Source organism: Metabacillus sediminilitoris (assembly GCF_009720625.1).
Classification (GTDB): Bacteria; Bacillota; Bacilli; order Bacillales; family Bacillaceae; genus Metabacillus; species Metabacillus sediminilitoris.
The window spans coordinates 3,624,088-3,739,430 of sequence record NZ_CP046266.1 but is presented as its reverse complement, the minus strand read 5'-3'; the positions used below and the strand labels follow the sequence as shown (position 1 = coordinate 3,739,430).

Sequence of the window (115,343 nt, the reverse complement as noted above, 5' to 3'; positions counted from 1 at the left end):
AATGGATAATTTCAGCCTAAGTTCATTTCCGATTGAAATAAAAGTTATTTCACAAAATGCAGACAAGCTATATAATCGAATGAATGCCTCGACAACAGATGAAGATTTCGCGATTGATAATTTAAGTCTGACAGTTTCTAAACCGATTGGAAAGTTAACAATACCTGCATATGAAGACTCCATACGCGTTAAAAATATGAAGCCATTAGGATCAGAAGAAGGGGGAAACTAAAATGTGGCTTCCGATATTAGGTTTGATACTTGGTGTCATTTTAGGGTTAATGTCAGAGTTGCGTATTCCCCCGGAATATTCAAGTTATCTATCAATAGCGATCTTGGCAGCACTGGATACCCTATTAGGTGGAATACGTGCACATTTGCAAGATATTTATGATGAGTTAGTATTCGTATCAGGTTTTTTCTTTAACATTCTGCTTGCTGCAAGTTTAGCTTTTCTCGGTGTTCATCTTGGTGTAGACTTATATTTGGTAGCTGTCTTTGCTTTTGGAGTAAGACTATTTCAAAACATAGCAGTTATTAGAAGAATATTGATATCAAAATGGTCTATTTCTAGAGAAAAACTGAAAAAAAATTGAATATTTAAAAGGGAATATAAGTTATTTGACGAATAATCACTAATGAGGCAAAAATCAAGAAATATTCAAAATAAAACTTGTTACAAACATGTAAAACTAGATTCATTGTCATGTCGTTCTCAAGCAAATAGAATAGAAAGTATCGATAGATGAGGAGGTGCCTTAGAATGAACAACAATGAATTATTCGTAAGTCTTGACATCGGTACATCCAGTGTTAAAGTAATTATTGGTGAAATGACAAATGATGCTTTAAACATAATTGGTGTTGGTAATGTTAAATCAGAAGGATTAAGAAAAGGATCTATAGTTGATATAGATGAAACGGTTCATTCTATAAAAAAAGCAGTAGAACAGGCTGAAAGAATGGTTGGAATCTCCTTAAAAAGAGTAGTTGTAGGGGTAACCGGAAATCACGTACACTTGCAAAATTGTCACGGTGTCGTGGCGGTTTCAAGTGAAAATCGTGAAATATCTAATGAAGATGTAAGAAGAGTTATTGAAGCAGCTCAAGTGATCTCAATCCCCCCTGAACGAGAAATTATTGATGTCATTCCAAGACAATTTATTGTTGATGGATTAGATGAAATAAATGATCCGCGAGGGATGCTAGGTGTCCGCTTAGAAATGGAAGGATCAATTATAACAGGTTCAAAGACGATTTTACATAATTTATTACGGTGTGTAGAGCGCTCAGGCTTAGAAATTACAGATATATGTTTACAACCGTTGGCAGCTGGTTCTGTTGCTTTATCAAAGGATGAAAAGAACCTAGGTGTAGCATTAGTCGACATTGGTGGTGGTTCAACAACTATCGCGATTTTTGAACAAAATCATTTATATGCGACGACTGTACTGCCAGTTGGTGGTGAGCATATTACAAAGGACTTATCAATTGGTCTCCGCACAACGACAGATGAAGCTGAAAGAATTAAAGTCAAATATGGTCATGCTTATTACGATCATGCTTCTGAAGATGAAGTGTTCGAAGTTTCTATTATAGGATCAGATCAAAAGAGAACCTTTAATCAATTAGAAATTGCTGATATTATTGAAGCAAGACTTGAAGAAATGTATGAGCTAATTTTACATGAAATTAGAAGACTTGGCGTCGGAGAGTTACCAGGTGGTTTTGTTCTAACCGGTGGTACAGTTAGAATGCCTGGGGTACTTGAATTAGGTCAAGTGATCCTTCAAAATAGTGTAAGGATAGCAAGCCCAGATTATATTGGTGTTAGAGAACCCCAATATATGACTGGTGTTGGATTAATACAATTTGCACATAAAAATGCTAAAATTCAAGGTAGAAAAATTGGCTCAAATGTTGCAGTGAATGCGATGGAAGTTGCAGCAACAAATGAACCACAGCAACAACGTACAAAACCACAACAGCAACAACAAGACAAAAAAGTAAACAAAGTAAAGAAGTTTTTTGGGTACTTCTTTGAATAGTTTACATAAATGATGTTATTTGATGGATTAGGAGGATTTCGCATGTTGGAGTTTGAATCAAATATTGACGGCTTAGCTACCATCAAGGTAATCGGAGTAGGTGGCGGTGGTAATAACGCTGTTAATCGCATGATAGAGCATGGTGTACAAGGTGTTGAATTTATTGCTGTCAACACAGATGCACAAGCATTAAATTTATCTAAAGCAGAAATAAAAATGCAAATCGGATCAAAGCTTACTCGAGGATTAGGTGCTGGAGCAAATCCAGAGGTAGGTAAAAAAGCGGCTGAAGAGAGCAGAGAACAAATCGAAGAAGCTTTAAGAGGCGCAGATATGGTATTCGTTACAGCTGGAATGGGAGGTGGCACAGGTACTGGTGCTGCTCCGGTAATTGCTCAAATTTCAAAAGATTTAGGAGCATTAACAGTAGGTGTTGTAACTAGACCATTTACATTTGAAGGTCGTAAACGTGCTATGCAAGCTGCTGGCGGAATTTCCTCAATGAAGGAATCTGTCGATACGTTGATAGTTATTCCAAATGACCGACTACTTGAGATTGTTGACAAAAATACACCAATGCTTGAAGCTTTCCGTGAAGCTGATAATGTATTACGTCAAGGGGTTCAAGGTATTTCAGATTTAATCGCGGTACCTGGATTAATTAATCTGGATTTTGCAGATGTTAAAACAATTATGTCGAACCGTGGTTCTGCTTTAATGGGTATTGGTGTTGCAACTGGTGAAAATCGTGCTGCAGAGGCTGCTAAGAAAGCTATTTCAAGTCCATTACTTGAAACATCAATTGATGGTGCACAAGGTGTACTCATGAACATTACAGGTGGAGCTAACTTAAGCTTATATGAAGTTCAGGAAGCTGCAGACATCGTAGCAACTGCTTCAGATCAAGAAGTAAATATGATCTTTGGATCAGTAATTAATGAAAACCTTAAGGATGAAATTGTTGTAACAGTTATTGCAACAGGATTTACAGAGCAAGATATGAACCCTGTAAAAACACAATCACGTCCTTTCGGAAGTACATCTCCAACGAAGCCGGCTCCTAAACGAGAGATGAAACGTGAAGAATCTGTTCAAGAAGCGCCAATTCGAAATAATGTCCAACAATCAGATGATGCATTAGATATACCGACATTTTTAAGAAATCGAAATAAACGCCGTTAAAAAGTTCAGTTAACATCATAATTCTAGTAAAAAGCGCAAATTCATATGAGAATTTGCGCTTTTTTATTATTTTAGGAAGTTTCTAGGACTAGAAGTATATGGAATGACGCAGAAAAAAATGACAAGAAAGCATAAAATTTCGACAGGAGGTTATGTTGACCTACTTACCTAAAAAACTTTGTGAAAACTACATAGATATTCTTTTAAAAACTCGACAAAAACTCTAATATTCTATCAAAAATTCTTACATTTACTCGGCAGTAAGTGACAGACTTCCTACCTACCAAGTCTTATACTAAATGCTATCAGGTTCAATATATTTCATAATTTTAGAAAAGGAGTAACAGATGTCTATCTATTTAGACGTTATTTGGCTCTTAAACTTTTCCTTTGATTTGTTTCTGCTATTACTAACAGCTATTGCATTAAAAAGGAAAATATTCAAAATTCGCATACTTTTAGCAGCTCTTTTAGGTTCCAGTATCGTCATTATGATGTTTACACCTCTGGCAGCTATCGCTACACATCCAATAGGGAAAATGATGATTTCAATGTTGATGGTTTGGCTCGCATTTGGATTTAAACGGTTCCGCTACTTTTTTCAAAGCTTATTAACCTTTTATTTTGTCACCTTCATGGTTGGTGGAGGAATGATTGGTGCACATTTTTTTTTACAGGCAGAAATGAGTTATTTAGATGGGGTCCTGATGACGAATACAACTGGCTTTGGTCACCCAATTAGCTGGTTATTTGTACTTATAGGTTTTCCCCTCATTTGGGTTTTTTCTAGAAATCGTATAGAAGGATTAGAAGCAAAAAAAATTAAATTCGACCAAATAGTGAGTGTGACGATCAGAGTGGAATCTACCGAGTTATTGTTAAAAGGATTAGTTGATAGCGGGAATCAGCTTTTTGATCCGATAACACGAAGTCCTGTCATGATAATTGATACTTTAAAGGTTAGAGAAAAACTACCAGAGCAGCTTGTAAATCAAGCCATTCAAGATGATGTTATGAAATCTATTAGTGATAGTCGTTACGAAGGGCATGCCTGGGAACATCGAGTGCGAATTATTCCATATCGAGTTGTAGGAAGAGAGAATCAATTTTTATTAGGATTTAAACCTGATGAGGTGTTGATCGAAACGAAAACTGAGAAAATTACGGTACATAAAACAATTGTAGGTTTGAATCGTACGAAATTGTCTTCTGAGGATGAATATGATTGTATCGTCCATCCGAAAATGTTGCAAAGTCAATCTATCGAACATGTATCATGAATGACACATACTTCTATCTTACTCAAAAACGTTATTTTTATACGTTGTGTATTCGTATTTTATACTTAGTTTTTGTGTCTTGCGCAAACAGGTCTGTTACCGTACTTATGCTTATTTATAATTTTTAGTTTAAAATTATCAGCTTCATAACAGAAGTAGTGAAAACGGTATAGTGATTGACGTGGTGTTTTGACAGCCTAGCTTCAAAAATTTTTAACGATATTTAATTAAACCTTGTTCTAGCCTTATAAGACCACTTAGGCATATGCATTTCCAAGAAGGGGGAGGAAAATGAAAAAATTAAAATTACATCTTACTTACTTATGGTATAAGCTATTAATCAAGCTAGGATTCAAATCTGATGAGGTATATTACATTGGTGGCAGCGAAGCTTTACCACCACCTCTCTCAAAAGATGAAGAAGAAATACTGTTGCAAAAACTTCCAACAGGTGACCAAGCCGCAAGATCAATTCTTATTGAAAGAAACTTACGTTTAGTCGTCTATATTGCCCGTAAATTTGAAAATACAGGGATTAATATTGAAGACTTAATTAGTATTGGGACAATAGGTTTGATAAAAGCTGTAAATACGTTTAATCCTGAAAAAAAAATAAAACTTGCAACATATGCTTCTCGCTGTATTGAAAATGAAATCCTAATGTATTTACGTCGCAATAATAAACTTCGATCAGAAGTTTCATTTGATGAACCGTTAAATATTGATTGGGATGGAAATGAATTGCTTCTTTCTGATGTATTAGGGACAGAAGATGACATTATTACAAAAGATCTTGAAGCTAATGTTGATCGAAAGTTATTAATGAAAGCTCTTCAACAGCTAAATGATCGAGAGAAACAAATCATGGAGCTTCGTTTTGGGTTACAAGGCGGAGAAGAGAAAACACAGAAAGATGTTGCCGATATGCTAGGTATATCACAATCCTATATCTCAAGATTAGAAAAGCGAATTATTAAAAGATTGCAAAAAGAATTTAATAAAATGGTCTAAAAAAATTTTTAATAGGAAATACCTCTTTGATATCAATTAATTGAGTGAATTATGCCCCTCCTAACACGAATAGCTTGTGCATATTTTTTCCTCCCAAGGAGATACTTAACTTTGTACAGCAACTCCTGTTAGGAGGGAAAGAAGTGACAAGAAATAAAGTCGAAATTTGCGGAGTAGATACCTCAAAACTTCCAGTCCTTAAGAATGACAAAATGAGAGAGTTATTTAGGCAAATGCAAAGTGGAGACATATCAGCAAGAGAAGAGCTGGTGAATGGCAACTTACGATTGGTACTTAGTGTAATCCAGCGATTTAACAACCGAGGAGAATTTGTTGACGATTTGTTTCAAGTTGGCTGTATTGGATTAATGAAATCTATTGATAATTTTGACCTAGGCCAAAATGTCAAATTTTCAACATATGCTGTACCAATGATCATCGGTGAAATTCGTAGATACTTAAGAGATAACAATCCAATTCGTGTGTCTCGTTCCCTTCGAGATATCGCTTATAAAGCTCTCCAAGTAAGAGAACGGCTTATGAGTGAAACATCGAGAGAACCTACTGCAGAAGAAATCTCAAAGGTGTTGGACGTTCCCCATGAAGAGATTGTGTTTGCATTAGATGCCATTCAAGATCCTGTTTCATTATTTGAACCTATCTATAATGATGGGGGAGATCCAATCTTTGTGATGGATCAACTAAGTGATGAAAAAAACCGAGATATTCAATGGATTGAAGAATTAGCATTGAAAGAAGGAATGAGACGATTAAATAGTCGAGAAAAGCTCATTCTCAAAAAGCGATTCTTTCAAGGAAAAACACAGATGGAAGTCGCTGAAGAAATTGGAATATCCCAAGCACAAGTTTCACGATTAGAAAAAGCTGCAATTAAACAAATGAATAAAAATATTCAAAATTAAGGCTGCTCATTTTGAGCAGCCTTAATTTGTGAAAACAGATTTTGAAAAATAAATAAAAACAATTGTATAGTTTATTCCTATGTAATCATAGATATGTAGTAAGTGACTTTATAAAATTGTTCATTAATAGAGAAATTTTGGCAGAAAAAAAGACATAACTTATTAAAACCGAAGAATGATGGAATATGGGGAGGCGTCATCATGTATATTTCAGAATTTCAAACGAAGGATGTTGTAAATGTTTCTGATGGAAAAAAGCTAGGGAACATTTGGGATTTTGATATTAATGTGACAACTGGAAAAATACAGGCAATCATAATCAGCGGTCAAGGGAAAATGTTGGGTTTTTTTGGAAGGGACGAGGAAATCATCATTCCTTGGAGAAATATAGTGAAGATAGGCGAGGATGTCATCCTTGTGAGAATGAATCGACAAATTGAGGGATCAGATGAATAATTTGTCATTCTTACTAAAAGTTATTGAGGTTTTGTGGTAGAATAAGTCCGATAGGTATATTTTTATGTCGAAAATAAAGGGTTGAAGAAAAATGCAAACAGAAACTTTTCAACAAAGAAATACAACATACTTATCATTGGAAAAATGGGAAAACCTTGTAGAAGGCTTAACTGTTGGTTTTTCTACTAAATCTGATGGTGTAAGCAAGGAGGCTTTCTCCACACTAAATCTTGGACTTCATGTTAATGATCAACCGAAATCGGTTATAGAAAACAGAGAGATCTTGGCAAATCGAACAGATTTTCCATTAAACAATTGGGTGTTTGCTGAACAAATACATTCTACACATATTGAAAAAGTAACAAAACTCAATTGTGGCAGAGGTTTATATTCGTATGACGATGGACTTTCAAATTGTGATGGGTTATATACCGCTGAAAAAGGTATTATGCTTTCGCTTTGTTTTGCCGATTGTGTACCGCTCTACTTCCTTTCGCCGCAAAAGCTATTAATTGGCGTTGCACATGCTGGATGGAAGGGAACAGTTAATGATATTGGTGGAAATATGATAAGAAAATGGACAAATGTTGAGGGAGTAAACCCTAGTGAAATAAAAGTAGCAATAGGCCCGGCAATTGGCCCATGCTGTTATATTGTTGATGATCGAGTGATCTCGGCAATTAATAAAAGTATCATCGAAAAATATCCATTAACATACAGCAAAATAACAGAAGGACAATATAAATTAGATTTAAAAAAGCTTAACAAATACTTGTTGCTAGAAGCGGGAATACAAGAAGAAAATATAACCGTTTCACATCATTGTACAAGCTGTGAAAAAGAAATATTTTTCTCACACAGACGTGATGAAGGAAAAACTGGTCGTATGTTAAGTTTTATTGGAATATATGAGGAGGCTTAGCACTAGAAATGAATGTGCAAGACAACTATCAAACAATACGAGATAATATTGACAATATTTGCAAACGGATCGGTCGAAATTCAGATGACATTCATGTAATTGCCGTAACTAAATATGTTAGCATTGAGCGTGCAAAAGCCGCACTTGATGCTGGTGTTAAGCATTTAGGTGAAAATCGTGAAGAAGGTCTTAACGCCAAATACCAAGTCCTTGGAAATTTGGCTGCTTGGCATTTTATCGGTTCACTGCAAACGAGAAAGGTAAAAAATATTATTGATAAAGTTGAATACATACATTCTTTAGATCGTCTATCTTTAGCAAAAGAAATAGATAAACGTGCCAATAAGCCAATTAAATGTTTTGTTCAGGTAAATGTATCAGGTGAAGAATCAAAGCATGGTTGTTCTCCTGATGAGTTAGATCATCTTGTCAAGGAGCTACAATCTTTATCAAATATACAAGTAGTAGGGTTAATGACAATGGCTCCATTTACTGAGGATAAGGATGTCATCCGCGCATGCTTTAAAAAGTTAAAAAGACTTCAAGAAAAAATACAAGCATTACAACTGCCTAACGCACCATGTAACGAATTATCAATGGGCATGTCTAATGATTATGAAATAGCAATTGAAGAAGGTGCAACCTTTATAAGAATTGGAACTTCACTCGTTGGAAATGAAAGCGGAGGTGTATAAAATGTCTATTAAAAATCGGTTTAAAAGTTTTTTTGCATTAGATGATGAAGAATATGAATATGTTGAAAATGAGGAAATGCAACAAGAATATGAAGAACAACAACCAATTTCCCAAAAGCCGCAAACTCAATCAACTAAGCAAAATGTAGTAAGTTTGCAAAGTATCCAAAAATCTTCTAAAGTTATTTTATGTGAGCCAAGGGTTTATGCTGAAGCACAGGAAATTGCGGATCAATTAAAAAATCGCCGTGCAGTTGTCGTTAATCTTCAAAGTATTCAAAGAGACCAAGCTAAACGGATTGTAGATTTTTTAAGTGGAACTGTGTATGCAATCGGAGGCGATATTCAACGAATTGGCACAAATATTTTTTTATGCACACCTGATAATGTAGATGTATCAGGATCTATTTCTGAGCTAATCTCAGAAGAAGAACATCAAAGGTGGTAAACTCGACATGGACATAATATTTAGCTTAATTACTACACTGTTAACTTTTTATTCGTATGCGATCATCATTTATATTTTACTATCATGGTTTCCTGGCGCGAGAGAATCTGGTTTTGGACAAATATTGGCTAAAATTTGTGAACCTTATTTAGAGCCATTTCGAAAAATTATTCCTCCTTTAGGAATGATTGATATCTCACCAATTGTAGCAATTTTGGCATTAAAATTTGCACAATATGGAGTTGCATCACTTTTTAGAATGCTTGGCTAAGGGACTATTTGGTCCCTCTTTTTACTTCTAAGATAGATTGTGTAATTGGAGTTGTGACAATGGATCACTTATATCAACACTTTCGGCGTGAAGAAAAACATTTTATCGATCAGGTCCTTCAATGGAAGGAGAGCGTTATAACTCAATATAGCCCTAAACTAACGGACTTTTTAGATCCTAGAGAACAAGAAATCGTTTTCTCAGTCATAGGGGATCACTCTGAAGTGAAAGTTTCATTTCAAGGTGGTGTCCTGGATACTGAACGTAAAAGGGCATTGCTATATCCAGACTATTTTCAGCCGGAAAATGAAGATTTCAAATTAACTCTTTTTGAAGTAAAGTATGCAAGTAAATTTATCACTCTTCAGCATCGTCAAGTTTTAGGGGCGCTTATGAGTTTAGGAATAAAGCGGTCTAAATTCGGAGATATTCGATTTAGCAATGAGACCGTGCAGTTCGTTTGTGCTAGAGAAATTTCAGATTATTTAATAACTAATTTTCTAGAAGTTGGACGTGCCAAAGTTACGTTAAAAGAAAAAGAACTTAATGAATTTTCACCACAGGCAGAAGTATACCAAGAGATCGTTACAACGGTCTCATCACTGCGTCTAGATGTAATAGGTTCAGCTGTTTATAATATTTCACGACAAAAAATACAACCGCTTATTACAAACGGACTTGTAAAGGTCAATTGGAAAACAGTTGAATCAGTTTCTTTCGAGTGCCGTGAAGGTGATACACTTTCAGTACGCGGATATGGTCGTAGTAAAGTTACAGCAATTGAAGGTAAAACAAAAAAAGATCGATTTAGAATCGTATTTCACGTTTGGAAATAATCATTTTTTAAATAAATTTTAAGTTTTAGCAGGATTTTCAACATACCTGTCGAATTATGATTTATAATGTTGACAGGGATTAACTATTTCACTACATATATATTGGAGGTGGCATCCGTGCCTTTAACACCATTAGATATCCATAATAAGGAATTTAATAAAGGGTTTCGTGGGTATGATGAAGATGAAGTAAATGAGTTTTTGGATCAAGTCATTAAAGATTATGAAATGATTATCCGCGAAAAAAAAGAGCTTGAATCTCGTGTAACAGAATTAACTGAGAAATTGGGCCATTTTACAAATATTGAAGATACCCTGAATAAATCGATTATCATTGCTCAAGAAGCGGGAGAAGACGTAAAGCGTAATGCTCAAAAGGAGTCTAAACTGATCATTAAAGAAGCAGAGAAAAACGCTGATCGTATTATTAATGAATCATTAGTAAAATCCCGAAAAATTGCAATGGAAATTGAGGAGCTGAAAAAGCAGTCAAAAGTGTTTAGAACTCGTTTCCAAATGCTAATTGAAGCACAGCTTGACCTACTTAAAAATGATGATTGGGATCACTTATTAGAGTATGAAGTAGAGCCTATTTTCGGCGAAGCTGAAGAAACAAAAAGCTAGACTTGACTTTTAAAGAATTTTTCGCATATAATATGAAAACTTAGAACAATTAATTTTTTGATATTTAAACGGTGACAGGGAACAGTAATCCTTTGCAAACCTTATTTAGCGAATCGAGGATGGTGGAAGCTCGATATAAGGAAAAGGACGAAAATCACCCTAGAGTTCCATGCTGAACATTATCAATAAGTAAGCAATGGCGTGTCATTCTCGTTACGAATGCTAGAGTGGATTATTGGCCTTTTGGTTATATTAATCTAATAGGGTGGTACCGCGAGATAAACCTTCTCGTCCCTTTTGGGATGAGAGGGTTTTTTGTGTTTTTAAAAACCAATCATGATGATGGAGGCTAGTTAATAATGGAGTATAAAGATACATTACTTATGCCAAAGACAGAATTTCCAATGCGAGGAAATTTACCAAACAGAGAGCCATTAATGCAAGAGAAATGGGAAAAAATGGATATTTATAAAAAAGTGCAGGAACGTACAAAAGATCGTCCTCTTTTCATTTTGCATGATGGACCTCCTTACGCAAATGGTGACATTCATATGGGCCATGCACTTAACAAAATATTAAAAGATTTTATCGTACGATATAAATCAATGAGTGGATATTGTTCACCGTATGTACCGGGTTGGGATACACATGGTTTACCAATTGAAACGGCATTAACGAAAAATAAAAAAGTTAAACGAAAAGAAATGTCTGTTGCTGATTTTCGTAAGCTTTGTGAAGAATATGCTTGGCAGCAAATTAACGGGCAACGTGAGCAATTTAAGCGTTTAGGAGTACGTGGTGATTGGGATAACCCATATGTAACATTAACACCAGCTTATGAAGCACAACAAATTAAAGTATTTGGTGAAATGGCGAAGAAGGGCTATATTTACAAAGGCTTAAAACCAGTATACTGGTCACCTTCAAGTGAGTCTGCACTTGCTGAAGCAGAGATCGAATATGCTGACAAGCGCTCACCATCTATTTATGTGGCATTCTCTGTTACAGATGGGAAAGGTGTTCTAACTAATGATGAAAAAATTATCATTTGGACAACAACTCCTTGGACTATTCCTGCAAATTTAGGGATTTCTGTTCATCCAGAATTAGAATATAGTGTAGTTTCAGTAGCTGGTGAGAAATATGTAGTTGCTTCTGCTTTAGTTGAAACTGTTGCAAAAACAATTGAGTGGGAAAATTATGAAGTTGTTCGAACATTGAAAGGTTCTGAGCTTGATCGTGTTGTTGCGAAACATCCAATTTATGACCGAGAATCACTAGTAATGCTAGGTGAACATGTAACAAGTGATGGTGGTACTGGTTGTGTCCATACAGCACCAGGACATGGTGAAGATGATTTTATCATCGGTCAAAAATATGGTTTAGATGTTTTATGTCCTGTTGATGAAAAAGGATATATGACGAATGAAGCTACAGGCTTTGATGGCTTGTTCTATGATGAAGCAAATAAGGCAATTACAGAAAAATTACAAGAAGTAGGGGCATTATTAAAGCTTCAATTTATTACACATTCATATCCACATGACTGGAGAACGAAAAAGCCAACAATCTTCCGTGCAACAGCACAATGGTTTGCTTCCATTAAAGATTTCCGTGAAGACCTTTTGACAGCCATTAGGGAAACAAAATGGGTTCCGGCATGGGGAGAAACAAGACTATACAATATGGTTCGCGACCGTGGCGACTGGTGTATTTCACGTCAGCGTGCATGGGGTGTTCCGATCCCAGTTTTCTATGCGGAAAATGGTGATCCGATTATTACAGATGAAACAATCGATCACGTTTCTAACTTATTCCGTGAACATGGGTCAAATGTTTGGTTTGAGCGTGAAGCAAAAGATCTTTTACCAGAAGGATTTACACACGAAAACAGTCCAAATGGGAACTTTACTAAAGAAACGGATATTATGGATGTTTGGTTTGATTCAGGTTCATCACATCAAGCAGTACTATTAGAAAGAGATGAACTTCAAAGACCTGCAGATCTATATTTAGAAGGTTCTGACCAATATCGAGGATGGTTTAACTCATCATTATCAACTGCTGTAGCTGTGACTGGCAAAGCACCATATAAAGGGGTATTAAGCCATGGTTTTGCTCTAGATGGTCAAGGGCGTAAAATGAGTAAATCATTAGGTAATACAGTTGTACCAGAAAAAGTAATGAAACAACTAGGTGGAGATATTTTACGATTATGGGTAGCTTCTGTGGATTATCAAGCAGACGTTCGTGTATCAGATGCAATTTTAAAACAAGTTGCAGAGGTTTATCGTAAAATCCGTAACACATTCCGTTTCTTACTCGGTAATCTAGCTGACTTTAATCCAACGTCAGATTCTGTTAACCTAGAAAATCTTCGCGAAGTTGATCGTTATATGCTTGTAAAGTTGAATAAATTAACTAAACGTGTAAAAGAAGCATATGATCAATACGAATTTGCAGCCATCTATCATGCTGTTCATAATTTCTGTACGATTGAATTAAGTTCGTTCTATTTAGATTTTGCTAAAGATGTTTTATATATTGAATCAGAAGAAAACTTAGATAGACGTGCAATTCAAACGGTACTCCATGAAACACTTATGGCACTTGTTAAATTGGTTACACCAATTCTGCCTCATACAGCCGATGAAGTATGGGAACATATTAGTTCAGTAACAGAAGAAAGTGTTCAATTAGTTGATATGCCAGAAGTGAAAGAATATCCTAATGCAGATGAATTAGAAAGCAAATGGGATGCATTTATGTCATTACGAGACGATGTATTAAAGGCTTTAGAAGTAGCTCGAAATGAAAAGATCATTGGTAAATCTTTAACTGCAAGTATTTCTTTATATCCAAATCAAGAAGCAAAGATGCTACTTGAATCGGTTGAAGAAAATTTAAAGCAATTATTTATTGTTTCTGGGTTTGAAATTGCTGGTGATTATGACACAGCACCAGAAAATGCCCAAGTTTTTGATTCAGTAAAGATTGTCATTACACAAGCAAACGGTGAAACGTGTGAACGTTGTTGGATTGTAACACCTGAAGTAGGTCAAGTGGCTGATCATCCAACACTTTGTCAACGTTGTGCAGATATAGTAAAAAATCATTATATTGCTGAATAATAAATAAGCAAGGACTGACCGCTAGAAGTGTAGCACTAAATGTTTTAGACTACACTTTCATTGGTCAGTCCCTTTTTGATTACAAGCCCATTTTTACCAAAAACGTTTAGTGAAGAAAGTCAAAGGGTAAAAAATATCCATTAAACAAATTAAACACTTAGTTAGCACCGTTTTCATTCACAGGAAAATTCTTATTAGGGTGAGTAAAGTTTTCTCAGGTTAAACTAAAATTACAACAAAAGAAGGATAAGGAGTTGTCCATCTTGAATAAATATTATGGGATCCGGTATGAATTGCAAGTGATGAAAGAAGAACTGCGAACGAGGTTATTTGATCACAGTTTGTTTGAAATGACTTGTGATGACCATCAAGGGAAAAGTAGTACTTTGATGCATCATATTAAAGAGGAACTTCAAGATGTCGAACGTGCCTTAATGAAAATTGATAAAGGAATATATGGTTTTTGTGAAGAAACAGGTCAAGAAATTCCTTTCGAAAAATTAAGGATACTCCCTACAGCAAGAACAATTTATGATTTTTATTTTCAAGAATTATTTGAACGAAAATCTCTTCCTCAATACGATTATACCCATGAAGAAACATATATCACTGGAAGTGATTTTTAATCCATTTCTTCTTTTGAAAGTCTGACCTTGTAATGTGCTCTTATACACAAATAAGGTCAGGCTTTTATTATGATGGTGGGTTCCCTATCGTAACTTGCTTTACGCGTTCTTTTTATATATGGTACAATTCTAATGGATAAATATCGAAATTTACTTTTAGAATAATGGAAAGTTGGGGAAGTTTGTGTTTTATTACATAATAGCAGCAATTATCATTGTAATCGATCAAGTGACAAAATGGCTTATTGTTAAAAATATGGAACTTGGAGAAAATATTACTATTATCGAAAATTTCTTATATATTACATCACATCGAAATCGCGGAGCAGCATGGGGGATCTTGCAAGGGCAAATGTGGTTCTTTTACATCATAACAGCTATTGTAATTGTCGGTATCATTTATTACATCCAAAAATATACGAAGGAATATAAGGTAATGGGAATTGCTCTTGGTTTAATGCTGGGCGGAGCAATTGGAAATTTCATTGACCGTTTATTTCGTAAAGAAGTTGTCGACTTTATTAATACATACATTTTTTCATATGACTTTCCTATTTTTAATGTTGCTGATTCAGCACTATGTGTGGGAGTTGTTTTGTTATTTATTCATATGTTGTTTTTTGAAGGGAAACAAAAGAAGGAGAAAATATAAATGGACATCATTGAATTACAGGTAAGTGAAGAACAGAAAAATGAGCGGATTGATAAATTTTTATCAACATATAATGGTGAGTGGTCACGATCACAGGTGCAGATTTGGATTAAAGAAGGTTCTGTTAAAGTAAATGACAACCCAGTTAAAACAAACTATAAATGTCAACCGCAAGATCGTATTGTAGTTGTCATTCCAGATCCAGAACCATTAGATGTTGTTGCAGAACAAATGAATCTTGATATTTATTATGAAGATCAAGATGTGCTTGTTGTAAATAAACCGAAAGGGATGGTTGTGCATCCAGCACCTGGACATATGAGTGGAACATTGGTAAATGGCTTAATGGCTCATTGTCAGGATCTTTCAGGAATAAATGGTGTATTAAGACCTGGCATTGTCCATCGTATCGATAAAGATACGTCAGGATTATTAATGGTTGCCAAAAATGATATGGCACATGAATCATTAGTAGATCAACTTGTTAACAAAACAGTGACTAGAAGATATAAAGCAATTGTTCATGGAAGTATTCAGCATGACCATGGCACAATTAATGCACCTATCGGCCGTGACAAAGTTGACAGACAAAGTATGACAGTAACAAATGTAAGCAGTAAAGAAGCCGTTACCCACTTTAATGTCATCGAGCGGTATGACAACTTTACGTTTGTAGAATGTCAGCTTGAAACAGGAAGAACACATCAAATTCGTGTTCATATGAAATATATTGGATATCCACTAGTTGGAGATCCGAAATATGGTCCCAAAAAGACGTTACCAATTAATGGACAGGCTCTCCATGCGGGAATTTTAGGGTTTGAACATCCTCGTACAAAAGAATATTTAGAGTTTGAAGCACCTCTACCTCTAGAGTTTCAGCAAGTGTTAGAGCAAATAAAAAATAATCATTGACACATTTCTACATGTTTGTCATAATGGTTTTAAGTTAATAGGAACCTTTAACACAGTCCCGAGAGGCTGAGAAGGAGAACGGATAAAATAGCAAAGCTCTATTTATGACTTTGTTGAACTATGTCTTCGTCAACCCTCTCACATCTGATGAGAGGGTTTTTTGTTAAGGTTCTTGTATATCCTAATTTATAAAGGACTTTAGTTGCGAAGGGAGAGCATAATATGTCTCAAAAAGCAGTTGTTTTAGATGATCAAGCAATACGCAGAGCTTTAACAAGAATTGCTCACGAAATCATTGAAAGAAATAAAGGGATCGAGAATAGCGTATTAGTTGGTATTAAGACAAGAGGCATATATTTAGCAAAAAGACTTGCTGAACGTATCGAGCAAATTGAAGGAAACAAAATTGCCATTGGTGAATTAGATATTACATTATACCGTGATGACCTTTCGAAAAAAACGAATGATCAGGAACCATTAGTAAAAGGCTCAGATATCCCAGTTGATGTTACAAATCAAAAGGTAATCTTAGTAGATGATGTATTATATACAGGTAGAACAGTGAGAGCAGCAATGGATGCTTTAGTCGATATCGGAAGACCTGCAAATATTCAGTTAGCTGTTCTAGTTGATCGTGGCCATCGTGAACTGCCTATACGCGCTGATTATGTTGGGAAAAACATTCCTACTTCAAGCTCAGAAAAAATCGTTGTTGAGCTTCATGAACAAGACGGTAATGATCAAGTTACTATACATGAAAATGAATAGACCCTTTTAAAAATAGTCCAGAGAGGCTGCAAAGGGAAACATAAAGATCAAGTTGCATACGCGATTGATGATCTTTTTGTACCTCTTTGCATTCAAACTGGCAAAGAGGTTTTTTGTTTATATATACCAATCCTTGAATGCTTACTAACATGAATATATCATAACGGGGGTTTAAACGTGGAAAAAGAACAAATCATATTAGATGTAAAAGATAAACCAACTCCATTGACATGGTTAGCCCTAAGCTTCCAGCATTTATTTGCGATGTTTGGTGCGACAATTTTAGTTCCGTTCCTTGTTGGGCTTGACCCGGCAGTAGCGTTAATCTCAAGTGGTTTAGGAACATTTGCATTTTTGCTTATTACAAAATTCCAGGTACCAGCATACCTCGGTTCATCATTCGCATTCATAACACCGATCATTGTTGCGAAGGCTTCTGCAGGAATGGGAGCAGCAATGGTAGGAAGTTTTATAGCAGGTATTGTATATGGGATTGTTGCTTTAATTATTAAAGGAACAGGTCATAAATGGATTATGAAAATCTTACCACCAGTTGTTGTTGGACCAGTCATTATTGTCATCGGATTAGGATTGGCAAGTACAGCTGTAGACATGGCAACATTAAATGGTGAAGAATATAGCCTACAGTATTTTTCAGTAGCAATCGTTACGTTACTTATTACGATCATAAGCACAATCTTTTTAAAAGGTTTTTTCAATCTAATCCCAGTATTAATCGGGATTGCTGGTGGTTACTTATATTCACTAGCAATTGGTATCATTGATTTTTCAAAAGTTATTGCTGCAGATTGGTTCCAAGCACCAAATTTTATCATTCCATTTGTAGATTATACTCCAGCACTTTCGCTAGAAATTATTTTATTGATGGTGCCAGTAGTTGTCGTTACAATCTCAGAACACATCGGACACCAATTAGTCTTAGGGAAAGTAGTGGGCAGAAATTATATAGAAAAACCAGGACTGCATCGTTCAATTTTAGGTGATGGTGTTGCAACAATGCTCGCGGCAGTAATAGGCGGTCCACCAAATACAACATACGGAGAAAATATTGGTGTACTTGCAATTACTAGAGTATATAGTGTGTTTGTCATCGCTGGTGCAGCGGTTTTTGCGATTGTTTTTGGATTCATCGGTAAAATATCAGCTTTTATAAGTACAATTCCTACACCAGTTATGGGGGGTGTATCGATTCTGCTTTTCGGAATTATCGCATCTTCAGGACTCCGAATGATGATTGATAATCAGATTAACTTAGGTAATAACCGTAACCTTATCATTTCATCTGTCATTTTAGTAATCGGAATTGGCGGTGCAACACTTAAATATGGTAGCTTCGATTTACATGGAATGGCATTAGCAGCTATTATTGGAATCATCTTAAATTTAGTCCTGCCAAGTGAAGATAAAGATTCAATAAATAATAAAACAGCATAAATTTGCTTAAATCTTTTAATAGAAGTCCAGAGAGGCTTTGAAGGGTGTAAGGCAAAGATAGGGTATTCCTATACCTAATTTTGCGCTACCTTTATACACCCTGATCATGTTTCAGGGTGTTTTTTAGAAGAAAATTAAAGGAGTGGTTTTGGTATGTCAAGTTTACTTACAATGAATCAGCTTACAAATGAAGAAATCTTCATGATACTTGAAGATGCTGAGCAGTATAGATTAGGTAAAGGGTGGAAACCATCAAATATGTTGTTTGTCTCAAATCTATTTTTTGAGCCAAGTACAAGAACGAGATTCAGCTTTGAAGTTGCAGAGAAAAAATTAGGCCTTGAAGTTTTAAATTTTTCTTCGGAACATTCAAGTGTTCAAAAAGGTGAAACGTTATACGACACAATCAAAACATTAGAGTCTATTGGAGCACATGCAGTTGTAATCAGACATCAAAATGATCACTTTTTTGAGGATTTGATTGGTAAAGTTTCAATTCCAATTATCAATGCTGGTGATGGTTGTGGACATCATCCAACACAATCACTTTTAGATTTACTTACAATAAAACAAGAATTTGGCGGCTTTAAAGACTTAACGGTTTCCATACATGGTGACATTCGTCATAGCCGTGTTGCACGTTCAAATGCTGAAGTTCTGATAAGATTAGGAGCAAACGTTTTATTCTCCGGCCCTTCAGAGTGGCATGATCCGTTAAACATTCATGGTAAATATGTTGATGTAGATGAAGCGATAGAAAAGTCAGATGTTGTAATGCTTCTTCGCATCCAGCATGAAAGACATGATCAAAAAACAAGTGTTGAAAACTACTTAGCCCAATACGGATTAACTAAAGAACGTGAAAAACAAATGAAAAATCATGCAATCATTATGCATCCTGCACCAGTAAATCGTGGTGTTGAAATAGAAAGTGACTTAATTGAATGTGGTCGCTCAAGGATTTTTAAACAAATGGAAAATGGTGTTTTCGCAAGAATGGCAGTATTAAAACGAGCTTTTCAACAAAGTAAGCAAAAACAGGAGGTAATCAAACATGTTATTTGTTCTTAAAAACGGATTTATTTTAGATGAGCTTGGTGAGTTGAAAAAGGCTGATGTAAAGGTTGAAAATGGAAAGATTACTGAAATTGGTGAAGATCTTACTATCGATGGATTTGAAGTAATCTCAGTTGATGGGCAACTTGTTTCAACAGGTTTTATTGATTTACATGTTCATTTAAGAGAACCAGGCGGCGAGCATAAAGAAACAATTGCTACGGGAACACAAAGTGCGGCGAAGGGTGGCTTTACAACAATTGCTCCAATGCCTAATACACGTCCTGTTCCAGATACGAAAGAGCAAATGGAATGGCTGCAAAATCGCATTAAAGAAACAGCTATTGTAAAAGTATTACCATATGCTTCCATCACAAATGAGCAATTAGGTGAAGAATTAACAAATTTCTCTGCCTTAAAAGAAGCAGGTGCATTTGCTTTCACAGATGATGGGGTCGGCGTGCAATCTGCAGGAATGATGCTCGAGGCGATGAAACAAGCAGCATCGATTGGAGCAACAATTGTCGCGCATTGTGAAGAAAATACATTAATTAACCAAGGTTCTGTTCATGAAGGTGAATTTTCGAAAAAACACGGTATTAATGGGATTCCATCTGTTTGTGAGTCTGTTCATATTGCAAGAGATATTCTTCTTGCTGAAGCTGCAGGCTGTCATTACCATGTATGTCATATTAGTACGAAAGAATCTGTACGTGTAGTACGTGACGCCAAACGGGCTGGAATTCATGTAACAGCAGAGGTTTCTCCACACCATCTATTATTGTGTGAAGATGATATTCCTGGTCTTGATACAAACTATAAAATGAATCCTCCTTTAAGAGGGAAAGCAGATCAGAAAGCATTAATCGAAGGCTTGCTCGATGGAACAATTGATTTCATTGCAACTGACCATGCTCCACATACCGAAGAGGAAAAAGAAAAAGGTATGCAGCAAGCACCATTTGGAATTGTTGGCTTAGAAACAGCATTTCCTTTACTCTATACAAATTTAGTACAAACGAAAATATTATCTTTAAAACAACTTGTAGACTTCTTAACGATTAAACCAGTAACTGCTTTCGGATTAGCTGGTGGAAAATTACAAGTTGGTGAAACTGCAGACCTCACTGTTGTTGATTTAGAAACTGAAGAAAAAATTGATCCTAAAAACTTTTTATCAAAAGGGAAAAACACACCGTTTACAGACTGGTCATGCAAAGGCTGGCCTACACTTACAATTGTTGATGGAAACATCGTTTGGGAAAAAGGAGGCATCACAGTATGAAGAAACAATTAATTTTAGAAGATGGTACAGTATTTTTAGGTGAAGGTTTTGGAAGTGATAGTGAAAATATAGGTGAGGTCGTTTTCAATACAGGAATGACAGGTTACCAAGAAATTCTTTCTGATCCATCATACTGTGGTCAAATTGTAACATTAACATATCCTCTCATCGGGAATTACGGAATTAATCGGGATGATTTTGAAACAATAACACCTTATATTTACGGTTTTGTCGTAAAAGAGTTTTGTGATTTCCCATCTAATTGGAGAAGTGAATTTTCGATCGATGAATATTTCAAAATGAAAAACATTCCTGGAATTTCTGGGATTGACACTCGGAAACTTACAAGAATTATCAGAATGCATGGTACATTGAAAGGTGCTATTTGTTCGGCAGATGCAAATCCAGAGGAAGTAATCAAAAAACTAAAAGGAACTGAATTGCCAATTAATCAAGTAGACACCGTTTCAACTAAGACAGCTTATCCTAGCCCTGGTCGAGGACCAAGAGTAGTATTAGTTGATTATGGAATGAAACATGGAATTTTAAGAGAATTAAATCAACGCGGATGTGACATTGTTGTTGTTCCACATTCTGCTACAGCTGAGGAAGTTTTGCAATTAAAACCAGATGGAATCATGCTCTCGAATGGACCAGGAGATCCAAAAGATGTTTCTAATGCGATTGAAATGATTAAAGGTGTTTTAGGGAAGGTTCCTTTATTTGGAATTTGTTTGGGTCATCAATTATTTGCTCTAGCATGTGGTGCCGATACAGAAAAAATGAAATTTGGTCATCGCGGTTCAAACCATCCTGTAAAAGAACTTAAATCAGGTAGGGTTGATATAACAGCACAAAATCATGGTTATACAGTAAATGAAGATTCAATTAAAAATACAGAGTTAGAAGTAACACATATTGCATTGAATGATGGAACAGTGGAAGGATTAAGACATAAACAATTTCCTGCATTTACAGTCCAATATCACCCAGAAGCCTCACCAGGACCAGAGGATGCGAATGGATTATTTGATCAATTTTTAAACTTGATTGAAGTTAATAAGAAAGAAGGGGTTCTATAATGCCAAAACGTACAGACATAAACAAAATTCTTGTTATCGGATCAGGTCCGATTGTAATTGGTCAAGCAGCAGAATTTGACTATGCAGGAACACAAGCATGTATCGCACTTAAAGAAGAAGGCTATGAAGTCGTTCTTGTAAACTCAAATCCAGCAACAATTATGACTGATACAGAAATTGCTGACAAAGTTTACATTGAACCCCTTACATTAGAGTTTTTAAGTAATATTATCCGAAAAGAACGCCCAGATGCCCTTGTTCCAACACTTGGTGGGCAAACTGGACTTAACTTAGCAGTAGAGCTTGCTGAATCAGGAGTTTTAGATGAATGTGGTGTTGAAATCCTTGGTACAAAGCTTTCTGCAATCAAGCAAGCAGAGGATCGCGATCTATTTAGAACTCTTATGAATGAATTAAATGAACCAGTGCCTGAAAGTGAAATTATTCACAACTTAGAAGAAGCGTATGCTTTTGTTAAACAAATTGGTTACCCAGTTATAGTTAGACCAGCATACACATTAGGTGGAACTGGCGGGGGTATTTGTGAGAATGAAGAAGAATTAATTGAAATCGTAACAAGCGGCTTGAAAAACAGCCCAGTAACACAATGTCTACTAGAAAAAAGCATTGCAGGGTATAAAGAAATTGAATATGAAGTAATGCGTGATTCAAACGATCATGCCATTGTTGTATGTAATATGGAAAATTTTGATCCAGTTGGTGTTCATACAGGTGATTCGATTGTTTTTGCACCAAGTCAAACATTAAGTGATCGTGAATACCAAATGCTACGGAATGTATCATTAAAAATTATTCGGGCTTTGAAAATTGAAGGTGGCTGTAATGTACAGTTAGCTCTTGACCCTGATAGCTTCCAATATTACATCATCGAGGTAAATCCTCGTGTAAGCCGTTCTTCAGCACTTGCATCAAAGGCAACTGGTTATCCAATAGCAAAACTTGCTGCAAAAATTGCAGTTGGGTTAACTTTGGATGAAATGGAAAACCCTGTAACAGGGAAAACTTATGCATGTTTTGAGCCAGCCCTTGATTACATCGTTTCAAAAATCCCGCGTTGGCCATTTGATAAGTTCGAGTCAGCAAACCGTCATTTAGGAACACAAATGAAGGCAACTGGAGAGGTTATGGCGATTGGCCGTACGCTTGAAGAATCATTGCTAAAAGCGGTTCGTTCATTAGAGGCTGACGTTGATTACTTACGTCTAAATGACTCAAACGAAATCACTGATGAAAGAATTGAAAAACGAATTCGTAAAGCAGGGGATGAGCGATTATACTATATTGCTGAAGCATTTAGACGAGGAGTATCAAAAGAAACGATTCATGAGTGGAGCAAAATTGATTTGTTCTTCCTAATGAAAATTGAAAAAATTGTTTCTTTTGAAAAGAAAATTCAAGAAAATCCTTATGAACTTACTACTTTACAGAAAGCAAAAGAAATGGGCTTTTCTGACAGTGAAATAGCAAATCTTTGGAATACAAATGAGCGTGAAGTATACGATCTTCGTAAGCAAGCAAATATTATTCCAGTATATAAAATGGTTGATACTTGTGCAGCTGAATTCGAATCAGCTACTCCATATTTCTATGGAACATTCGAAGATGAAAATGAATCAATTGTTACTGATCGAGAAAGTGTTGTCGTATTAGGATCAGGTCCTATCCGAATTGGTCAAGGTGTTGAGTTTGATTATGCAACAGTTCACTCAGTATGGGCAATTAAAGAAGCAGGCTATGAAGCAATTATCGTAAATAACAATCCTGAAACAGTGTCAACAGATTTCAGTATTTCAGATAAGCTTTATTTTGAGCCGTTAACGATTGAAGATGTCATGCATATCATTGATTTAGAAAAGCCAAAAGGCGTAGTTGTTCAATTCGGAGGGCAAACAGCGATAAATCTTGCAAGTGAACTTGAAGCAAGAGGAGTAAAAATTCTTGGTACATCACTTGAAGACTTAGATCGCGCAGAAAATCGAGATAAATTTGAACAAACTCTTGAAATGTTAGAAATTCCACAACCACTAGGTAAAACAGCAACTTCTGTTGAGCAAGCTGTCAAGATTGCAGGCAAAATAGGTTATCCAGTACTTGTTCGTCCTTCTTATGTTTTAGGTGGAAGAGCGATGGAGATTGTGTATCAAGAAACAGAATTACTCCACTATATGGAAAATGCGGTTAAAATAAATCCTCAACATCCTGTATTAATAGATAAGTACTTAACAGGAAAAGAAATAGAGGTTGACGCAATCTCAGATGGAAAGACAGTTCTTATCCCTGGAATAATGGAACATATCGAGCGAGCAGGAGTTCACTCTGGTGATTCGATTGCAGTTTATCCGCCACAATCTTTATCAGAAGATATTAAAAATAAAATTGTTGATTATACAATTAAATTAGCTAGAGGATTAAATATTGTTGGCCTTTTAAATATCCAGTTTGTTCTTTCAAAAGGTGAGGTTTACGTCCTTGAAGTAAATCCACGTTCGAGCCGAACAGTACCATTTTTAAGTAAAATTACTGGTATTCCAATGGCTAACTTAGCTACAAAGGTTATTCTTGGTGTTAAACTCGCTGATCTAGGATATGAAACAGGCCTTTACTCTGAAAAAGAAGGAGTTTTTGTAAAAGCACCTGTATTCTCTTTTGCAAAACTTCGTAATGTTGATATCACGTTAGGACCGGAAATGAAATCAACTGGAGAAGTAATGGGGAAAGATATTACTTTAGAAAAAGCTCTTTATAAAGCACTTGTTGCATCAGGCATTCAAATTAAAAATCATGGATCAGTTTTGCTTACTGTAGCTGACAAGGATAAAGAAGAAGGTCTTGAAATTGCAAAAAGATTCCATCATATTGGATATCAAATTCTTGCAACAAGTGGAACAGCTGAGTATTTAAAATCTTTTAATATTCCTGCAAAAGTTGTTAATAAAATTAATGTAGAAGGACCAAACTTACTAGATGTCATTCGCAAAGGTGAGGCACAGTTTGTAATTAACACTTTAACAAAAGGAAAACAACCAGCAAGAGACGGTTTTAAAATTCGCCGCGAATCAGTTGAAAACGGAATTCCATGTTTAACATCACTTGATACAGCTGTTGCGATCTTACGTGTTCTTGAATCAATGACTTTCTCAACGGATACAATGCCAAAGATAAACAAACAGCTTGAGGTGAGCTTAACGTGATAAAAAAAGAGCAAATGGTCGTGACGAAACATGAACAAATAGCCGATCATATTTTTCAATTAACACTTCAAGGTGAACTTGTTTCAGAGATGAGAAATCCGGGTCAATTTGTCCATCTTAAAGTCTCAGATGGATCTACCCCACTTCTTAGAAGACCGATTAGTATTTCTGAAATTAATAGTAAGAAACAACAATTCACAATGATTTATCGAGCAGAAGGAGCTGGAACACAGCTCCTTTCTAAAAAGAAAGTCGATGAGGTAGTAGATGTTTTAGGACCGTTAGGAAATGGATTTCCAATGGATGGTATCATAGAAGGACAAACCGCATTATTAGTAGGTGGCGGTATTGGAGTTCCACCATTACTTGAATTATCGACGAGATTAGTTTCAAAGGGAGTTAAGGTTCACCACGTCTTGGGCTTTCAATCACAAAAAGCCGTATTTCTTGAAAGTGAATTTATAGCTCTAGGAAATACAATTATTGCAACTGATGACGGCTCTTATGGATATAAGGGATTTGTTACAGATGCGATAAAAGACAATGGACTTGAGTTTGATACGATGTTTACATGTGGTCCAACACCGATGTTAAGAGCACTTGAAAAGCTTTATGGACATAAACCATTATTTTTATCACTTGAAGAAAGAATGGGATGTGGCATTGGTGCTTGTTTTGCATGTGTATGTCATACAGGAAATGATCCAACTGGGACAAGCTATAAAAAAGTATGTAGTGATGGACCTGTGTTTAAGGCCGGAGAGGTGGTTATCTAATGATGTTAGACGTCAATTTACCAGGATTATCACTTAAAAACCCAATCATGCCAGCATCCGGTTGTTTTGGTTTTGGAAGAGAGTATAGCAATCTTTATGATTTAAGTCAGCTTGGTTCAATTATGATAAAAGCGAGTACGCAAGAACCGCGTTTTGGAAATCCTACACCGCGTGTAGCAGAAACAGATGCTGGAATGCTTAACGCAATTGGACTGCAAAATCCAGGCGTTGAAAAGGTAGTTTCAGAAGAGCTTGTCTGGCTTGAGCAATTTGATTTACCAATTATAGCAAATGTTGCAGGGTCTCAAGTTGAAGATTATGTGTATGTTGCGGAAAAAATCAGTCAATCAAAAAATGTGCATGCACTTGAATTAAATATTTCCTGCCCAAATGTAAAAACAGGCGGAATTGCCTTTGGTACAATACCTGATGTCGCTGCCGGTTTAACAAAAGCTGTGAAAGAAGTTTCAGATGTTCCTGTATATGTAAAGCTTTCTCCAAATGTAGCGAATATCGTTGATATGGCAAAGGCAATTGAAAATGCAGGAGCAGATGGCTTAACAATGATCAATACTTTAATCGGGATGAGAATCGATCTAAAAACTGGCAAACCTGTTATAGCGAATAAAACGGGTGGCTTGTCAGGTCCAGCGATTAAGCCAGTAGCAATTCGAATGGTATATGAAGTAAGTCAGGCTGTTAATATCCCAATCATTGGGATGGGCGGTGTTCAAACAGTAGATGATGTAATTGAGTTTTTATATGCTGGAGCAAGTGCAGTAGCAGTAGGTACAGCCAATTTTGTTAACCCTTTTGTCTGTCCAGAAATCATTGATCAACTACCAGAAAAATTAAAAGAACTTGGTTATGAGCATGTTACGGAGTGTGTTGGAAGGAGCTGGAAGGCATGATGGAAAGACCTCTTATAGTTGCGCTTGATTTTAAGGATCGTAAGGAAGTTGATGCTTTCTTAAATCATTTTAAAGATGAAAAGCTTTTTGTAAAAGTAGGGATGGAGCTTTTCTATCAAGAGGGTCCTAGCATTATTTCACATATTAAGCAGCATGGTCATGATATTTTTCTAGATTTAAAGCTACACGACATCCCAAACACGGTAAAACAAGCGATGCGTGGCTTAGCCAAACTAGAGGTTGATCTTGTAAATGTTCATGCTGCAGGCGGTAAAAAAATGATGGAAGCGGCAATTGAAGGGTTAGTTGCTGGGACACCTGCTGGAAAAAATAGACCGGCTTGTATTGCTGTAACACAATTAACAAGCACGTCACAACAAATGGTACAAGATGAACTATTAATTAATAAAGAAATCAATCATATTGTGCTTCATTATGCAAAAATGGCACATGAAAGCGGCTTAGATGGTGTTGTTTGCTCGACACATGAGGTGGAAGCATTACAAGAACATCTTGGCTCTACATTCATTAAGGTAACTCCTGGAATTCGGATGAAGAATGATTCTGCAGATGATCAAACACGAATTGCCACTCCGGAATTAGCTCGTCGACTAGGCTCTACAGCAATAGTAGTCGGACGTAGCATTACTAAACAAAAAAATCCATATGAAGCATACTTACATGTAAAAAAAGCTTGGGAGGAAATAGTGGAATGAAACAAGATATTGCAAAACACCTATTAGAAATCAAAGCAGTCTATCTCCAACCAAATGAACCGTTCACATGGTCAAGCGGTATGAAATCGCCGATTTATTGTGATAATCGTTTAACACTATCATTTCCTGAGATTCGTAAGCAAATAGCAGAGGGTCTTTCTGAATTAATAAGAAATCACTTTCCAGAAGTCGAGGTTGTTGCAGGTACAGCAACAGCTGGTATTCCGCATGCTGCTTGGGTAAGTGATCAATTAAATTTACCTATGTGCTATGTTCGAAGCAAGGCTAAAGGACACGGAAAAGGAAATCAGATTGAAGGTCAAGTGCTGGAAAATCAAAAGGTTGTAGTAATTGAAGATTTAATTTCAACTGGCGGTAGTGCAATTACTGCTGTTGAAGCACTACGTGAAGCGGGCTGTGAAGTGTTAGGTATCGTTTCAATCTTCACGTATGGCTTATCTGCCGGTGAGGAAAAATTAGCCAAGGCTAATGTGGAAGCAAAATCATTATGTGATTATAATACTCTTCTTGATGTAGCTGTACAAGAAGGCTATGTAAATGAACAAGATCTTACCAAACTAAAAATGTGGAGAGAAAATCCTGCATCAGAGGGTTGGTTAGAAAATTAAGTAAGGCTTTGGATACCTTGGACTGCCTCTGGTAATTAAAACACTTGAATAAAAGGTTTTTTGTTTTGGATTCATGAATTTCAAAACACCATGCAGAACAAGGTGCCTTGAGCTAAATAAAGTAGATACAAACTATACATAGGTATATTGAAATCAAAAGCTGTATTCTAGCAAGTAAATAGGATATGGCTTTTCTGTTTTTTCTGCCATAAAACCCTTTTTATTAGGAAATTAGGAATCATAAACTACACGATAGTTGACGAAAGTATCAAAACTGTTCCCGTAGGAGCCGAGCCATCCTCCATCATATAAAGGGCCGGTTTAACCCTATAGCCATGTCCAAGGAAGAAGTAAACAAATGTATTGAAAATATCGAAACAGATCTCCTTAACATGCTGTGTGACTTTGATGGTATCTTTTTAAGGGTTTTTAAGACTTCGGAATAGAAGCTACATAATAACTTATATTATGAGTGTGAAATTTATAAAATGAAGAATAGAAAGAATAGGATAGCGAATTACACATAGAATTGCTGTTTTGATGAAAAATATTTTAACGGAACTATTATTTATGTACATTTGAATGGGTTGATGTATATATATATAAGAAAAATACCTAATAAGTATAAGTGTATTTTAAAAAATAATCTAAATGTGAAAAATATATAAAATAAATGAAAAAAATATTAATCCGATAAGTAAAGTCGGGTTGACTTTTGAGGGAATTGTGTTAAAATTTTGAATCAACAGCATATTTCTTATCAAGAGTGGTGAAGGGAACTGGCCCATTGAAGCCCAGCAACCTGCTATTTAGCAAGGTGCTAATTCCAGCCAAAGCAATTCCAATTTGGAAGATAAGGGTAGATCGTCCCTAATAGTCTTCAAGTTGAAGGCTTTTTATCGATTAATAATATAATCAATCGTTAGTTTGTTTGAGGAAAAACTTGGATCGAAACATTTGGCATATAACTCCATTTGTTAACAAGAAAATACAGTATATCATTCATGATTGGTAGGTTAACATTATAAATCCGACTATTAACGTATGAATAACTGGTTTTTAAAAATAAGTAATAAAAAGAAGAGGTGAATATTTTGCTAACTTATGAGAGTTGGACAGAACCGAGTGAAGATTTTATAGTAGATGATAAGTATAAGGGTGCCCTAAATGTATTGAATTGGGCATATGATCACTACGGTGAAGATGTTGTTTATGCTTGTAGCTTTGGAATTGAAGGAATTGTATTAATCGATTTAATTTCAAAAGTAAAACCTGATGCGAAAATTGTGTTTTTAGATACTGATGTTCACTTTAAGGAAACATATGAATTAATCGATAAAGTGAAAGAAAAATACCCGTCATTAAATATTGAATTAAAAAAACCAAAACTTACATTAGAAGAACAAGCTGAAAGCTATGGTGATAAGCTTTGGGAAACCGATCCAAATAAATGCTGTAATATAAGAAAAATTATTCCTTTAAACGAAACATTGCAAGGTGCTACGGCATGGATTTCCGGTCTTAGACGGGAACAATCAGAAACAAGAAAACATGTAAACTATATCAACAAGGATGAACGCTTTCATTCAGTAAAGGTTTGCCCGTTAATTCATTGGACGTGGAAAGATGTATGGAGATATGTTCATAAAAATGACTTAATCTACAATCCTTTACATGATAGAGGATATCCTAGCATTGGTTGCTTTCATTGTACAAAACCAATATTTAATGAAAATGATTTAAGATCTGGCAGATGGTCGGGGCAAATGAAAACAGAATGCGGCCTCCATCAATAGGAGGAAATAAATGATGTTAGAGATAATTGCAATCATCATCAGCTTTTTTTTCGCGATGAATATTGGTGCAAGTGGTGCAGCTGCTTCGATGGGAGTAGCATACGGATCAGGGGCGATTTTACGCCCTAGAAATGCTCTTATCTTATGTGCAATTTTCGTTTTTTTAGGAGCCGTAATTGGTGGGGGGGAAGTTGTCAAAACGATAAGTTCTGGAATCATCCCATCATCATTTATTACAATCAAAATTGTTGTTATTATACTTTTTTCAGCAACGATTTCACTTTTTTTAGCTAATTTATTAGGTATTCCTCTTTCTACAAGTGAAGTAACTGTTGGATCTGTAGTTGGAGTTGGTATTGCTTATAAAGCATTATACATCGATAGTTTATTATGGATTGTCATGTTTTGGATCATCGTACCAATCGTTGCATTTGTGATTGCAATTATTTTTATAAAATTGTTTCATGCCTTTAAATTAGCAGAAAAATATTCTTTAGAAGGGAAGATCGTTACTTATCTTCTAGTGTTTGCTGGTTGCTTTGAAGCATTTTCCGCAGGAATGAACAATGTTGCAAATTCCGTTGGACCATTAGTAAGTGCTGGACTGCTATCGGTAACGAAAGGAACGATTATTGGCGGTATCTTTGTTGCAATTGGTGCACTTTTCTTAGGTCGTCGAGTACTTGAAACAAATGGTAAGAAGATCACCAACTTTTCAAAAATTGAGGGGATACTAATTTCAGGTACTGGAGCAACTCTTGTTACGATTGCATCAATTTTTGGAATTCCAGTACCACTTACTCAAATCACAACATCTTCTATACTAGGGATAGGAATCGCGAAATCTGGTGCAAATGTATTTCAACAAAAGATCGTCAAAAATATGTTAATGGTTTGGTTGATTTCTCCACTTATATCGTTAACCATGTCTTATTTCTTAGTTAAGTTATTTATTACAAGTGATTTATATACGATCTTTGTATTAGGAAGCCTGTTGATTGCAACACTTGGTACAATAAGTTTAATGAAGGCTAGTAGACAAGAAAGACGTACTGTTCACGAAGAGGGTGGGGGAATTTAAATATAATTCCTATTAAATATCGTTTTTATCAGAATTGGAGGCTATTAAAAATGAGTTTACTTCCACACGGAGGAAAATTAATTCAAAAATTATTTTTAGGTGCAAATGTTTCACACGTTGAAAAAGAAATTGAGCTAGATGCAATTGCTCTTAGTGACTTAGAACTAATCGCAATTGGTGCTTATAGTCCAATTAAAGGTTTTTTATCACAAAAAGATTATGATTCTGTTGTTGAAACGATGAAATTATCAAATGGCTCTGTTTGGAGTATCCCGATAACTTTACCTGTTTCAGAAGAAAAAGCTGCATCTTTAACAATTGGTGAAGAGGTCCGTCTTGTAGCTGAGAATGTTACATACGGTACAATCACAATTTCAGATATTTTTACACCTGATAAACAAAAAGAAGCAATCAACGTATTCCGTACGGATGATCTTGCTCATCCAGGTGTGAAAAAAATGTTTGAACGTGGAAATGTGTATGTTGGTGGTGAAATTTCACTTGTAAAACGTCCTGAAAAGAAATTTGCAAATTATTATTTAGACCCAAGTGAAACTAGAAAAAAATTCGCTGACTTAAACTGGAAAACAATTGTAGGATTCCAAACAAGAAACCCAGTTCATCGCGCACACGAATATATCCAAAAAACAGCTTTAGAAACGGTTGATGGTCTATTCTTAAATCCATTAGTTGGTGAAACTAAGTCAGATGACATTCCGGCACATATTCGTATGGAAAGCTATGAAATATTATTAGAAAATTATTATCCAAAGGATCGCGTTCATTTAGGTGTTTTCCCAGCTGCAATGCGTTATGCTGGTCCACGTGAAGCCATTTTCCATGCAATGGTGCGTAAAAATTATGGATGTACACATTTTATTGTTGGAAGAGACCATGCAGGTGTGGGTGATTACTATGGAACTTATGATGCACAAAAAATATTCTCTAACTTTACAGCAGATGAATTAGGAATTACACCGTTATTTTTTGAGCATAGTTTTTATTGCACAAAATGTGAAGCAATGGCTTCTTCAAAAACTTGCCCACATGGTAAAGAAGATCATGTTATTTTATCAGGTACAAAGGTAAGAGCAATGCTACGAAATGGAGAAGTACCTCCAAGTACATTCAGCCGTAAAGAAGTTGTTGAAATCTTGATTAAAGGCATGGGAAAAACTGTAAACTCATAAGGGGGTCATTTACGTGGCTAAAAATATTGTTTGGCATGAAGCATCAGTTACAAAGGAAGAAAGACGAAAAAAAAATAACTATCAAAGTTATGTATTATGGTTTACAGGTCTTTCAGGATCAGGGAAATCAACTCTCGCAAACGCATTAGCGAGATATTTATTTGAAGCTAATATTCAAACATATGTCCTTGATGGGGATAACATAAGACACGGTTTAAATAAAGATTTAGGTTTTACTGATGAGGATCGTAAAGAAAACATTCGCCGAATCGGTGAAGTGTCAAAATTATTTGTTGATAGCGGTCAAATCGTGATAACAGCGTTTATTTCTCCATTTCGCGAAGATAGACAACAAGTGAAAGACATCCTTTCAGAGAATGAATTTTTTGAAGTGTATGTGAAATGTTCATTAGATGAATGTGAGGTTCGGGATCCAAAAGGATTGTATAAAAAAGCAAGAAATAATGAAATTAAACATTTTACAGGAATTGATTCACCTTATGAAGAGCCAGTAAATCCCGCAATTATCGTAAATACTGAGAAACAAACTGTTGAAGAATCAGTTAAACAAATTGTTGATTTCCTTGTAGCAAAGGAATTAATACAAGACAGCCATTCATAAGGGCATGGTATAATAGGGAAAAAGCACAAAAAGTGAGGCATTATCGTTATGAAACAAGCAGTATTGTATGTATGCCATGGTAGTCGTGTACCTAAGGCGCGTGAAGAAGCTCTTGAATTTATTCGTAATATAATGCCAGAGGTTCAGGCATCAATACAAGAAGTGTGCTTTTTGGAATTAGCAGAGCCCTCAATAGCTGATGGATTTACAACATGTGTGAATAAGGGTGCAACAAAGATAGCGGTAATCCCGTTGCTTCTTTTAACAGCTGCGCATGCTAAAATCGATATTCCAAATGAAATAGCACATATAAGCTCGAAATTTCCTAATGTAATGGTTACGTACGGCCGACCTATTGGTGTCGATAATAAGATTGCTGACATGTTAATTGATAAAATGATGGCTAAATCAGATGTCCATGATTCATCGATTGCGATACTAGTTGGACGTGGTAGTAGTGATCAAGATGCAGTACATGATTTGAATAAAATTGCTACGACACTGCAGAAACAATCAAACTTAAAAAGAGTCCATACTTGCTTCTTAACAGCCGCAAGGCCAAAATTTGATAAAATGATCGATGATGTGTATCATACCAAAGAGCAGTCGATTTTTGTTATTCCTTATTTAATATTTACGGGATTGTTAAAAAGAGAGATCGACCAAACAATTAACATGTATGATTGGGGAGAGCGAAATATTGAGGTATGCTCTTACCTAGGCCCACACCTAATATTACTTTCTTTGTTTTTGGACCGAGTGAATGAAGCCATTGATAATAAAGATGATGCCTATACTTTTGATAGGGGAAAAATATATGATTCCACTACTAATTGATGTTAAAAATAAGAATGTTCTTATTGTTGGTGGTGGAAAAATAGCGTTGAGACGACTTTTACTCTTTTTAGAGGAAGGAGCATTAGTAACAGTTGTTAGTCCTGTTGCTGTTCCTGAAATAATCGAATTATCGAATTTGAACCAAATTAATTGGTTAGAGAAAAAGGTAGACATAACTGATCTACAACATGCTTTTATTATTATTGCTGCAACGAATGATTCTAAAATAAATGAATGGATTGCTGAGAATGTTAGCGAAAATCAGCTTGTAAACGTCGTTAGTAGCGCTGAGAAAGGTAACGTAACTGTACCAAAATCAGTAAAAAAAGGCAGATTAACATTGGCTGTCTCTACAAATGGGGCAAGTCCAAGACTTGCCAGTCAAATTTGTAATCAGCTTTCAAACCAATTTGATGATCGATTTATTAAAGAGTTAGACCAACTTTATGAAAATCGAGTGATAAAAAAAAATAATATGTGATAAAAAGGATGTGCATACAGTTAGCACATCCTTTTTGTGCTTTTTAAGCTACTAGTGACATGTTTAGCAATACAAGGATCATTTATCTAGGTAATTATTCCTAAAAAATTACAAAGTTCGTCAATTCATTTACAATATATGCTAAGATTAATGTAATCCATACTATGAAAGGTTAATAGCTTTGTTTTTTCAACATTTTAAAATAATAGATTCATAAGGAGGAAGAAATGAAAAGGGCATTATTACCTACTGTTTGTATTGCAGTTTTGTCAACAGTCGCTTTCGAAGAAAAAGTTTTTGCAGCACAAAGTGATACACTTGTAAGTGAAAATACGATGAAAACTGCGACTCAATATGTAACTATTAGTTCCGGATTCTTAAATGTTAGAGAAAATGCATCAACAAGTTCAAGCGTAGTTACGACTCTTAATAACGGGACTGAAGTAACTGTTTATTCGCAAGAGAATGGTTGGTCGAAAGTGAAAGTGAACGGAAAAGTAGGGTTTGTGAGTTCAAAATACTTGACGTCTGCAAAGACGAATATAATTCCTAGCACACAAGCTTCAACTGCGAAAACTACAACAAAATATGTCAATCTAAGCAGTGGTTCTCTAAATCTGAGAAAAAGCGCATCCACACGTGCAGATATTGTGACAACCATAAAACAAGGAACTGCAGTGACAGTCTATTCAGAAGAAAATGGTTGGGCGAAAATAATAGTAAGTGGAAAAGAAGGATATGTAAGTTCAAAATACATAACGTCAACAAAGCCTGAAACAGATTTCAATACAATAGTAATGAAAACAACAACAAAATATGTCAATGTAAGCAGTGGATCTCTAAATATGAGACATAGTGCAACAACAAGTGCAGATATTGTGTCAACCATAAAACAAGGAACCGCAGTGACAGTCTACTCAGAAGAAAATGGGTGGGTAAAAATAAAAGCAAATGAAAAAGAAGGATATGTAAGTTCAAAGTACTTATCCTCAACTAAGCTTGAAAAAAAATCTGACACTTCAACTCCAACGGTGAATACGACTACGAAATATGTCAATGTAAGCAGTGGTTCTCTAAATCTGAGAAAAAGTGCAACAACAAGTGCAGATATTGTAACAACCATAAAACAAGGAACCGCAGTGACAGTTTATTCACAAGATAATGGTTGGGCGAAAATAAAAGCAAATGGAAAAGAAGGATATGTAAGTTCAAAGTACTTAATCTCAGATAAGTCGAAAACGGATTCCGACATTCCGGCTTTAACGGAAAAAACGACAACAAAATATGTTAATGTAAGCAGTGGTTCTCTAAATCTAAGAAAAAGTGCAACAATAAGTGCTGGTATTGTGGCAACCATAAATAAAGGAACCGCAGTAACAGTCTATTCAGAAAACAATGGTTGGTCAATGGTAAAAGTAAATGGAAACGAAGGATATGTCAGCACACAATACTTAACTTCGGCAAAAACTGAATCAAGCTCCAGTCCATCAGCTTCTCCTGCGAAAATGACAATAAAATATGTCAAGGTATACAGCGGTTCACTAAATATGAGAAAAAGTGCGTCAACAACAGCATCTATTATTGTGAAACTAGCAAAAGGGAAAGAAGTAAAAGTTTACTCAGAATCTGCAGGATGGGCAAAAATTGAAGCATTTGGTCAAATTGGATATGTTAGTAGTCAATATTTATCTACTAAAAAGTATGATGAGACTAGTAATACATCATCTCAAATCACAAAAACAATGTATGTAAATGTAAATACAGGTTCAAGTTTGAATTTTAGAAAAAATGCATCATCAAGTGCAATTATTCTCGCTAAATTAACAAATGGGAAGGAATTATCGGTTCATTCAGAAGAAAACGGCTGGGCAATGGTCACGGTTGATGGACAAACGGGGTATGTTAGTGCAGAATATCTCACCTCAGTTAAACCGTCAACTATTGAAAAAGCGGATGAACAAAAAGAATCATTTAAGTATAAATATGTTAATGTAAGCATTGGTTCAAGTTTAAACATGCGTACGAAAGCATCAGCGAATTCTTCTGTTATCGTTAAACTTGCAAATGGTGTAGAAATAAAAGTATATTCTGAAGCCAATGGCTGGGCACAGGTAGAAGCATACGGAAAGGTTGGTTATGTAAGTTCACAATACCTTTTAAATACTAAACCTAGTGCAGGAGAAGGTTCAGGTGCAACCATTGATAATAGCACGAATAATAATGAGATAGTTGAAAACGAAACGATTTCAAAATATGTAAACGTCATGATAGGATCAACATTAAACATGAGATCAGAACCTTCTACAATTGCTTCTGTTATGACTAAATTAACACGCAGTACAATGGTAACGGTATATTCAGAAGAAAATAATTGGGCAAAGGTTACAGTTAATGGTCAGACAGGTTATGTAAGTTCACAATATTTGTCAAATGAAGAACCATATTCACCAGAAACAAATGATAAAGATAATAATGAAACATATAATAAATATGATATAACTTTAGATGAATTAACTGGAATTCAAATGCTTGTTAATCCCCAAACTGATAAAACCTATGAAACATACATAAGAGAAGATGCATTAACAATAAATAGTTCATCTCGTGGTACCGTAAGAGGGACATCCTGGAATGTACGCGGTGGCGCCGGGACGAATTATTGGGTTGTTGGGACAGTTAGAAATGGTGACAGTGTGGAGATCCTTTCAAAAGTAATTGGTGAAGATGGGTACATTTGGTATGAAATTAACTATATTAAATCTTGGGTAAATGCAAGCCCAGAGGATGTAAAGTATTATTTAGATCCTGGTAATTTTACTGATACATCAGTTGACTCACTGCAATTTTTAAAATTATCTGTACCTGCTAATCTAAATGCTAATGAAGTAAATGAAAGAATTCTAGCTGGGAAAGGGATATTAGATGGGTTGGCCACAGCCTTTATTACAGCGGGAGAAGCATATCATGTAAATGAAATTTATTTAATATCACATGCTTTATTAGAGACAGGTTACGGAACTTCACAACTAGCTAATGGCGTGCTTGTGAATGGTAAGCGGGTTTATAATATGTACGGTATTGGTGCTTATGATGGATCTGCTGTAACTAGTGGTGCGAAATATGCCTATAATGCTGGGTGGTTTACACCTGAAGCAGCGATTATTGGCGGAGCGAAATTTATTGCTCAAGGTTATATTAGTGGTGGTCAAGATACGCTTTATGAAATGAGATGGAATCCTGCTTCTGCAATCATAAATGGGTATGCCTCACATCAATATGCAACAGATATTGGCTGGGCTGCAAAACAAGTAAAGCAAATTTATAATTTATATAGCTTAATAGACTCATATAATCTGGTATTAGATATACCTGAATATAATAAATATTAAAAAAGGGTTGACACTTTTTATAGTGTCAACCTTTTTTAATAATGGCTGTATACACAGACTTTGTTGTTATTTACCAAATAGTACGGTGTGGTTGATTGCAGCTAGAGATGCTCGCTTTCCGGGGGGGCGGGCGGTGAGCCTCCTCGGCGTAAACTCCTGTTTGAGTCTTACCTGTCCCGCTGCTCTAAGCAGGAGTCTCGCAATCTGCTCCAATCAACCTTAAGTAGTTATCGTTTTAAAAGCATCAATCTCTTAGAAAAAGAGCCTTAATAATACATAAATAATTAATTAGATATACGGTTTAGCTCACCCATTTACTATTCTATTGTTAACAATAGAATAGTAAATGGGTGTAACATGCAAAACACCGTTCCTTATTAAACGATGTTTTTGCTAAATCCGAATCAGCCTTTTCGTAAACGAAATACCAAATCCTCATTTGGGGTCACATATACAGTTTGTTGATTGTCATAAATGACATAACCAGGCTTAGATCCACTAGGCTTTTTAACATGCCGAATGGCTGTGAAATCAACTGGAACTGAACTTGAATTTTTAGCTTTACTAAAGTAAGCAGCAATATTTGCTGCTTCTAATATTGCAGTCTCTGATGGGTGTTTGCTTCTAATCACAACGTGAGAGCCGGGTATATCTTTCGTATGAAACCATACGTCATCACGAGCTGCTAATTTATTTGTTAAATATTCATTTTGCTTATTATTCTTGCCAACTACGATTTCAGTACCATCGCTTGAAAGATAATGTTCAAGTACTGGCTTTAATGATTTTTTCTTTTTAAGATTTCGAGATTGTCTTTGTTTTAAATAGCCGCCTTCCATCAATTCTTCACGAATTTCTTCAATGTCTCTTGGGGATGCAGATTCAATTTGTTGAATTAATCCCTCAAAATATTGTATTTCACTTCTAGCAATTTCAATTTGTTGTTGAACAACCTCAATTGAATTTTTCGCTTTTTGATATTTAGAAAAATATTTTTGAGCATTTTCAGACGGTGTTTTTTGAGGATCTAATGGGATTGTGACTACACCGTTATTTTCATCATAATAATTATTAACTTGAGCTGTTTTATCACCTTTTTTAACTGCATAAATATTTGCTGTTAACAATTCTCCATAAATCCGATATTGATTGGCTTTTTCAGCCTGATCTAATGTTGCTTCTAATTTCTTAATTTTATTTTCATTTTTCTTTTTTTCATTTACGATGAATCGTTCCAAATCATTTCCTTGCTGTTTTACACGGTCTCGTTCTGCTTTTCCATAGTAATAGCGGTCTAATAACTCAGAAACTGATGAAAAGGTTTTAGCCTCTGTACTTTCTAAATGTGTAAGATTCATCATATAAAAGGTTTCACGATTATTTTTATAAAAAATTTGTGGTTGTATTTTATTATCCCTAAGCTCGTTAATCATTGTAATAAATGTTTTTGGAACAGTTGAGCGATTCACTAATCCAGCACGATAGATAACTTCTTTTGCAAAAAGTGGTGAAATTCCAGCAAACTGCTGAACAAGCTGAGCATCAAGTTTGCCAGAGTTAAAATCCAGCTTTTTCAAGAATGTTTCCTCATCCGCTTCAAATGGATTAACCTTCCCTTGCTGTGGCGGCAGTACGTATGGTTGGCCAGGAAGAACTGTACGGTGTCGGTTAACGGCTGGAGACAAGTGTTTCACACTATCTAAGATCATATCACGATCTTTATCAACAAGGATGATGTTGCTGTGTCTTCCCATAATTTCTATCATTAATCGCTTTTCTGTAAGATCTCCAAGCTCATTTCTACTCTTAATATCAAGGATGATAATTCTTTCCATATCAAGTTGTTCAATATGTTCGATAATTCCTCCTTCTAAATGCTTTCTCAGCAGCATACAAAACATAGGTGGTTCACTTGGATTTTCATAGCTTTCATTCGTTAAATGAATTCTTGCATAGCTTGGATGAGCAGATAGAAATAAGCGATGATTTTTTCCACCTGCTCTTATTTGAAAAATTAGATCATATTTATAAGGTTGATGTATTTTTGTGATTTTACCATTTTGCAATCCTTCTTTTAATTCTTTAGTGATTGTATATGTAAATAAACCATCGAATGACATGGCTCAAATCCCTTCTGTCTAACATGCACCATGGGTGTATGAATATTTATGTATTTTCTAAAACCTGTTATAAGTTTTCTATCTGATTATAGCATGTTTTAGGACGAGGCTGAATAAGTTGTCTTATAGGTGAATTTCCATTTGAAGGAGATAAAAAATATCAACCGCCGAACTTCAATTAGGGGTGGAATAAGCTGGTAAAACACATTTTTGTTTAACACTTGTTTATTTGCAAAACTAAATATGAATGGAAGGTATGTTAAGCGGGTTCTGTACATCTGACAATTTTTTTGCTTTGAAAGGATTTAAGTCAGCTTGCAGGACTTATTAGCGAGAAATGGTTGCAGTCTTAAATGCAAAAATTTTTCTGTTTAAGGGGTGTGTAGGGAATTCATGAAATGGCATGAAATGAGATCAGAAGAAGTTATGAATTCGATTAGTACGGATGTAGAATCAGGGCTGACTAGTAAGGAGGCACAAAAAAGAGAACAGAAATTCGGTTACAATGAATTGAAAGAAGCAGATCGCCCTTCAGCGATTATTATCTTTTTAAGCCAATTTAAGGACTTTATGGTTCTTGTGTTATTAGCAGCTACATTGATCTCTGGCTTATTAGGAGAGTATATAGATGCCATTGCGATTATTGCAATTGTTATCGTAAATGGTGTTTTAGGGTTTTTTCAAGAGAGAAAAGCTGAACGCTCACTTGAAGCATTGAAAGAGCTTTCGGCACCCCAAGTTATGGCTTTACGAGATGGTGAATGGAGAAAAATCCCTTCAAAAGAATTAGTACCAGGCGATATCGTTAAATTTACAAGTGGGGATCGTATTGGTGCTGATATGAGATTAGTTGAAACAAAAAGCTTAGAAGTTGAAGAATCAGCGTTGACCGGTGAATCTCTTCCTGTACAAAAATCGGTAGAACCTATTTCAGGCGAAGAAGTTGGTCTTGGTGATCTAACAAATATGGTTTTTATGGGTACGTTAGTAACGAGAGGTTCTGGAATCGGAATCGTTATTGGTACAGGAATGAAAACAGCAATGGGGCAAATAGCAGATCTTTTGCAAAATGCTGAAACGATGGAAACACCTTTGCAGCGACGTCTTGAACAGCTAGGAAAAATTTTAATTGTTGTTGCCCTTTTCTTAACAGTACTTGTTGTGGGGATAGGTGTGTTACAAGGCCATGACCTTTATAATATGTTTTTAGCTGGTGTATCGTTAGCAGTTGCCGCAATACCTGAAGGACTGCCGGCAATTGTTACAGTCGCTTTATCACTTGGTGTTCAGCGAATGATTAAACAAAATTCGATTGTACGAAAATTACCAGCAGTTGAAACATTAGGCTGTGCATCTGTAATCTGTTCAGATAAAACTGGAACGATGACTCAAAATAAAATGACAGTTACACATGTGTGGGCTGGTGATAAGCAATGGAATGTAAGTGGTACTGGTTACCATCCACATGGAGAATTTTTTATTGAAGACAATCCAATTGATGTCGCAAAATCTAAAACGCTTCAACAAATTTTAACATTTGGTTCATTATGTAATAGTGCTGCAATTGTTGATCGTGATGGTCAGTTTCAGCTTGATGGTGATCCAACAGAGGGAGCTCTTTTAGTAGCAGCTATGAAAGCAGGACTAAATAAAGAGAGTTTATTACGGAATTTTGAAGTGATTGAAGAATTTCCGTTTGATTCAGCCAGAAAAATGATGAGTGTCATAGTAAAGGATAAAGCTGGAAAACGCTTTGTCGTAACAAAGGGAGCTCCTGATGTACTACTTGGCATTTCAAAACAAATTTTATGGAATGAAAAACAGGATAGTTTAAGCCGTGAGTATGAAGATAAGGTAAAACGTGCAATTGAATCTTTAGCATCTCAAGCACTCCGGACAATTGCGATAGCCTTTAAACCTTTACAATCCTCAGATAGAATCGTTACGAGTTTCGAAGCTGAAAAGGATTTAGTTTTTATCGGATTACAAGGGATGATTGACCCGCCGCGTCCTGAGGTAAAACAAGCTGTTAAGGAATGTCGTGATGCAGGAATAAAAACTGTTATGATTACTGGAGATCATGTCATAACAGCAAAAGCAATTGCCACACAATTAAATATTCTGCCTGCAAATGGTAAAGTAATGGAAGGGAAGGACTTATCTGCACTTTCAGTCGAAGAGTTAGAGGAAATAGTAGATAATGTATACGTGTTTGCAAGGGTATCACCCGAGCATAAATTAAAAATAGTTAAAGCACTTCAAAACCGTGGCCATATTGTTGCCATGACAGGTGATGGAGTAAATGATGCTCCCGCTATTAAAGCAGCTGATATTGGAATTTCAATGGGGATAACTGGTACGGATGTTGCGAAAGAAGCATCGTCACTTGTATTAGTAGATGATAACTTTGCTACAATAAAATCTGCAATAAAAGAAGGCAGAAATATTTACGAAAATATTCGTAAATTTATTCGTTATTTACTTGCTTCAAATGTCGGAGAAATTCTCGTTATGCTTTTTGCGATGTTACTTGGATTACCATTACCACTTGTACCGATACAAATCCTTTGGGTGAATCTAGTAACAGATGGTTTACCAGCGATGGCACTTGGCTTAGATCAACCTGAAGGTGATTTAATGAAACGTAAGCCACGACATCCAAAAGAGGGAGTATTTGCAAGAAGTCTTGGCTGGAAAGTAATCTCTCGTGGATTTTTAATTGGTGTGGCAACATTAGCTGCATTTATGATTGTGTATTATCGTAATCCAGATGATCTGGCATATGCACAAACAATTGCGTTTGCAACCTTAGTTATGGCTCAACTTATTCATGTATTCGATTGTCGCAGCGAAAAATCGATTTTTGATCGTAATCCGTTTGAAAATAAGTATTTAATTGGTGCTGTTATTTCGTCGATCCTATTAATGCTTGTTGTCATTTACTATCCGCCGTTACAACCAATTTTCCATACAATTCCGATTTTACTAAGAGACTGGTTATTAGTGTTAGGATTATCTTCAATTCCAACTTTTTTACTTGCAGGTTCACTTTTAACAAGAAAATCTGAGTAGACTATGTTATAATCCTTAAGGGGGTGACCCAAAAAGTCATCCCCTTTGCTTATTGGTTTAAAAACATGATATTTTATTATAGTATTGATTCATCATTTATTTTTAAACACTGAAAGTAATAAGCTGCCTGATAGAAAGAGATGTGATACATAATGGTAGTAAGTATGACTGGATTTGGTCGGGCAAGTGGGCAAATAAATTCATGTTTTCTGACAGTTGAATTAAAGTCGGTAAATCATCGATTTCTTGAAATAAGTGTAAAAATGCCGAAACAATTTATGTGGCTTGAAGATAAAATAAAAAAACTTATCTCCCAATATGTTAGTAGGGGGCGTATTGAAGTTTATGTCAATATCGAAGGTGAATCATTAGTAGATAAATCCATCAATATAGATTGGGTTTTATTAACTCAATTTGTTGATTCCCTTAAGCAAATAAAGGCGCGCTTTTCTTTAAATGACGAAATTTCACTTGATCATATTTTATCCTTAGGTGAAGGCTTAGATATTAAAGAAGAGCCCAAATCAAATGTCGATATAGAAAATGTCCTATTACATACAGTAAAGTCAGCACTTCAAAAGTTAACAGAAATGAGAAAAACGGAAGGTGAACAGTTAGCGCTTGATCTAAAACAAAGGCTGGTAGCTATGACAAACATAACAGTTGATTTAGAATCTACTGCACTCTCAATTATTGAGCAATATCGTGAAAAACTTCAAAAACGAGTATCAGAATATGTTTCAGGTATAATTGATGAAAATCGTATTTTAACCGAAGTAGCACTATTTGCCGATAAAGCAGATATAAGTGAAGAATTAACAAGAATACATAGCCATATTTATCAATTCGGAGAATCATTACAAGCAAATGGACCTATTGGTCGTAAACTTGATTTCATCGTACAAGAACTAAACAGGGAAGTAAACACCATTGGTTCAAAAGCAAATGATAGTCAAATTGCAAAAAATGTCGTTGAATTAAAAAGTATTATTGAAAAATTAAGAGAACAAGTTCAAAATATTGAATAAGGTCATTTGTAAAGTCTAAATTAATCAGAAATTGAAGATGTTTTAAGCCTTCAATTTCTGATTAGGCTGAATCTTAGAGTGTTTTGACTGTAAAGAAAAATGTTTAAAGTTAAGCCTTAGTACATAAATTTAATAATTTCCTTCTATTAAAACGTACTATTGATTATAAACAAACTTTAAAGGAAAAAATAGACTTGTCCTTAATTAGGGGTAGGGGGAGAATACATATGAGCATTAAACTAATTAATATTGGCTTTGGCAATATTGTTTCTGCCAATCGCATTATTTCAATCGTTAGTCCTGAATCAGCTCCAATTAAGAGAATCATTCAAGACGCAAGAGACAGAGGCATGCTAATTGATGCGACATATGGCCGACGTACACGAGCGGTTGTCATAATGGATAGTGATCACATTATCCTGTCAGCTGTTCAGCCAGAAACAGTTGCTCAACGACTTTCAAATAAAGATGATTTATCAGACGAAGGGTAGGGAATAGAAGCATTGATAAAAGAACGAGGATTGTTAATCGTCCTATCAGGTCCTTCTGGTGTAGGAAAAGGAACGGTTAGAAAAGAATTATTTTCGCAAGAAGATACATCATTCGAATATTCTATTTCAATGACAACAAGGAAACCACGTGAAGGAGAAGTTGATGGAATCGACTACTTCTTTAAATCCCGTGAGGAATTTGAAGAATTGATTTCACAAAATAAACTTTTAGAGTGGGCTGAATATGTTGGAAATTATTATGGTACACCGATCGATTATGTAGAAAAAACGTTAAGTGAAGGTAAAGATGTCTTTCTTGAAATTGAAGTACAAGGTGCACTTCAAGTACGAAATGCCTTCCCTGAAGGATTGTTTATTTTCCTTAGTCCGCCTAGTTTAAGTGAGCTAAAAAATCGAATTGTCACAAGAGGTACGGAAACAGAAGAGTTAATTAATAATCGTATGAAAATGGCAAAAGAAGAAATTGTGATGATGGATGCTTATGATTACGTTGTAGAAAATGATCATGTAAAATTAGCTTGTGAACGAATTAAAGCTATCGTCATTGCAGAGCATTGTCGACGCGAACGGGTAGCACCTCGTTACAAAAAAATTCTGGAGGTTGAATAATATGTTATATCCATCAATTGATGTTTTAATGAACAAATTAGATTCCAAATATACACTTGTAACTGTTGCGGCAAAGCGCGCACGTGAAATGCAAGAACTTAGTGATCAGCAAATTGCTAAACCAGTATCTTATAAATATGTTGGGAAAGCATTAGAAGAAATTAACGCAGGTCTATTAAATTATCAACGCCCAGAAAAATAATGTAGACAATAACAACCTAGGTTATAGGTTGTTATTTTTTTCAAAAAGGTATTAGGAGTAGGAATATATCATTAGGATAAGGAGCTTCTTCTTATCTGATAAAAGGGGTGGAGAGTATGGTAACTGGAAAGAAAATTTTACTTTGTGTTAGCGGCGGGATTGCCGTCTACAAAGCTTGTGCCTTAACAAGTAAATTAGTACAAGCAGGAGCGGAAGTAAAGGTGATTATGAGTGATTCAGCAATGGAATTTGTTTCACCCTTAACCTTCCAAGCCTTATCTCGAAACGAAGTATACTATGACACATTTGATGAGAATAATCCGAAAGTTATTGCACATATCGATCTTGCAGATTGGGCAGATATCGTTCTAGTTGCACCTGCAACGGCCAACGTAATTGGAAAGCTTGCACATGGGATTGCAGATAATATGCTTACTACAACATTGCTTGCAACAACTGCACAAGTTTGGATTGCACCTGCTATGAACGTACATATGTATGAACATCCAGCTGTCAAAAAAAATATCCAAACTCTAAATGAATATGGATATCAATTTATTGAACCTAGTGAAGGTTTTTTAGCATGTGGATATGTGGGAAAAGGAAGACTTGAAGAACCGGAAAAAATTGTAAATTTACTTAATCAATATTTTGAAAAGAGAGCTTTAGGCCAGCCGCTTAAAGGTGTGAATATTGTCATAACGGCAGGACCAACTAGAGAAAAAATTGATCCTGTTCGCTATATTACCAATCATTCTACAGGTAAAATGGGATATGCAATCGCGGAAGAAGCGGCCAAATTAGGTGCAAATGTAACGTTAATTTCAGGACCTACCTCGCTTGCAACGCCAGCATATGTGAATACCATTTATATTGAATCAGCACAAGAAATGTATGACTGTGTAATGAAATATTTCCCACAAGCAGATGTTGTGATTAAATCAGCTGCAGTAGCGGATTATCGACCAAAAATCACCTATGACCAAAAGTTAAAAAAGCAAGATGGTTTACTTTCTTTCGAAATGGAAAGAACAACTGATATTTTAAAAGAACTTGGTAAGCGGAAAAAACATCAATTACTAGTTGGGTTTGCTGCAGAAACAAATAATGTAGAAGAATATGCAAAGAAAAAGCTGGAAACGAAAAACTTAGATCTTATTGTCGCTAATAATGTAACCTCAGAAGGAGCAGGATTTGGTACTGATACGAATATTGTCACCATCTTTGATCGTAATCTTGATAAGCTCGAGTTGCCACTTATGTCAAAGCACGAAGTAGCAAAAAAACTACTAGAAAAGGTACAGTTGCTTCTAAGGGTGGAGAATAAATGAAATATGCCAGTGTCATCGTTGATGTGCCAGCAAAGCAAACAGATCGAGCCTTTGATTATAAAATACCTGAAGAGTGGCAAGAGTTACTAATACCAGGAATGAGGGTCATTGTTCCATTTGGTCCTCGGAAAGTACAAGGCTTTGTAATCGAGACAAAAGACCAGTCAGATTGGAACCGTCTAAAGCCTATTGCGGAAATAGTCGATTTAACACCTTGTTTAACACCAGAGCTATTGGAGCTTGGTCAATGGCTAACAGAGAAAACATTATGCTTTAAAATATCAGCTTTTCAAGCCATGCTTCCAGCAGCTATGAAAGCGAAATACGAAAAAGGATTAAGACTTTTGACAGATGACCTGAAAAATTTAACTGAGATTCTTCAACCCTATTTTCAAAAGAATGACCAAGTAAAGCTTACCGATATTGAACAAACTGTTCCATTGCGTATCATTCAAAAAGAAATTGAGAAAAGCTATTTAGAAGTTATCTATAATGTAAAGCAAAAAACAAATAAAAAAACGGTTAAGGTCATTAAACGAAATCAATCGATTTTACAATTAACAGAACTTTTTAAGCAATTTCCTGCAAATGCCAGAAAACAATTAGACATTATCAACTATTTTATTTCAAATCAGATTAACGAAATTCCATTACACGATTTATTAATAGAGGCTAACTCTTCATATGCTTCGGTAAAAGCACTTATCAAAAAGGAAATTTTCGTCGAAGAAATAAAAGAGGTTTATCGTGATCCATATCAAGATAGGGATTTTAAAAAAACAAATGCTTTACTTTTAAATAATGAACAACAACAAGCAATTGCACCAATCCTGGATTCAATTAGGGAAACGTTTCATGATGTTTTTCTCTTATATGGAGTAACGGGAAGCGGGAAAACAGAGATTTATCTTCAGTCAATAGAAGAGGTGATAAGAAAAGGAAAAGAAGCGATTGTCCTCGTTCCAGAGATTTCGCTAACACCGCAGATGGTTAATCGTTTTAAAGGGCGTTTTGGAGCAAAGGTAGCTGTTTTACATAGTGGACTTTCTTCTGGTGAAAAATATGATGAATGGCGAAAAATTCAACGAAAAGAAGTACAGGTTGTAGTTGGGGCAAGATCAGCTATTTTTGCACCTTTTGAAAACTTAGGGATGATTATTATCGATGAAGAGCATGAGTCAAGTTATAAACAAGAAGAAAACCCTCGTTATCATGCAAGAGATGTTGCTATTTATCGAGCACAAATTCATAAATGTCCGGTTGTATTGGGAAGTGCAACACCAACATTAGAATCATTTGCAAGATCTAAAAAAGATGTTTACAAATTATTATCTCTAAAAGAGCGAGTAAATAAGCGATCAATGCCCCGTGTAGATATTATTGATATGAGAGAAGAACTTAGAAGTGGTAACAGGACAATGTTTTCTAATGTTTTAATTGAGAAACTGACTGAAAGACTTGAGAAGGGTGAACAATCTGTATTATTACTCAATAAAAGGGGTTATTCTTCATTTGTGATGTGTCGTGATTGTGGTTTTGTCATTCAGTGTCCACATTGCGATATTTCTTTAACATATCACAGACACGGACAACAGTTAAAATGCCATTATTGTGGTCATGAGGAACAGATGCCAAATGTATGTCCAGAATGTCAGAGCGAACATATTCGATTTTTTGGAACAGGTACACAGCGAGTGGAGGAAGAATTAGTAAAGGTTCTTCCACAATCTCGAATCATTCGCATGGATGTTGATACCACCGGAATGAAAGGTTCACACGAGAAACTGTTAACAAAATTCGGTCAGAAAGAAGCCGATATATTATTAGGAACGCAAATGATCGCTAAGGGTCTTGATTTCCCAGATGTGACACTTGTTGGTGTTTTAACAGCTGATACTATGCTGAATTTGCCAGACTTTCGAGCTTCTGAGAAAACATTTCAACTTCTCACACAAGTTAGCGGTAGAGCAGGTAGACATGAACTTCCTGGAGAAGTCATTATCCAAACCTATGCTCCCGAGCATTATAGTATACAGTTGGCAAGTCATTATGATTATGATTTGTTTTTTGAACGAGAAATGCAACTTCGTAAAAACCATGCTTACCCACCTTATTACTACTTAGCCCTTCTTACAGTCTCACATCCAGAAATAACAAAGGTTGTTTCAGTAACTGAGAAAATTGTTCAATTTTTAAGATGGAATGTAGAAAATGAAACGAAAATTCTTGGTCCTGTAGCTTGTCCTATTCCAAGGATCAAAGATAGATATCGATACCAATGCATGGTAAAATACAAACGGGAAAAGAACTTGAACGAAACCTTAAGAAAAATTATGGAACACTTCCAGCCTGAGATAAATTCAGAAGATTTAACAATAGCAATTGATTTAAGCCCTAATACGATGATGTAGGTGTAGTTTATTTAGTTTAAATCACTTAGAATGATATCCTCTAGAGGTCTTCTATCGGGGCTGACCAAGGCGCTTTTTTTATATAAAAGTAAGTATTAAAATCTATGTACTTAGTGTTGATATCTAGCTCCAGCTCCGAGACAGTCCCTCGAGGTCATAAGCCACGAATGAAATGAAGGAAAAAACACACCTTCATATCATTCACGTCTTCTGCTTGTCGGGGGTGGTCAAGGTGCTTACGCTTTTAAATTATAGGAGGAATTTTTTTGGCAGTTAAACCGATTGTTATGTTTCCGGCAGATGTTTTAGAACAACCTTGTGAGAAGGTAACTGTATTTGATCGGAAGCTAACAAGGCTTATTAAAGATATGTATGATACGATGATTGAATATGACGGTGTAGGTCTCGCGGCACCACAAATTGGACTCTCGTTACAAGTTGCAATTGTTGATATAGATGATCATCATGGAACGATAGAATTAATAAATCCTGAAATTGTAGAAAAACGTGGAGAACAAACAGGTCCTGAAGGCTGTTTAAGTTTTCCAGGCTTGTTTGGAGAAGTGAAAAGAGCAAATTACGTAAAGATTCGCACCTATAATCGAAAAGGTAAATTAAGAATAATCGAAGCAGAAGGATTTCTTGCTAGGGCTATTCAGCATGAAATCGATCACTTAGATGGTGTGTTATTTACATCAAAAGTTGAAAAGTATTTAGATGAAGAGGATTTAGAAAGCGTGGAAGGATGACTTCAAATGACAAGAATTATATTTATGGGGACACCAGATTTCTCTGTGCCAATTTTACGCAATCTCGTAAAAGAAGGCTATGACATTGTGGGTGTTGTCACACAGCCTGATCGACCAAAAGGACGTAAAAAAACATTAACACCGCCACCTGTAAAAGTAGAAGCAGAAAAGCATAATATTAAAGTACTTCAACCTGAAAAAATTCGTCATGAGCTTGATGAAGTTCTTGCTTTACAACCTGATTTAATTGTGACAGCTGCATTTGGGCAATTATTGCCAAAAGAGTTACTTGATGCACCTAAATATGGATGTATTAATGTCCATGCTTCACTTTTACCAGAATTAAGAGGTGGAGCTCCTATTCATTATTCTATCCTTCAAGGGAAGGATAAGACTGGGATCACGATTATGTATATGGCTGAAAAGCTTGATGCTGGTGATATTCTCACACAAGAGGAAGTTCATATAGAGGATCGTGATACAGTTGGGACTCTTCATGATAAGTTAAGTGAAGCAGGGGTGAAGCTCTTATCTGAAACGATTCCACAATTACTAGCTGGAAAGCTAACTCCAGAACAGCAAGATGATACAAAAGCAACATTTGCACCAAATATAAAACGTGAACAAGAAAAAATTGATTGGACAAGTACTGGAGAGATAATCTACAACCAGATTAGAGGTCTAAATCCTTGGCCTGTTGCGTTTACAACATATAAAACTCAACTTATGAAGATATGGTGGGGAGAAAAAATGCCAAGCAAAAATGATTCACCTCCAGGTACAATCATTGGAATTGACCAAGATGGATTTGTAGTTGCAACTGGAAATACAACAGCGATAAAAATTACAGAACTCCAACCATCTGGTAAGAAGAAAATGACCGGTGAAGACTTCTTGAGAGGAACAACAATTTCTGTTGGTGAAAAATTAGGCGATGAAGATGAAAAAAACAACTAATGTACGGGATGTAGCAGTAGAGACATTATTACAAATTGAAAAAAATCAGGCATATAGCAATTTACTACTTAACTCAATAATTAAGAAACATCAGGTGAATGAGAAGGATATTGGCCTCCTAACAGAGATTGTTTATGGCACCCTTCAAAGAAGAGATACACTAGATTATTATTTAGCGGGATTTTTAAAAAAATCTAAAATTGAAGCGTGGGTACGAATTTTATTACGCATCTCTATCTACCAAATGGTCTATCTTGATCGAATTCCAGAAAGAGCAATTTTATTCGAAGCAGTTGAAATAGCAAAAATGCGTGGACATAAAGGAATCGCTTCGTTAGTTAATGGAGTATTAAGATCATTTCAAAGAGAAGGCATTCCAAACATAGAAGAAATTCCTGATCGTGTTGAAAGATTATCCGTAAAAACAAGTCATCCTAAATGGTTAGTTGAAAAATGGATTGCCCAATTTGGCTATGAAGAAGCGGGAAAAATGTGTGAAACAAACCTATTGCCACCAACACAAACTGCTCGTGTGAATCAAATGAAAATAACAGTTCATGACCTATTAGCAGACTTAGCGAATAAAGAAATTTTAGTGGAGCCTGGTGATTTGTCCGTTGATGCAATAAAAGGAATGAAGGGTAATCTTGCTTTAACAAATGCATTTAAAGAAGGTCTGTTATCTATACAAGATGAGAGCTCTATGTTAGTAGCTAGGGCACTTAATCCTCAACAAGGTGAAAAAGTTTTAGACGCATGTGCAGCCCCAGGGGGGAAATCTACACATATTGCTGAAAGAATGAATGGAACTGGTGAAATACATTCATTAGATCTCCACGAACATAAGGTAAAATTAATTAAACAACAAGCTGAACGATTAGAATTAAAAAACATCTTACCTGAAGCATTAGATAGTCGTCTGGCTGGTGAAAGATTTGAAAAGGAAAGCTTTGATCGAATCTTAGTTGATGCACCATGCTCCGGTTTTGGCGTCATTCGAAGGAAGCCAGATATTAAATATACTAAATCACAACAAGATGTTATAAAGCTAGCCGAACTACAAAGTAAAATTTTACAGGCTGTTGCACCTTTATTAAAAAGAAATGGTGTGTTAGTTTATAGTACATGTACAATTGATCAAGAAGAAAATAATGACGTCGTTCGTAAGTTTTTAGAGACAAACCAAGAGTTTGAACAGGATAATGGTGTAAAACAGCTCTTACCTGAAAAACTTCATCCTTATATTCATAACGGTGAAGTACAGTTACTGCCACATTACTTTGGAACTGACGGTTTTTATATAGCATGTTTACGAAAGAAGGGTTAAAATTGGAACAAGCGAAAGTAACAAGGACAAAAAAAGACATCGAACTTACGAAAACAAATCCCTCTATCTACTCTTTGGAGTTACCTGAATTAGAGGAATGGCTGAAGGAACATGGTGAAAAATCATTCCGTGCTAATCAAATTTTTGACTGGCTTTATACGAAAAGAGCAACTAGCTTTGAAGACATGTCAAATCTTTCTAAGGGTTTACGTACTTTATTAAATGAACACTTTACAATTACAACATTAAAAACCTTAATCCAACAAACGTCAAAGGATGGTACGATTAAGTTTTTATTTGAACTTCATGATGGCTATTCTATTGAAACAGTTTTAATGCGACATGATTATGGGAACTCTGTATGTGTAACAACACAAGTAGGTTGTCGAATTGGGTGTACGTTTTGCGCTTCTACATTAGGTGGCTTAAAAAGAAATTTAGAAGCAGGAGAAATCGTTGCTCAGGTCGTAAAAGTACAACAAGCACTTGACGAGTTTGAGGAAAGAGTTAGTCATGTTGTTATTATGGGGATAGGAGAGCCTTTTGATAATTATGATGAAATGATGTCATTCTTAAAAATAATTAATCATGATAAAGGATTAAATATTGGGGCTCGTCATATCACTGTCTCAACGAGCGGAATCATTCCAAAAATTTATAAGTTTGCTGATGAAAAGCTGCAAATCAATTTTGCTATTTCGTTACATGCCCCAAATACTGAATTACGTTCAAAGCTCATGCCGATAAATAGAGCATATAAACTACCTGATTTAATTGAAGCAGTAAAATATTATGTCAATAAAACAGGCAGACGTATAAGCTTTGAATATGGATTATTTGGCGGCGAAAATGATCAAGTGGAACATGCTGATGAATTAGCAAAACTTGTCAAGGGATTAAAATGCCACATAAATTTAATTCCCGTGAACTATGTTCCAGAAAGAAATTATGTGAGAACGCCGAAAGAACAAATTAAATTATTTGAAGATACGCTTAAAAAACATGGTGTAAATGTAACAACACGAAGAGAACAAGGCCATGACATCGATGCAGCATGTGGACAACTTCGAGCTAAGGAGCGTAAAGAGGAGACGAGGTGACCAAAGGTGGAAACTTTCTTTTTGTCAGATAGGGGAAAAGTTAGACAACATAATGAAGATTGTGTTGGTGTTTTTGAAAATGAAATTGGTGTGCTAGCAATTGTTGCTGATGGTATGGGAGGTCATCTGGCTGGTGATGTTGCTAGCCAAATGACCATCAATACCTTTGAAACATTATGGAATCAAGTCAAAAACATTGAGAATCCTAAAGAGGCTGAAGCCTGGTTTTTAACAAGTGTTGAAGAAGTTAATAAAGCTGTCTATGAACATTCTTTATCACATCCAGAATGTCAAGGAATGGGGACAACAATTGTCGGTGCACTTGTTACTTCTAAATTTGCTACGATTGGACATATAGGTGATAGTCGTTGTTACTTATTGAATAACAGTGGGTATAAACAAGTAACAAATGATCATTCACTTGTAAATGAATTAGTTAGGTCCGGCCAAATTTCCAAGGAAGATGCCGAACATCATCCACGGAAAAACGTTCTTCTACGAGCTCTTGGTACAGAACAAAAAGTTGAGCTTGATGTATCTACAATAGAAATCGATCAAGGCGATGTATTATTATTATGTTCTGATGGATTATCTAATAAGGTATCGGATGATGAAATGTATGGTGAATTGTCAAACAATCAACCACTTTCACAGAAAGCGACATCACTTGTACAGTTAGCAAATGAAAATGGCGGAGAAGACAATATTTCTCTAGTTTTACTAAAAATGACGGCAAATCATGAATTAGGTGAAGAGCTGTGTTAATAGGTAAACGGATTAGTGGTCGTTATAAAATTCTAGAAGTCATAGGCGGAGGCGGAATGGCTAATGTCTATTTAGCCCGAGATATGATTCTGGAAAGAGACGTAGCCATGAAAGTGCTACGATTTGATTTTTCTAACGATGACGAATTTATTAAAAGGTTTAGAAGAGAAGCGCAATCTGCTACGAGTCTAGCTCACCCTAATGTAGTTAGTATTTATGATGTTGGAGAAGAAGATAACATTTACTATATCGTTATGGAATATGTAGAGGGTCAGACGTTAAAACAATACATACAGCAGTTTGCACCTGTTCATCCTAGAAAAGCCGTAAATATTATGGAACAAATTGTATCTGGGATTCAACATGCACATGATAATCAAATTATTCATCGGGATATAAAGCCGCATAATATTCTAATCGATCATAATGGAAATGTGAAAGTAACAGATTTTGGGATTGCTATGGCTCTAAGCTCAACGACTATTACTCAAACAAACTCAGTATTAGGATCTGTTCATTATTTATCACCGGAACAAGCTAGAGGTGGTCTTGCAAACAAAAAGTCTGATATATATTCTTTAGGCATTGTCTTATTTGAAATGCTGACTGGACGATTACCATTCGATGGTGAATCAGCTATTTCTATAGCCCTAAAGCATTTACAATCTGAAACACCATCAGCTAAAAGATGGAATCCTGATATCCCACAAAGTCTAGAAAATATTATCTTAAAAGCGACAGCAAAGGATCCATTTCATCGCTATCAATCTGCAGATGAAATGGAAGAAGATCTAGAAACAGTTTTTGATGTTAGTAGGTTAACCGAGCCGCGATTTTCTATTCCTGAAGATGATGAAGTGACAAAGGCCATCCCTATTATTACGAATGAAAATATAAATAGAGACAAAATTGACGATACAATTGTCCATGCACCTGAAAATGATGACATTCATAAATCAACGAATAAACAGCAAAAAAACCAGAAAATCAAAAAGGAAAAAAAGAAGAAAAAACCAGGTAAAAACAAGCTAGCTATCATCCTTATTACTACTTTTTTCATTTTACTTGCAGCAGGTGTCTCAGCTTTTACAATAGTTCCTCCTTTACTATTACCGAAGGATATTGAAGTACCTGATGTAAGTGGTAAATCTTATGATGATGCTGTAGATATTCTTACGGAAAAAGGCTTTGAAATCGATGAACCTGTCCGTGTTTCAGATGAAAAAATCGAAGAAGGCTATGTCATAAAAACGAATCCATCTGCAAATGAAATAACCAAAGAAGGTGCAACGATCACGATCTATGAGAGTACAGGTAAAGAAAAAATTGTACTTGAGGATTATGTTGGTAGAAATATTGATCGTGTGAAAGCGATTCTTGAAATGAAGGGCTTTAAAAATATTGACGTGAAACCTGAGTCGAATGAAACTCAAGCTGCCGGTACAATTCTAACTCAATTTCCTGAAATTGGTGAAGAGGTTATACCTACTGAAGAGACAATTGAATTTACAGTCAGTACAGGACCGAAGCAAGTCGCAATTAACGAACTTGTTGGAAAAAGTAAGGAAGAAATCGATGAATACGTGAGTGCTAATGGATTTATTACTTCTGTTTCAGAGGAGCATTCATCAGACATTCCAAAAGGGCATCTTGTTTCACAATCTCCCGAGCCTGGTACAAAAGTCGTGCCAAGAGAAACGACATTACAACTTGTGTACTCATCAGGACCTGAAGAATTGCCGCGGAAAACAGTAACGAAAACAGTTGATATTCCTTATAATCCAGAAATAGTTGGACAAGAGCAAGAAGTCTCGATCCTTATTGACGATGCGGAGCATTCAATTTCAGACACTTATAAAACATTTAAAATTTCAAGTCCAAAGGTTGAGACACTAAATTTCACAATTGAATCTGGACAAGTGGCTTATTACCAAATAATCATAGATAATGAGGTTGTCACTTCTGAGACAATTCCATATCCAAACGACTAATAAAGTGACTACCTGCCATCAGAAAGTAGATGGTAGGTAAAATATTATTTTATAGGTATATCAAAATATTTTAATTGACACACTTTTACTATGGAAATTACGTGGAGAAGATGAGGATGTCTTTATTTTGAATAGACATATGAAGAACAAAAATGTTCAAGGAGGTTATTCATGCCACAAGGGAAAATAGTGAAGGCTCTTAGTGGTTTTTACTATGTGCAAGATGGAGAAAGATTTATTCAATGCAGGGGCAGAGGGGTTTTTCGGAAAAATAAAATTACCCCCCTTGTAGGTGACGAGGTAGTATATCAAGCAGATAATGACCAAGAGGGCTATATACTTGAAGTATTTGATCGTAAAAATGAATTAATAAGACCGCCGATTTGTAATGTTGACCAAGCAATTCTTGTCTTTTCAGCTGTTGAACCTGATTTTAGCCCAACATTACTTGATCGTTTTCTTGTATTAATTGAAGCCAATGACATTGAACCTATAATTGTTGTAAGTAAGACAGATTTAATTCCGTCAAAGGAAATTAAAGAAAAAGTGATTTCCTATGCAAAAGATTATAAAAATATAGGGTACACAGTATTTTTAACATCAACGGTCGAGTCTACTGTTGAGCATGATTTGCAACCAATTTTAAATGAAAAAATATCCGTTTTTGCAGGGCAATCTGGGGTTGGGAAATCATCCTTATTAAATATTTTGAGACCGGATCTTGACCTTAAAACGAACGATATTTCCACTCATTTAGGGCGTGGTAAACATACGACTAGACATGTTGAATTAATCGCAGTTGGCTCTGGATTTGTTGCAGATACACCAGGTTTTAGTTCATTAGATTTTACAGGTATTGAGGTTGAGGAATTAACTTACTGTTTTCCAGAAATGAAAGAAAGAAGTGGGGATTGTAAGTTTCGCGGCTGCACACATGTAAAAGAGCCGAAATGTGCGATTAAAGATGCAGTGGAAAATGGGGAAATTCCACTATATAGATATGAACATTATTTATCATTTATTGAAGAAATCAAAGAGAGAAAGCCGAGGTATTAATATGATAAAAATTGCTCCATCTATTTTATCGGCAAATTTTGCTAAATTGGGAGAAGAAATCAAAGATGTAGAAAATGGCGGCGCTGATTATATTCATGTAGACGTCATGGATGGTCACTTTGTGCCGAACATTACCATTGGACCATTGATTGTTGAAGCGATTCGTCCAGTTACAAAGCTACCTTTAGATGTGCATTTGATGATTGAGAAACCAGACCTCTATATCGATGACTTTGTACGTGCTGGTGCAGATATTATTACCGTTCATGTAGAAGCGTGTAATCATCTTCATCGAACCATTCAATTAATAAAGTCAAAAGGAATTAAAGCAGGAGTTGTGTTAAATCCACATACACCAATAGAGTCCATTCAACATATTCTTGAAGATATTGATATGGTCTTATTAATGACAGTTAATCCAGGTTTTGGTGGACAAGCATTTATTCCACAAGTGTTGCCAAAAATTAAACAGCTGGCAAATATAATAAAGGAAAAACAGCTTTCAATCGAAATTGAAGTTGATGGTGGGGTAAACGAAGAAACAGCCAAACAATGTGTTATGGCAGGAGCTACAGTTCTTGTTGCAGGCTCAGCCATTTATAATACAACTGATCGAAAACAAGCAATTGCCAACTTAAAGCAAGCTGTTCTATCTTAATAATTTCAGAAAAAGTTCTGACGCAAATAGGTGTCAGACTTTTTTCATTTCATAAATATCATAAAAGCAAAAAGGAGTAAATATGAAGAAAATCGCACTTGTTGCAGGAGGTCCAAAAGAATTTGTCCCTGCATTAACAAATTATCACGATAAAGATGTCACATGGGTAGGTATTGACAAAGGGGTTATTTATATTCAAGAATCAGGCTTACCATTATCACATGCTTTTGGAGATTTCGATTCAATATCGATTGAAGAAAAAAAGGCACTATCGAATACATTAGCTTCTCTTTCATTATACTCTTCTGAAAAAGATAAAACCGATACAGAACTTGCATTAGAATGGGCTGTCATGCAAAAACCAGAAATCATTTATCTATTTGGTGCAACCGGTGGAAGAATAGATCATTTGCTAGCGAATATTCAACTTTTAGTCAAGCAAATGTCTTTCCGAAATATAGAGTTGATTGATAAGCAAAATCATATCACGCTCTTTACCCCAGGAACATATACAATAAAGAAGCACAAGGAATTAAAATATATATCATTTATTCCGATTAGTCATGAAGTTAAGGGTATAACGTTACAGGGGTTTAAATACCCGTTACAAAATCGAGATATTAGTATTGGGTCAACCCTATGTGTTAGTAATGAACTCGTTATTGAACGAGGTACTTTTTCTTTTCATGACGGCATATTAATAATGATAAGAAGTAGAGATTGATCCTTGTGACCAAAGAGATAGGGTCTAGCGTCATTTTTTTTCTTATTCTGAATATAATGCTACAGAACTGATTTATTCTAATGAAAACTTGGCGACAAATAGAACCTTTAAGCAAGTATAATGACATGTTTAATGATTTGGTTGAGGAGGGAAAGAATGAAATTCTATACAATTAAGTTACCGAAGTTTTTAGGAGGAATTGTTCGGGCGATGCTCGGTTCATTTAAAAAAGATTAAGAAAAAAGCACCGTTATTTTCGGTGCTTTTTTCTTAGCTTATTTGTTTGTTTATATATGGAATATGAAACAAGCTGCTATCAAAGCAAACTAGGATAAGCTAGCATTTCATGATTTCTGCTAATAACGCTAGAGTTTAATGAAAATTAAACTCGCTCAACTTTACCAGATCTTAAAGCGCGAGCAGATACATATACCTTTTTCGGTTTACCGTTAACTAAGATGCGAACTTTTTGAAGGTTTGCGCCCCAAGTACGTTTATTAGCGTTCATTGCGTGTGAACGTGCATTGCCTGAACGAGTTTTTCTACCAGTAATAACGCATTTACGTGCCATGTTATTCCCTCCTTACTACAAAAAAACATAACATATTTTACGATAATCATGTACTAAAGCCATGAGATACTTTAATAATTTATCATAATCAAATCTAGAATGCAATACTTCTATAGTAAAGCTTTCAAGAATTTTTCCTTGACATCATATTTTAAGCTAATTTGATAAAAACTAAGGATGTTTTCGCAAACTTTGTTGATTTTTCCCAAGTAGTGCGGTGTGATTGATTGCAGCGAGAGGATGCTCGCTTTTTTAGCGGAGCGGGCGGTGAACCTCTTCGGCGTAAACGCCTGTGGGATCTCACCTGTCCCTCTGCTCCCGCAGGAGTCTCGCAATCTGCTCCAAACTCTTAGAAAAGAACCAAAACTAAATGGCAAACAAACGTTTATACTTGATTTTATTATTTAGTTTTGAGCTTTGAATTGTGAACGAACATCACGAGTACTAGGCCGATCATGGAGGTTGCGCTTTTCAAATGAATACCCTTATAGTAAAATGATTGTAGCCAGTGAGAACAATTCCAAAGGGGGAACGATCATGTCCATTGAATTAAAAACAATGTACGGACAAATTGATATATCTAACGAAGTCATTGCAACCATTGCCGGTGGTGCTGCTATAGACTGTTATGGTATTGTTGGAATGGCATCAAAGAATCAAATAAAAGATGGTCTTACGGAAATACTTCGAAAAGAAAACTTTAGCAGAGGCGTAATAGTACGCCAAGATGATGAATCTATTAACATTGATATGTATATTATTGTCAGCTATGGTACAAAAATTTCTGAAGTCGCACATAACGTTCAAACAAAAGTTAAGTATACGTTAGATCAGACGGTTGGACTTGCTGTTGATTCTGTAAATATTTTTGTACAAGGTGTTCGTGTAGCGAACACATAGTTAGGAGGAAATGACCTGTGTCAATTACAACTTTAGATGGTAAGCGTTTTGCGGAAATGATTTTGCAAGGTGCGCATCACCTATCAAATAATGCAAAATTAGTCGATGCATTAAACGTTTTTCCTGTTCCTGATGGTGATACTGGAACAAATATGAATTTATCTATGACATCAGGAGCTAAAGAGGTCAAAAACAATACAATAGATCATATAGGTAAGGTTGGTTCGGCTTTATCGAAAGGTCTTTTAATGGGTGCACGTGGAAATTCCGGTGTAATCCTTTCTCAATTATTCAGGGGCTTCTCAAAATCGATTGAATCAAAACCTACAATTAATAGTGTTGAATTTGCTGGTGCTCTTCAGGCAGGTGTTGATACTGCATATAAAGCAGTAATGAAACCTGTTGAAGGAACAATTTTAACAGTTGCAAAGGATGCTGCGAAAGCTGCGGTCGTTGCTGCAGAAAATGAAGTATCTATAGATAAAATAATGAAAATTACGTTAGATGAAGCTGAAAAGTCATTAAAACGTACACCTGAATTGCTGCCAGTATTAAAAGAGGTTGGGGTTGTAGATAGTGGTGGTCAAGGGCTGGTGTTTGTTTATGAAGGATTTTTAGCTGCATTAAATGGGGAAACACTTACCACTTCAAATGTAACAACTCCATCAATGAACGAACTTGTCAATGCAGAACACCATAAAAGCGTTCAGAGTCATATTAATACAGAAGATATCGAATTCGGATATTGTACAGAATTCATGGTACGTTTTGAAAACGCTAAAACTCCATTTAATGAAGAGAAATTCAGAAATGATCTAAGTCAATTTGGTGATTCTTTATTAGTTATTGCTGATGATGATTTAGCGAAAGTACATATACATGCAGAGTATCCTGGAGAAGTACTTTCATATGGACAAAAATACGGTAATCTTATCAATATGAAGATTGAAAATATGCGTCAGCAGCATACGAATATCGTAGGTGATCAAGCACCAACTTCTCCAAAAGTCGAAAGCAAGAAAGAAAAGAACAAATTTGGAATTGTGACAGTAACAATGGGAAAAGGCATTGCTGAGTTATTTAAAAGTATTGGTGCTAGTGCAGTAATCGAAGGTGGCCAAACGATGAATCCGAGTACTGAAGATATTGTTCAGGCAGTTCATGATGTCAACGCTGAAACGATTATTATTCTCCCGAATAACTCAAATATCGTTATGACTGCTCAGCAGGCAGCATCTGTTGTCGATGAGAATGTCATTGTGATTCCTTCTAAAACAGTACCACAAGGAATGGCTGCTTTACTTGCTTTTAACCCTACTGCAGAGCCAGGGGTTATTGAGTCAGCAATGATGGATGCCTTAGGAAATGTAAAAAGTGGTCAAATTACGTATGCAGTACGTGATACAAATATTGATGGTCTTGATATTGCAAAAGGTGACTTTATGGGTATATCAAACGGTAAAATCGTCGTAACCGATCATGATCAACTTTCAGCTTCAAAAAAACTTCTTACTGAAATGATTACTGACGAGGATGAGATTTTAACGATTATCCAAGGTGAAGATGCAAGTCATGAAGAGGTTGAAGAACTTGTTCAATTTGTCGAAAAACATTTTGAAGACATTGAAGTTGAAACTCATAATGGTAAACAACCTTTATATTCTTATATTTTTTCCGTTGAATAACAACATTTCAAAAACTCGGCATTTGCCGAGTTTTTGATTGTCTAAACCTGCTAATTCCCCAGAGAGAAAACCTTCAATCTATACTCCCATAACTATCCACTTGAATTGCCTAAAGTCAAACTTATACAACTTTAATCAAAATCTGATACACTTAATAGCAGAAGTTGCTTAAGCAGAATGTCTACAAGGAGGTTAGAGTCGGTTTCAACAGTCTAATAATTAGGATCAAACTGCTTGGAATCGCAAATGTAACGTGAACAATAGACTATCAGAACCTATTTCTACATTAAAAGGTGTTGGTGAGGAAACAACCGAGCTTTTTAATGACTTAGGTATTTATACAATTTATGATTTATTAGAGTATTTCCCATATAGATATGATGATAATAGTTTAAAAGATCTTGCAGATGTAAAGCATGATGAGCGCGTAACAGTTGAAGGGAAAGTGCATAGTGAACCATCCCTTACATATTTCGGAAAGAAACGTTCCAGACTTACCTTTCGCTTATTGGTTGGTCGATATTTACTATCTGTTGTATGTTTTAATCGCCCTTATTTTAAAAATAAACTATCAATTGATTCTACAGTGACGGTTACAGGTAAATGGGATAAGCATCGTCAAACAATTACTGTTCAAGAATTAACATTTGGACCTAAGCAAACACTCACTGGAATTGAACCGGTTTATTCTGTAAAGGGTAAGCTTACAATTAAGGGAATGAGAAAATTTATTTCACTTGCAATGAAAGAATATTTAGATGATATACACGAGATTCTACCTGACGAGTTTTTACTTAAATATAAACTTCAAACAAGAAAGGAAGCACTCCGGTCTATACATCTTCCTGTTGGACAAGAACAATTAAAGCAGGCAAGAAGGCGTTTCGTATATGAAGAATTTCTTTTATTTCAATTAAAAATGCAAGCTTTACGTAAAGTGCAACGAGAACAGTCTAAAGGAATAGAGCATAAATTTGATTATGAAAAATTTGATGAGTTCCTTCATACCCTTCCATTCCCTCTTACGAAAGCACAATCTCGTGTAGTAAATGAAATTATCACAGACATGAAGTCACCTTTCCGAATGAATCGCTTACTTCAAGGAGATGTTGGTTCTGGTAAAACAGTTGTTGCGGCTATTGCCATCTACGCTGCAATTTTATCAGGCTATCAAGGTGCATTAATGGTTCCAACGGAAATCTTAGCTGAACAACATGCTGAATCATTAGTAAAAATGTTTGAACCATTTGCTGTGAATGTTGCTCTCTTGACGAGTTCAATCAAAGGAAAAAAACGTCGTGAGCTCCTTGAAAAGCTAAGGAATAATGAAATTCAACTCTTAATTGGGACACATGCCCTTATCCAAGATGAAATTCATTTTCATCAACTCGGCTTAGTTATTACAGATGAACAACATCGCTTTGGAGTGGAGCAAAGACGAATGCTGCGTGAAAAGGGAGAAAATACAGATGTATTGTTTATGACAGCAACGCCGATTCCACGTACTTTGGCGATCACTGCCTTTGGTGAAATGGATGTCTCTGTGATTGATGAACTTCCAGCAGGTAGAAAAGCAATTGAAACATATTGGGTTAAGCCAACAATGCTTGATCGGATTTTATCATTTATTGAAAAAGAAACCTCAAAAGGCAGGCAAGCTTATGTTATTTGTCCCTTAATAGAGGAATCTGACAAACTTGATGTACAAAACGCTCTTGATGTGCATAGTATGCTTACTCATTTCTTTCAAGGCCGTTTTCAAGTTGGCCTTATGCACGGAAGATTGACGTCAGAGGAAAAAGATTCCGTGATGAGAAGGTTTAGTCAAAATGAAGTAAATATATTAGTCTCAACAACAGTGGTTGAAGTTGGGGTAAATGTACCGAATGCAACCATCATGGTTATTTATGATGCCGAACGTTTTGGATTATCTCAGCTTCATCAACTTCGCGGGCGTGTAGGTCGAGGCAGTGAACAATCATATTGTATCTTACTTGCTGACCCTAAATCAGAAACGGGTAAAGAAAGAATGAAGATCATGACAGAAACTAATGACGGTTTTGTTTTATCAGAAAGAGATTTAGAGCTAAGAGGTCCAGGAGACTTCTTTGGTAAAAAGCAAAGCGGTATGCCGATTTTTAAAGTTGCTGACATGGTTCATGATTATCGAGCTCTTGAGGTTGCAAGACAGGATGCTGTAGAATTGGTAAGTTCAAAGGCATTTTGGGATGAAAAAAAGTATGAGGGACTAAGGATGCATCTTCTTCAATCGGGGATACTAGATGGAGAGAAATTAGATTGATAGAATCCTTCATGTTAAAGATATAGGTAAAGGCAATAGGGGGGGGTCAGACACAAGCGTCTATCAAGATGCTTGTGTTTTTCTGCATGTCAAGTTCCATATCCTCGTTCAACGAATCATAAGTCAGAAAGACATTTTAAGGGAAGATCACCTTCATTTCATGTCAGTCTGATGTTAGTCTGACCTATACTGGTGCTGCCACTTTTCTACTTGCAATCTGTTTTCTTTATCTATATACTACTATTAGTACCTAGTCTTAATAGTTCGGGCGGTGTCGTATACAGATGAGGAAAAGTAAAAAAGAGAGACAGCTTTTGTTGCAGGAGACAATTGCTGACACGCCATTTATTACTGACGAAGAATTGGCTGAGAAGTTCCAGGTGAGTATACAAACGATTCGTCTGGATCGCTTAGAATTATCAATTCCGGAGTTAAGAGAACGTATAAAAAATGTAGCAGAAATGAAACTAGACGATGAAGTAAAATCGTTGCAAATAGAAGAAGTAATTGGGGAGATCATCGATCTTCAACTAGATGAATCAGCCATTTCAATTTTAGAAATAAAAAAAGAACATGTTTTTAATAGAAACCAAATTGCACGTGGTCACCATTTATTCGCCCAAGCTAATTCATTAGCGGTTGCTGTTATAAACGATGAATTGGCTTTAACGGCAAAAGCGAATATTCGTTTTACAAGACAAGTAAAAGAAAATGAACGGGTCATTGCAAAAGCAAAGGTTGTAAAGGGCGAATCTGAAAAAGGACGAACAACTGTTGATGTAAAAAGCTATGTCGGAAGTGAAATTGTTTTTTCAGGTGTGTTTGACATGTATCGCTCAAATCCAACACAAAGGTAGGTAACAAATATGAAGTTAGCGATTGATGCAATGGGAGGGGACAATGCTCCAAAGTCTGTTGTAGAAGGTGTGATGAAAGCAATTTCTGCGTTTTCAGACTTAGAAGTTACCCTTATTGGTCATGAAGAAAAAATCAAAGAGTATTTATCAGATTCTACAAGAATCTCAATTATACATACAGAAGAAATGATTGAAAGTACAGATGAGCCAGTTCGGGCTGTAAGAAGAAAAAAAAATGCTTCAATGGTGCTTATGGCAAATGAAGTAAAAGAAGGACGTGCAGATGGCTGTATTTCAGCAGGTAATACAGGTGCACTGATGACGGCAGGATTATTTATAATAGGTCGAATTGAAGGAATTGAACGTCCTGCTTTATCACCAACTTTGCCAACATTAGATGGAAATGGATTTTTATTCTTAGATGTTGGGGCTAACGTTGATGCAAAACCAGAACACTTGCTACAATATGCAATAATGGGTTCCATTTATGTTGAAAAAGTACGCGGGATAAAAAATCCACGTATTGGGCTTTTAAATGTCGGAACAGAAGATAAAAAAGGAAATGATCTAACAAAGCAGACATTCACATTATTAAAAGATACTACATTAAATTTTGTGGGAAATGTAGAATCACGAGATTTAATGGAGGGTGTAGCTGATGTTGTTGTAACAGATGGTTTTACGGGGAATATTGCCTTAAAATCAATTGAAGGTACGGCTTTGTCCGTTTTTTCAATGCTAAAGACAACGTTAATGAGTAACTTAAAATCGAAAATAGCGGCTGGAATTTTAAAACCAGAATTTAAGATGATAAAGCAACAGATGGATTACTCTGAATATGGTGGAGCAGCACTTTTTGGTTTAAAAGCACCTGTTATTAAAGCACATGGTTCTTCCGATGCAAATGCAATTTATAACGCCATTCGCCAAACGCGTGAAATGGTTTCGAATCATGTGGCAGAAACAATCCATAATTCAATTGAGGGTTCGAAGGAAAGTCAAAGCGTAGAGCTTTCTTGAAAAAATGATAACGAAATGAGGATGACAGTGAGATGACTAAAATAGCCTTTATTTTTCCTGGACAAGGGTCACAATCTGTTGGTATGGGTAAGGATCTATTTGACCAAATTCAAGAATCAAAAGAAATTTTTGAAAAAGCAGATAACCGTTTAGGTGAAAAATTATCCGAGTTAATATTTGAAGGTCCACAAGACACACTAACATTAACGTATAACGCACAACCAGCCCTGTTAACAACAAGCATTGCTATATTAAATCATTTTAAACAGTACGGAATAACGGCAGATTTCGCAGCAGGACACAGTCTTGGAGAATATACTGCACTAGTTGCAGCTGGAGTTTTAAGTTTTGAGGATGCTGTTTACGCTGTTAAGAAACGTGGAGAGTTGATGGACGAAGCAGTACCTGCGGGGCAAGGAGCGATGGCTGCCATATTAGGGATGTCTGCTGACGAACTTGAAAAAGTGACAGCTGAAATTACTAATGCCGGTGATTCAGTACAATTAGCAAATTTAAACTGTCCTGGTCAAATTGTTATCTCTGGAACAGCTGAAGGTGTTGAAAAGGCCTCAGCCCTTGCAAAAGAAAATGGAGCGAAACGAGCAATTCCACTTGTTGTGAGTGGTCCCTTTCATTCTGAATTAATGAAGCCGGCAGCGGAACAATTTGATGATGTTCTTTCAGCTTTAAGCTTTGAAGATGCAAAAGTACCTGTCATCGCAAATGTAACAGCAAAACCAGTTGAAAAGCAAACTGAAATAAAAGATTTATTAGTAAAACAGTTATACTCTCCGGTAAGATGGGAAGAATCTGTAAAAACGATGATTAAGCTTGGTGTTACAACATTTATCGAAATTGGGCCTGGAAAAGTGTTGTCAGGTTTAGTGAAGAAAATTGATCGTTCAGTTAATGTTTATGCTATATCTGATTTAGATTCGTTGAATAATACTGTTGAGAAGCTTAAGGGGGAAAAGTAATGCTAGAGAACAAAGTTGCGTTAGTAACAGGTGCATCCCGCGGTATTGGCAGAGCGATTGCCATTGATTTGGCGAAAAATGGTGCAAGTGTTGCCGTTAATTATGCTGGAAGTGAAGCAAAAGCAAATGAAGTTGTGGATGAAATAAAAGCAAACGGTGGAAATGCTTTTGCGATAAAAGCTGATGTTTCCAATAGTGATGAAGTTGGACAAATGATTAAAGAAGTTATTAATCAATACGGACAATTGGATATCCTGGTAAATAATGCGGGTATCACACGTGATAATCTACTAATGAGAATGAAAGATACAGAATGGGACGATGTCATCAATACGAACCTTAAAGGTGTATTTCTTTGTACAAAAGGGGTTACTCGTCAAATGATGAAACAGCGAAACGGTCGAATCATTAATATTGCATCAGTTGTTGGAGTTAGTGGTAATCCTGGTCAAGCTAATTACGTTGCTGCAAAAGCAGGTGTAATTGGATTAACAAAAACGACAGCAAAAGAATTAGCTTCTAGAAATATTACTGTTAATGCTGTTGCTCCGGGTTTTATTACAACAGATATGACTGATGAACTCTCAGAAGAAATAAAATCTGAATTGCTAAAGCAAATTCCACTTGCAACACTTGGTGAACCGAGTGATATAGCAAATGTTGTTACGTTCCTAGCATCAGAGAAAAGTAAGTATATCACTGGTCAGACATTACATGTTAATGGTGGTATGGTCATGTAACTGCTTTAACGTTCCCGTAATATTTTTATCTAATAAATGAATGAAAGAGACAAAAATGCTTTTTATTCATTAAGATACTATGTTTTACGGGGTGCTTGAAGTGTTAGTGCTTTTCTAAAAAAACTAGTATCAAGCCTAGTTTTTCAGATAGAAATCACTTATAATACTTGAGGGGAGGTGAAGGAAAATGGCAGAAGTATTAGAACGTGTAACAAAGATTATCGTTGACCGTTTAGGTGTTGATGAGGCTGAAGTTAAATTAGAGTCTTCATTTAAAGATGATCTTGGTGCAGATTCCCTAGATGTAGTTGAGCTTGTTATGGAACTTGAAGATGAGTTCGATATGGAAATTTCTGACGAAGATGCAGAAAAAATCGGTACAGTGGGTGACGCTGTTAACTACATAAATAGCCAACAGTAATGTTGCAGTAAAGTCCCGTATTTATACGGGGCTTTACCCCTTTTATAAAGAAATTTTTACTAATTTGAAAAAGACTAGATTTCGGATGGAGTATAATAATTTACTCTGGCGCCTTTTTGAACCGAAGCAGAAGTTGTGTATGTGCAGTTGTTGTGAATCCCTATGGAGCGGCCTAGAGGGCATAAGCCACTTGCGAATTGAAGGTAAAACACACCTTCTATTCGCAAGCGTCTTATGCATGTCGGGACTAAACATGACGCTTGTTCTTGAATTGCTTCATGCTAAAACAAGGCGCTTCCGTTTTTCAGATGGAGGTACCAATGCCAAAAAATATTAACTATAAAGAGAGAAGAACCTTTGCAAAGAAAGCGGAGGAATTTAGAAGATTCCAAGAGCGTATAGGTCAGACGTTCAAGAATGAAAAGCTTTTATATCAAGCTTTTACACATTCATCATATGTAAATGAGCATCGAAAAAAGCCTTATGAAGATAACGAACGGCTTGAATTTTTGGGTGATGCCGTTTTAGAACTTACCATTTCTCAATTTTTGTATAAAAAATACCCGATGATGAGTGAAGGAGAGTTGACGAAGCTGCGTGCTGCAATTGTTTGTGAACCATCATTGGTTTCGTTTGCGAACAACCTATCCTTTGGGCTCCTTGTTCTTTTAGGAAAAGGAGAAGAAATGACAGGTGGACGAGCACGTCCTGCCCTTTTGGCAGATGTGTTTGAGGCATTTATTGGTGCGTTATATTTAGATCAAGGCTTGGAAGCAGTTACACAATTTTTAAACCAATTCGTCATTCCAAAGATAAATGAAGGTGCTTTTTCCCATGTGATGGATTTTAAAAGTCAACTTCAAGAGTTTGTCCAACGCGATACAAAAGGTGTCTTAGAATATAAAATTCTCCAAGAAAAAGGACCGGCTCATAATCGTGAATTTATATCTACTGTTTCATTAAATGGTGAAGTTTTTGGTACAGGAAGCGGAAAGTCCAAAAAAGAAGCAGAACAACACGCCGCACAGGAGGCGTTATCAAGGCTTCAACAACTAAATAAATAGCATTTAGTATGGACATACTCATTAGAAAATTCATGAATACTCATCTTAAAAACGATTTTTGATAAAATGTTTGGTGGTGAGATACATGTTTTAACTGAGTTGTCCTTTTTTATTGTTAGAAAAAGTTATCGTTTTTTCATCGACATAATATGATAAAATATGAGGAGATTTGTCATATTGATATGTGACTGAAACGTAAATAAAAATTGAGCGATTCGCTTTAGCATTATATAAATTGAAATAGTAAGGAGGAAATCACAATGTTCCTCAAACGATTGGATATTGTAGGATTTAAGTCATTTGCTGAACGAGTAACAGTTGATTTTGTTAAAGGTGTTACAGCAGTAGTAGGACCAAATGGCAGTGGTAAAAGTAATATTACAGATGGTATAAGATGGGTATTAGGGGAACAATCTGCAAAATCACTTCGCGGTGCAAAAATGGAGGATATCATATTTGCTGGGAGTGATTCAAGAAAAGCGCTAAATATAGCTGAAGTAACACTTACGTTAGATAACGAAGATCATTTTCTTCCAATCGATTATCATGAGGTAAGTGTTACACGTCGTGTTTATCGCTCAGGAGATAGTGAATTTTTTATAAATAATCAAAGTTGTCGCCTAAAGGATATCGTTGATTTATTTATGGATTCTGGTCTTGGTAAAGAAGCCTTTTCAATTATTAGCCAAGGGAAAGTAGAAGAGATTTTAAGCAGTAAATCAGAAGAACGAAGAACGATTTTTGAAGAAGCTGCTGGGGTTTTAAAATATAAATCCCGGAAAAAGAAGGCTGAATATAAATTAGCAGAAACGCAGGAAAATCTAAATCGAGTACAAGACATCTTGCATGAACTTGAAAATCAAGTTGAACCATTAAGGATACAAGCTTCGATTGCTAAGGACTATCTTGAACAAAAAGAAGCATTAGAGAAAATTGAAGTAGCATTAACTGTTTATGAAATTGAAGAGTTGCATGGAAAATATGAATCTCTCGCAAAAACGGTTGAAGAAGGCAAGGACCGTGAACTCCAGTTATCAGCAACTATGCAAAAAAAGGAAGCTGAAGTCGCTAGCATGCGTGATCATTTAACAGCTTTAGACGAATCGATCGATGACTTGCAGCAAGTGTTGCTACTAGCGAGTGAAGAACTTGAAAAGCTCGAGGGTAGGAGAGAGGTTCTAAAGGAACGAAAGAAAAATGCTCATCAAAATAAATCCCAATTAGAAAAAACAATTGAAGAACTTACTTCACACATATCATTGTTGAAGTTAGAAAAGAATGAGCAAGAATTATCTTTAGAAACATATAAAAAGGAATTAAAGACGATCAAAGATCAATTATCAAATAAGCAGCAGCTTATGAATTCTTATAATCAAAATATTGAAGAAGTGATTGAGGACTTAAAAAGTGATTATTTTGAGTGCCTAAATAAACAAGCTTCTGCAAGAAACGAAATTCAGTATTTAGATGATCAATTTAATCAACATGAGCATAAAAGTTTAAAGTTATTAGATTCAAATAAAAGATATATTACAGAGAGACAAGAAATACTAGAGATGAAAGCAAAAATTGAAGCAAAGTATTCACTTGTTGAAAGTCAATTATCAGAGCAAATAAAAAATTTCCGTGACGCTCAAACAAAACTAGAAAACTTAAAAAATACTTATCAAAAGAAAGAAACAACTTTATATCAAGCATACCAGATTCTTCAACAAACTCGTTCAAGAAAAGAAGTTTTAGAATCTATGCAGGAAGACTATGCAGGTTTCTTCCAAGGTGTAAAAGAAATTTTAAAAGCGAAGGATCAACTTGGAGGAATTCACGGAGCGGTTGCTGAATTAATTTCAACGGAGAAAAACTATGAAACAGCCATTGAAATAGCATTAAGCAGCACAATGCAGCACGTAGTTGTAGAAGATGAGTCTTCTGCTCGTAAAGCAATTAAATATTTAAAGCAACATTCATTTGGACGAGCCACATTTTTACCCTTATCGGTTATTAAGGAACGATCAATTAATTCTCATGATTTAAGAACGATTCAGACTCACCAAGCTTTTGTTGGAATTGCAACAGATTTAGTAAAGTATCAACCACAATTCAAATCTATCATTGGTAATCTTCTTGGAACAGTTATTATTACATCTGACTTAAAAGGTGCTAATGAAATTGCTAAACTTATGAATTATCGCTATCGTTTAGTAACCCTACAAGGGGATGTTGTTAATCCAGGGGGATCGATGACAGGTGGGGCAATGAAACAAAAAAATAATTCATTACTTAGCCGTCAGCGTGAATTGGAAACAATAAATGGAAAATTAGCAGAAATGGAAGAAAAAACTGCACAATTTGAAAAAGACGTGAAAGCAACTAAGGAAACAATTCAAAATCAAGAAATGCTCCTTGAAGAACTGCGATCAAGTGGCGAGAAGCTTCGTTTAGAAGAACAAATGATCAGAAGTGAAATAAGAGAAATTGAGTTAAATGAAAAAAATGTTAACGATCATTTAACATTATACGATGCTGAACGAGAGTCTTTCCAGTCAGAAAAAGACAAGATTGCAGCTCGTAAACATGAACTAAATCAAAATTTACAAACACTTTCTAAGAAGCTAGATGAGTTAGATAAAGAGATTGAAGAGTTGTCAGAGAAAAAAATATCTCAACAAACCTCAAAAGATGAGTTACAAAATGAACTGACGGAATTAAAAGTTATTCTCGCAAGTAAAAATCAAATTTATGAAAATCAAAAAGAAAAAGTCGAACGTATAAACCGTGATCTTGAACAATCTCAGCAAAAATTTGAGGAAGCAAATGAGGACTATTCATTATTATCAAGTGAAATGACTTCAAATTCTTCAGGTGAAGAAAAATTAGAAGAAGCCGCAAAGAATAAGCTTAATGATAAAACAAAAACAATTGAGCTTATTTCTAATAGACGTAATGAACGATTGAAATTACAAGAAAAGCTTGAATTTGAAGAGCGAGAATTAAAGGAATTAAAGCGTCAGGATAAGCAGCTACAAGATATATTAAAGGATGAAGAGGTAAAATTAAATCGTTTAGATGTTGAATTAGATAATCGACTTAACCATTTAAGAGAAGAATATTTTTTAACCTTTGAAGGTGCAAAAGAAAAATATAAGCTTGAAATAGATCTTGATGAAGCGAGAAAACGAGTAAAATTAACAAAGCTTGCAATTGATGAGTTAGGAACGGTAAACTTAGGAGCGATTGATGAATATGAACGAGTTTCTGAACGTTATACATTCCTTTCAGAACAACGAACTGATCTAACTGAAGCGAAAGATACACTTTATCAGGTAATGGATGAAATGGACGAAGAAATGAAAGTGAGATTTGAACAAACCTTTAATGCGATTCGTTCCCATTTTGAAACGGTTTTTCAGGCGATGTTTGGTGGTGGACGTGCTGAATTAAAGTTGACAAATCCAAATGATTTGCTGAACACAGGTGTTGATATAGTTGCACAGCCACCAGGCAAAAAGCTACAAAATCTTGGGTTATTGTCTGGCGGGGAACGTGCATTAACAGCAATTGCGCTGTTATTTTCAATTTTGAAAGTACGTCCTGTTCCATTCTGTGTACTTGATGAAGTCGAAGCCGCTCTCGATGAAGCAAATGTTTACCGTTTCGCTCAATATTTGAAGAAATTTAGTCATGAAACGCAATTTATCGTCATTACCCACCGAAAAGGAACAATGGAGGAAGCAGATGTTCTTTACGGTGTAACCATGCAGGAATCAGGCGTTTCTAAGCTTGTTTCAGTAAGACTTGAAGAAACAAATGAATTAGTGAAATCTAGTTGAAGGGATGAACAAGATGAGCTTTTTTAAAAAACTAAAAGATAAAATTACAAAACAAACAGATTCCGTTACAGAAAAGTTTAAAGACGGCTTAACAAAGACAAGAGATTCATTCGCTGGAAAAATGAATGACCTTGTAGCAAGATATCGGAAAGTTGATGAAGACTTTTTTGAAGAGCTTGAAGAACTTTTAATAAGTGCAGATGTTGGTGTAACAACTGTCATGGATCTGATCGACGAATTAAAACTTGAAGTTAAACGTCGTAATATTCAAGATACAAAGGAAGTTCAATCTGTTATATCTGAAAAACTAGTTGAAATTTACCAAGGTGATAACGAAAGTTATAATAACGAACTAAATCTCCAAAAGGATCGATTAAATGTCGTATTATTTGTCGGTGTTAATGGTGTTGGTAAAACAACAACGATCGGGAAACTAGCTCATAAGCTCAAAAGCGAAGGTAATAAAGTCCTTCTAGCTGCAGGAGATACGTTTAGAGCCGGTGCGATTGAACAATTAGAGGTTTGGGGAGAACGGGTAGGTGTTGATGTAATTAAGCAATCTGAAGGCAGTGACCCTGCAGCAGTTATGTATGATGCCGTACAGGCTGCTAAAGCCCGCAAAGTCGATGTATTATTATGTGATACAGCTGGAAGACTCCAAAATAAGGTCAATCTTATGAAGGAACTTGAAAAGGTAAAGCGTGTTATTGAAAAAGAAATTCCAGGTGCTCCACATGAAGTTTTACTTGTATTAGATGCAACAACAGGTCAAAATGCGATGACACAGGCAAAACAATTCTCACAAGCAACAGATGTTTCCGGCATTGTACTAACTAAATTAGATGGTACAGCAAAAGGAGGAATCGTATTAGCCATCAAAGGCGAATTAGACATTCCGGTAAAACTAGTAGGTCTTGGAGAAAAGATGGATGACCTTCAAGAATTTAATACAGAACAGTATGTATATGGATTGTTTTCAGGAATTATTGAAGAGCAGGAAGAACAGTAAATAAATGATCACATAGGCGAACTATTACAATGATTCAATTAATCTTTGAAATAGTTCGCTTGTTTTTGTTTTTATATACTAAATAGTATGTATCTAAACTCTGTTACTTAGGTCAAAATACGTAGCACTGATCGTCGTGCAATTTTAATGACTGACAGACGTATTTGATAAAGATCATGGCCTTATCATGTTTAATTGTCCTAACATATTCCAATATTGTCCTTATAAACAGGTTTACTTTTGTCGAAAGTTAGGGAATAAAGCCAGATATTTATTTTTAAGCCTTTTTTTGTTGAAAAATAAACGAGGCCTCTAGATATTACTTGACAAGGTAATACTACATATGTAGACTATTATCTGTAAAGGTAATTCACTTAACAAAGGGGTGAAACGACATGACGCTTGAAAAAACGACAAGGCTTAACTACTTGTTTGATTTTTATCAATCGTTGTTAACGCCCAAACAAAAAAGCTATATGTCGTTATATTATTTAGATGATTACTCCCTTGGTGAAATTGCGGAGGAATATAGTGTTAGTAGACAAGCAGTTTACGATAACATTAAACGGACTGAAGCAATGCTAGAGGAATACGAAGAAAAGCTATTATTATTTCAAAAATTTCAAAAGCGTCAAGAGTTAATGACAAAATTACGTGAAAATGCTGTAAACTCAGAAAAGAATGCGGAAATTGATTCATTGCTTAATGAACTTGAGAAATTAGATTAGGAGGCGGCATTATGGCATTTGAAGGATTAGCCGACCGACTGCAAAATACGATGGCAAAAATTCGCGGTAAAGGGAAAGTTTCGGAAGCTGATGTTAAAGAAATGATGAGAGAGGTTCGTCTTGCACTTCTTGAAGCGGATGTAAACTTCAAAGTCGTCAAAGACTTTGTTAAGCGCGTCAGTGAACGTTCTGTTGGCCAGGAGGTTATGAAAAGCCTAACACCAGGGCAACAGGTCATCAAAGTTGTTAAAGAGGAACTAACCGAATTAATGGGTGGCGAGCAGAGCAAAATTGCTGTTTCAAACCGTCCGCCAACTGTCATTATGATGGTTGGTTTACAGGGTGCTGGTAAAACAACAACAACTGGGAAGCTTGCAAATCTATTGCGTAAGAAATTTAATCGAAAGCCATTGCTTGTCGCAGCAGATATTTATCGACCTGCAGCTATTAAGCAATTGCAAACATTAGGTAAGCAATTAGATATGCCTGTTTTTTCTTTAGGTGATCAAGTAAGCCCAGTTGAAATAGCTACGAAAGCTCTTGAGCATGCAAAGGCTGAACATCATGACTATGTCATCATCGATACAGCAGGTCGACTTCATATTGATGAAGCATTAATGGAAGAGTTGGAGCAGGTAAAAGCCATTGCTAAGCCTGATGAGATTTTCCTTGTTGTTGATGCAATGACAGGTCAAGATGCAGTTAATGTCGCCAAAAGCTTTAACGAGCAGCTGGGCTTAACAGGTGTTGTCTTAACGAAACTCGATGGTGATACACGAGGTGGAGCTGCTTTATCGATCCGCTCTGTTACAGATACACCAATCAAATTTGTTGGTCTTGGAGAAAAGCTCGATGCCCTAGAACCGTTCCATCCAGAACGAATGGCATCACGTATTCTCGGTATGGGGGATGTACTAACCCTTATTGAAAAAGCACAGACAAATGTTGATGCTGAAAAGGCAAAAGAACTCGAACAAAAAATGCGAACAATGTCCTTTACCTTCGATGATTTCCTTGAGCAGTTAGGGCAGGTTCGAAACATGGGTCCTCTAGAAGACTTAATTGGAATGCTTCCTGGCGCCAATAAGGTAAAAGGACTCAAAAACCTTCAGGTTGATGAAAAGCAAATAAGTCATGTTGAAGCCATTATTAAATCAATGACTAAGCTTGAAAAACAGAATCCTGAAATCATGAATGCTTCACGAAAAAAACGAATTGCAAAGGGAAGCGGTACTTCTGTTCAAGAAATAAACCGTCTTTTAAAGCAATTTGAAGATATGAAAAAAATGATGAAGCAAATGACAAGCATGTCAAAGGGTAAGAAAAAAGGTGGTTTCAAATTTCCTTTTATGTAAGATCTTTATGTAAAAGCTGGTTAGAAACAAACATTAAGTACCATTTATTGGTAATAATAAAGGAATTTTCTTCTGACAAGAAAAAAACCTTTACATCGTATCACTTATTTGATAATATACTATCTTGTTGAAACATTTTCGGAGGTGCTTTATAAAATGGCAGTAAAAATTCGTTTAAAACGTATGGGAGCAAAAAAATCTCCTTTTTATCGTATTGTAGTAGCAGATTCTCGTTCACCACGTGATGGACGTTACATCGAAGTAGTTGGAACATACAATCCAGTTACACAACCTGCAGAAGTAAAAATCAACGAAGAATTAGCGTTGAAATGGATGCAAGACGGTGCTAAACCTTCTGATACAGTACGTAACTTGTTCTCAAAAGAAGGCATTATGGAGAAATTCCATAACGCGAAATACAGCAAGTAATGACTGTAAATGAGATGAAAGAGTTAATCGAAGCAATTGTTAAGCCGCTTGTTGATTCGCCAGAACATGTTGAAGTTAATGAACTTGAAACAGAGAATCAAATTACGTTTCGTCTTTCAGTTCAAAGAGATGACATTGGCAAAGTTATTGGAAAACAAGGCCGAATAGCAAAAGCAATTCGAACTGTTGTCTATGCAGCGGGATCTACTTCATCTAAAAGAATTTTACTAGAAATTAATGACTGAAAAAGGTGAGGATCGTGTTCCTCACCTTTTTTTGTACGATTGAATCAAATACAGATATAATGATATACATCTTCATTACTGGTTCGTTATACTTTTCGGAGCTACACAGGCGCTTGCGCTTTTCTATGGTGTCTAGCTTCAGCGCCTAGCTCCTCGAGTCATAAGCCAATCTAAAATAAAAGGTAAAGTACACCTTTTATTCTATCTCGTCTTAAGCTTTTCGGAGCTACACAGGCGCTTACGCTTTTCTTTATAGGTATTAAGCTCACAAAGGGGAGGAACAATATGAATATACTCCACCAAGTAACTGTGAAACAAATCTTAACAGAAACAAGTAAACATGAGTTAATCGTACAGTTTACTACTAAGAAAAAAAAGCTAGAGCAAGAGTGTGATCAATTATACTTTGAGTACAAAAAAGTTGAGAAGTCCAACAACCAGCTTGCAACACAATTTTTAAAAGAGATTGATAAAAGACGAGACAAAATTAAGCTCGTTGAATTTCAGCTGAAACAAGTACATACATTACCAATTGGTAGTGAACTAAAGGAAAAAGAAGTACAAGCCATTGTTAAGGTAAATATTGGTGACAATTGGAATGAATTGATGAGTGAAAAAACAATCGTTATAAAAGACGGAATTGTAGATCAAATACGCCTGGGGTGATGAATTTGGCAGAGAAATGGTTTAATGTTGGGAAAATTGTAAATACGCATGGAATTAGAGGAGAAGTACGGGTTATATCGAAAACAGATTTTGCTGAGGAAAGATATGAGCCTGGTAATACATTATTTATTTTCAAAGAAGGATCGACTGAACCAATTGAGGTTGTTGTAGAAAGTCATCGAATTCATAAAAATTTTGACTTGCTAACGTTTAAAGGGATGCATAACATTCAAGATGTTGAGCAGTTTAAAGGTTCTTTACTAAAGATAGATGAATCACAATTATCTGATCTAAATGAAGGAGAGTATTATTTTCATGAAATAATTGGCTGCCAAATGTATACAGATCAAGGTGATGAAATTGGAACCATTCGTGAAATATTAGCAACAGGTGCAAATGATGTATGGATTGTGAAGAGAAAAACCGGTAAAGATCTTCTTGTCCCTTACATTGACGATATTGTTAGGGAAATTAATATAGAAGAAAAGAAAGTAATCATTACTCCAATGGAAGGATTACTAGACTAATGAAAATCGATTTTTTGACACTTTTTCCAGAAATGTTTCATGGCGTATTAAATGAATCCATTTTAAAAAAAGCACAGGAAAAAGAGGCAGTTCAGTTTCGTGTCATTAATTTTCGTGAGTACTCAACAAACAAGCATAAAAATGTTGATGACTATCCTTATGGTGGCGGCGCGGGTATGGTCCTAACACCACAACCCATTTTTGATGCTGTAGATGAGATTAGGAAACAAGCAGAAACAGAACCGAAGGTCATTCTTGTTTGTCCACAAGGTGAACGATTCACACAAACAAAAGCAGAACAATTGGCTACAGAAGATCATTTACTTTTTATTTGTGGTCATTATGAAGGATATGATGAACGAATTAGAGAGCATCTTGTTACAGATGAAATCTCAATAGGGGATTTCGTTTTAACAGGCGGTGAACTTGCTTCTATGGTGATTACAGATAGTGTCGTACGCTTATTACCAGGGGTCTTAGGGAATGAGGATTCACCTGTACAAGATTCATACAGTTCTGGTTTGCTTGAGCACCCCCATTACACAAGGCCTGCTGACTTTAGAGGTATGGTGGTTCCTGACGTTCTTTTATCTGGTAATCATAAACGAATTGAGGAATGGCGTGAGGAAGAGTCTCTTCGCAGAACTTTCCAAAGAAGACCAGATTTATTGAAAACATACCCATTAACAGAAAAACAAAAATCTTTCATCAAACAATGGGAAAATGAAAAGTAACCCTTGCAGGGAAAACATCAATATGTTATGATAAATCTCGTGACTTGCTGTTGTTTATTACATAGCAGTCTTTAAAACGATGTTCCGCTGCAATTTTATATGTTGGAATGAGCATCTGTTGGGAGGAGTTGAAAACGATGCAAAAACTAATCGAAGAAATCACAAAAGAACAATTAAAATCTGATCTACCTTCATTCCGTCCTGGTGATACAGTGCGTGTACACGTTAAAGTTATCGAGGGAACTCGTGAGCGTATTCAGGTATTTGAAGGTGTTGTGATTAAGCGTCGTGGTGGTGGAATTAGTGAAACATTTACAGTACGTAAGATTTCTTACGGTGTAGGTGTTGAGCGTACTTTCCCTGTACACACACCAAAGATCGCGAAGTTAGAAGTTATCCGTCGCGGTAAAGTTCGCCGTGCTAAACTTTACTACCTACGTCAATTACGTGGTAAAGCTGCACGTATTAAAGAAATTCGATAATATCGCTTAGCAATTGCTAAGTCTCAGGATATATGAGTCAGCTACTGCTGTCCGTATCGTTGAAAAAGGAGCTTGTTTTTAACAAGCTCCTTTTTCAATAAGTTATATAACCCGATTTTCCTAAACTAGAATGGGTATAATAGTAAGAAGTAAGTGGTCATATTGATTGCTAGAGTAGGTGGAAATGATGACAAAAAAGAAAAATGAACTTTTAGAATGGATTAAAGCATTGGTTATTGCCATTCTATTAGCAGCCGTCATAAGATACTTCTTTTTTGCTCCTATTGTTGTTGACGGACACTCCATGATGCCAACCTTACATACACAAGATAGAATGATTGTGAATAAATTTTCATATAAATTCGGTGAACCTAAACGTTTTGACATTGTTGTTTTTCATGCAACAATTGATAAGGATTATATCAAACGAGTAATCGGCTTACCTGGAGATCATGTTGAATATAAAAATGATACTCTGTATATTAATGGAGAAAAGGTTGAGGAACCATATCTTGACGAATATAAAAACCAACTAATAGATGGGCCGCTTACAGAGCCTTTTGAACTAGAAAATATTATTGGACAGTCAACTGTACCTGAAGGGCATATCTTTGTCATGGGTGACAATCGAAGACAAAGCAAGGATAGTAGACATATTGGTACAGTTCCAATAGAAGAAGTGATGGGCAAGACAAGTTTAGTTTATTGGCCCATAACTGATTTAAGATTTGCTGAGTAATAAAAAGAAGGTGTTAATTATGACAATCCAGTGGTTTCCAGGACATATGGCTAAAGCTAGGAGACAGGTCACAGAAAAGCTTAAATTAATTGATATTGTCTTTGAACTTGTTGACGCAAGAATCCCAATGTCTTCAAGAAATCCAATGATAGATGAAATTATATCATCTAAACCTCGTATCGTTTTGCTTAACAAAGCTGATAAAGCAGATGATTCAATAACAAAGCAATGGATTGAATATTTTAAGGAAAAAGATATTCCGGCATTAGCAATAGATGCACATACAGGTACTGGTTTAAAACAAATTACAACATTAGCTAAGACGTTATTAAAAGAAAAATTTGATAAAATGGCTGCAAAGGGAATAAAGCCACGAGCAATTCGAGCGCTAATCATTGGAATTCCTAATGTTGGAAAATCGACGTTAATCAATCGCCTTGCAAAGAAAAATATAACAAAAACAGGAGATAGACCAGGCGTCACAACTGCTCAACAATGGGTAAAAGTTGGTAAAGAACTAGAACTATTAGATACTCCAGGAATTCTTTGGCCAAAGTTTGAAGATCAGCTCGTTGGTTTTAAACTTGCTACGACTGGAGCAATTAAGGATACAATTCTAAATTTGCAAGAGATTACTGTCTTTGCACTAAATTTCCTAAAGGAACACTATCCTAATCGACTAAAAGATCGTTACAATTTAGATGAGCTTCCTGAAGAAATTGTAGACCTTTTTGATGAAATTGGAAAAAGGCGTGGTTGTATGATGCCAGGAGGCTATATTGATTACGATAAAACCTCTGAATTAGTAGTAAGAGAAATTCGCTCAGATAAATTAGGAAGAATATCTTTTGAAAATCCAGGACAATTCATCGAGCAATAAATTAGACTATATCTTTTGGGCAGCTTTATCAATCAATAAAAGTATTACTTATCAGGCTTTAGAACGTCGCATACTTTCGATTTCGTCTTACCAGGATGGTTTAAGAGGTCGTTTGGCAGATTTTCCGTTCTGTTACGCCGTATTGGCTTATAATGGTAAGTGATTAGAGAAGCTAGTACTGCCATTCATAAATAAAGAAAGATTGGCTCGCAAATTTGCGGGCCTTTATTAATTTATTTACTAGCCGATATAATAAATAGAGATGTAATGACTGAGGAGTTATGAACAATGCAATTAACAACAAAAGAAGTTCAAGCTAAATTAGCAGAAATAACAAATGAAAGTGATCCTTTTCTAGAAAAATGCAGAACAGATTCAAGAAAAGGAGTACAACAACTTGTAGAAAAATGGTTAAAAAAGTATAAACAAGAAAAAATGAACGAACAACAATTTTATAATATGTTAAGTTATGAAAGAAAAGCACGTAAGCGGGGGTTTCAATTGATAGCAGGGATTGATGAAGTAGGGAGAGGTCCCTTAGCAGGTCCTGTAGTTGCTGCAGCAGTCATATTAAAAGAAGATTGCTACATACCAGGTTTAACAGATTCTAAGAAACTTTCTGCTGCAATGAGAGACAAATTTTACGAATTGATCAAAGAAAATGCCCTAGACATCGGGATTGGTATTATTACACCAGAGGTGATTGATAAAGTAAATATTTATGAAGCGACAAAACTTGCAATGAAATCTGCAATAAAAGATTTAACATTACAACCCGATTATTTATTACTTGACGCAATGAAGCTTGATGTGCCAATTGACCAAGACTCCATTATTAAAGGGGATGCTAAGAGTGTAACAATCTCTGCCAGCTCTGTGATTGCGAAGGTTACCCGTGATCGAATGATGATGGATCTTGATAAAAAGATTCCTCAATATGGTTTTGGTCAGCATATGGGATATGGAACACAATACCATTTATCTGCAATGAAAACCCATGGAATTACAGAACATCACCGAAAAAGTTTTGCACCAGTGAGAGAGCTGTTAGACATTTAGGAAGGAGTGTAAAAATGGATCATATATCTGTCATAACGAAACTCTTCCAACATGCAACATCTCAAATGTCACGTCCTCATAATCAGCTTGCTTTAAAAGAAAATCAAATTGTAATGGGACAAGTATTAAAACATTTTCCAGAGCAAAAGGCCCTTATTCAAGTAGGAAATACAAAACTTGTAGCTCAACTCGAAACGTCTATTGATGTGATGAGAAAATATTGGTTTAAAGTGAAAGGATCAGAACAATCAGTAATGAACTTGAAAATCGTTAAGCAAGTTGAAGGGAATAACCACATTCATTTAGCTGCAGCGAAGGATTTATTAAGTTTATTTCAACAACAAACTTCTAAAGAAAATATGATGTTAACAAATGAATTTATTAAAGAAAATATTCCAATAACTAAGGAGCAGCTTATGACAGCAGCATCTTTACTAAATAAGATGCCTAAAAGTGATCGAATGGAGGCTATCCAAACGATTATTACCGCCATTAAGAAAGATTTTCCGTTAACAGAAGTGGTTGTTAGATCATTAAAGGAAACTCAATCAAATATACCTTTAGCTAAACAAATTCATCATTTATTTAACATACTTCAACATGATGAGCACCAATTTCCTGGAAGTAAGCAATTATCAGATTTACTTACTAATTTTATTCATAAACAAATCGATTTCAATGTAAGAGAAAATATGAAAGAATTATACTCTCTCAAAACTTCGTTAATCCTTGCTAGTAAAGAAGTACTATTACCTAGTTTACGAGAACAAATTGATCAACTAGTTTTTAGATTAAATGGTCAATCATTACTATATCAAGATAATGGTCCTACCCAAGAAATGATTTCTCACATACCACTTTTTATGAACAATCATCAGACAGATTTGACAGTACAATGGAATGGTAAAAAACAAGCGGATGGTACAATAGATCCGGCATTTTGTCGGATATTATTTTATTTACAACTCCCTAAATTAAAAGAGTTAATGATTGATGTTCAAATCCAAAACCGTGTAATGAATATTACGATTAGAAATAATAGCGGAGAACTTAGTAACAAAGTGGCTTCTTATAGTAATGAATTAAAGGAAGCATTAAATAAAATGAATTTTTATGTGACTTCTATTCAAATTAAACCTTTTGACGAAAAGGATATTCCTCAAGGAATGAACATAGAGGGGTCTAATTTTACACATGTCACAACCTCCTATAAGGGAGTTGATCTAAAAATATGAAACAGAATCAAAATGAAAAAAAAGCAATTGCACTAAAATATGAAAACGAAAAAGAACATGCGCCGAAAGTAATAGCAAAAGGAAATGGACTCGTAGCAAAGGAAATATTGGACACAGCTGAAAAACATGAGATCCAAATTCATGAAAACCCGGCACTTGTTGAACTGCTTGATAGTCTCGAAATCCATCAGCAAATACCAGAAGAATTGTACGAAGCTGTTGCTGAAATATTTGCTTTTATCTATAAATTAGACAAAGATTTATAGGAGACAACCCCCTATAAATCTTTGTCTAGGCGATTTTTCATTTAATTACTCAGTATATTTAACTCCCAAATAAGATAATTGTTAAAAATTTATTTTTTTAAACGAACATACTATTTTGTCCAGAATGCTAGACAAGGTATAAACTATTAATATAAAATGAAAGCGTAATATTTTTTACTATTCGTGCAAATAGGTTAGGAGGATGGCAAATGAATATCCATGAGTACCAAGGAAAAGAAGTCCTTCGTAAATACGGAGTTTCTGTACCAAATGGACGAGTGGCTTTTTCTGTAGATGAAGCAGTTGAAGCTGCAAAAGAACTTGGAACAGATGTAGTTGTAGTAAAAGCTCAAATCCATGCAGGTGGCCGTGGTAAAGCAGGTGGGGTTAAAGTTGCTAAAAACCTTGATGAAGTGCGTACATATGCAGATGAAATTCTAGGTAAAACACTAATAACACACCAAACAGGTCCGGAAGGTAAGGAAGTAAAACGCTTACTTATCGAAGAAGGCTGTGATATTAAAAAGGAATATTATGTAGGTCTTGTATTAGATCGTGCTACATCTCGTGTTGTTCTTATGGCTTCTGAAGAAGGTGGAACAGAAATTGAGGAAGTAGCAGAGAAAACACCTGAAAAAATCTTTAAAGAAGTAATTGATCCAGCAGTTGGATTACAAGGCTATCAAGCTAGAAGAATTGCTTTCAATATTAATATTCCAAAAGAATTGGTTGGAAAAGCAGCAAAATTCATGATGGGCTTATATCAAGCATTTGTTGAAAAAGACTGTTCGATAGCGGAAATTAATCCATTAGTCGTAACAGGTGATGGAAATGTAATGGCACTTGATGCAAAATTAAACTTTGATTCAAATGCGTTATATCGTCATAAAGACATTATTGAATACCGTGATCTTGAAGAAGAAGATGCAAAAGAAATTGAGGCATCTAAATATGACTTAAGCTATATTTCACTAGATGGTAACATTGGCTGTATGGTTAATGGTGCAGGCCTTGCTATGTCTACAATGGACATTATTAAGTTTTATGGCGGAGAACCGGCTAACTTCCTTGACGTTGGGGGCGGTGCAACTGCAGAAAAGGTAACAGAAGCTTTCAAAATCATTCTTTCTGATCAAAATGTTAAAGGTATTTTCGTTAATATCTTCGGCGGAATCATGAAATGTGATGTCATTGCTGAAGGTGTTGTAGAAGCAACTAAACAAGTTGGATTAGAGATTCCACTTGTAGTACGTCTTGAAGGAACAAATGTTGAGTTAGGTAAGAAAATTTTAAATGAGTCTGGATTGAATATAACTTCTGCAGAGTCAATGGCTGACGGTGCACAAAAAATCGTTTCATTAGTAGGGTAAGAAAGGCAGGGGACAAACATGAGTGTATTTATTAATAAAGATACGAAAGTAATCGTACAAGGGATCACTGGATCAACAGCACTTTTCCATACAAAGCAAATGCTTGAATATGGTACAAAAATTGTTGGTGGTGTAACTCCTGGTAAAGGTGGAACTGAAGTAGAAGGTGTACCTGTTTTTAATACAGTACAAGAAGCAGTTCAAACTACTGGTGCTACAGCATCTGTTATTTATGTGCCTGCTCCATTCGCTGCTGATGCAATTATGGAAGGTGTAGACGCAGAACTTGATTTAGTTATTTGTATTACAGAGCATATTCCTGTATTAGATATGGTTAAAGTAAAACGTTACATGGAAGGCAAAAAGACTCGCCTTGTTGGACCTAACTGCCCAGGTGTTATTACTGCAGATGAGTGTAAAATTGGTATTATGCCAGGCTACATTCACAAGAAAGGACATGTAGGTGTTGTTTCTCGTTCTGGAACACTTACATATGAAGCAGTACATCAATTAACACAAGCAGGAATTGGACAAACAACTGCTGTTGGAATTGGTGGAGATCCTGTTAACGGAACGAATTTCATTGATGTTCTTAAAGCTTTCAACGAAGATGAAGACACGTATGCTGTTATCATGATTGGTGAAATTGGCGGTACTGCCGAAGAGGAAGCTGCAGAGTGGGTTAAAGCGAATATGACAAAACCAGTTGTAGGCTTTATCGGTGGTCAAACGGCACCTCCAGGAAAGCGTATGGGTCATGCTGGAGCGATCATTTCAGGTGGTAAAGGTACTGCTGAAGAGAAAATCAAAACAATGAATGCTTGCGGTATTAAAGTAGCTGAAACACCATCTGTTATGGGTGAAACACTTATTTCAGTTCTTAAAGAGCAAGGTTTATACGAGAAATGTAAAACACATTAATAATATGTATGTGTATATGAAGGGACAGGTAAATACCTGTTCCTTTTTGAAGTTTGCAAAAAACTTTACTATTTTAATAGTAATCAAGTGAATAAAAAATGGAGGAGAACATGGAAAGTATAACTAAAAAGTTCTTTTTATTATCACATTGTAAAGGAATGAGTAGTCAGCTTATATATAAGCTATATAAACTTGATCCATCGTTAAGCATTTTTTATACCTTATCTGAAAAAGAATGGGAACATTATTTTAAACTGAAAAAAGATAAAATTTATGAGATTAAGAAAAGCTATGAGGCACTTAATTTTGAATTGATTTTTAACCATTATACAAGGGAAAATATTTCATTTATTTCTATTTCGGATAAGCAATTTCCTTACCTCTTAAAAGAGATATCGGATCCACCGCCATTTTTATATTATTTAGGAAATATCAATTTAGCAAACAGAAAGAAATTAATCAGTGTTGTTGGTACTAGATATCCAACTGCATACGGAAAAGAATCGTTAGAACATCTATTAAAGCCTCTAATATTAGATGAGTGGGTAATTGTTAGTGGATTAGCGAAAGGGATTGATACATTTGCACATGAGACTGCGTTAAATAATGGTGGTAAAACGATAGCCGTCATTGCAGGTGGCTTATTTCACCTTTATCCAAAACAAAATATTTCTTTAGCTCAAAAAATGATAAAGACACATCTTATCCTCTCAGAACACCCTCCATCAACACAACCTCTAAAATGGCATTTTCCAATGAGGAATAGAATAATAAGTGGAATATCACTTGGTACAGTTATCATCCAAGCAAAGAAAAGAAGTGGATCATTAATAACAGCTCAACAGGCTCTTGAACAAAATCGAGAAGTATTTGCTGTACCTGGATCGATATTTGAAGAAGGAAGTTTAGGCACAAATGAATTAATTAAAAGTGGAGCAAAATTAGTACAAAATGCATCAGATATACTGGAAGAATTTCCAATGGAACCAAATGAAGTTGCAAGCAAAGCTTGACTATTGTCATATCAAACAAGTTTACACGTAAACTTGTTTAAAAAAAGACATGATGCGTGTTAAAAATAGTACAAGTATGTTATGTAGAAACAAAAATTGTTAATTTAGTGAAAAAATTCATGTTCTTTCTTAATGAATTAGTATATGATAAGTGTAATTTCTTTGTTTTTGTTTGACAAAATGCATAAGAATATTTAATAATAGTGGAGATTTATAAACCACTACCATTTTTAGGGGTTTATTATTTAACAAAGAAGATATTAAGACAAAAATTTTTAATATAGAAGAAATTCACATTTACGTTTTTCTACTATTAAAATGTTCATTCTTTCAATAAAATCAAAAACCGGTTTAGGTAGGTCTCTTCATTAATATTGTGAATTGAAAATGTCATTCACGTTTACACGATACTTTAATAAATACAAAAGAATTCATAAAGAGAGAATACCTCTTAAGGAGGACTAATTGCATGTCGGACTATTTAGTCATAGTTGAATCACCTGCGAAGGCAAAAACAATTGAACGTTATCTTGGTAAAAAATATAAAGTAAAGGCATCAATGGGACATGTACGTGATTTACCAAAGAGTCAAATCGGTGTAGATGTAGAACATAATTTTGAGCCTAAGTACATCACAATTAGAGGTAAAGGTTCTGTACTTAAGGAATTAAAAACTGCTGCCAAAAAAGCAAAGAAAGTCTTCCTCGCAGCCGATCCGGATCGCGAAGGAGAAGCGATTGCATGGCACTTAGCTCACAGTCTGGATGTTGATATAAATTCAGACTGTAGGGTTGTATTTAATGAAATAACAAAAGATGCTATACAAGAATCGTTCAAGCATCCAAGATCTATCAATTTGGATCTTGTTGATGCACAGCAAGCAAGACGTATCCTTGATCGTCTTGTCGGCTATAAGATAAGTCCTATACTATGGAAAAAAGTAAAAAAAGGATTAAGTGCTGGGCGAGTACAGTCAGTTGCAGTTCGATTAATTATCGATCGCGAAAAAGAAATCAAAGAATTTATACCAGAAGAATATTGGTCAATTGATGGTCAATTTTTAAAAGGTCAAAAGGAATTTGATGCAGCTTTTTACGGAGTTAATGGTAAGAAAAGAGAGTTAAAATCTGAAGCGGACGTTAAAGAAATTTTAAAAGAGATAGATGGTAATAGGTTTACTGTTGAAAAAGTGACCAAAAAGGAACGTAAAAGAAATCCGGCAGTCCCTTTTACTACTTCAACCTTACAACAAGAAGCTGCGAGAAAATTAAACTTTAGAGCAAAGAAAACAATGATGATTGCTCAGCAGCTCTATGAAGGTATTGATTTAGGGAAAGATGGTACAGTTGGATTAATCACATATATGAGAACAGACTCTACAAGAATCTCTGAAACTGCTCAAACAGAGGCCGCTCAATATATTCAAGATAAATTCGGAAAAGAATTTCTTGGAACACAAGGAAAAGCTGTAAAGAAAAATACAAATACTCAAGATGCTCATGAGGCAATTCGACCAACCTCAACCCTTCGTGATCCTTCATCATTGAAAGAATTCTTGAGCAGAGATCAATTGCGACTATACAAGCTCATTTGGGAGCGTTTCGTTTCAAGCCAAATGGCTTCAGCTATTTTAGATACAATGAGTGTAGATATTGTAAACAATGGTGTCATGTTTCGCGCAACTGGTTCAAAAATTAAATTTCCTGGCTTCATGAAAGTGTATGTTGAAGGGAATGATGATCAAATTGAAGAAAAGGACCGACTTCTACCAGATTTAAAAGAAGGTGATGAGGTCTTTTCAAAAGATATTGAACCAGCTCAGCATTTTACACAGCCACCTCCACGCTATACAGAGGCGCGACTTGTTAAAACGTTAGAAGAGTTAGGGATTGGCCGCCCCTCAACATATGCTCCTACATTGGATACTATCCAAAAAAGAGGGTATGTTGCACTTGATAATAAGCGATTTATTCCAACAGAATTAGGTGAAATTGTTCTTGAACTTATTATGGAATTTTTTCCGGAAATCATTAATGTTGAGTTTACTGCTAACATGGAAAATAGTCTTGACGAAGTGGAAGAAGGACATATTGAGTGGATCAAAATCATTGATGATTTTTACAAAGATTTTTTACCAAGACTAGAAAAAGCTGAAAATGAAATGGAAAAAATCGAAATAAAGGATGAGCCTGCAGGAGTAGATTGTGAAGAATGTGGACACCATATGGTATATAAAATGGGTCGATTTGGTAAATTTATGGCTTGTTCAAATTTCCCAGATTGCCGAAATACTAAACCAATTGTTAAGGAAATTGGTGTTAAATGTCCAAGTTGTGAAGAAGGTACAATCGTAGAACGTAAAACGAAAAAGCGAAGAATTTTTTATGGTTGCAGCCAGTATCCAGAATGTGAATTTCTTTCTTGGGATAAACCAATTGAAAGAAGTTGTCCAAAATGTAATAATATGCTTGTTGAGAAAAAACTTAAAAAAGGCGTTCAAGTACAATGTATTGAATGTGATTATAAAGAAGAACAACAAAAGTAGGTGGGCCGCTTAAATGCTCACCTCTTTTATGCTATTAGAATTTATAACCATAGGATTTTAGATAGGTGAAAATATGGCTTGTGCCACCTAAGACTTGGCGATTGCCAAGTTTTTGTAATGTTAGTAGACGGAGGGTATTTCAAACATGAATCAAGATACAGTTGTAAATGTAATAGGTGCAGGATTAGCAGGAAGCGAGGCTGCATGGCAATTAGCTAAAAGAGGAATACAGGTTCGTTTGTATGAAATGAGACCAATTAAACAAACACCAGCACACCATACAGACAAGTTTGCCGAGTTAGTTTGTAGTAATTCACTTAGAGCAAATACACTAACGAATGCTGTTGGTGTGTTAAAAGAAGAGATGAGAATCCTTGACTCTGTTATTATTAAAGCGGCTGATGAATGTGCCGTTCCTGCTGGTGGAGCGTTAGCTGTTGACCGTCATGAATTTGCAGCAAAGGTAACAGAGCTTGTAAAGGGTCATCCTAATGTTACAGTAATTAACGAAGAAGTAGGGGAAATTCCAAGTGGTCCAACAATCATCGCAACTGGTCCGCTAACATCTAAAAGTCTATCAGAACAATTGAAGTCATTAACTGGTGAGGAATATCTATATTTCTATGATGCAGCAGCACCAATTATTGAGAAAGATAGCATTGATATGGAAAAGGTGTACTTAAAATCACGATATGATAAAGGGGAAGCTGCTTACTTAAACTGTCCTATGACAGAAGAAGAATTTGATCGTTTTTATGAAGCACTAATTGCAGCTGAAACTGTTCCTTTAAAAGAATTTGAAAAAGAAATTTTCTTTGAAGGTTGTATGCCAATTGAAGTAATGGCACAAAGAGGCAGAAAAACAATGCTGTTTGGACCTTTAAAACCTGTTGGTTTAGAAGATCCGAAAACAGGGAAAAGACCATATGCAGTTGTCCAACTGCGTCAGGATGATGCAGCAGGTACACTATATAATATCGTTGGTTTTCAAACACATCTCAAATGGGGACCGCAAAAAGAAGTGCTGTCATTAATTCCAGGCCTTGAGAATGCAGAAATTGTACGTTATGGTGTTATGCATCGTAACACCTTTATTAATTCCCCTAGGTTGTTAAAGTCAACTTACCAATATAAAGACCGTGAAGATTTATTTTTTGCAGGCCAAATGACAGGTGTTGAGGGATATGTGGAATCAGCTGCTTCTGGATTAGTAGCAGGGCTAAATGCTGCACATCTAGTATTAGGTAAAGAATTAATTGAATTTCCTAACGCCACGGCTATTGGAAGCATGGCAAAATATATCACGACAGCAAATGCTGATAACTTCCAGCCAATGAACGCAAACTTCGGTATATTTGCTGAATTACCAGAGCGTATCAAAAGTAAAAAAGAACGCAATGAAATGCATGCTAATCGAGCATTAGAAACAATTCAAAAAATTTCGAAAAATTTATAGAAAATTATTTGCAAGGGCTACTAGAGTTGTGATAACATTTAGTAGCCCTTGTGAGGTGTTATGATGGAAAATGTAAAGATTTATTTAAATTTCTTCGTTGAGTATTTACAAATTGAAAGAAATTATTCACAATATACAATTGTGAATTATGTCACTGATATAGAGGATTTTTTTTTATTTATGAAAGAACAAGTTATCCTACATCTAGAAGAAATTACATATAATGATACACGTTTATATTTAACGCAGTTACATAAGAGGAATTATTCTAGAAAAACAATTTCAAGAAAGATCTCATCGTTAAGAAGCTTTTTTAAATTTCTAGTCAGAGAAGAAAAGCTTAATGAAAATCCTTTTTCATTAGTGTCATTACCTAAAAGAGAGCAAAAAATACCGCAATTTCTATATGAAGAAGAAATCGAAAAGTTATTTTCTATTTCTGATTGCACCACTCCATTAGGGCAAAGAAACCAGGCTCTAATTGAGATCCTCTATGGTACAGGAATTCGTGTAAGTGAGTGTTGTGCAATTCGATTATCTGATATTGATTTTTATATAGGTACCGTCCTTGTTCATGGGAAGGGTGGTAAACAAAGGTATGTTCCTTTTGGCAGTTATGCTCAGGATGCAATTGAACAATATATCCATCAAGGTAGAAAAATATTACTCAGCAAACTGAAAACACCTGAAGAACATTCCTATTTGTTTGTCAATAATCGAGGAAATCCTTTAACAGATCGTGGTGTTAGGCATGTTCTTAATGAGATGATTAAAAAGACATCCTTAACATTACATATTCACCCTCATATGTTCAGACATACCTTTGCAACACATTTATTAAATGAAGGTGCAGATATGAGAAGTGTTCAGGAACTTTTAGGTCATTCACATTTATCATCAACTCAAGTGTACACCCATGTAACGAAAGATCATTTAAAACGGATTTATATGTCTCATCACCCTCGTGCCTAATAGCATAAACTTAGGAGGTAGTAAAATGTCTCAATTTCATGCGACAACAATTTTTGCGATTCAACATAATGGCAAGGCGGCTATGGCTGGCGATGGTCAAGTCACATTTGGAAATGCTGTTGTTATGAAGCATACTGCGAAGAAAGTGCGTAAAATTTTTAACGGAAAAGTTATTGCTGGATTTGCAGGTTCTGTTGCAGATGCATTTACTTTATTTGAGCTTTTTGAAAGCAGGCTTGAAGAGTATAACGGCAACTTACAGCGTGCAGCAGTTGAATTAGCAAAGGAATGGCGAAGTGATAAAGTATTAAGACGACTTGAAGCGATGCTTATTGTTATGAATGAAGAGCATCTTTTATTAGTTTCTGGTACAGGTGAAGTTATTGAACCTGATGATGGTATTTTGGCAATTGGCTCTGGTGGTAATTATGCTTTATCTGCTGGGAGAGCCTTAAAGCGGTTCTCAGGTGATCATTTATCAGCAAAAGATATCGCCGAAGGTGCATTAACTATTGCTGGTGAAATTTGTGTATATACTAATCAAAATATCATTGTCGAAGAACTTTAATAAGGGAGGCAAATACATTGAATAATCAACTAACACCAAAACAAATTGTTGAGCGATTAGATCAATATATTATCGGACAAAAGGATGCAAAAAAAGCGGTAGCAGTTGCACTTAGAAATCGCTATCGAAGAAGTTTGTTAAATGAAAAGCTTCGTGAAGAGGTTGTTCCTAAAAACATCTTGATGATTGGTCCTACAGGTGTTGGGAAAACGGAAATTGCACGAAGAATTGCTAAGCTTGTCCGCGCGCCTTTTATTAAAGTTGAAGCAACCAAATTTACTGAAGTTGGATATGTAGGTCGAGATGTTGAATCGATGGTTCGTGATTTAGTTGAAACAGCTGTTCGATTAGTAAAAGAAGAAAAAATCGCAGATGTAAAGGGACTTGCTGAAGAAAATGCAAATAAGCGTTTAGTCGAACTGCTTGTCCCAGGTAAAAAGAAACAATCAACTGTAAAAAATCCCTTAGAGATGTTGTTCGGCAGTACTTCGAACACATCACAAGAGCAAGAAGATAGTAATAATGAAGAAGCAACAATACAAGAAAAACGTCGCCGCATTTCACATCAATTAGCATTAGGTGAATTAGAGGATCACTATGTAACAATTGAAGTGGAAGAACAACAAGCATCAATGTTCGATTTGTTACAAGGTTCCGGTATGGAACAAATGGGTATGAATATGCAAGATGCTTTAGGTAGTCTTATGCCTAAAAAAAGGAAAAAGCGTAAACTAACTGTACGTGAAGCTAGAAACGTTTTAATAAATGAAGAAGCAAGTAAGCTTATTGACATGGATGAAGTAACACAAGAAGCAATTATTCGTTCTGAACAAACAGGAATCATTTTCATAGATGAAATTGATAAAATTGCGGGGAAATCAAAAGGCGGGTCTACAGCTGATGTTTCAAGAGAAGGTGTACAACGTGATATCCTTCCTATCGTCGAAGGATCTACTGTTGTGACAAAGTATGGCCCTGTAAAGACAGATCATGTTTTATTTATTGCAGCAGGAGCATTTCATATTGCAAAACCTTCAGATTTAATACCTGAACTGCAAGGAAGATTTCCTATTCGGGTTGAACTTACGAAGTTAAGTGTTGATGATTTTGTGAAAATATTAATTGAACCTGATAATGCATTATTAAAACAATATCAGGCATTAATTGAAACGGAAGGTATACAATTAGAATTTTCTGACGATGCTATTCGTAAGATAGCTGAAGTTGCATTCGAAGTCAATCAGAATACAGATAATATTGGAGCAAGAAGATTACATACGATTCTAGAGCGTCTTTTAGAAGACCTTTCTTTTGAAGCGCCTGATATTAATCTAGAAAATATCGTTATCACACCTCAATATGTTGAAGATAAGCTTGGGAAAATTTCAAAAAATAAAGATTTAAGTCAATATATTTTATAACATTTTAATATGCTACAGGAGGAAATAATTCATGCCACTATTACAAAAAACACGCAAAATTAACGCTATGCTCCAACGAGCGGCGGGAAAACCAGTAAATTTCAAAGAAATGGCAGAGACTTTAAGTGAAGTTATCACAGCTAATATTTTTGTAGTAAGTAGAAGAGGAAAATTACTTGGATTTGCAATAAATCAACGAATTGAGAGCGATCGAATGAAAAAGATGCTTGAAGATCGTCAATTCCCAGAAGAATATACAAATAGCCTATTTAATATTACAGAAACATCATCAAATATTAATTTTGAAAGTGAATATACAGCTTTTCCAGTAGAAAATCCTGAGTTATTTAAGAATGGTTTAACAACGATTGTACCTATTATTGGGGGCGGAGAGCGCCTTGGTACATTAATTTTAGCTAGAGTTGAAGAACAATTTGAAGATGAGGATTTGATTTTAGCTGAATATGGAGCAACTGTTGTCGGTATGGAAATACTTCGTGAAAAAGCGGAAGAAATTGAGGAAGAAGCTAGAAGTAAAGCTGTAGTTCAAATGGCTATTAGTTCTTTATCATATAGTGAATTAGAAGCAATTGAACACATCTTTGAAGAATTAAGCGGCAACGAAGGATTGCTAGTTGCAAGTAAAATTGCAGATCGCGTTGGGATTACTCGTTCTGTCATTGTCAATGCACTACGTAAACTAGAGAGTGCAGGTGTTATTGAATCTCGCTCGTTAGGTATGAAAGGAACATATATCAAAGTATTAAATGATAAGTTCCTAATGGAATTAGAAAAATTAAAATCAAATTAATCAAAAAAGCACTTCAAGTTAACTTGAAGTGCTTTTTTAATTCTGAAAATGGAAAAAAAATCATATGCAATATTGTCGAGAAATGTGATATCCTGATTTAGCATTGTAAATAAACAAATTATATAAATGAAAATTATTTTATATGTATATAGTTTTAGCAATAAATATGAATAGGCTAAAAACTTAATTTGCCGCACAATTTTTAGCAAAAAAATGAAATTACAAACCTTCGATAATAGCAACCCCTTCGAAAGAAGGATACGCAAAGCTGCGGACCTAAGGAGAATTTCTCTATGGTAGCCGGGTTACCGAAAAGGATTGGAAAAAGTCAAATATTCTATGTGAATATATAACTTTTGCCCACCAATCTTATTTGGTGGGTATTTTTTTGCTGTCATACATTTTATTTTAATAGGGAAAAAGTCCCTATTTTGAAAATAAAGAGAAAATCCGACTTTTTTTCTCTAAGTCTTCATAGACTTTAAGACTATTATTTCATACAATTAAGATAACAAATAGCATATTTCGACACTATACGATACGTGTGGATTTTTATTTTTGTGGGGGATACGATGAAATTATTTTCAAATACCATAAACCAATTAGAACAAGCAATAAATCAATCAACTACTAAACAAAAAGTGATATCAAACAACATAGCTAATGTTGACACCCCAAACTACAAAGCTCAAGATGTTCGTTTTAATCAATCTTTCAATAATGAGCTTCAAAAACTAAGTGCAAATAAAACAAATAATAAACATATTGATTTTGGAACAACAGGAAATGGATTCCAGATACTTACGAAAAAGAATTCTAATTACCAGCATAATGGGAACAATGTGGATATTGACCAAGAAATGACAGAGATTGCAAAAAATCAGATCCAATATAACGCACTAATTGATCGTTTAAGCAGTAAGTTTAATTCATTAAAAACAGTCATAAAAGGTGGAAATTAACAATGTCAATTTTTCAAGTGATTAATACATCTGCATCTGCACTAACAGCACAGCGTGTAAGAATGGATGTAATTTCATCAAATATGGCGAATATGGATTCGACAAGAGGAAAATTAGTTGATGGAGAATGGCAACCATATCGTAGGAAAATAGTTGTAACACAGCCACAGGGCGATCAATTTTCATCCTTTTTGAATAAGGCTATGGGCTCATCAGATGCTGATGGGGTAAAAGTAACGGAAATTGTCGAAGATGAAACACCGTTTGAACTGATATATGATCCAGACCATCCGGATGCAAATGAAGAGGGTTATGTAGCTATGCCAAATGTTGACCCATTAAAAGAGATGGTCGACTTGATCAGCAGCACAAGATCTTATGAAGCGAATGTTACAGCAATGAATGCAACTAAGGGAATGTTAATGAAAGCATTAGAAATAGGAAAATAAGGTGAATGAAATGATTAATAATGTAAATCCATTTAGTTTAACAACACAACCAATACAAGTACAACAAAAAACAAATGTATTAAATACTAATTCTAATACTAGTAAACCGAGTTTTGCAGATGCTTTAAAGAAGTCAATTGAACAAATTAATCAATCACAAATTGAATCAGATAAGATGACCGAGGCATTGGCAACCGGTAAAAATGTTGAATTACATGATGTCATGATATCTGCTCAAAAAGCGAGTGTGACGATGTCATTAGCGGTCGAGGTGCGAAATAAAGCGATCGAAGCTTATCAAGAAATGATGAGAATGCAAGTTTAGTAGTGCATTAAAGTTATGACGCAATGGTCACTACGCTAGCAAAGTCATCATAACCGGGGGACTTCATGGAATGAACGAAAAATTAATAGATATAAAAACTAAACTAAATGAATTGTGGCAAAGTAAAAGTAAAGTGCAAAAAACACTCATTATTACTGGTGCACTTTTATTTTTTGTGTTTGCAGGTTTATTAACATACTTTATGTCAAGACCTAACTTAGTTCCTTTATACTCTAACCTTTCACCAGCAGAGACTGGACAAATTAAAGAAACGCTTGATTCAAAAGGCATAGAGTCTGAAATTACAAACAATGGAGCAACAATATTAGTACCAAAAGAGCAAGTTGATACATTAATGGTCGAGCTTGCTGCTGAAGGAGTGCCAAATACAGGAACAATTGACTATTCTTACTTTGGTCAGGATTCTGGTTTTGGAATGACAGATAAAGAGTTTGATGTTATTAAGCTAAAAGCTACACAAACTGAACTGGCGAACTTAATGAAAGGAATCGAGGGAGTCAATGATGCCAATGTAATGATCACTCTTCCTGCTGAATCTGTTTTTGTAGGGGAACAGACAGAAGGAGCATCAGCATCAGTTGTCCTTAACTTAAAACCTGGTGCTCAATTAGATCAAGATAAAGTAAATGCACTTTTTCATTTAGTATCAAAAAGTGTTCCCAATCTTTCTACAGATAATATCGTCATCATGGATCAAAACTTTAATTATTATGACTTAAATAATGGTCAAAACTCTTCACCAGCATCAAGTTATGCTACACAACAAGAAATTAAGACACAAATTGAGCAAGACATTCAACGAGATGTACAAAAAATGCTCGGAACAATGATTGGACAGGATAAGGTTGTCGTATCAGTAACAACAGACATCGATTTTACACAGGAAAATCGTGAGGAGAATCTTGTTCAACCAGTGACAGAAGAGAGTGAAGAAGGTATTGCAGTAAGTGTTGAAAGAATCACAGAAGCATACACAGGGAATGGGGCTGCTGCGGCTGGAGGAGTAAATGGCACAGGAGAAACCGATATTCCTGGATATGAGTCAACAACTGAAACTTCTGGAGATGGAGATTATGAACGGATTGAAGAGAGAATTAATAATGAAGTAAATAGAATTAATAAACAAATTGTTGAAAGTCCTTATAAAATCCGTGATATAGGCATTCAAGTTATGGTAGAGCCTCCTGATCCGGAGGACCCGCTATCATTTACAGCAGATCGAGAAGAAGATATTCAACAAATTTTGTCAACAGTAATACGAACATCAATTAATAAAGATTCAACCGAAGAACCACTAACCGAAGAGCAAATTGCAGAAAAGGTTGTTGTTTCTGTTCAACCGTTTGATGGCAAACAACAACTTGCTGATACTGAAACAACACCAATGATCCCGGTATGGATCTATATCGTTGCAGTTGTTTTAATTTTAGGTATTATCATTTTAATAATCTTGTTAATTAGAAAGAGAAAACAAGAATTTGAAGAGTATGAAGAAGATGAGGAATTAACTATTCCAGAGCCAATTAGAGTTCAAGATATTAATAATGAAGTTGAAACAGAAGGAACTGTTCGTAGAAAGCAGCTTGAGAAAATGGCAAGAGAAAAACCAGAAGATTTTGCTAAGCTTTTGCGTACATGGATTTCAGAGGAGTAGGGGGCTATGAATATGGCAAGGAAAGATAATAGTAATTCATTAACGGGCAAGCAAAAAGCTGCCATCCTCTTAATCTCTTTAGGACCTGAAGTCTCAGCATCTATATATAAGCATCTATCTGAGGAAGAAATTGAGAAGTTAACGTTGGAAATCTCGGGAGTTCGAAAAGTAGAATCGAATAAAAAAGAAGAAATTATTGAAGAATTCCATGATATTGCAATGGCTCAAGATTATATTTCTCAAGGTGGTATTGCTTATGCTAAACAAGTACTTGAAAAAGCATTAGGGGAAGAAAAAGCGACAAGTATTATTCATCGACTTACATCATCCTTACAAGTACGTCCATTTGACTTTGCGAGGAAAGCAGATCCAGGACAAATTTTAAATTTTATTCAAAATGAACATCCGCAAACAATTGCACTCGTATTATCGTATCTTGAACCTGCTCAATCAGGACAAATTTTATCTGAGCTTCCACAAGAGCTACAAGCGGATGTTGCTAGAAGGATTGCTGTTATGGATCGAACAGCTCCTGAGATTATCAATGAAATTGAACAAATTCTTGAACGTAAGTTGTCATCAACCGTCACTCAAGATTACACACAAACTGGTGGGATCGAAGCTGTGGTAGAAGTGTTAAATGGTGTTGATCGGTCAACGGAAAGAACGATTCTTGATTCACTTGAAATTCAAGACCCTGTATTAGCCGAGGAAATCAAAAAGAGAATGTTTGTATTTGAAGATATTGTTACACTTGATAATCGTGCAATCCAACGTGTGATTAGGGATGTCGATAATGATGATTTAATGCTTTCTCTTAAAGTTGCAAGTGAGGAAGTTAGAGAAGTCGTTTTTAAAAACATGTCTAAACGTATGGTTGATACCTTTAAAGAGGAAATGGAATATATGGGACCTGTTCGACTGCGTGATGTAGAAGAGGCACAATCTAGAATTGTCGGAGTTATCAGAAGACTTGAAGAAGCTGGTGAGATTGTCATAGCACGTGGTGGAGGAGATGATATTATTGTCTAGGCTGATTAAATCCCAATTTGCAAAAAAAATAGACAATGATAAGCAGACCATCGCTGTACAAACTATACAGGCATTTTTAAACGATAAATTGAAAACCTCTGAAGATCCAGATTTATCGGCTCAAGCCTCCCTTATTATTCAATCTGCAAAAGAAGAAGCTGATCAAATGATTCAAACAGCACAAGCAGAAAGAGTGGGAATCATACAACAAATTGCTGAAGAACAGAGAGCTTGGGAGCATGAGAAGGATCAACTTTACGAACAAATCAGGCAGGAAGCTTATGCAGAAGGCTTAGAAATTGGTAGACAAGAAGCTTTAAGGCAATATCAAGGATTAATCGAAGATTCTCAGAGAGTTGTTGACCTAGCAAAGAATGATTACGATGAGAAAATTCAAAAAGCAGAAGAAACGATTCTTGGCTTATCGATAGAAATTGCACGTAAAGTCATTTCATCGATATTGATTGATTCACCTGAAAAGTTTTTACCTGTAGTTAGACAAGGATTAAAAGAAGTAAAAGAATTTGACCATATTAAAATTCATGTCCATCCTTCACAGTACGAACTATTGATTAGTCAGAAAGATGAACTAAATGCCTTAGTGACAAATGATACAGATATAAGTATTTATGCTAATGCAGATTTAAAGATAGATGACTGCTATATAGAATCAGACTATGGGCGAATGGATATTAGTATAGATACGCAGCTGCAACAATTGAAAAATCAGTTATTACAACTTCTTGACGAAGGATGATCCCCAATTGAGAGCAATAGACTTGTTTCATACTATTGAGATGTTAGATTCATATAAACGCTATGGAAAAGTAAAAAAGGTAGTAGGACTTATGATTGAATCAAAAGGTCCTGAAAGCTCTATTGGTGATTTATGTTATATCTATACAGGTTCAAATAAGAAAATAAAAATCCCTGCGGAAGTTGTAGGTTTTAAAGATGAAAATGTCCTACTTATGCCATATTTGCAAGTAACAAATATCGCACCTGGCAGTATCGTTGAAGCAACTGATGGCCCGCTAAGAGTAAAAGTAGGAACAGGTTTAATTGGTAAAGTAATTAATGCGTTTGGGCAACCATTAGATGAGTCAAGTTTACCTAAAGGACTTACATATGTCCCAACAGATCAATCCCCACCAAATCCGATGAAACGACCGCCAATCCATGAAAAAATAGAAGTTGGTGTGCGTGTAATTGATAGTTTATTAACAGTAGGTAAGGGGCAGCGTATCGGTATTTTCGCAGGAAGTGGTGTAGGAAAAAGTACGTTAATGGGAATGATTGCACGAAATACGAATGCAGATATTAATGTTATTGCACTTATTGGGGAACGTGGTCGTGAAGTCCGTGAATTCATTGATCGGGATCTTGGACCTGAAGGGTTGAAAAGATCAATTGTTATTGTAGCAACTTCAGATCAACCTGCACTTATGAGACTAAAGGCTTCATATACAGCTACTGCTGTTGCAGAATATTTCCGAGATAAAGGGCTTAATGTCATGTTTATGATGGATTCTGTAACACGAGTTGCTATGGCACAACGTGAAATTGGACTAGCTGTTGGTGAACCGCCAACAACAAAAGGGTATACACCTTCTGTCTTTGCGATATTACCTAAGCTATTAGAAAGAACTGGAACAAATAATTATGGAACAATTACTGCATTTTATACTGTCCTTGTTGATGGTGATGATTTGAATGAACCGATTTCAGATACTGTGCGCGGTATTCTTGATGGACATATCGTTTTAGATCGAAATCTTGCAAATAAAGGGCAGTTTCCAGCAATAAACGTTTTAAAAAGTATCAGTCGTGTTATGAATCAAATTATCGATCAAAATCATCGATCAGCTTCAACAAAACTTAGGGATTTGCTTTCTACCTATTTGAACTCTGAAGATCTTATAAATATTGGTGCATATAAAAGAGGTTCATCTCGAGAAATTGATGAAGCGATCAAGTATTATCCTAAAATCATTACTTTCTTGAAACAAAATGTAGAAGATAAAGTTTCGATTGAGAAAAGTATTGATTCTCTTATTCAGTTCATGGAAAAAGGTGAATTCTAATGGGATATCAATTCAGGTTTCAAAAGATTATGGATATAAAAGAAAGTGAAAAAGAGAAATCGTTAGCAGAATACAATCAATCGGTGCATGATTTTGAAAATGTTGCACATAAACTATATGATTCGCTTAAGCAAAAAGAAGTGCTTGAAGAAAATACGATTTCCAAACTTAATCAGGGAATGTCGGTACAAGAAATAAGACACTACCAACAATTTGTTACCAATTTAGAAAAGACAATTACACACTATCAAAAACTTGTTTTATTAACTCGTAATCGGATGAATGAAAAGCAAGTTAAGCTAATGCAACACAATTTAGAAGTGAAAAAGTATGAAAAGCTTAAAAACAAACAACAAGAAGATTACAGTATTAATATGAAGCAACTAGAAAATAAACATATGGATGATCTTTCAATACAGACCTATATGTATCGAGGAAATTAGGTGAACATAAGATGGAAAATGAAAAACAAGAATACGGTAAATTTCAGTGGTTTTTCTTTGTCATTTTAATTCCAATTATCTTCACTTTAACGTTAGTGATCATTATCTTGAATGTTGCTGGATTTGATTTGCTTGGCAAGACAAAGGCAGTAATAGCAGAAGTGCCAGTCATTGAAAAGGTTTTTAAAGATAAAGAGCAGGAAACGAATATAAATGAGTCAGAAGAAGTAAGGAATGCAGCAAAACAAATTGAAGAGAAGAAGGAACTAGAACAAACAATTGAAGAACAAACGTCTATGATTACTGCGTTAGAGCAAGACGTAACCACAAAAGATAAAGAAATTCAAAAGTTAACACAAGAAATAAAATCTCTAGAATCACAAATTGAAGATATTGAAAAATCGACTGCAGAAAAAAAATCAAAAGATATTACAAAACTTTATGATAACATGTCGAGTAAAAAAGCAGCAGAGCTTATTCCTGGATTAAAGGAAGATGATGCATTACTTATTTTAACCTCTTTAGATGACAGACAAGTTGCAGATATTTTATCGAAAATGATTGTTGATGATGCGGTAAAATATACAAACCTCTTAGCAGCAAACTCTGTAGTGGAGGGAGGTGAATAAATGAATGTTGCATCACTTTTACAAGTCATGAAACAAAGTGAAAGTCCTTTTAAAGAAAAAGTATTTTCGCAATCATTAAACTTCAAACATGTTCTAGAAAGTCAGCGATCTGGAAATCAAGTATCTAAACTAGGTAGCAATCCTTTTTTTGTTGCTAATGATACATTACCTCAAAATACTAAAGAACTAAGTCTACTTTTTGATGAGCTTACTGAAAGATCGATAGATTTGAATTCGGGCTTTTACCCAGAAGTCATAACACAAGAAATAGAGGTTATTGATAATCAGCTTCTTACCAATGAAATAAGAAGTATCAAGGGACAATCTAATTCTGTTGAAGATTTACTTAATAAAGTACATGCTTCTCCTATCGCTGTTGGTGTCTTTGCTCTAGCAGAAGTATTACAATCAATGCCCACAGATCAAAAAATGAATTTTGCACCTTACTTAATAAAGCTAAATGAAATGCTAGAAAATGAATATCCTAGCTATAAGAATTCAGATGCTCAACTATCCAGCATGATAAGTGCAATTAATAAAATTGATTCTAATGATAGTACCATATTAAATGGACAAATACTGCTAGAAAAATGGCTAACTACAGATGATGCTACTAATTTAGTTAAAATGGATAAATTATTCACGCTTCATTCTAATTTGGTGAATAATACAAATAAAGTGACGTTACAGAAAGCACATATAAAAAGTGAGTTCCTGAATGAATTAGAGCTAGAATCCACTAATAAAGAGATTGTTACTCAAATAAAAGTTTTATTGGGGAATGCAGATCTTACATCATTTACAAAGATTATAGGTAAATCTGTTGAAAGCATCTTATATGAAACAAATACAATTGCTCAAAAATATAAATTCGATGTGAATGAACAGTTTATGACTGTTGATTTTAAAAATAAATCAAATTCTTTCATTTTTAATGATAAAGGAATAGAGCGTAAAAATAACCAATCAAAATCAGTACAGAGTAATGTTGAAGTAGAGCAAGCAGTCCAACATATATTAAATCCGGAATCAATTAAAGAAGATTTACTTGACGAAAGTAAAGTCCTTTTTGAAATTCGAAATATTGTAACTGACTTGCAAACAGAAATAAAGAATCTTACTGAAGATCCAGAAAATAATCTAACTTCGTTTATAAAAGAATTAACTAGTTTGGTTAATAAAGATAGTAATAACAAGAAAGAAAACTTAAAAATTGAAATCGAACTAAATAATGAAAACCAGCAGATAGGCGAAATGTTAATACTTGATCGGAGTGTTGTGGATGATCTTGGACAGTTAAGGATTGAATCGTCTAACATTCATAACTTACTAAATATAGCAAAAATTGGGGAACAAGCAGCAAAAGAACTTATATTAGATATAAACGAGGTTTTAAAAGCTATCGATAAAAATTTATATGAATCAAATATTCAAAATCGGTTACATTCTAATGAGAACAAACAGCATATTCTCTCTGAATATCAAATAGAAGTGAAACAAACAATAGCCCCAGTTGTAGATAGAGTCCAGTTGTTAATAGAAGAGATAAACCGTTTGTCATCAAATCAGTTGCCAGATATGCCTTTAATAAATTCTCAACTAAATAATAGTAAAGTGACTTTTAGTGTAAGTAAACTTAGTGAATTTCTAGATAAGGCCATACCTCTTACTGACAGATTAATAGCCATAATGACACAGCAGAATGAGAAAGCAACAAGTCAAAATAAGAGCACATTATTCGCTGAAAATGGATTAGGAATTCAAGATCCAAATGGACAATCAATGGAGCATAATCTAAAAGCTTTTCCTAAACAGCAATTTGTGGATATAGCATTATTCCAACATCAAATGAACCGTTCCTTCAATAAATTGACAACTATGAAAACAGGTCAATCATTGGTACAGCTAGAAGCAGAATCATCTATGAAACAAGAATTTATAAACCCTATTACGAATCATCAAGTTTTTGAGAATAGTTTGACGCAGCAATCTAAACAAATAATAGATAAAGAAGATGTGTTTCTTATTCAGTTAGAAAAGCTAGTAGGTAATCAAAGTAGTTTATCAATGGAAACCTCAAAATTAGATACGACGGTAAAAAAAGAATTTACAAACCAACTCATTCATGCATTTAAAGGGAGTAAATTTACTCAACTGGCAAATGGTGCAAACCGATTAGTCATTAATTTAAACCCTGAACATTTTGGAAATCTTACTGTTAGGCTTGTTCAGAAAAATGGTGAAATGGTTGCACGCATTATAGCATCTACAGAGTCTGCAAAAGAATTGCTAGAGCATAGTGTACATCAGCTAAAACAGGTTCTGCCTACAATGAAGGTTGAAATCGAACGTTTTGAAGTGTACACAGAACAATCAACAAAAACATTTAGAGAAAACTCAGAAGAAAAAGAACAGCAAAAAAATAATCCTCATAAATCAAGACATGAGGAAGAAAAAGAGACCGAACAAAGCTTTATCGAATCGTTAATTGATGTACTAGATACAAGTGTATAAGGAGGGTTAAGATGACTACAATTGATTCAAGCTTACTATTAACAAATAAGCCCACTACAACAAGTACCGGTAATTCTAGTCTTGGCAAAGATGAATTCTTGAAAATATTAATGACTCAATTACAAAATCAGGATCCACTCAATCCAATGCAAGATAAAGAATTTATTGCACAGATGGCACAATTCTCAACACTCGAACAAACAACAAATATGGCAAGTATGTTAGAGAAATTTCTAAATATTCAAAGTGACTCACTATTAAAATATTCTGAACTGATTGGAAAACAAGTTGATTGGAAAAATGATGAGGAATCTGGCAGTGGTATTGTTAAATCAATAAAACAAAATGGAACAGAAATTGTCTTGGAGCTTGAAAGTGGAGAAGAGGTTTCAAGTAATTCTGTTATAGAAGTTAGTAAAGCAGAGTAGCAGTTAAGTTAAATGTCTGTTCGTATTGACCAGTTTAATCACTACCAACCACTTCAGCCAAGAAAACAATCAGCAAAACAAAATGTTTCCTTCGGGCAGTTACTAAATAATGAACTAATTGATCAACGTCTTAAAATAAGTAAACATGCTCAAGAACGATTGAATCAAAGACAGATTACACTTTCAGATGAAGAGTGGTCTTCAATTGAAAGAAAGGTTGGCGAAGCACGGCAGATGGGAGTAAACGATTCTCTTGTGCTAGTAAGTGATGCTGCCTTAATCATTAATGCTAAAAATAATACTGTTATTACGGCAATGGATAGAGAAGAAGCGAAAACGCAAATTTTCACGAACATCAATGGAACAATTATAATGGATTAACGGCTGGACCGGTAACGGAAGCCACTAGTTGTGGAATGATCGAAGCAGCTAAATCTTAATTTTTAGGGAGAGAACATAATATGTTACGTTCATTATATTCAGGCATTAGCGGGATGAAAAACTTTCAAACAAAGTTAGATGTAATTGGTAATAACATTGCTAATGTTAATACTTACGGTTTCAAGAAATCACGTGTAACGTTTTCAGATTTAGTTAGTCAACAAATCGCAGGTGCAGCAGGTGCAACACAAACTAGTGCTGGAACAAATCCGCAACAAATTGGATTAGGAGCTCAAATTAGCTCGATTGATACAATTCATTCAGCAGGTGCAACGCAAACTACTTCTAGAACATTGGATCTGGCATTATCAGGGGACGGTTTCTTTCCAGTAGGGACAATAACAGATTTGAGTAGAGTTAATATTGACCAAGGAAATCAAATTGGTAACAATAGGATAATTGGTGCTATTGATGGCGCTGTTGATATGAATTATACAAGAGCAGGAAATCTATATTTAGATGATAAAGGATACTTAGTAACTGCTGATGGTATGTATGTAATTGGAGAGGCTGGTGAAAAAACGGTTCCTTCTGATCAAGCCATTCAAAAGTCCCAAGATGGGTTAAATGCGATTAATAATTTCAGTACACCTTATGGAAATATGATGACGAGCTTAGAAGATATTTCAAAACAAGCAAATGAATTAATGAACGCTTATCAGGAATATAACGATGCAGTTAATAATTATACAGAAAATGAAACAGGTACAACTGGTCCATTATACAATGCAATGGTAAGTGCCCGTAGTGCATTAAATACGATTATTGGTCAATACAACACAACACAAACAAGTTTCAACACAGATGCTACAGGTTTTAGAACAAGTGTAACAAATTTAACTGGTGATATTGCATCATTTAATGCAGCACAGCCAGTTGGAACAATCGTTAAAGAAGTTAATACAACAATAAATCAATTAACGGGTACTTTTCAAAATGTGACAGGAAATACAGAAGTAACAGATGCTGTTTTATCAACGCTAAATGACAAAATATCTACATTAAACAACTATATGATCGACTTAGAAAAAATCGGACAGTCAGTCATGAATTTCGAAGGTCTTGCAGAGGACTTACAAAAGCCGCAGTTCTCTAATAAATTAAGCGGTGAAGCAGGCTTAATTCAAATACCTTTAGATGCACAAAGTTTTAGTATTGGATCTGATGGTACAGTTACTTTTGTAAATGCTAAAGGTGAATTAAACATCGCTGGTCAGGTTCGTGTCGCAACTTTCTCAAATTCAAGTGGTTTAGAAAAAGTTGGAGGTAATCTATTTAAACAATCGGCAAATTCAGGCTCTATTGATAAAAACAATAATGGTATTCAACTTGATGAGCTATCAGTTGCAGGTGAAGATGGAGTTGCTTCAATTGTCGCTGGAGCTCTTGAAATGTCAAATGTTGACTTATCTGAAGAATTCACAGAAATGATTGTTGCACAACGTGCATTCCAATCAAACACTAAAATCATTACAACTTCAGATGAAATTTTACAAGAACTAATGGGCTTAAAACGATAATAAGGGGGATTGAGGCTGACTAAGGCGCATGCGCTTTAGTAAAGGCCTCTCAAATATGATTCAGTTAACAAGGTTAAATGGAAGACCATTTTCACTAAATGCTTTATATATTGAAGTCATTGAATCCTTCCCTGATACAACGATTAAGCTAACGAATGGTCACAAATATGTTGTGAGGGAGACAGAGCAAGAAGTTAATCAAAAAATAACCTTGTTTTATCGAAATATAAATGTTCTGTCCTTAAGAAAGAGCTCGGAGGTCTTCGACGATGAATAAAAAGCTTTTAAGTATAATGCTTGTCATAATAGTTTCAATCACATTGATAGGAGTAACTGCACTTGTTGTTGTAATGAAATTTTTAGGAAACGAAGACGAGCAAAAAGAGCCTTCAATCAAAGAAGTAGTGGAAGCATCTGTCGATATTCCGGAAATTACTACAAATTTGACTAGTGGAAATATTGTTCGATTGTCTTTTAAAATCGAGACAGATTCTAAAAAGGCAAAGGAAGAATTAGAACAACGTGAATTTCAAATTCGCGATATTATTATTTCAGAATTAGCAAATATGACGGCAGAACAGCTAGATGGAAAAGAAGGTATGGACAAGCTAAAAGAAACGGTCAAGATGAAATCAAATGAATTAATGCAGGAAGGTAAGATCAATAAGGTGTATACCACTTCCTATATCCTTCAATAGATATAACATTCATAATGAAGTGAATTTTGAAGGAGAAATTGTGTAATACAAAAGCCGAACATCAAAAAGTTGTAGAATAAATAAACGATTTCTACATGTTGTTTTTGAAACCTTATCTATCTAACAAATTTTTTAAATGTAAAAAATAAGTATGCGGGTTCCGTCCCCTTACCATCAGGAGGTGAAAACTTTGGCAGGTGATATTTTATCACAAAGTGAAATTGACGCCTTACTCTCTGCCATTTCAACTGGAGAGATGGATGCAGATGAATTAAAAAAGGAAGTTTCTAGCAAGAAAGTAAAAGTATATGATTTTAAAAGAGCTTTACGTTTCTCAAAGGATCAAATAAGAAGCTTAACGAGAATTCATGATAACTTTGCCAGATTATTAACGACCTATTATTCTGCTCAGCTTAGAACATATGTCCAAATTACAGTCGGTTCAGTCGATCAACTTCCTTATGAAGAATTTATCCGCTCAATCCCCAAAATGACAGTATTGAATGTATTTGACGTACAACCGCTAGAAGGTAGAATCCTTATGGAAGTTAACCCAAATATAGCATACGCTATGATGGATCGGATAATGGGTGGGATAGGTGTAAGTGTCAACAAAATTGAAAATCTTACGGAAATTGAAACGAAAATTATCTCAAATATTTTTGAAAAGTCATTAGAAAACTATCGAGAAGCATGGGATACATTAATTGAAATTGAACCTGAAATGACTGAATTTGAAGTGAACCCCCAATTTTTACAAATGGTTTCACCGAATGAGACAGTAGTAGTCATTTCGTTAAACATTCAAGTTGGGGAAACGAGTGGGATGATTAATTTATGTATCCCACATGTTGTGTTAGAACCAATTATCCCTAAATTATCGGTTCATTATTGGATGCAATCTGATCGGAAAGAACCTAAACCAAATGAAATTGAAGCTCTTAAAAAGCAAATTCAGTTAGCTGATCTTACAGTATCTGCAGAACTAGGAACTTCTGAAATTTCTATTCAAGATTTTCTGCAATTACAATCAGGGGATGTTATTCAACTTGACAGCTCCATCGACCAACCATTGGTAGTAAAAATAGGTGGCAGGCCAAAGTTTACTGGACAACCAGGGAAAATGAACAAAAAAATAGCGGTTCAAATTATTGACCACTTATCGAGAGGTGACGAAGATGGTGAGTGACGGTATGTTATCACAGGATGAAATAGATGCTCTACTAAAAGGAACAAGCGATGAAACTGAGCCTTCTGCAGATACGATTGAGGAAACCATCCTTAAAAATGAAGATTACTTTAATGCAATGGAAGAAGATGCAATAGGTGAAATCGGAAATATTTCTTTTGGAAGTTCTGCAACAGCTCTTTCGACTTTACTGCGACAAAAAGTAGAAATAACAACACCACATGTATCAATTGTCCAAAAAAGTAAGTTGGCTAACCAATTCCAACAACCTTATGTTGCAATCGAAGTAAATTATACAGAAGGATTTTCTGGTAGTAATTTATTAGTCATTAAACAAAGTGATGCTGCGATTATCGCAGATTTAATGATAGGTGGAGACGGGACGAATCCAGATGAAATGTTAGGTGAAATACAAGTTAGTGCTGTTCAAGAAGCAATGAATCAAATGATGGGTTCTGCTGCTACTTCTATGTCTACAATCTTTAATAAACGAGTAGATATTTCTCCACCTAGAGTAGAGTTACTAAATGCTAGTCCAATTGAAGAATCACAGACAATTCCTGATGATGATTTACTTATACAGGTTGCATTTCGACTTAAAATTGGAACATTGGTAGATTCAAATATCATGCAATTATTACCATTATATTTTGCTAAAGATTTAATTGAAGAATTAATTCATCCAAAACAAGAGGCTGCTACTGCTGAAGCAGTTAAAGAAGTGCAAATGTTAACTCCTGACTATAGGGAAGCTCAAGTACAACAATATGACAATCCATCTCATAATGATCAAATAGATCAACAAATATATCAATCTGAGCAGCTTGCACAGCAACAATACACAGTACCACAGCAACAGTATTCACAACCAAGAAAACAACAACCGATAATAGATGTTAAACCAGCAGAATTCACTGCTTTCGAACCTATTCAGCATCAGCAGCAGGAATTACAAAATCTTGATATGCTTCTTGATATTCCGCTTTCTATAACAGTAGAATTAGGAAGGACGAAACGCTCTGTTAAAGAGATATTAGAACTTTCATCAGGTTCAATTATTGAACTTGATAAGCTTGCTGGTGAACCAGTTGACATATTAGTAAACAATAAAATTGTTGCTAAAGGTGAAGTGGTCGTTATTGAAGAAAATTTTGGCGTACGTGTAACTGATATAGTCAGTCAATCCGAGCGCTTAAATAAATTAAAATAAAAGAATTAGTAGGAGTGGGGAAGATTATGGCACACAAAATTATGATTGTTGATGATGCAGCCTTTATGAGAATGATGATTAAAGACATACTAACAAAAAATGGATATGAAGTAGTCGCAGAAGCAGCTGATGGAGCACAAGCAGTTGAGTTGTATAAAGAACATCAACCAGACTTAGTTACTATGGATATTACGATGCCAGAAATGGATGGTATTGCAGCATTAAAAGAAATTAAACAAATAAATGGGAATGCCAAAGTGATCATGTGTTCTGCAATGGGGCAGCAAGCGATGGTTATTGATGCCATTCAAGCTGGAGCTAAAGATTTTATTGTAAAGCCATTCCAAGCTGATCGTGTTTTAGAAGCTATTGGTAAAACATTAAGCTAAAGGTGGAGTAAAATTGCTTCATAGAAACTACCACATATTGATGATAACAGCAATGCTGATTTTTTCTCCGCAAGAAACAAATATAGTTCTTGCGGAGGATCAAATCAACCAGAGTGTGTATGATTTGATTAAAAATGAAAAAAAGGAAGAGACGAAAGATAATAAAACAGTAGAGCAAGAACAAGAACAAGTTGTTCAAGAAGATGCTCTATCTGTTACGCCATTTGATTTTATTAAAATGTTTGCTGCATTAGCGTTTGTTCTTTTTCTTATTTATTTATTGTTAAAATTTGTCACTAAACGAAACCGATTGTTCCAACAAGGTCAATCAATTGTCAATCTAGGAGGTACAAGCCTAGGCCAAAGTAAATCTATACAAATAATCAAGGTTGGAAATCGCGTATTAGTTGTCGGTGTAGGTGATTCAATATCCTTACTTAAAGAAATCGATGACGATGATGAGCGGGAACATTTAATAGATGAATTTGAACGAAAACAAGAACAGATAGCGGATCCTAAAGATATTATCCAAAAGGTTGCAAATATTGGACAACAAATGTTAAAAGCGAAAAGGTCAAATGACAACAAATCAGCATTTTCTTCTACTTTCAAAGAACAATTAGAAAAGGTTAAACATGAACGAAAGAAACAGCTCGATGTAGTTAAGAGAAAGGGTTTAAAAAAGCATGAATGAATTTATGGAGTTTTTTAATAATAGTGATGCTGAAAATGTAAGTGCATCTGTAAAATTATTACTATTATTAACAGTTCTATCAATTGCTCCGAGTATCTTAATTTTAATGACTTGTTTTACTCGTATTATCATTGTTCTTTCTTTTGTTCGAACTTCACTAGCAACACAATCAATGCCACCTAATCAAATATTAATAGGAATAGCGATGTTCTTAACATTTTTTATTATGGCTCCTACTTTTTCAGAAGTTAACGAACAAGCATTGACACCGTTATTTAATGAAGAAATTGATTTAGAAGAAGCATATGAACGTGCAGCATTACCTTTTAAAGAATTTATGAGCAAGCATACGCGGCAAAAAGATCTGGCTCTCTTTCTAAATTATGCCGGAATAGAAAGTCCTGAATCAATCGAAGACATTCCACTAACAGCTCTTGTACCAGCATTTGCAATAAGTGAGATTAAAACCGCTTTTCAAATTGGATTTATGATATTTATTCCATTTTTAGTGATTGACATGGTCGTTGCAAGTATCCTTATGTCAATGGGAATGATGATGCTGCCGCCAGTTATGATATCATTGCCATTTAAAATACTTCTATTTGTATTAGTAGATGGTTGGTACTTAATCATAAAGTCTTTGTTACAAAGTTTTTAGAATGGGTGAAAACGAATGAGTTCAGAAATGGTTATTTCTTTAGCAGAAAAAGCAGTTTATACGACATTAATCATTTGTGGGCCATTATTACTATTGGCACTAATAATTGGATTGATCGTCAGTATTTTTCAGGCTACAACGCAAATACAAGAGCAAACGTTAGCGTTTGTTCCAAAAATTGTAGCAGTGTTAGTAGGATTAATATTTTTTGGTCCCTGGATGCTTTCAACATTGATTTCCTACGCACAAGATATATTCGGTAATTTAAATAGGTTTGTAGGGTAGAAATGGGTACAATATTGGAAAATTACCCTGCTTTTTTATTGGTGTTTATGAGAATAACAGCTTTCTTTGTCACATTGCCGTTGTTCTCTTATCGAAATATCCCTAATTCTCATAAAATAAGCTTTTCATTTTTATTGGCCTGGATCATGTTTTTTGCATTAGATCTGCCAAAGATTGAAATTGATGGTGAGTATTTTATTCTTATTTTAAAGGAAGCACTTTTCGGATTAATGATTGGCTTTTCAGCATATTTGATCATTGTAGCCGTTCAATTAGCTGGTAGTTTTATTGATTTCCAAATGGGTTTTGCCATAGCAAATGTCATTGATCCACAAACTGGTGCACAAAGTCCGCTTATCGGACAATTTCTTTATACTTTTGCATTATTGCTTATGATTAGTATTAATGCTCATCACCTTTTATTAGATGGGGTTTTTTATAGTTATCAGTTCGTACCAATTGATCAACTATATTTACCTCTCGGAGAAGAAAATGTGATTGAATATATTGTCCAATCGTTTAATTCCATGTTTATTATTGCCTTTCAAATGTCAATTCCTGTTGTTGGATCCTTATTTTTAGTCGATCTTGCATTAGGAATTGTTGCGCGTACTGTTCCTCAGTTGAATATTTTTGTTGTTGGACTTCCATTAAAAATAGGAGTTAGCTTTATCATGCTAATTTTAGTGATGGCGGCATTATTTGTCTTCATGCAAGAGTTATTTGAAACAATGACATATACAATGAGAGGGCTTATGGAATTGTTTGGAGGAACAAACAATGAATCTACTTAAGCTAGATTTACAGTTTTTTTCTGGTGAAAAAACAGAAAAAGCGACACCACGAAAAAAACAAGATGCTAGAAAAAAAGGACAAGTTATAAAAAGTGCGGACGTTAATACTGCACTATCATTATTAACTGTATTTTTATCGTTTCTATTCATTGGCGCTTTTATGAGAGATCGATTAATTCTCATGATGAAGGGTATTTTTCAGGATTATTTATTAGTAAATTTAACCGATCAAAATATGGAAGGTTTTTTTTATACAATTGCTTTACAAGCAGGAATGATATTAGCTCCGATTATGGTGATCGCATTAATTGCTGGTGTACTCAGTAATTACATCCAAGTAGGGTTCCTTTTTTCTACAGAGTCTATTCAAATGAAATTAAATAAGTTGGACCCAATTCAAGGTTTTAAACGGATTTATTCAATGCGTGCCATTGTCGAACTGTTAAAATCACTCTTAAAAATTACTGTTGTTGGTGTGGTAACCTTCGCTGTTTTATGGATGGATATTGATAATATATTACGCTTATCTCAAATGACCGTGGAACAATCTTTCGTATTCATAGCATCATTAACTATGAAAATGGGATTATATGCCTCAGGAGCTCTATTAATACTCTCTTTTTTAGATTACCTTTATCAGCGCTTTGATTACGAAAAAAACCTTCGAATGTCAAAACAGGATATCAAGGATGAATACAAAAAATCTGAAGGTGATCCACTTATTAAATCGAAAATTAGACAAAGGCAGCGCGAAATGGCAATGAGGAGAATGATGCAGGATGTTCCAACTGCTGATGTTGTCATTACGAATCCAACTCATTATGCCATTGCTTTAAAATATGATGAAGAAAAAATGGACGCACCATATGTTGTTGCGATGGGGGTTGATCACGTCGCACAAAAAATAAAAGAGATTGCAAAAGCGAATGATATTATAATGGTCGAAAATAGACCGTTGGCTCGTGCCCTATACGATCAAGTTGATTTAGGACAAGCAGTACCGGAGGAATTTTTCCAGGCAGTTGCAGAAATCATCGCGTATGTTTATCAAACAAAATCAATGTAATACTTCCATTCACAATATCAGGTACAAAAGTTAGAAATGATTGGTTTTAAGGAGAGAAACAAACATGTCTGCAAGAGATTTATCAGTATTACTTAGTGTCATTTTAATCGTTGCAATGCTTATCATTCCATTTCCAGGCTGGTTGTTAAGCTTTTTAATTATCATTAATATTTCTCTTGCATTATTAGTCATCCTTACGTCAATGAATATGAACGAACCATTGCAATTTTCTATTTTTCCATCATTAATCTTGTTATTAACTTTGTTTCGTTTAGGATTAAATGTTTCAACAACTCGTGCAATTTTAGCCGAAGGGGACGCTGGTAAAGTAGTAGAAACTTTCGGAACCTTTGTAACGGGTGGAAATATCCTTGTTGGATTAGTTGTCTTTATAATCTTAATCATCATTCAATTTATTGTCATAACAAAGGGTTCTGAGCGTGTATCTGAAGTCGCTGCACGTTTTACTCTTGATGCTATGCCTGGTAAACAAATGAGTATTGATGCAGATTTGAATGCAGGAATGATTTCTGAGCAACAAGCAAGAGAGCGTCGTGAAAAAGTAGGACGTGAAGCAGATTTTTATGGGGCAATGGATGGTGCTAGTAAATTTGTAAAAGGGGATGCGATAGCAGGTATTATCATGGTTCTGATCAACATGCTCTTCGGTATCATAATTGGTATGATGCAGAATGGGATGTCTATCGGTGAAGCAGCTTCTCATTATACGATGTTAACAGTTGGAGATGGAATTGTCAGCCAAATACCCGCACTGTTAATCTCTACAGCAACGGGAATCGTTGTAACAAGGGCGGCTTCAGAAGGAAACTTAGGAACTGATATTTCAAAACAATTATTTGCCTATCCGAAAATGCTCTATGTGGCAGCAGGAACCATTTTCTTACTAGGAATTTTCACACCTATCGGCTTGTTTCTTACCTTACCGATAGCTGGCTTATTTGCTTTCGCAGGCTATCGGATATCACAATCAAAAGAACAATCAATTCCTGATGAAGAAGAGGTTGAACAAGAAATTGAGATGGATGAAATGAAAAGTCCTGAAAGTGTCATGAATCTCATTAATATCGACCCTATTGAATTTGAATTTGGATATGGATTAATCCCACTTGCAGATACAAATCAAGGTGGAGATCTTCTTGATCGAGTTGTGATGATTAGAAGGCAGTTAGCTATTGAATTAGGCCTAGTTATACCCGTTGTAAGAATAAGAGATAATATTCAGTTACAACCTAATGAATACAGATTAAAAATAAAAGGTAATGAAGTAGCTAAAGGTGAAATCCTCCTTGACCATTATTTAGCAATGGCCCCTGGAATAGAAGATGATTCGATTGAAGGTATTGATACAATCGAACCTTCATTTGGACTTCCTGCTAAATGGATCACAGAAGAAATGAAAGATACCGCTGATATGTATGGATATACTGTTGTAGATCCGCCATCTGTTGTTTCAACACATATTACTGAGGTCATAAAACAACATGCACATGAGCTACTAGGAAGACAAGAAACGAAACAATTAATCGATCATTTAAAGGAATCATACCCTATTTTAGTAGAAGAAGTTACACCTTCACCACTTAGCATTGGTGAAATACAAAAAGTACTTGCGAAACTTCTTAAAGAAAAAGTTTCGATTCGTAACTTACCTATTATATTTGAAACGTTAGCCGATTTTGGAAAGATGACATCTGATTCAGAATTACTAGGTGAGTATGTAAGACAAGCATTGGCTAAACAAATAACTGCTCAATATTCAGATCAAGATCAAATGTTAAAGGTTGTGACCTTATCAGGAAAAATTGAGAAATTAATTGCTGATGGAGTACAACAAACCGAACATGGTAATTATTTATCGTTAAGTCCTGATGTGTCTCAAGCGATAATCGAAGCGATTGCAAAGGAAATAGAAATGCTCTCGCTACAACAACAAATACCTATTTTACTATGTTCACCAGCTGTCAGAATGTACGTTAGACAGCTAACAGATCGATATTTTCCGCAGGTTCCAATATTATCCTATAATGAGTTAGAAGCAAATGTTGAAGTACAAAGTGTTGGGGTGGTGAATGTGGAATGAAAGTAAAAAAATATGTTGCACCATCAATGCAAGAGGCTATGAAAA

112 protein-coding genes, 2 riboswitches and 1 other annotated feature (2 of these 115 only partly in view) are annotated in these 115,343 nt (G+C 35.3%); of the genes, 110 read left to right on the top strand and 2 right to left on the bottom strand.

Annotation, left to right across the window (positions count from 1 at the left end; translation table 11 throughout):
- The 35 genes from GMB29_RS17875 to GMB29_RS17705 all read left to right on the top strand — a co-directional run.
- Positions 1–232 carry the 3' portion of a DUF881 domain-containing protein gene (locus GMB29_RS17875; RefSeq protein ID WP_196305195.1) on the top strand. Its footprint begins 497 nt before the window's first position, so 232 of the gene's 729 nt are visible here — the last part of the coding sequence; the start codon falls outside the window, past its left edge; it ends in the stop codon at positions 230–232.
- Between the two features lies 1 nt (position 233).
- Positions 234–596 (top strand): small basic family protein, encoded by a 363-nt coding sequence (locus GMB29_RS17870; RefSeq protein ID WP_136351323.1) that lies wholly within the window; start codon positions 234–236, stop codon positions 594–596.
- 167 nt (positions 597–763) lie between these two features.
- Positions 764–2,047, top strand: a complete 1,284-nt coding sequence (ftsA, locus tag GMB29_RS17865; RefSeq protein ID WP_136351322.1) for a cell division protein FtsA — start codon at positions 764–766, stop codon at positions 2,045–2,047.
- A gap of 42 nt (positions 2,048–2,089) precedes the next feature.
- Positions 2,090–3,229, top strand: coding sequence for a cell division protein FtsZ (gene ftsZ / locus GMB29_RS17860; RefSeq protein WP_136351321.1), 1,140 nt, complete (start codon positions 2,090–2,092; stop codon positions 3,227–3,229).
- Positions 3,230–3,576: 347 nt separating this feature from the next.
- Complete coding sequence (spoIIGA, locus tag GMB29_RS17855; RefSeq protein ID WP_136351320.1) at positions 3,577–4,509, top strand: sigma-E processing peptidase SpoIIGA; 933 nt, start codon at positions 3,577–3,579, stop codon at positions 4,507–4,509.
- A 291-nt stretch (positions 4,510–4,800) separates the two neighbouring features.
- Positions 4,801–5,520, top strand: a complete 720-nt coding sequence (sigE, locus tag GMB29_RS17850; protein ID WP_136351319.1) for an RNA polymerase sporulation sigma factor SigE — start codon at positions 4,801–4,803, stop codon at positions 5,518–5,520.
- 101 nt (positions 5,521–5,621) lie between these two features.
- Complete coding sequence (sigG, locus tag GMB29_RS17845) at positions 5,622–6,443, top strand: RNA polymerase sporulation sigma factor SigG (protein WP_406600352.1); 822 nt, start codon at positions 5,622–5,624, stop codon at positions 6,441–6,443.
- Positions 6,444–6,641: 198 nt separating this feature from the next.
- Positions 6,642–6,899, top strand: coding sequence for a YlmC/YmxH family sporulation protein (locus tag GMB29_RS17840; RefSeq protein WP_136351317.1), 258 nt, complete (start codon positions 6,642–6,644; stop codon positions 6,897–6,899).
- A 91-nt stretch (positions 6,900–6,990) separates the two neighbouring features.
- A complete protein-coding gene (pgeF, locus tag GMB29_RS17835) occupies positions 6,991–7,821 on the top strand; it encodes a peptidoglycan editing factor PgeF (protein ID WP_136351316.1) in 831 nt (276 codons plus the stop codon).
- Between the two features lie 8 nt (positions 7,822–7,829).
- Entirely contained in the window at positions 7,830–8,516 is a 687-nt protein-coding gene (locus GMB29_RS17830; protein ID WP_136351315.1) for a YggS family pyridoxal phosphate-dependent enzyme, read from the top strand.
- A gap of 1 nt (position 8,517) precedes the next feature.
- On the top strand, positions 8,518–8,964 hold the full coding sequence (locus GMB29_RS17825) for a cell division protein SepF (RefSeq protein WP_136351314.1): 447 nt from the start codon (positions 8,518–8,520) through the stop codon (positions 8,962–8,964).
- A 7-nt stretch (positions 8,965–8,971) separates the two neighbouring features.
- Complete coding sequence (locus tag GMB29_RS17820) at positions 8,972–9,235, top strand: YggT family protein (protein ID WP_136351313.1); 264 nt, start codon at positions 8,972–8,974, stop codon at positions 9,233–9,235.
- A gap of 59 nt (positions 9,236–9,294) precedes the next feature.
- Positions 9,295–10,071: a YlmH family RNA-binding protein gene (locus tag GMB29_RS17815; RefSeq protein ID WP_136351312.1), complete on the top strand. Its 777-nt coding sequence runs from the start codon at positions 9,295–9,297 to the stop codon at positions 10,069–10,071.
- Positions 10,072–10,188: 117 nt separating this feature from the next.
- Positions 10,189–10,695: a DivIVA domain-containing protein gene (locus GMB29_RS17810; RefSeq protein ID WP_136351311.1), complete on the top strand. Its 507-nt coding sequence runs from the start codon at positions 10,189–10,191 to the stop codon at positions 10,693–10,695.
- 62 nt (positions 10,696–10,757) lie between these two features.
- Positions 10,758–10,994: a binding site (T-box leader), on the top strand.
- A gap of 60 nt (positions 10,995–11,054) precedes the next feature.
- On the top strand, positions 11,055–13,826 hold the full coding sequence (ileS, locus tag GMB29_RS17805) for an isoleucine--tRNA ligase (RefSeq protein WP_136351310.1): 2,772 nt from the start codon (positions 11,055–11,057) through the stop codon (positions 13,824–13,826).
- A gap of 302 nt (positions 13,827–14,128) precedes the next feature.
- On the top strand, positions 14,129–14,452 hold the full coding sequence (locus tag GMB29_RS17800; protein WP_136351480.1) for a TraR/DksA family transcriptional regulator: 324 nt from the start codon (positions 14,129–14,131) through the stop codon (positions 14,450–14,452).
- Between the two features lie 184 nt (positions 14,453–14,636).
- A complete protein-coding gene (gene lspA, locus GMB29_RS17795) occupies positions 14,637–15,104 on the top strand; it encodes a signal peptidase II (protein WP_136351309.1) in 468 nt (155 codons plus the stop codon).
- Positions 15,105–16,019 carry an RluA family pseudouridine synthase gene (locus GMB29_RS17790; RefSeq protein WP_136351308.1) on the top strand — a complete coding sequence of 305 codons (915 nt, stop codon included), beginning with the start codon at positions 15,105–15,107 and terminating at the stop codon, positions 16,017–16,019.
- Between the two features lie 222 nt (positions 16,020–16,241).
- Positions 16,242–16,787 (top strand): bifunctional pyr operon transcriptional regulator/uracil phosphoribosyltransferase PyrR, encoded by a 546-nt coding sequence (pyrR, locus tag GMB29_RS17785; RefSeq protein WP_136351307.1) that lies wholly within the window; start codon positions 16,242–16,244, stop codon positions 16,785–16,787.
- 177 nt (positions 16,788–16,964) lie between these two features.
- Positions 16,965–18,242, top strand: a complete 1,278-nt coding sequence (locus tag GMB29_RS17780; RefSeq protein WP_211091245.1) for a solute carrier family 23 protein — start codon at positions 16,965–16,967, stop codon at positions 18,240–18,242.
- A gap of 153 nt (positions 18,243–18,395) precedes the next feature.
- Positions 18,396–19,313, top strand: a complete 918-nt coding sequence (locus tag GMB29_RS17775; protein WP_136351306.1) for an aspartate carbamoyltransferase catalytic subunit — start codon at positions 18,396–18,398, stop codon at positions 19,311–19,313.
- The gene (locus tag GMB29_RS17770) at positions 19,297–20,583 is read left to right on the top strand and encodes a dihydroorotase (RefSeq protein ID WP_136351305.1); all 1,287 of its coding nucleotides are present in this window, start codon (positions 19,297–19,299) and stop codon (positions 20,581–20,583) included. The genes GMB29_RS17775 and GMB29_RS17770 overlap by 17 nt, the downstream gene beginning before the upstream one ends.
- The gene (locus GMB29_RS17765; protein ID WP_136351304.1) at positions 20,580–21,665 is read left to right on the top strand and encodes a carbamoyl phosphate synthase small subunit; all 1,086 of its coding nucleotides are present in this window, start codon (positions 20,580–20,582) and stop codon (positions 21,663–21,665) included. Before GMB29_RS17770 ends, GMB29_RS17765 begins: the two co-directional genes overlap by 4 nt.
- The gene (carB, locus tag GMB29_RS17760) at positions 21,665–24,877 is read left to right on the top strand and encodes a carbamoyl-phosphate synthase large subunit (protein ID WP_136351303.1); all 3,213 of its coding nucleotides are present in this window, start codon (positions 21,665–21,667) and stop codon (positions 24,875–24,877) included. Before GMB29_RS17765 ends, carB begins: the two co-directional genes overlap by 1 nt.
- The gene (locus tag GMB29_RS17755) at positions 24,877–25,653 is read left to right on the top strand and encodes a dihydroorotate dehydrogenase electron transfer subunit (RefSeq protein WP_196305278.1); all 777 of its coding nucleotides are present in this window, start codon (positions 24,877–24,879) and stop codon (positions 25,651–25,653) included. Before carB ends, GMB29_RS17755 begins: the two co-directional genes overlap by 1 nt.
- 2 nt (positions 25,654–25,655) lie before the next feature.
- Positions 25,656–26,564 carry a dihydroorotate dehydrogenase gene (locus GMB29_RS17750; RefSeq protein ID WP_136351475.1) on the top strand — a complete coding sequence of 303 codons (909 nt, stop codon included), beginning with the start codon at positions 25,656–25,658 and terminating at the stop codon, positions 26,562–26,564.
- Positions 26,564–27,280, top strand: coding sequence for an orotidine-5'-phosphate decarboxylase (pyrF, locus tag GMB29_RS17745; RefSeq protein ID WP_136351477.1), 717 nt, complete (start codon positions 26,564–26,566; stop codon positions 27,278–27,280). The genes GMB29_RS17750 and pyrF overlap by 1 nt, the downstream gene beginning before the upstream one ends.
- Entirely contained in the window at positions 27,277–27,909 is a 633-nt protein-coding gene (pyrE, locus tag GMB29_RS17740) for an orotate phosphoribosyltransferase (protein ID WP_136351301.1), read from the top strand. The genes pyrF and pyrE overlap by 4 nt, the downstream gene beginning before the upstream one ends.
- Before the next feature lie 754 nt (positions 27,910–28,663).
- Positions 28,664–28,769, top strand: a riboswitch (SAM riboswitch).
- Between the two features lie 234 nt (positions 28,770–29,003).
- Positions 29,004–29,705, top strand: coding sequence for a phosphoadenylyl-sulfate reductase (locus GMB29_RS17735; RefSeq protein WP_136351300.1), 702 nt, complete (start codon positions 29,004–29,006; stop codon positions 29,703–29,705).
- Positions 29,706–29,718: 13 nt separating this feature from the next.
- Positions 29,719–30,786, top strand: a complete 1,068-nt coding sequence (locus tag GMB29_RS17730) for a sulfate permease (protein ID WP_136351299.1) — start codon at positions 29,719–29,721, stop codon at positions 30,784–30,786.
- Positions 30,787–30,836: 50 nt separating this feature from the next.
- A complete protein-coding gene (gene sat, locus GMB29_RS17725; protein ID WP_136351298.1) occupies positions 30,837–31,976 on the top strand; it encodes a sulfate adenylyltransferase in 1,140 nt (379 codons plus the stop codon).
- A gap of 13 nt (positions 31,977–31,989) precedes the next feature.
- Entirely contained in the window at positions 31,990–32,598 is a 609-nt protein-coding gene (cysC, locus tag GMB29_RS17720) for an adenylyl-sulfate kinase (protein WP_136351297.1), read from the top strand.
- A gap of 48 nt (positions 32,599–32,646) precedes the next feature.
- Entirely contained in the window at positions 32,647–33,435 is a 789-nt protein-coding gene (locus GMB29_RS17715) for a sirohydrochlorin chelatase (RefSeq protein WP_136351296.1), read from the top strand.
- Positions 33,416–33,916: an NAD(P)-dependent oxidoreductase gene (locus GMB29_RS17710; RefSeq protein ID WP_136351295.1), complete on the top strand. Its 501-nt coding sequence runs from the start codon at positions 33,416–33,418 to the stop codon at positions 33,914–33,916. The genes GMB29_RS17715 and GMB29_RS17710 overlap by 20 nt, the downstream gene beginning before the upstream one ends.
- 227 nt (positions 33,917–34,143) lie before the next feature.
- On the top strand, positions 34,144–37,305 hold the full coding sequence (locus GMB29_RS17705) for an SH3 domain-containing protein (RefSeq protein ID WP_136351294.1): 3,162 nt from the start codon (positions 34,144–34,146) through the stop codon (positions 37,303–37,305).
- A gap of 404 nt (positions 37,306–37,709) precedes the next feature.
- Here GMB29_RS17705 and GMB29_RS17700 read toward each other — a convergent pair whose 3' ends face one another.
- Positions 37,710–39,425: an Rqc2 family fibronectin-binding protein gene (locus GMB29_RS17700; protein ID WP_136351293.1), complete on the bottom strand. Its 1,716-nt coding sequence runs from the start codon at positions 39,423–39,425 to the stop codon at positions 37,710–37,712.
- A 393-nt stretch (positions 39,426–39,818) separates the two neighbouring features.
- Between GMB29_RS17700 and GMB29_RS17695 the strand changes: the two genes are divergently transcribed.
- The 17 genes from GMB29_RS17695 to spoVM all read left to right on the top strand — a co-directional run bounded on the left by GMB29_RS17695 (position 39,819) and on the right by spoVM (position 58,154).
- Positions 39,819–42,497 carry a calcium-translocating P-type ATPase, SERCA-type gene (locus GMB29_RS17695; RefSeq protein WP_136351292.1) on the top strand — a complete coding sequence of 893 codons (2,679 nt, stop codon included), beginning with the start codon at positions 39,819–39,821 and terminating at the stop codon, positions 42,495–42,497.
- A 152-nt stretch (positions 42,498–42,649) separates the two neighbouring features.
- Positions 42,650–43,525, top strand: coding sequence for a YicC/YloC family endoribonuclease (locus tag GMB29_RS17690; RefSeq protein WP_136351291.1), 876 nt, complete (start codon positions 42,650–42,652; stop codon positions 43,523–43,525).
- Positions 43,526–43,752: 227 nt separating this feature from the next.
- Positions 43,753–44,016, top strand: coding sequence for an extracellular matrix/biofilm regulator RemA (remA, locus tag GMB29_RS17685; RefSeq protein ID WP_066337900.1), 264 nt, complete (start codon positions 43,753–43,755; stop codon positions 44,014–44,016).
- A gap of 15 nt (positions 44,017–44,031) precedes the next feature.
- Entirely contained in the window at positions 44,032–44,646 is a 615-nt protein-coding gene (gene gmk, locus GMB29_RS17680; protein ID WP_136351473.1) for a guanylate kinase, read from the top strand.
- A gap of 1 nt (position 44,647) precedes the next feature.
- Positions 44,648–44,848 (top strand): DNA-directed RNA polymerase subunit omega, encoded by a 201-nt coding sequence (gene rpoZ / locus GMB29_RS17675; protein ID WP_046514597.1) that lies wholly within the window; start codon positions 44,648–44,650, stop codon positions 44,846–44,848.
- Between the two features lie 116 nt (positions 44,849–44,964).
- Positions 44,965–46,179 carry a bifunctional phosphopantothenoylcysteine decarboxylase/phosphopantothenate--cysteine ligase CoaBC gene (gene coaBC, locus GMB29_RS17670; protein ID WP_136351290.1) on the top strand — a complete coding sequence of 405 codons (1,215 nt, stop codon included), beginning with the start codon at positions 44,965–44,967 and terminating at the stop codon, positions 46,177–46,179.
- Positions 46,176–48,590 carry a primosomal protein N' gene (gene priA, locus GMB29_RS17665; RefSeq protein WP_136351289.1) on the top strand — a complete coding sequence of 805 codons (2,415 nt, stop codon included), beginning with the start codon at positions 46,176–46,178 and terminating at the stop codon, positions 48,588–48,590. The genes coaBC and priA overlap by 4 nt, the downstream gene beginning before the upstream one ends.
- Before the next feature lie 266 nt (positions 48,591–48,856).
- The gene (gene def / locus GMB29_RS17660) at positions 48,857–49,339 is read left to right on the top strand and encodes a peptide deformylase (protein WP_136351288.1); all 483 of its coding nucleotides are present in this window, start codon (positions 48,857–48,859) and stop codon (positions 49,337–49,339) included.
- A 6-nt stretch (positions 49,340–49,345) separates the two neighbouring features.
- Positions 49,346–50,296: a methionyl-tRNA formyltransferase gene (gene fmt, locus GMB29_RS17655; RefSeq protein WP_136351287.1), complete on the top strand. Its 951-nt coding sequence runs from the start codon at positions 49,346–49,348 to the stop codon at positions 50,294–50,296.
- Positions 50,280–51,623 (top strand): 16S rRNA (cytosine(967)-C(5))-methyltransferase RsmB, encoded by a 1,344-nt coding sequence (gene rsmB / locus GMB29_RS17650; protein ID WP_136351286.1) that lies wholly within the window; start codon positions 50,280–50,282, stop codon positions 51,621–51,623. Before fmt ends, rsmB begins: the two co-directional genes overlap by 17 nt.
- Positions 51,602–52,723, top strand: a complete 1,122-nt coding sequence (rlmN, locus tag GMB29_RS17645; RefSeq protein ID WP_136351285.1) for a dual-specificity RNA methyltransferase RlmN — start codon at positions 51,602–51,604, stop codon at positions 52,721–52,723. Before rsmB ends, rlmN begins: the two co-directional genes overlap by 22 nt.
- A gap of 21 nt (positions 52,724–52,744) precedes the next feature.
- Entirely contained in the window at positions 52,745–53,488 is a 744-nt protein-coding gene (locus GMB29_RS17640; RefSeq protein WP_406600277.1) for a Stp1/IreP family PP2C-type Ser/Thr phosphatase, read from the top strand.
- Complete coding sequence (gene pknB / locus GMB29_RS17635) at positions 53,482–55,479, top strand: Stk1 family PASTA domain-containing Ser/Thr kinase (RefSeq protein ID WP_136351283.1); 1,998 nt, start codon at positions 53,482–53,484, stop codon at positions 55,477–55,479. The genes GMB29_RS17640 and pknB overlap by 7 nt, the downstream gene beginning before the upstream one ends.
- 171 nt (positions 55,480–55,650) lie before the next feature.
- Complete coding sequence (rsgA, locus tag GMB29_RS17630) at positions 55,651–56,535, top strand: ribosome small subunit-dependent GTPase A (RefSeq protein WP_136351282.1); 885 nt, start codon at positions 55,651–55,653, stop codon at positions 56,533–56,535.
- Position 56,536: 1 nt separating this feature from the next.
- Positions 56,537–57,193: a ribulose-phosphate 3-epimerase gene (rpe, locus tag GMB29_RS17625; RefSeq protein WP_136351471.1), complete on the top strand. Its 657-nt coding sequence runs from the start codon at positions 56,537–56,539 to the stop codon at positions 57,191–57,193.
- An 82-nt stretch (positions 57,194–57,275) separates the two neighbouring features.
- Positions 57,276–57,917 (top strand): thiamine diphosphokinase, encoded by a 642-nt coding sequence (locus GMB29_RS17620; protein WP_136351281.1) that lies wholly within the window; start codon positions 57,276–57,278, stop codon positions 57,915–57,917.
- 156 nt (positions 57,918–58,073) lie between these two features.
- A complete protein-coding gene (gene spoVM, locus GMB29_RS17615) occupies positions 58,074–58,154 on the top strand; it encodes a stage V sporulation protein SpoVM (protein WP_003328987.1) in 81 nt (26 codons plus the stop codon).
- A 145-nt stretch (positions 58,155–58,299) separates the two neighbouring features.
- Here spoVM and rpmB read toward each other — a convergent pair whose 3' ends face one another.
- Positions 58,300–58,488: a 50S ribosomal protein L28 gene (gene rpmB / locus GMB29_RS17610; RefSeq protein WP_095298752.1), complete on the bottom strand. Its 189-nt coding sequence runs from the start codon at positions 58,486–58,488 to the stop codon at positions 58,300–58,302.
- Positions 58,489–59,025: 537 nt separating this feature from the next.
- Here rpmB and GMB29_RS17605 point away from each other — a divergent pair.
- The 58 genes from GMB29_RS17605 to flhF form a co-directional block, all read left to right on the top strand.
- Entirely contained in the window at positions 59,026–59,388 is a 363-nt protein-coding gene (locus tag GMB29_RS17605; protein WP_136351280.1) for an Asp23/Gls24 family envelope stress response protein, read from the top strand.
- A gap of 17 nt (positions 59,389–59,405) precedes the next feature.
- Positions 59,406–61,073: a DAK2 domain-containing protein gene (locus GMB29_RS17600; RefSeq protein ID WP_136351279.1), complete on the top strand. Its 1,668-nt coding sequence runs from the start codon at positions 59,406–59,408 to the stop codon at positions 61,071–61,073.
- A gap of 253 nt (positions 61,074–61,326) precedes the next feature.
- Positions 61,327–63,375, top strand: a complete 2,049-nt coding sequence (recG, locus tag GMB29_RS17595) for an ATP-dependent DNA helicase RecG (RefSeq protein WP_136351278.1) — start codon at positions 61,327–61,329, stop codon at positions 63,373–63,375.
- Positions 63,376–63,659: 284 nt separating this feature from the next.
- Complete coding sequence (gene fapR, locus GMB29_RS17590; RefSeq protein WP_136351277.1) at positions 63,660–64,232, top strand: transcription factor FapR; 573 nt, start codon at positions 63,660–63,662, stop codon at positions 64,230–64,232.
- 9 nt (positions 64,233–64,241) lie between these two features.
- Positions 64,242–65,252 (top strand): phosphate acyltransferase PlsX, encoded by a 1,011-nt coding sequence (gene plsX, locus GMB29_RS17585; protein WP_136351276.1) that lies wholly within the window; start codon positions 64,242–64,244, stop codon positions 65,250–65,252.
- Between the two features lie 32 nt (positions 65,253–65,284).
- On the top strand, positions 65,285–66,229 hold the full coding sequence (gene fabD, locus GMB29_RS17580) for an ACP S-malonyltransferase (RefSeq protein WP_136351275.1): 945 nt from the start codon (positions 65,285–65,287) through the stop codon (positions 66,227–66,229).
- The gene (gene fabG / locus GMB29_RS17575; protein ID WP_136351274.1) at positions 66,229–66,969 is read left to right on the top strand and encodes a 3-oxoacyl-[acyl-carrier-protein] reductase; all 741 of its coding nucleotides are present in this window, start codon (positions 66,229–66,231) and stop codon (positions 66,967–66,969) included. The genes fabD and fabG overlap by 1 nt, the downstream gene beginning before the upstream one ends.
- A gap of 187 nt (positions 66,970–67,156) precedes the next feature.
- Positions 67,157–67,390 (top strand): acyl carrier protein, encoded by a 234-nt coding sequence (acpP, locus tag GMB29_RS17570; RefSeq protein WP_136351273.1) that lies wholly within the window; start codon positions 67,157–67,159, stop codon positions 67,388–67,390.
- Positions 67,391–67,710: 320 nt separating this feature from the next.
- The gene (gene rnc, locus GMB29_RS17565) at positions 67,711–68,454 is read left to right on the top strand and encodes a ribonuclease III (protein ID WP_136351272.1); all 744 of its coding nucleotides are present in this window, start codon (positions 67,711–67,713) and stop codon (positions 68,452–68,454) included.
- 260 nt (positions 68,455–68,714) lie between these two features.
- Positions 68,715–72,281, top strand: coding sequence for a chromosome segregation protein SMC (smc, locus tag GMB29_RS17560; RefSeq protein ID WP_136351271.1), 3,567 nt, complete (start codon positions 68,715–68,717; stop codon positions 72,279–72,281).
- Between the two features lie 13 nt (positions 72,282–72,294).
- Complete coding sequence (gene ftsY / locus GMB29_RS17555) at positions 72,295–73,290, top strand: signal recognition particle-docking protein FtsY (protein WP_136351270.1); 996 nt, start codon at positions 72,295–72,297, stop codon at positions 73,288–73,290.
- Positions 73,291–73,685: 395 nt separating this feature from the next.
- Positions 73,686–74,018 (top strand): putative DNA-binding protein, encoded by a 333-nt coding sequence (locus GMB29_RS17550; RefSeq protein ID WP_136351269.1) that lies wholly within the window; start codon positions 73,686–73,688, stop codon positions 74,016–74,018.
- A gap of 11 nt (positions 74,019–74,029) precedes the next feature.
- Entirely contained in the window at positions 74,030–75,373 is a 1,344-nt protein-coding gene (gene ffh, locus GMB29_RS17545; RefSeq protein WP_136351268.1) for a signal recognition particle protein, read from the top strand.
- A 156-nt stretch (positions 75,374–75,529) separates the two neighbouring features.
- Positions 75,530–75,802, top strand: a complete 273-nt coding sequence (rpsP, locus tag GMB29_RS17540) for a 30S ribosomal protein S16 (protein WP_136351470.1) — start codon at positions 75,530–75,532, stop codon at positions 75,800–75,802.
- Positions 75,803–75,816: 14 nt separating this feature from the next.
- Complete coding sequence (locus GMB29_RS17535; protein WP_136351468.1) at positions 75,817–76,047, top strand: KH domain-containing protein; 231 nt, start codon at positions 75,817–75,819, stop codon at positions 76,045–76,047.
- A gap of 285 nt (positions 76,048–76,332) precedes the next feature.
- Positions 76,333–76,713, top strand: a complete 381-nt coding sequence (locus GMB29_RS17530) for a YlqD family protein (protein WP_136351267.1) — start codon at positions 76,333–76,335, stop codon at positions 76,711–76,713.
- Between the two features lie 5 nt (positions 76,714–76,718).
- Positions 76,719–77,240 carry a ribosome maturation factor RimM gene (gene rimM / locus GMB29_RS17525; protein ID WP_319941381.1) on the top strand — a complete coding sequence of 174 codons (522 nt, stop codon included), beginning with the start codon at positions 76,719–76,721 and terminating at the stop codon, positions 77,238–77,240.
- Complete coding sequence (trmD, locus tag GMB29_RS17520; protein WP_136351265.1) at positions 77,240–77,974, top strand: tRNA (guanosine(37)-N1)-methyltransferase TrmD; 735 nt, start codon at positions 77,240–77,242, stop codon at positions 77,972–77,974. Before rimM ends, trmD begins: the two co-directional genes overlap by 1 nt.
- A 137-nt stretch (positions 77,975–78,111) precedes the next feature.
- Positions 78,112–78,456 carry a 50S ribosomal protein L19 gene (gene rplS, locus GMB29_RS17515; protein WP_136351264.1) on the top strand — a complete coding sequence of 115 codons (345 nt, stop codon included), beginning with the start codon at positions 78,112–78,114 and terminating at the stop codon, positions 78,454–78,456.
- 187 nt (positions 78,457–78,643) lie between these two features.
- Positions 78,644–79,195 (top strand): signal peptidase I, encoded by a 552-nt coding sequence (lepB, locus tag GMB29_RS17510; RefSeq protein WP_136351263.1) that lies wholly within the window; start codon positions 78,644–78,646, stop codon positions 79,193–79,195.
- A 19-nt stretch (positions 79,196–79,214) separates the two neighbouring features.
- Positions 79,215–80,075, top strand: coding sequence for a ribosome biogenesis GTPase YlqF (gene ylqF / locus GMB29_RS17505; RefSeq protein WP_136351262.1), 861 nt, complete (start codon positions 79,215–79,217; stop codon positions 80,073–80,075).
- 288 nt (positions 80,076–80,363) lie between these two features.
- Positions 80,364–81,134, top strand: coding sequence for a ribonuclease HII (locus GMB29_RS17500; RefSeq protein ID WP_136351261.1), 771 nt, complete (start codon positions 80,364–80,366; stop codon positions 81,132–81,134).
- 14 nt (positions 81,135–81,148) lie between these two features.
- Complete coding sequence (locus GMB29_RS17495; RefSeq protein ID WP_136351260.1) at positions 81,149–82,369, top strand: hypothetical protein; 1,221 nt, start codon at positions 81,149–81,151, stop codon at positions 82,367–82,369.
- On the top strand, positions 82,366–82,635 hold the full coding sequence (locus GMB29_RS17490) for an EscU/YscU/HrcU family type III secretion system export apparatus switch protein (RefSeq protein ID WP_136351259.1): 270 nt from the start codon (positions 82,366–82,368) through the stop codon (positions 82,633–82,635). Before GMB29_RS17495 ends, GMB29_RS17490 begins: the two co-directional genes overlap by 4 nt.
- 209 nt (positions 82,636–82,844) lie before the next feature.
- Entirely contained in the window at positions 82,845–84,005 is a 1,161-nt protein-coding gene (sucC, locus tag GMB29_RS17485) for an ADP-forming succinate--CoA ligase subunit beta (RefSeq protein WP_136351258.1), read from the top strand.
- Positions 84,006–84,023: 18 nt separating this feature from the next.
- Positions 84,024–84,926: a succinate--CoA ligase subunit alpha gene (sucD, locus tag GMB29_RS17480; protein ID WP_136351257.1), complete on the top strand. Its 903-nt coding sequence runs from the start codon at positions 84,024–84,026 to the stop codon at positions 84,924–84,926.
- 110 nt (positions 84,927–85,036) lie between these two features.
- The gene (gene dprA / locus GMB29_RS17475; protein ID WP_227551382.1) at positions 85,037–85,939 is read left to right on the top strand and encodes a DNA-processing protein DprA; all 903 of its coding nucleotides are present in this window, start codon (positions 85,037–85,039) and stop codon (positions 85,937–85,939) included.
- A gap of 469 nt (positions 85,940–86,408) precedes the next feature.
- The gene (gene topA / locus GMB29_RS17470; protein WP_136351255.1) at positions 86,409–88,484 is read left to right on the top strand and encodes a type I DNA topoisomerase; all 2,076 of its coding nucleotides are present in this window, start codon (positions 86,409–86,411) and stop codon (positions 88,482–88,484) included.
- A gap of 145 nt (positions 88,485–88,629) precedes the next feature.
- Positions 88,630–89,940, top strand: coding sequence for an FADH(2)-oxidizing methylenetetrahydrofolate--tRNA-(uracil(54)-C(5))-methyltransferase TrmFO (trmFO, locus tag GMB29_RS17465; protein WP_136351254.1), 1,311 nt, complete (start codon positions 88,630–88,632; stop codon positions 89,938–89,940).
- 63 nt (positions 89,941–90,003) lie between these two features.
- Positions 90,004–90,912 carry a tyrosine recombinase XerC gene (gene xerC, locus GMB29_RS17460; RefSeq protein ID WP_136351253.1) on the top strand — a complete coding sequence of 303 codons (909 nt, stop codon included), beginning with the start codon at positions 90,004–90,006 and terminating at the stop codon, positions 90,910–90,912.
- A gap of 25 nt (positions 90,913–90,937) precedes the next feature.
- Complete coding sequence (gene hslV, locus GMB29_RS17455; RefSeq protein ID WP_136351252.1) at positions 90,938–91,480, top strand: ATP-dependent protease subunit HslV; 543 nt, start codon at positions 90,938–90,940, stop codon at positions 91,478–91,480.
- A gap of 17 nt (positions 91,481–91,497) precedes the next feature.
- Positions 91,498–92,901: an ATP-dependent protease ATPase subunit HslU gene (gene hslU / locus GMB29_RS17450; protein ID WP_136351251.1), complete on the top strand. Its 1,404-nt coding sequence runs from the start codon at positions 91,498–91,500 to the stop codon at positions 92,899–92,901.
- Between the two features lie 31 nt (positions 92,902–92,932).
- The gene (codY, locus tag GMB29_RS17445; protein ID WP_136351250.1) at positions 92,933–93,712 is read left to right on the top strand and encodes a GTP-sensing pleiotropic transcriptional regulator CodY; all 780 of its coding nucleotides are present in this window, start codon (positions 92,933–92,935) and stop codon (positions 93,710–93,712) included.
- A gap of 227 nt (positions 93,713–93,939) precedes the next feature.
- Positions 93,940–94,025: riboswitch (cyclic di-GMP riboswitch) on the top strand.
- A gap of 259 nt (positions 94,026–94,284) precedes the next feature.
- Complete coding sequence (gene flgB / locus GMB29_RS17440; RefSeq protein ID WP_136351467.1) at positions 94,285–94,674, top strand: flagellar basal body rod protein FlgB; 390 nt, start codon at positions 94,285–94,287, stop codon at positions 94,672–94,674.
- A 2-nt stretch (positions 94,675–94,676) separates the two neighbouring features.
- A complete protein-coding gene (gene flgC / locus GMB29_RS17435; protein WP_136351249.1) occupies positions 94,677–95,123 on the top strand; it encodes a flagellar basal body rod protein FlgC in 447 nt (148 codons plus the stop codon).
- 10 nt (positions 95,124–95,133) lie between these two features.
- Positions 95,134–95,448 (top strand): flagellar hook-basal body complex protein FliE, encoded by a 315-nt coding sequence (gene fliE, locus GMB29_RS17430; protein ID WP_136351248.1) that lies wholly within the window; start codon positions 95,134–95,136, stop codon positions 95,446–95,448.
- Between the two features lie 70 nt (positions 95,449–95,518).
- Positions 95,519–97,123, top strand: a complete 1,605-nt coding sequence (fliF, locus tag GMB29_RS17425) for a flagellar basal-body MS-ring/collar protein FliF (RefSeq protein WP_136351247.1) — start codon at positions 95,519–95,521, stop codon at positions 97,121–97,123.
- Positions 97,124–97,135: 12 nt separating this feature from the next.
- Positions 97,136–98,155: a flagellar motor switch protein FliG gene (gene fliG / locus GMB29_RS17420; RefSeq protein ID WP_136351246.1), complete on the top strand. Its 1,020-nt coding sequence runs from the start codon at positions 97,136–97,138 to the stop codon at positions 98,153–98,155.
- Positions 98,148–98,912, top strand: coding sequence for a flagellar assembly protein FliH (gene fliH / locus GMB29_RS17415; protein WP_168733742.1), 765 nt, complete (start codon positions 98,148–98,150; stop codon positions 98,910–98,912). Before fliG ends, fliH begins: the two co-directional genes overlap by 8 nt.
- 40 nt (positions 98,913–98,952) lie before the next feature.
- A complete protein-coding gene (gene fliI, locus GMB29_RS17410) occupies positions 98,953–100,239 on the top strand; it encodes a flagellar protein export ATPase FliI (protein WP_235883116.1) in 1,287 nt (428 codons plus the stop codon).
- Positions 100,239–100,682 carry a flagellar export protein FliJ gene (gene fliJ / locus GMB29_RS17405; protein WP_136351243.1) on the top strand — a complete coding sequence of 148 codons (444 nt, stop codon included), beginning with the start codon at positions 100,239–100,241 and terminating at the stop codon, positions 100,680–100,682. Before fliI ends, fliJ begins: the two co-directional genes overlap by 1 nt.
- Before the next feature lie 11 nt (positions 100,683–100,693).
- Complete coding sequence (locus GMB29_RS17400) at positions 100,694–101,311, top strand: MotE family protein (RefSeq protein WP_136351242.1); 618 nt, start codon at positions 100,694–100,696, stop codon at positions 101,309–101,311.
- Positions 101,312–103,825 (top strand): flagellar hook-length control protein FliK, encoded by a 2,514-nt coding sequence (locus tag GMB29_RS17395; RefSeq protein WP_136351241.1) that lies wholly within the window; start codon positions 101,312–101,314, stop codon positions 103,823–103,825.
- An 11-nt stretch (positions 103,826–103,836) separates the two neighbouring features.
- Positions 103,837–104,253, top strand: a complete 417-nt coding sequence (gene flgD / locus GMB29_RS17390) for a flagellar hook assembly protein FlgD (RefSeq protein WP_136351240.1) — start codon at positions 103,837–103,839, stop codon at positions 104,251–104,253.
- A 12-nt stretch (positions 104,254–104,265) separates the two neighbouring features.
- Positions 104,266–104,634: a TIGR02530 family flagellar biosynthesis protein gene (locus tag GMB29_RS17385; RefSeq protein WP_136351239.1), complete on the top strand. Its 369-nt coding sequence runs from the start codon at positions 104,266–104,268 to the stop codon at positions 104,632–104,634.
- Between the two features lie 80 nt (positions 104,635–104,714).
- On the top strand, positions 104,715–106,214 hold the full coding sequence (locus GMB29_RS17380) for a flagellar hook-basal body complex protein (RefSeq protein ID WP_136351238.1): 1,500 nt from the start codon (positions 104,715–104,717) through the stop codon (positions 106,212–106,214).
- A 55-nt stretch (positions 106,215–106,269) separates the two neighbouring features.
- The gene (locus GMB29_RS17375) at positions 106,270–106,491 is read left to right on the top strand and encodes a flagellar FlbD family protein (protein WP_136351237.1); all 222 of its coding nucleotides are present in this window, start codon (positions 106,270–106,272) and stop codon (positions 106,489–106,491) included.
- Positions 106,484–106,912, top strand: coding sequence for a flagellar basal body-associated protein FliL (fliL, locus tag GMB29_RS17370; RefSeq protein ID WP_136351236.1), 429 nt, complete (start codon positions 106,484–106,486; stop codon positions 106,910–106,912). The genes GMB29_RS17375 and fliL overlap by 8 nt, the downstream gene beginning before the upstream one ends.
- Before the next feature lie 190 nt (positions 106,913–107,102).
- Positions 107,103–108,101: a flagellar motor switch protein FliM gene (fliM, locus tag GMB29_RS17365; RefSeq protein ID WP_136351235.1), complete on the top strand. Its 999-nt coding sequence runs from the start codon at positions 107,103–107,105 to the stop codon at positions 108,099–108,101.
- A complete protein-coding gene (gene fliY / locus GMB29_RS17360) occupies positions 108,091–109,311 on the top strand; it encodes a flagellar motor switch phosphatase FliY (RefSeq protein WP_136351234.1) in 1,221 nt (406 codons plus the stop codon). Before fliM ends, fliY begins: the two co-directional genes overlap by 11 nt.
- Before the next feature lie 26 nt (positions 109,312–109,337).
- Positions 109,338–109,700, top strand: a complete 363-nt coding sequence (locus GMB29_RS17355; RefSeq protein WP_136351233.1) for a chemotaxis protein CheY — start codon at positions 109,338–109,340, stop codon at positions 109,698–109,700.
- A gap of 13 nt (positions 109,701–109,713) precedes the next feature.
- Positions 109,714–110,394, top strand: coding sequence for a flagellar biosynthetic protein FliO (locus GMB29_RS17350; RefSeq protein ID WP_136351232.1), 681 nt, complete (start codon positions 109,714–109,716; stop codon positions 110,392–110,394).
- The gene (gene fliP, locus GMB29_RS17345; RefSeq protein WP_136351231.1) at positions 110,387–111,052 is read left to right on the top strand and encodes a flagellar type III secretion system pore protein FliP; all 666 of its coding nucleotides are present in this window, start codon (positions 110,387–110,389) and stop codon (positions 111,050–111,052) included. Before GMB29_RS17350 ends, fliP begins: the two co-directional genes overlap by 8 nt.
- A gap of 15 nt (positions 111,053–111,067) precedes the next feature.
- Positions 111,068–111,337 carry a flagellar biosynthesis protein FliQ gene (gene fliQ, locus GMB29_RS17340; RefSeq protein ID WP_136351230.1) on the top strand — a complete coding sequence of 90 codons (270 nt, stop codon included), beginning with the start codon at positions 111,068–111,070 and terminating at the stop codon, positions 111,335–111,337.
- Between the two features lie 2 nt (positions 111,338–111,339).
- Positions 111,340–112,131, top strand: a complete 792-nt coding sequence (gene fliR, locus GMB29_RS17335; RefSeq protein ID WP_136351229.1) for a flagellar biosynthetic protein FliR — start codon at positions 111,340–111,342, stop codon at positions 112,129–112,131.
- Positions 112,118–113,197 (top strand): flagellar biosynthesis protein FlhB, encoded by a 1,080-nt coding sequence (gene flhB, locus GMB29_RS17330; RefSeq protein WP_136351228.1) that lies wholly within the window; start codon positions 112,118–112,120, stop codon positions 113,195–113,197. Before fliR ends, flhB begins: the two co-directional genes overlap by 14 nt.
- Before the next feature lie 64 nt (positions 113,198–113,261).
- The gene (gene flhA / locus GMB29_RS17325) at positions 113,262–115,298 is read left to right on the top strand and encodes a flagellar biosynthesis protein FlhA (RefSeq protein WP_136351227.1); all 2,037 of its coding nucleotides are present in this window, start codon (positions 113,262–113,264) and stop codon (positions 115,296–115,298) included.
- Positions 115,295–115,343 carry the start of a flagellar biosynthesis GTPase FlhF gene (gene flhF / locus GMB29_RS17320; RefSeq protein WP_136351226.1) on the top strand. 1,103 nt of this gene lie beyond the right edge of the window, so only the first 49 of its 1,152 coding nucleotides appear in the window; the start codon lies at positions 115,295–115,297; the stop codon falls past the right edge of the window. The genes flhA and flhF overlap by 4 nt, the downstream gene beginning before the upstream one ends.

Excerpts from the sequence above, each read along its gene's own strand:
- GMB29_RS17870 (WP_136351323.1), top strand. The coding sequence starts at position 234 with ATGTGGCTTCCGATATTAGGTTTGATACTTGGTGTCATTTTAGGGTTA.
- ftsA (WP_136351322.1), top strand. The coding sequence starts at position 764 with ATGAACAACAATGAATTATTCGTAAGTCTTGACATCGGTACATCCAGT.
- ftsZ (WP_136351321.1), top strand. The coding sequence starts at position 2,090 with ATGTTGGAGTTTGAATCAAATATTGACGGCTTAGCTACCATCAAGGTA.
- spoIIGA (WP_136351320.1), top strand. The coding sequence starts at position 3,577 with ATGTCTATCTATTTAGACGTTATTTGGCTCTTAAACTTTTCCTTTGAT.
- sigE (WP_136351319.1), top strand. The coding sequence starts at position 4,801 with ATGAAAAAATTAAAATTACATCTTACTTACTTATGGTATAAGCTATTA.
- pgeF (WP_136351316.1), top strand. The coding sequence starts at position 6,991 with ATGCAAACAGAAACTTTTCAACAAAGAAATACAACATACTTATCATTG.
- GMB29_RS17830 (WP_136351315.1), top strand. The coding sequence starts at position 7,830 with ATGAATGTGCAAGACAACTATCAAACAATACGAGATAATATTGACAAT.
- GMB29_RS17825 (WP_136351314.1), top strand. The coding sequence starts at position 8,518 with ATGTCTATTAAAAATCGGTTTAAAAGTTTTTTTGCATTAGATGATGAA.
- GMB29_RS17820 (WP_136351313.1), top strand. The coding sequence starts at position 8,972 with ATGGACATAATATTTAGCTTAATTACTACACTGTTAACTTTTTATTCG.
- GMB29_RS17815 (WP_136351312.1), top strand. The coding sequence starts at position 9,295 with ATGGATCACTTATATCAACACTTTCGGCGTGAAGAAAAACATTTTATC.
- ileS (WP_136351310.1), top strand. The coding sequence starts at position 11,055 with ATGGAGTATAAAGATACATTACTTATGCCAAAGACAGAATTTCCAATG.
- GMB29_RS17800 (WP_136351480.1), top strand. The coding sequence starts at position 14,129 with ATGAAAGAAGAACTGCGAACGAGGTTATTTGATCACAGTTTGTTTGAA.
- GMB29_RS17790 (WP_136351308.1), top strand. The coding sequence starts at position 15,105 with ATGGACATCATTGAATTACAGGTAAGTGAAGAACAGAAAAATGAGCGG.
- pyrR (WP_136351307.1), top strand. The coding sequence starts at position 16,242 with ATGTCTCAAAAAGCAGTTGTTTTAGATGATCAAGCAATACGCAGAGCT.
- GMB29_RS17775 (WP_136351306.1), top strand. The coding sequence starts at position 18,396 with ATGTCAAGTTTACTTACAATGAATCAGCTTACAAATGAAGAAATCTTC.
- GMB29_RS17770 (WP_136351305.1), top strand. The coding sequence starts at position 19,297 with ATGTTATTTGTTCTTAAAAACGGATTTATTTTAGATGAGCTTGGTGAG.
- GMB29_RS17765 (WP_136351304.1), top strand. The coding sequence starts at position 20,580 with ATGAAGAAACAATTAATTTTAGAAGATGGTACAGTATTTTTAGGTGAA.
- carB (WP_136351303.1), top strand. The coding sequence starts at position 21,665 with ATGCCAAAACGTACAGACATAAACAAAATTCTTGTTATCGGATCAGGT.
- GMB29_RS17750 (WP_136351475.1), top strand. The coding sequence starts at position 25,656 with ATGTTAGACGTCAATTTACCAGGATTATCACTTAAAAACCCAATCATG.
- pyrF (WP_136351477.1), top strand. The coding sequence starts at position 26,564 with ATGGAAAGACCTCTTATAGTTGCGCTTGATTTTAAGGATCGTAAGGAA.
- pyrE (WP_136351301.1), top strand. The coding sequence starts at position 27,277 with ATGAAACAAGATATTGCAAAACACCTATTAGAAATCAAAGCAGTCTAT.
- GMB29_RS17730 (WP_136351299.1), top strand. The coding sequence starts at position 29,719 with ATGTTAGAGATAATTGCAATCATCATCAGCTTTTTTTTCGCGATGAAT.
- sat (WP_136351298.1), top strand. The coding sequence starts at position 30,837 with ATGAGTTTACTTCCACACGGAGGAAAATTAATTCAAAAATTATTTTTA.
- GMB29_RS17715 (WP_136351296.1), top strand. The coding sequence starts at position 32,647 with ATGAAACAAGCAGTATTGTATGTATGCCATGGTAGTCGTGTACCTAAG.
- GMB29_RS17710 (WP_136351295.1), top strand. The coding sequence starts at position 33,416 with ATGATTCCACTACTAATTGATGTTAAAAATAAGAATGTTCTTATTGTT.
- GMB29_RS17705 (WP_136351294.1), top strand. The coding sequence starts at position 34,144 with ATGAAAAGGGCATTATTACCTACTGTTTGTATTGCAGTTTTGTCAACA.
- GMB29_RS17700 (WP_136351293.1), bottom strand. The coding sequence starts at position 39,425 with ATGTCATTCGATGGTTTATTTACATATACAATCACTAAAGAATTAAAA.
- GMB29_RS17695 (WP_136351292.1), top strand. The coding sequence starts at position 39,819 with ATGAAATGGCATGAAATGAGATCAGAAGAAGTTATGAATTCGATTAGT.
- GMB29_RS17690 (WP_136351291.1), top strand. The coding sequence starts at position 42,650 with ATGGTAGTAAGTATGACTGGATTTGGTCGGGCAAGTGGGCAAATAAAT.
- remA (WP_066337900.1), top strand. The coding sequence starts at position 43,753 with ATGAGCATTAAACTAATTAATATTGGCTTTGGCAATATTGTTTCTGCC.
- rpoZ (WP_046514597.1), top strand. The coding sequence starts at position 44,648 with ATGTTATATCCATCAATTGATGTTTTAATGAACAAATTAGATTCCAAA.
- coaBC (WP_136351290.1), top strand. The coding sequence starts at position 44,965 with ATGGTAACTGGAAAGAAAATTTTACTTTGTGTTAGCGGCGGGATTGCC.
- priA (WP_136351289.1), top strand. The coding sequence starts at position 46,176 with ATGAAATATGCCAGTGTCATCGTTGATGTGCCAGCAAAGCAAACAGAT.
- fmt (WP_136351287.1), top strand. The coding sequence starts at position 49,346 with ATGACAAGAATTATATTTATGGGGACACCAGATTTCTCTGTGCCAATT.
- rsmB (WP_136351286.1), top strand. The coding sequence starts at position 50,280 with ATGAAAAAAACAACTAATGTACGGGATGTAGCAGTAGAGACATTATTA.
- rlmN (WP_136351285.1), top strand. The coding sequence starts at position 51,602 with ATGTTTACGAAAGAAGGGTTAAAATTGGAACAAGCGAAAGTAACAAGG.
- rsgA (WP_136351282.1), top strand. The coding sequence starts at position 55,651 with ATGCCACAAGGGAAAATAGTGAAGGCTCTTAGTGGTTTTTACTATGTG.
- rpe (WP_136351471.1), top strand. The coding sequence starts at position 56,537 with ATGATAAAAATTGCTCCATCTATTTTATCGGCAAATTTTGCTAAATTG.
- GMB29_RS17620 (WP_136351281.1), top strand. The coding sequence starts at position 57,276 with ATGAAGAAAATCGCACTTGTTGCAGGAGGTCCAAAAGAATTTGTCCCT.
- spoVM (WP_003328987.1), top strand. The coding sequence starts at position 58,074 with ATGAAATTCTATACAATTAAGTTACCGAAGTTTTTAGGAGGAATTGTT.
- rpmB (WP_095298752.1), bottom strand. The coding sequence starts at position 58,488 with ATGGCACGTAAATGCGTTATTACTGGTAGAAAAACTCGTTCAGGCAAT.
- GMB29_RS17605 (WP_136351280.1), top strand. The coding sequence starts at position 59,026 with ATGTCCATTGAATTAAAAACAATGTACGGACAAATTGATATATCTAAC.
- fapR (WP_136351277.1), top strand. The coding sequence starts at position 63,660 with ATGAGGAAAAGTAAAAAAGAGAGACAGCTTTTGTTGCAGGAGACAATT.
- plsX (WP_136351276.1), top strand. The coding sequence starts at position 64,242 with ATGAAGTTAGCGATTGATGCAATGGGAGGGGACAATGCTCCAAAGTCT.
- fabD (WP_136351275.1), top strand. The coding sequence starts at position 65,285 with ATGACTAAAATAGCCTTTATTTTTCCTGGACAAGGGTCACAATCTGTT.
- fabG (WP_136351274.1), top strand. The coding sequence starts at position 66,229 with ATGCTAGAGAACAAAGTTGCGTTAGTAACAGGTGCATCCCGCGGTATT.
- acpP (WP_136351273.1), top strand. The coding sequence starts at position 67,157 with ATGGCAGAAGTATTAGAACGTGTAACAAAGATTATCGTTGACCGTTTA.
- rnc (WP_136351272.1), top strand. The coding sequence starts at position 67,711 with ATGCCAAAAAATATTAACTATAAAGAGAGAAGAACCTTTGCAAAGAAA.
- smc (WP_136351271.1), top strand. The coding sequence starts at position 68,715 with ATGTTCCTCAAACGATTGGATATTGTAGGATTTAAGTCATTTGCTGAA.
- ftsY (WP_136351270.1), top strand. The coding sequence starts at position 72,295 with ATGAGCTTTTTTAAAAAACTAAAAGATAAAATTACAAAACAAACAGAT.
- GMB29_RS17550 (WP_136351269.1), top strand. The coding sequence starts at position 73,686 with ATGACGCTTGAAAAAACGACAAGGCTTAACTACTTGTTTGATTTTTAT.
- ffh (WP_136351268.1), top strand. The coding sequence starts at position 74,030 with ATGGCATTTGAAGGATTAGCCGACCGACTGCAAAATACGATGGCAAAA.
- rpsP (WP_136351470.1), top strand. The coding sequence starts at position 75,530 with ATGGCAGTAAAAATTCGTTTAAAACGTATGGGAGCAAAAAAATCTCCT.
- GMB29_RS17535 (WP_136351468.1), top strand. The coding sequence starts at position 75,817 with ATGAAAGAGTTAATCGAAGCAATTGTTAAGCCGCTTGTTGATTCGCCA.
- GMB29_RS17530 (WP_136351267.1), top strand. The coding sequence starts at position 76,333 with ATGAATATACTCCACCAAGTAACTGTGAAACAAATCTTAACAGAAACA.
- trmD (WP_136351265.1), top strand. The coding sequence starts at position 77,240 with ATGAAAATCGATTTTTTGACACTTTTTCCAGAAATGTTTCATGGCGTA.
- rplS (WP_136351264.1), top strand. The coding sequence starts at position 78,112 with ATGCAAAAACTAATCGAAGAAATCACAAAAGAACAATTAAAATCTGAT.
- lepB (WP_136351263.1), top strand. The coding sequence starts at position 78,644 with ATGACAAAAAAGAAAAATGAACTTTTAGAATGGATTAAAGCATTGGTT.
- ylqF (WP_136351262.1), top strand. The coding sequence starts at position 79,215 with ATGACAATCCAGTGGTTTCCAGGACATATGGCTAAAGCTAGGAGACAG.
- GMB29_RS17500 (WP_136351261.1), top strand. The coding sequence starts at position 80,364 with ATGCAATTAACAACAAAAGAAGTTCAAGCTAAATTAGCAGAAATAACA.
- GMB29_RS17495 (WP_136351260.1), top strand. The coding sequence starts at position 81,149 with ATGGATCATATATCTGTCATAACGAAACTCTTCCAACATGCAACATCT.
- GMB29_RS17490 (WP_136351259.1), top strand. The coding sequence starts at position 82,366 with ATGAAACAGAATCAAAATGAAAAAAAAGCAATTGCACTAAAATATGAA.
- sucC (WP_136351258.1), top strand. The coding sequence starts at position 82,845 with ATGAATATCCATGAGTACCAAGGAAAAGAAGTCCTTCGTAAATACGGA.
- sucD (WP_136351257.1), top strand. The coding sequence starts at position 84,024 with ATGAGTGTATTTATTAATAAAGATACGAAAGTAATCGTACAAGGGATC.
- dprA (WP_227551382.1), top strand. The coding sequence starts at position 85,037 with ATGGAAAGTATAACTAAAAAGTTCTTTTTATTATCACATTGTAAAGGA.
- topA (WP_136351255.1), top strand. The coding sequence starts at position 86,409 with ATGTCGGACTATTTAGTCATAGTTGAATCACCTGCGAAGGCAAAAACA.
- trmFO (WP_136351254.1), top strand. The coding sequence starts at position 88,630 with ATGAATCAAGATACAGTTGTAAATGTAATAGGTGCAGGATTAGCAGGA.
- xerC (WP_136351253.1), top strand. The coding sequence starts at position 90,004 with ATGGAAAATGTAAAGATTTATTTAAATTTCTTCGTTGAGTATTTACAA.
- hslV (WP_136351252.1), top strand. The coding sequence starts at position 90,938 with ATGTCTCAATTTCATGCGACAACAATTTTTGCGATTCAACATAATGGC.
- codY (WP_136351250.1), top strand. The coding sequence starts at position 92,933 with ATGCCACTATTACAAAAAACACGCAAAATTAACGCTATGCTCCAACGA.
- flgB (WP_136351467.1), top strand. The coding sequence starts at position 94,285 with ATGAAATTATTTTCAAATACCATAAACCAATTAGAACAAGCAATAAAT.
- flgC (WP_136351249.1), top strand. The coding sequence starts at position 94,677 with ATGTCAATTTTTCAAGTGATTAATACATCTGCATCTGCACTAACAGCA.
- fliE (WP_136351248.1), top strand. The coding sequence starts at position 95,134 with ATGATTAATAATGTAAATCCATTTAGTTTAACAACACAACCAATACAA.
- fliF (WP_136351247.1), top strand. The coding sequence starts at position 95,519 with ATGAACGAAAAATTAATAGATATAAAAACTAAACTAAATGAATTGTGG.
- fliG (WP_136351246.1), top strand. The coding sequence starts at position 97,136 with ATGGCAAGGAAAGATAATAGTAATTCATTAACGGGCAAGCAAAAAGCT.
- fliI (WP_235883116.1), top strand. The coding sequence starts at position 98,953 with ATGTTAGATTCATATAAACGCTATGGAAAAGTAAAAAAGGTAGTAGGA.
- fliJ (WP_136351243.1), top strand. The coding sequence starts at position 100,239 with ATGGGATATCAATTCAGGTTTCAAAAGATTATGGATATAAAAGAAAGT.
- GMB29_RS17400 (WP_136351242.1), top strand. The coding sequence starts at position 100,694 with ATGGAAAATGAAAAACAAGAATACGGTAAATTTCAGTGGTTTTTCTTT.
- GMB29_RS17395 (WP_136351241.1), top strand. The coding sequence starts at position 101,312 with ATGAATGTTGCATCACTTTTACAAGTCATGAAACAAAGTGAAAGTCCT.
- flgD (WP_136351240.1), top strand. The coding sequence starts at position 103,837 with ATGACTACAATTGATTCAAGCTTACTATTAACAAATAAGCCCACTACA.
- GMB29_RS17385 (WP_136351239.1), top strand. The coding sequence starts at position 104,266 with ATGTCTGTTCGTATTGACCAGTTTAATCACTACCAACCACTTCAGCCA.
- GMB29_RS17380 (WP_136351238.1), top strand. The coding sequence starts at position 104,715 with ATGTTACGTTCATTATATTCAGGCATTAGCGGGATGAAAAACTTTCAA.
- GMB29_RS17375 (WP_136351237.1), top strand. The coding sequence starts at position 106,270 with ATGATTCAGTTAACAAGGTTAAATGGAAGACCATTTTCACTAAATGCT.
- fliL (WP_136351236.1), top strand. The coding sequence starts at position 106,484 with ATGAATAAAAAGCTTTTAAGTATAATGCTTGTCATAATAGTTTCAATC.
- fliY (WP_136351234.1), top strand. The coding sequence starts at position 108,091 with ATGGTGAGTGACGGTATGTTATCACAGGATGAAATAGATGCTCTACTA.
- GMB29_RS17355 (WP_136351233.1), top strand. The coding sequence starts at position 109,338 with ATGGCACACAAAATTATGATTGTTGATGATGCAGCCTTTATGAGAATG.
- fliP (WP_136351231.1), top strand. The coding sequence starts at position 110,387 with ATGAATGAATTTATGGAGTTTTTTAATAATAGTGATGCTGAAAATGTA.
- fliQ (WP_136351230.1), top strand. The coding sequence starts at position 111,068 with ATGAGTTCAGAAATGGTTATTTCTTTAGCAGAAAAAGCAGTTTATACG.
- fliR (WP_136351229.1), top strand. The coding sequence starts at position 111,340 with ATGGGTACAATATTGGAAAATTACCCTGCTTTTTTATTGGTGTTTATG.
- flhB (WP_136351228.1), top strand. The coding sequence starts at position 112,118 with ATGAATCTACTTAAGCTAGATTTACAGTTTTTTTCTGGTGAAAAAACA.
- flhA (WP_136351227.1), top strand. The coding sequence starts at position 113,262 with ATGTCTGCAAGAGATTTATCAGTATTACTTAGTGTCATTTTAATCGTT.